104 protein-coding genes, 2 tRNA genes, 3 rRNA genes and 1 pseudogene (1 of these 110 only partly in view) are annotated in these 115,343 nt (G+C 65.3%); 74 read left to right on the top strand and 36 right to left on the bottom strand.

All coding sequences use genetic code 11. The annotated features are described in order from the left end of the window. The first annotated feature begins 77 nt into the window (after nt 1-77). On the top strand, nt 78-461 hold the full coding sequence (locus tag HYG77_RS05680; protein ID WP_208962080.1) for a hypothetical protein: 384 nt from the start codon (nt 78-80) through the stop codon (nt 459-461). Between the two features lie 24 nt (nt 462-485). Here the strand turns inward: HYG77_RS05680 and HYG77_RS05675 are convergent, their stop codons facing one another. Next, nucleotides 486-1,394 carry an NADP-dependent oxidoreductase gene (locus HYG77_RS05675; RefSeq protein ID WP_109328612.1) on the bottom strand — a complete coding sequence of 303 codons (909 nt, stop codon included), beginning with the start codon at nt 1,392-1,394 and terminating at the stop codon, nt 486-488. An 86-nt stretch (nt 1,395-1,480) separates the two neighbouring features. Beyond that, complete coding sequence (locus HYG77_RS40600) at nt 1,481-1,606, bottom strand: hypothetical protein (protein WP_257792475.1); 126 nt, start codon at nt 1,604-1,606, stop codon at nt 1,481-1,483. A 156-nt stretch (nt 1,607-1,762) separates the two neighbouring features. Between HYG77_RS40600 and HYG77_RS05670 the strand changes: the two genes are divergently transcribed. Genes HYG77_RS05670 through HYG77_RS05660 form a run of 3 tightly spaced genes read left to right on the top strand, consistent with a single transcriptional unit; the run spans nt 1,763 to nt 5,857 of the window. Next, nucleotides 1,763-4,597 carry a DEAD/DEAH box helicase gene (locus tag HYG77_RS05670; protein ID WP_208962079.1) on the top strand — a complete coding sequence of 945 codons (2,835 nt, stop codon included), beginning with the start codon at nt 1,763-1,765 and terminating at the stop codon, nt 4,595-4,597. Next, entirely contained in the window at nt 4,594-5,367 is a 774-nt protein-coding gene (locus HYG77_RS05665) for an SWIM zinc finger family protein (RefSeq protein WP_109328615.1), read from the top strand. The genes HYG77_RS05670 and HYG77_RS05665 overlap by 4 nt, the downstream gene beginning before the upstream one ends. A gap of 52 nt (nt 5,368-5,419) precedes the next feature. Further along, on the top strand, nt 5,420-5,857 hold the full coding sequence (locus tag HYG77_RS05660; protein ID WP_230990145.1) for a DUF1232 domain-containing protein: 438 nt from the start codon (nt 5,420-5,422) through the stop codon (nt 5,855-5,857). Between the two features lie 43 nt (nt 5,858-5,900). Here HYG77_RS05660 and HYG77_RS05655 read toward each other — a convergent pair whose 3' ends face one another. Continuing rightward, nucleotides 5,901-6,074: a CsbD family protein gene (locus tag HYG77_RS05655; protein ID WP_109334986.1), complete on the bottom strand. Its 174-nt coding sequence runs from the start codon at nt 6,072-6,074 to the stop codon at nt 5,901-5,903. Nucleotides 6,075-6,269: 195 nt separating this feature from the next. Here HYG77_RS05655 and HYG77_RS05650 point away from each other — a divergent pair, with 195 nt between their 5' ends. Next, nucleotides 6,270-6,773: a DUF1990 domain-containing protein gene (locus tag HYG77_RS05650; protein ID WP_208962078.1), complete on the top strand. Its 504-nt coding sequence runs from the start codon at nt 6,270-6,272 to the stop codon at nt 6,771-6,773. Here the strand turns inward: HYG77_RS05650 and HYG77_RS05645 are convergent. Next, entirely contained in the window at nt 6,759-7,232 is a 474-nt protein-coding gene (locus HYG77_RS05645) for a hypothetical protein (RefSeq protein WP_109334988.1), read from the bottom strand. The genes HYG77_RS05650 and HYG77_RS05645 overlap by 15 nt on opposite strands. Nucleotides 7,233-7,348: 116 nt before the next feature. Then, a complete protein-coding gene (locus tag HYG77_RS05640; protein ID WP_109328617.1) occupies nt 7,349-7,600 on the bottom strand; it encodes a hypothetical protein in 252 nt (83 codons plus the stop codon). A gap of 161 nt (nt 7,601-7,761) precedes the next feature. On the opposite strand from HYG77_RS05640, the gene HYG77_RS05635 reads away from it, so the two are divergent. From HYG77_RS05635 to HYG77_RS05610, 6 genes are all read left to right on the top strand, one after another. Next, nucleotides 7,762-8,205 carry a protein-tyrosine phosphatase family protein gene (locus tag HYG77_RS05635; RefSeq protein WP_109334989.1) on the top strand — a complete coding sequence of 148 codons (444 nt, stop codon included), beginning with the start codon at nt 7,762-7,764 and terminating at the stop codon, nt 8,203-8,205. Between the two features lie 139 nt (nt 8,206-8,344). After that, a complete protein-coding gene (locus tag HYG77_RS05630; protein WP_208962077.1) occupies nt 8,345-9,859 on the top strand; it encodes a CoA-acylating methylmalonate-semialdehyde dehydrogenase in 1,515 nt (504 codons plus the stop codon). Nucleotides 9,860-9,870: 11 nt separating this feature from the next. Further along, complete coding sequence (locus HYG77_RS05625; protein ID WP_208962076.1) at nt 9,871-11,022, top strand: isobutyryl-CoA dehydrogenase; 1,152 nt, start codon at nt 9,871-9,873, stop codon at nt 11,020-11,022. Nucleotides 11,023-11,027: 5 nt separating this feature from the next. Beyond that, nucleotides 11,028-12,086: an enoyl-CoA hydratase/isomerase family protein gene (locus HYG77_RS05620; RefSeq protein ID WP_208963289.1), complete on the top strand. Its 1,059-nt coding sequence runs from the start codon at nt 11,028-11,030 to the stop codon at nt 12,084-12,086. Between the two features lie 34 nt (nt 12,087-12,120). Next, the gene (gene mmsB / locus HYG77_RS05615) at nt 12,121-13,017 is read left to right on the top strand and encodes a 3-hydroxyisobutyrate dehydrogenase (RefSeq protein ID WP_208962075.1); all 897 of its coding nucleotides are present in this window, start codon (nt 12,121-12,123) and stop codon (nt 13,015-13,017) included. Next, entirely contained in the window at nt 13,014-13,790 is a 777-nt protein-coding gene (locus HYG77_RS05610) for an enoyl-CoA hydratase (RefSeq protein ID WP_109325642.1), read from the top strand. The genes mmsB and HYG77_RS05610 overlap by 4 nt, the downstream gene beginning before the upstream one ends. 59 nt (nt 13,791-13,849) lie before the next feature. Here HYG77_RS05610 and HYG77_RS05605 read toward each other — a convergent pair whose 3' ends face one another. Both HYG77_RS05605 and HYG77_RS05600 read right to left on the bottom strand, forming a co-directional pair. Then, nucleotides 13,850-14,383 carry a MarR family transcriptional regulator gene (locus HYG77_RS05605; protein ID WP_005252880.1) on the bottom strand — a complete coding sequence of 178 codons (534 nt, stop codon included), beginning with the start codon at nt 14,381-14,383 and terminating at the stop codon, nt 13,850-13,852. Between the two features lie 54 nt (nt 14,384-14,437). After that, the gene (locus HYG77_RS05600) at nt 14,438-15,697 is read right to left on the bottom strand and encodes a multidrug effflux MFS transporter (protein WP_208962074.1); all 1,260 of its coding nucleotides are present in this window, start codon (nt 15,695-15,697) and stop codon (nt 14,438-14,440) included. Between the two features lie 130 nt (nt 15,698-15,827). On the opposite strand from HYG77_RS05600, the gene HYG77_RS05595 reads away from it, so the two are divergent. Beyond that, nucleotides 15,828-15,899 (top strand) — tRNA-Cys (locus HYG77_RS05595). 72 nt (nt 15,900-15,971) lie between these two features. Here the strand turns inward: HYG77_RS05595 and HYG77_RS05590 are convergent. Then, on the bottom strand, nt 15,972-16,580 hold the full coding sequence (locus tag HYG77_RS05590) for a TetR/AcrR family transcriptional regulator (RefSeq protein WP_109328623.1): 609 nt from the start codon (nt 16,578-16,580) through the stop codon (nt 15,972-15,974). Nucleotides 16,581-16,677: 97 nt separating this feature from the next. On the opposite strand from HYG77_RS05590, the gene HYG77_RS05585 reads away from it, so the two are divergent. The 4 genes from HYG77_RS05585 (at nt 16,678) to HYG77_RS05570 (ending at nt 20,703) form a co-directional block, all read left to right on the top strand. Then, complete coding sequence (locus HYG77_RS05585) at nt 16,678-18,465, top strand: amidohydrolase family protein (protein ID WP_109328625.1); 1,788 nt, start codon at nt 16,678-16,680, stop codon at nt 18,463-18,465. Further along, nucleotides 18,462-19,307, top strand: coding sequence for an alpha/beta fold hydrolase (locus tag HYG77_RS05580; protein WP_208962073.1), 846 nt, complete (start codon nt 18,462-18,464; stop codon nt 19,305-19,307). The genes HYG77_RS05585 and HYG77_RS05580 overlap by 4 nt, the downstream gene beginning before the upstream one ends. A gap of 158 nt (nt 19,308-19,465) precedes the next feature. Further along, entirely contained in the window at nt 19,466-20,182 is a 717-nt protein-coding gene (locus HYG77_RS39450; RefSeq protein WP_244373477.1) for a hypothetical protein, read from the top strand. Nucleotides 20,183-20,370: 188 nt separating this feature from the next. Beyond that, complete coding sequence (locus HYG77_RS05570) at nt 20,371-20,703, top strand: helix-turn-helix transcriptional regulator (RefSeq protein WP_208962072.1); 333 nt, start codon at nt 20,371-20,373, stop codon at nt 20,701-20,703. Here the strand turns inward: HYG77_RS05570 and HYG77_RS05565 are convergent. Together HYG77_RS05565 and HYG77_RS05560 are read right to left on the bottom strand one after the other, a co-directional pair. Then, complete coding sequence (locus tag HYG77_RS05565) at nt 20,700-21,296, bottom strand: ATP-dependent Clp protease proteolytic subunit (protein ID WP_208962071.1); 597 nt, start codon at nt 21,294-21,296, stop codon at nt 20,700-20,702. The genes HYG77_RS05570 and HYG77_RS05565 overlap by 4 nt on opposite strands. 4 nt (nt 21,297-21,300) lie before the next feature. Beyond that, on the bottom strand, nt 21,301-21,909 hold the full coding sequence (locus tag HYG77_RS05560) for an ATP-dependent Clp protease proteolytic subunit (protein WP_109328632.1): 609 nt from the start codon (nt 21,907-21,909) through the stop codon (nt 21,301-21,303). 286 nt (nt 21,910-22,195) lie between these two features. Between HYG77_RS05560 and HYG77_RS05555 the strand changes: the two genes are divergently transcribed. Further along, nucleotides 22,196-22,906 (top strand): low molecular weight phosphatase family protein, encoded by a 711-nt coding sequence (locus HYG77_RS05555; RefSeq protein ID WP_208962070.1) that lies wholly within the window; start codon nt 22,196-22,198, stop codon nt 22,904-22,906. Here HYG77_RS05555 and HYG77_RS05550 read toward each other — a convergent pair. From HYG77_RS05550 to HYG77_RS05540, 3 genes are read right to left on the bottom strand one after another with little or no spacing between them, the layout of a single operon-like run. Further along, nucleotides 22,896-24,053, bottom strand: a complete 1,158-nt coding sequence (locus tag HYG77_RS05550; RefSeq protein ID WP_208962069.1) for a sulfotransferase — start codon at nt 24,051-24,053, stop codon at nt 22,896-22,898. The two genes, HYG77_RS05555 and HYG77_RS05550, sit on opposite strands and share 11 nt — an antisense overlap. Nucleotides 24,054-24,073: 20 nt before the next feature. Further along, the gene (locus HYG77_RS05545) at nt 24,074-24,874 is read right to left on the bottom strand and encodes an SDR family oxidoreductase (RefSeq protein WP_208962068.1); all 801 of its coding nucleotides are present in this window, start codon (nt 24,872-24,874) and stop codon (nt 24,074-24,076) included. Beyond that, entirely contained in the window at nt 24,871-26,043 is a 1,173-nt protein-coding gene (locus HYG77_RS05540) for a DUF1214 domain-containing protein (RefSeq protein ID WP_208962067.1), read from the bottom strand. Before HYG77_RS05540 ends, HYG77_RS05545 begins: the two co-directional genes overlap by 4 nt. A gap of 91 nt (nt 26,044-26,134) precedes the next feature. Between HYG77_RS05540 and HYG77_RS05535 the strand changes: the two genes are divergently transcribed. The 7 genes from HYG77_RS05535 (at nt 26,135) to HYG77_RS05505 (ending at nt 33,362) form a co-directional block, all read left to right on the top strand. Further along, on the top strand, nt 26,135-27,064 hold the full coding sequence (locus HYG77_RS05535) for a helix-turn-helix domain-containing protein (protein ID WP_208962066.1): 930 nt from the start codon (nt 26,135-26,137) through the stop codon (nt 27,062-27,064). Nucleotides 27,065-27,166: 102 nt separating this feature from the next. Then, the gene (gene cysD, locus HYG77_RS05530; protein ID WP_109328644.1) at nt 27,167-28,093 is read left to right on the top strand and encodes a sulfate adenylyltransferase subunit CysD; all 927 of its coding nucleotides are present in this window, start codon (nt 27,167-27,169) and stop codon (nt 28,091-28,093) included. After that, nucleotides 28,093-29,943 (top strand): adenylyl-sulfate kinase, encoded by a 1,851-nt coding sequence (cysC, locus tag HYG77_RS05525; protein ID WP_208962065.1) that lies wholly within the window; start codon nt 28,093-28,095, stop codon nt 29,941-29,943. The genes cysD and cysC overlap by 1 nt, the downstream gene beginning before the upstream one ends. Continuing rightward, nucleotides 29,933-31,072 carry a 3'(2'),5'-bisphosphate nucleotidase CysQ gene (locus HYG77_RS05520; protein WP_208962064.1) on the top strand — a complete coding sequence of 380 codons (1,140 nt, stop codon included), beginning with the start codon at nt 29,933-29,935 and terminating at the stop codon, nt 31,070-31,072. The genes cysC and HYG77_RS05520 overlap by 11 nt, the downstream gene beginning before the upstream one ends. Next, nucleotides 31,059-31,457: a limonene-1,2-epoxide hydrolase family protein gene (locus HYG77_RS05515; protein ID WP_208962063.1), complete on the top strand. Its 399-nt coding sequence runs from the start codon at nt 31,059-31,061 to the stop codon at nt 31,455-31,457. Before HYG77_RS05520 ends, HYG77_RS05515 begins: the two co-directional genes overlap by 14 nt. A 159-nt stretch (nt 31,458-31,616) precedes the next feature. After that, nucleotides 31,617-32,609, top strand: coding sequence for a phosphotriesterase (locus tag HYG77_RS05510; RefSeq protein ID WP_208962062.1), 993 nt, complete (start codon nt 31,617-31,619; stop codon nt 32,607-32,609). A 105-nt stretch (nt 32,610-32,714) separates the two neighbouring features. Beyond that, complete coding sequence (locus HYG77_RS05505) at nt 32,715-33,362, top strand: TetR/AcrR family transcriptional regulator (protein WP_109328654.1); 648 nt, start codon at nt 32,715-32,717, stop codon at nt 33,360-33,362. On the opposite strand, the gene HYG77_RS05500 is transcribed toward HYG77_RS05505, so the two are convergent. Next, nucleotides 33,356-33,985, bottom strand: coding sequence for a TetR/AcrR family transcriptional regulator (locus HYG77_RS05500; protein WP_208962061.1), 630 nt, complete (start codon nt 33,983-33,985; stop codon nt 33,356-33,358). The two genes, HYG77_RS05505 and HYG77_RS05500, sit on opposite strands and share 7 nt — an antisense overlap. A gap of 193 nt (nt 33,986-34,178) precedes the next feature. Between HYG77_RS05500 and HYG77_RS05495 the strand changes: the two genes are divergently transcribed. Further along, complete coding sequence (locus HYG77_RS05495; protein ID WP_208962060.1) at nt 34,179-35,555, top strand: MFS transporter; 1,377 nt, start codon at nt 34,179-34,181, stop codon at nt 35,553-35,555. Nucleotides 35,556-35,625: 70 nt separating this feature from the next. Here the strand turns inward: HYG77_RS05495 and HYG77_RS05490 are convergent, their stop codons facing one another. From HYG77_RS05490 to HYG77_RS05480, 3 genes are all read right to left on the bottom strand, one after another. After that, entirely contained in the window at nt 35,626-36,639 is a 1,014-nt protein-coding gene (locus tag HYG77_RS05490; protein ID WP_208962059.1) for an NADP-dependent oxidoreductase, read from the bottom strand. Next, nucleotides 36,636-38,165, bottom strand: coding sequence for an AMP-binding protein (locus tag HYG77_RS05485; protein ID WP_208962058.1), 1,530 nt, complete (start codon nt 38,163-38,165; stop codon nt 36,636-36,638). The genes HYG77_RS05490 and HYG77_RS05485 overlap by 4 nt, the downstream gene beginning before the upstream one ends. An 88-nt stretch (nt 38,166-38,253) precedes the next feature. Beyond that, nucleotides 38,254-38,733 (bottom strand): MaoC family dehydratase, encoded by a 480-nt coding sequence (locus tag HYG77_RS05480; protein WP_109328664.1) that lies wholly within the window; start codon nt 38,731-38,733, stop codon nt 38,254-38,256. A 249-nt stretch (nt 38,734-38,982) separates the two neighbouring features. On the opposite strand from HYG77_RS05480, the gene HYG77_RS05475 reads away from it, so the two are divergent. From HYG77_RS05475 to HYG77_RS05455, 5 genes are read left to right on the top strand one after another with little or no spacing between them, the layout of a single operon-like run. Continuing rightward, nucleotides 38,983-40,173: an acyl-CoA dehydrogenase family protein gene (locus tag HYG77_RS05475; RefSeq protein WP_208962057.1), complete on the top strand. Its 1,191-nt coding sequence runs from the start codon at nt 38,983-38,985 to the stop codon at nt 40,171-40,173. After that, nucleotides 40,170-41,270: an acyl-CoA dehydrogenase family protein gene (locus HYG77_RS05470; RefSeq protein WP_208962056.1), complete on the top strand. Its 1,101-nt coding sequence runs from the start codon at nt 40,170-40,172 to the stop codon at nt 41,268-41,270. The genes HYG77_RS05475 and HYG77_RS05470 overlap by 4 nt, the downstream gene beginning before the upstream one ends. A 32-nt stretch (nt 41,271-41,302) precedes the next feature. Beyond that, a complete protein-coding gene (locus HYG77_RS05465; protein ID WP_159921180.1) occupies nt 41,303-42,286 on the top strand; it encodes an NADPH:quinone oxidoreductase family protein in 984 nt (327 codons plus the stop codon). A gap of 11 nt (nt 42,287-42,297) precedes the next feature. Beyond that, a complete protein-coding gene (locus HYG77_RS05460; RefSeq protein WP_280123293.1) occupies nt 42,298-43,086 on the top strand; it encodes an SDR family oxidoreductase in 789 nt (262 codons plus the stop codon). A gap of 58 nt (nt 43,087-43,144) precedes the next feature. Then, complete coding sequence (locus tag HYG77_RS05455) at nt 43,145-44,803, top strand: AMP-binding protein (protein WP_208962054.1); 1,659 nt, start codon at nt 43,145-43,147, stop codon at nt 44,801-44,803. 91 nt (nt 44,804-44,894) lie between these two features. On the opposite strand, the gene HYG77_RS05450 is transcribed toward HYG77_RS05455, so the two are convergent. Next, entirely contained in the window at nt 44,895-46,055 is a 1,161-nt protein-coding gene (locus HYG77_RS05450; protein WP_208962053.1) for a N(5)-(carboxyethyl)ornithine synthase, read from the bottom strand. Nucleotides 46,056-46,272: 217 nt separating this feature from the next. Beyond that, a tRNA-Arg gene (locus HYG77_RS05445) sits at nt 46,273-46,348 on the bottom strand. A gap of 160 nt (nt 46,349-46,508) precedes the next feature. Between HYG77_RS05445 and HYG77_RS05440 the strand changes: the two genes are divergently transcribed. Continuing rightward, the gene (locus HYG77_RS05440) at nt 46,509-48,908 is read left to right on the top strand and encodes a phosphoketolase family protein (RefSeq protein WP_208962052.1); all 2,400 of its coding nucleotides are present in this window, start codon (nt 46,509-46,511) and stop codon (nt 48,906-48,908) included. Nucleotides 48,909-48,923: 15 nt separating this feature from the next. Here HYG77_RS05440 and HYG77_RS05435 read toward each other — a convergent pair whose 3' ends face one another. Next, nucleotides 48,924-49,670 carry a DUF305 domain-containing protein gene (locus HYG77_RS05435; protein ID WP_208962051.1) on the bottom strand — a complete coding sequence of 249 codons (747 nt, stop codon included), beginning with the start codon at nt 49,668-49,670 and terminating at the stop codon, nt 48,924-48,926. Continuing rightward, nucleotides 49,663-50,565, bottom strand: coding sequence for a DUF3105 domain-containing protein (locus HYG77_RS05430; protein WP_208962050.1), 903 nt, complete (start codon nt 50,563-50,565; stop codon nt 49,663-49,665). The genes HYG77_RS05435 and HYG77_RS05430 overlap by 8 nt, the downstream gene beginning before the upstream one ends. A gap of 217 nt (nt 50,566-50,782) precedes the next feature. Between HYG77_RS05430 and argS the strand changes: the two genes are divergently transcribed. From argS to HYG77_RS05325, 21 genes are all read left to right on the top strand, one after another. After that, nucleotides 50,783-52,435, top strand: coding sequence for an arginine--tRNA ligase (argS, locus tag HYG77_RS05425; RefSeq protein ID WP_109328679.1), 1,653 nt, complete (start codon nt 50,783-50,785; stop codon nt 52,433-52,435). Further along, nucleotides 52,432-53,853 carry a diaminopimelate decarboxylase gene (gene lysA, locus HYG77_RS05420; protein ID WP_208962049.1) on the top strand — a complete coding sequence of 474 codons (1,422 nt, stop codon included), beginning with the start codon at nt 52,432-52,434 and terminating at the stop codon, nt 53,851-53,853. The genes argS and lysA overlap by 4 nt, the downstream gene beginning before the upstream one ends. 53 nt (nt 53,854-53,906) lie before the next feature. After that, nucleotides 53,907-55,193 carry a homoserine dehydrogenase gene (locus tag HYG77_RS05415; protein ID WP_109334992.1) on the top strand — a complete coding sequence of 429 codons (1,287 nt, stop codon included), beginning with the start codon at nt 53,907-53,909 and terminating at the stop codon, nt 55,191-55,193. After that, nucleotides 55,190-56,272 (top strand): threonine synthase, encoded by a 1,083-nt coding sequence (gene thrC / locus HYG77_RS05410; RefSeq protein ID WP_109328683.1) that lies wholly within the window; start codon nt 55,190-55,192, stop codon nt 56,270-56,272. Before HYG77_RS05415 ends, thrC begins: the two co-directional genes overlap by 4 nt. Before the next feature lie 44 nt (nt 56,273-56,316). Next, a complete protein-coding gene (gene thrB / locus HYG77_RS05405; RefSeq protein ID WP_109334993.1) occupies nt 56,317-57,261 on the top strand; it encodes a homoserine kinase in 945 nt (314 codons plus the stop codon). Nucleotides 57,262-57,582: 321 nt separating this feature from the next. Beyond that, entirely contained in the window at nt 57,583-59,712 is a 2,130-nt protein-coding gene (gene rho, locus HYG77_RS05400) for a transcription termination factor Rho (protein ID WP_109328685.1), read from the top strand. Nucleotides 59,713-59,935: 223 nt separating this feature from the next. Then, nucleotides 59,936-60,178: a 50S ribosomal protein L31 gene (gene rpmE / locus HYG77_RS05395; RefSeq protein WP_109328687.1), complete on the top strand. Its 243-nt coding sequence runs from the start codon at nt 59,936-59,938 to the stop codon at nt 60,176-60,178. 116 nt (nt 60,179-60,294) lie between these two features. Continuing rightward, nucleotides 60,295-61,374, top strand: coding sequence for a peptide chain release factor 1 (prfA, locus tag HYG77_RS05390; protein ID WP_109328689.1), 1,080 nt, complete (start codon nt 60,295-60,297; stop codon nt 61,372-61,374). A 54-nt stretch (nt 61,375-61,428) separates the two neighbouring features. Next, a complete protein-coding gene (gene prmC, locus HYG77_RS05385) occupies nt 61,429-62,358 on the top strand; it encodes a peptide chain release factor N(5)-glutamine methyltransferase (RefSeq protein WP_109328691.1) in 930 nt (309 codons plus the stop codon). Next, complete coding sequence (locus HYG77_RS05380) at nt 62,355-63,023, top strand: L-threonylcarbamoyladenylate synthase (protein WP_109328693.1); 669 nt, start codon at nt 62,355-62,357, stop codon at nt 63,021-63,023. The genes prmC and HYG77_RS05380 overlap by 4 nt, the downstream gene beginning before the upstream one ends. A gap of 34 nt (nt 63,024-63,057) precedes the next feature. After that, the gene (locus HYG77_RS05375) at nt 63,058-64,239 is read left to right on the top strand and encodes an MraY family glycosyltransferase (protein ID WP_208962048.1); all 1,182 of its coding nucleotides are present in this window, start codon (nt 63,058-63,060) and stop codon (nt 64,237-64,239) included. Between the two features lie 38 nt (nt 64,240-64,277). Next, the gene (locus HYG77_RS05370) at nt 64,278-64,751 is read left to right on the top strand and encodes a hypothetical protein (protein WP_208962047.1); all 474 of its coding nucleotides are present in this window, start codon (nt 64,278-64,280) and stop codon (nt 64,749-64,751) included. A 328-nt stretch (nt 64,752-65,079) separates the two neighbouring features. Beyond that, nucleotides 65,080-65,859: a F0F1 ATP synthase subunit A gene (gene atpB, locus HYG77_RS05365; protein WP_109334994.1), complete on the top strand. Its 780-nt coding sequence runs from the start codon at nt 65,080-65,082 to the stop codon at nt 65,857-65,859. Between the two features lie 85 nt (nt 65,860-65,944). Next, nucleotides 65,945-66,190, top strand: a complete 246-nt coding sequence (locus HYG77_RS05360; protein WP_005252955.1) for an ATP synthase F0 subunit C — start codon at nt 65,945-65,947, stop codon at nt 66,188-66,190. Between the two features lie 7 nt (nt 66,191-66,197). Further along, nucleotides 66,198-66,758 (top strand): F0F1 ATP synthase subunit B, encoded by a 561-nt coding sequence (locus tag HYG77_RS05355; RefSeq protein ID WP_109328699.1) that lies wholly within the window; start codon nt 66,198-66,200, stop codon nt 66,756-66,758. Between the two features lie 5 nt (nt 66,759-66,763). Continuing rightward, nucleotides 66,764-67,591: a F0F1 ATP synthase subunit delta gene (locus tag HYG77_RS05350; protein ID WP_204164906.1), complete on the top strand. Its 828-nt coding sequence runs from the start codon at nt 66,764-66,766 to the stop codon at nt 67,589-67,591. 61 nt (nt 67,592-67,652) lie between these two features. After that, nucleotides 67,653-69,296 carry a F0F1 ATP synthase subunit alpha gene (atpA, locus tag HYG77_RS05345; protein WP_109328703.1) on the top strand — a complete coding sequence of 548 codons (1,644 nt, stop codon included), beginning with the start codon at nt 67,653-67,655 and terminating at the stop codon, nt 69,294-69,296. Between the two features lie 72 nt (nt 69,297-69,368). Next, on the top strand, nt 69,369-70,343 hold the full coding sequence (locus tag HYG77_RS05340) for a F0F1 ATP synthase subunit gamma (protein ID WP_208962046.1): 975 nt from the start codon (nt 69,369-69,371) through the stop codon (nt 70,341-70,343). 3 nt (nt 70,344-70,346) lie between these two features. Continuing rightward, nucleotides 70,347-71,798 (top strand): F0F1 ATP synthase subunit beta, encoded by a 1,452-nt coding sequence (atpD, locus tag HYG77_RS05335; RefSeq protein WP_109328707.1) that lies wholly within the window; start codon nt 70,347-70,349, stop codon nt 71,796-71,798. A 6-nt stretch (nt 71,799-71,804) separates the two neighbouring features. Continuing rightward, nucleotides 71,805-72,173: a F0F1 ATP synthase subunit epsilon gene (locus HYG77_RS05330; protein ID WP_109328709.1), complete on the top strand. Its 369-nt coding sequence runs from the start codon at nt 71,805-71,807 to the stop codon at nt 72,171-72,173. Nucleotides 72,174-72,221: 48 nt separating this feature from the next. Continuing rightward, the gene (locus tag HYG77_RS05325; RefSeq protein ID WP_109328711.1) at nt 72,222-72,644 is read left to right on the top strand and encodes a DUF2550 domain-containing protein; all 423 of its coding nucleotides are present in this window, start codon (nt 72,222-72,224) and stop codon (nt 72,642-72,644) included. Here HYG77_RS05325 and HYG77_RS05320 read toward each other — a convergent pair whose 3' ends face one another. Then, nucleotides 72,645-73,220 carry a cob(I)yrinic acid a,c-diamide adenosyltransferase gene (locus tag HYG77_RS05320; RefSeq protein ID WP_208962045.1) on the bottom strand — a complete coding sequence of 192 codons (576 nt, stop codon included), beginning with the start codon at nt 73,218-73,220 and terminating at the stop codon, nt 72,645-72,647. It abuts the gene before it with no gap. Between the two features lie 54 nt (nt 73,221-73,274). Between HYG77_RS05320 and murA the strand changes: the two genes are divergently transcribed. The 4 genes from murA to rrf all read left to right on the top strand — a co-directional run bounded on the left by murA (nt 73,275) and on the right by rrf (nt 80,428). After that, entirely contained in the window at nt 73,275-74,537 is a 1,263-nt protein-coding gene (gene murA, locus HYG77_RS05315; protein WP_208962044.1) for a UDP-N-acetylglucosamine 1-carboxyvinyltransferase, read from the top strand. 629 nt (nt 74,538-75,166) lie between these two features. Then, nucleotides 75,167-76,683 (top strand): 16S ribosomal RNA (locus HYG77_RS05310). A 336-nt stretch (nt 76,684-77,019) separates the two neighbouring features. Then, a 23S ribosomal RNA gene (locus HYG77_RS05305) occupies nt 77,020-80,150 on the top strand. A gap of 161 nt (nt 80,151-80,311) precedes the next feature. After that, nucleotides 80,312-80,428: ribosomal RNA gene (rrf, locus tag HYG77_RS05300) — 5S ribosomal RNA — on the top strand. Together the 16S, 23S and 5S rRNA genes form the textbook arrangement of a ribosomal RNA operon. A gap of 77 nt (nt 80,429-80,505) precedes the next feature. On the opposite strand, the gene HYG77_RS05295 is transcribed toward rrf, so the two are convergent. Further along, nucleotides 80,506-82,122: a helix-turn-helix domain-containing protein gene (locus HYG77_RS05295; RefSeq protein WP_208962043.1), complete on the bottom strand. Its 1,617-nt coding sequence runs from the start codon at nt 82,120-82,122 to the stop codon at nt 80,506-80,508. Nucleotides 82,123-82,247: 125 nt separating this feature from the next. Here HYG77_RS05295 and HYG77_RS05290 point away from each other — a divergent pair, with 125 nt between their 5' ends. Beyond that, entirely contained in the window at nt 82,248-82,637 is a 390-nt protein-coding gene (locus HYG77_RS05290; protein ID WP_317746419.1) for a UBP-type zinc finger domain-containing protein, read from the top strand. On the opposite strand, the gene HYG77_RS05285 is transcribed toward HYG77_RS05290, so the two are convergent. Next, entirely contained in the window at nt 82,603-83,385 is a 783-nt protein-coding gene (locus HYG77_RS05285; RefSeq protein ID WP_244373475.1) for an SWIM zinc finger family protein, read from the bottom strand. The genes HYG77_RS05290 and HYG77_RS05285 overlap by 35 nt on opposite strands. Continuing rightward, the gene (locus HYG77_RS05280) at nt 83,382-86,201 is read right to left on the bottom strand and encodes a DEAD/DEAH box helicase (RefSeq protein WP_208962040.1); all 2,820 of its coding nucleotides are present in this window, start codon (nt 86,199-86,201) and stop codon (nt 83,382-83,384) included. Before HYG77_RS05280 ends, HYG77_RS05285 begins: the two co-directional genes overlap by 4 nt. 125 nt (nt 86,202-86,326) lie before the next feature. On the opposite strand from HYG77_RS05280, the gene HYG77_RS05275 reads away from it, so the two are divergent. Then, nucleotides 86,327-87,115: a TetR/AcrR family transcriptional regulator gene (locus HYG77_RS05275; protein ID WP_208962039.1), complete on the top strand. Its 789-nt coding sequence runs from the start codon at nt 86,327-86,329 to the stop codon at nt 87,113-87,115. Here HYG77_RS05275 and HYG77_RS05270 read toward each other — a convergent pair. Further along, nucleotides 87,062-88,657, bottom strand: a complete 1,596-nt coding sequence (locus HYG77_RS05270; protein ID WP_208963287.1) for an adenylate/guanylate cyclase domain-containing protein — start codon at nt 88,655-88,657, stop codon at nt 87,062-87,064. The genes HYG77_RS05275 and HYG77_RS05270 overlap by 54 nt on opposite strands. A 42-nt stretch (nt 88,658-88,699) precedes the next feature. Between HYG77_RS05270 and nucS the strand changes: the two genes are divergently transcribed. Both nucS and HYG77_RS05260 read left to right on the top strand, forming a co-directional pair. Continuing rightward, nucleotides 88,700-89,374: an endonuclease NucS gene (gene nucS, locus HYG77_RS05265; protein WP_109328727.1), complete on the top strand. Its 675-nt coding sequence runs from the start codon at nt 88,700-88,702 to the stop codon at nt 89,372-89,374. 16 nt (nt 89,375-89,390) lie between these two features. After that, the gene (locus tag HYG77_RS05260; RefSeq protein ID WP_208962038.1) at nt 89,391-89,717 is read left to right on the top strand and encodes an ATP/GTP-binding protein; all 327 of its coding nucleotides are present in this window, start codon (nt 89,391-89,393) and stop codon (nt 89,715-89,717) included. On the opposite strand, the gene HYG77_RS05255 is transcribed toward HYG77_RS05260, so the two are convergent. Both HYG77_RS05255 and mce read right to left on the bottom strand, forming a co-directional pair. Further along, nucleotides 89,714-90,802 (bottom strand): hypothetical protein, encoded by a 1,089-nt coding sequence (locus HYG77_RS05255; protein WP_109328731.1) that lies wholly within the window; start codon nt 90,800-90,802, stop codon nt 89,714-89,716. The two genes, HYG77_RS05260 and HYG77_RS05255, sit on opposite strands and share 4 nt — an antisense overlap. Nucleotides 90,803-90,890: 88 nt before the next feature. Then, nucleotides 90,891-91,364 (bottom strand): methylmalonyl-CoA epimerase, encoded by a 474-nt coding sequence (mce, locus tag HYG77_RS05250; protein ID WP_159921232.1) that lies wholly within the window; start codon nt 91,362-91,364, stop codon nt 90,891-90,893. Between the two features lie 128 nt (nt 91,365-91,492). Here mce and HYG77_RS05245 point away from each other — a divergent pair, with 128 nt between their 5' ends. The 3 genes from HYG77_RS05245 to HYG77_RS05235 all read left to right on the top strand — a co-directional run bounded on the left by HYG77_RS05245 (nt 91,493) and on the right by HYG77_RS05235 (nt 94,160). Next, entirely contained in the window at nt 91,493-92,686 is a 1,194-nt protein-coding gene (locus HYG77_RS05245) for an acetyl-CoA C-acetyltransferase (protein WP_208962037.1), read from the top strand. 64 nt (nt 92,687-92,750) lie between these two features. Next, nucleotides 92,751-93,122 (top strand): DUF3817 domain-containing protein, encoded by a 372-nt coding sequence (locus HYG77_RS05240; protein WP_109328736.1) that lies wholly within the window; start codon nt 92,751-92,753, stop codon nt 93,120-93,122. Nucleotides 93,123-93,254: 132 nt separating this feature from the next. After that, nucleotides 93,255-94,160 carry a tetratricopeptide repeat protein gene (locus tag HYG77_RS05235; protein WP_109334995.1) on the top strand — a complete coding sequence of 302 codons (906 nt, stop codon included), beginning with the start codon at nt 93,255-93,257 and terminating at the stop codon, nt 94,158-94,160. A 17-nt stretch (nt 94,161-94,177) separates the two neighbouring features. Here the strand turns inward: HYG77_RS05235 and HYG77_RS05230 are convergent, their stop codons facing one another. From HYG77_RS05230 to HYG77_RS05220, 3 genes are read right to left on the bottom strand one after another with little or no spacing between them, the layout of a single operon-like run. Continuing rightward, nucleotides 94,178-95,593, bottom strand: coding sequence for a neutral zinc metallopeptidase (locus tag HYG77_RS05230; RefSeq protein WP_208963286.1), 1,416 nt, complete (start codon nt 95,591-95,593; stop codon nt 94,178-94,180). Nucleotides 95,594-95,639: 46 nt separating this feature from the next. Beyond that, nucleotides 95,640-97,838, bottom strand: a complete 2,199-nt coding sequence (glgB, locus tag HYG77_RS05225) for a 1,4-alpha-glucan branching protein GlgB (protein ID WP_208962036.1) — start codon at nt 97,836-97,838, stop codon at nt 95,640-95,642. Next, on the bottom strand, nt 97,838-99,856 hold the full coding sequence (locus HYG77_RS05220) for an alpha-1,4-glucan--maltose-1-phosphate maltosyltransferase (protein WP_109328742.1): 2,019 nt from the start codon (nt 99,854-99,856) through the stop codon (nt 97,838-97,840). Before HYG77_RS05220 ends, glgB begins: the two co-directional genes overlap by 1 nt. 214 nt (nt 99,857-100,070) lie before the next feature. On the opposite strand from HYG77_RS05220, the gene glgP reads away from it, so the two are divergent. Further along, complete coding sequence (gene glgP, locus HYG77_RS05215) at nt 100,071-102,671, top strand: alpha-glucan family phosphorylase (protein ID WP_208962035.1); 2,601 nt, start codon at nt 100,071-100,073, stop codon at nt 102,669-102,671. A 942-nt stretch (nt 102,672-103,613) separates the two neighbouring features. Here the strand turns inward: glgP and HYG77_RS39445 are convergent. The 4 genes and pseudogenes from HYG77_RS39445 to HYG77_RS05195 all read right to left on the bottom strand — a co-directional run. Next, nucleotides 103,614-103,883 (bottom strand): annotated as a pseudogene (locus tag HYG77_RS39445) (ATP-binding cassette domain-containing protein); the annotation flags it as partial. Between the two features lie 54 nt (nt 103,884-103,937). Continuing rightward, nucleotides 103,938-105,986, bottom strand: coding sequence for an ATP-dependent DNA helicase (locus HYG77_RS05205; RefSeq protein ID WP_208962034.1), 2,049 nt, complete (start codon nt 105,984-105,986; stop codon nt 103,938-103,940). A gap of 9 nt (nt 105,987-105,995) precedes the next feature. Continuing rightward, nucleotides 105,996-106,628: a nicotinamidase gene (locus HYG77_RS05200; protein WP_208962033.1), complete on the bottom strand. Its 633-nt coding sequence runs from the start codon at nt 106,626-106,628 to the stop codon at nt 105,996-105,998. Further along, on the bottom strand, nt 106,625-107,959 hold the full coding sequence (locus HYG77_RS05195) for a nicotinate phosphoribosyltransferase (protein ID WP_280123292.1): 1,335 nt from the start codon (nt 107,957-107,959) through the stop codon (nt 106,625-106,627). The genes HYG77_RS05200 and HYG77_RS05195 overlap by 4 nt, the downstream gene beginning before the upstream one ends. Nucleotides 107,960-108,014: 55 nt before the next feature. Here HYG77_RS05195 and clpS point away from each other — a divergent pair, with 55 nt between their 5' ends. The 10 genes from clpS (at nt 108,015) to rdgB (ending at nt 114,964) form a co-directional block, all read left to right on the top strand. Next, a complete protein-coding gene (gene clpS / locus HYG77_RS05190) occupies nt 108,015-108,353 on the top strand; it encodes an ATP-dependent Clp protease adapter ClpS (RefSeq protein ID WP_109328754.1) in 339 nt (112 codons plus the stop codon). A gap of 54 nt (nt 108,354-108,407) precedes the next feature. Beyond that, the gene (locus HYG77_RS05185; RefSeq protein ID WP_109328756.1) at nt 108,408-108,995 is read left to right on the top strand and encodes a DUF2017 domain-containing protein; all 588 of its coding nucleotides are present in this window, start codon (nt 108,408-108,410) and stop codon (nt 108,993-108,995) included. After that, entirely contained in the window at nt 108,992-110,062 is a 1,071-nt protein-coding gene (locus HYG77_RS05180) for a P1 family peptidase (protein WP_208962032.1), read from the top strand. The genes HYG77_RS05185 and HYG77_RS05180 overlap by 4 nt, the downstream gene beginning before the upstream one ends. Before the next feature lie 58 nt (nt 110,063-110,120). Then, the gene (locus tag HYG77_RS05175) at nt 110,121-110,573 is read left to right on the top strand and encodes a M67 family metallopeptidase (protein WP_109334996.1); all 453 of its coding nucleotides are present in this window, start codon (nt 110,121-110,123) and stop codon (nt 110,571-110,573) included. Nucleotides 110,574-110,634: 61 nt separating this feature from the next. Beyond that, nucleotides 110,635-110,907: a MoaD family protein gene (locus HYG77_RS05170; RefSeq protein WP_109328760.1), complete on the top strand. Its 273-nt coding sequence runs from the start codon at nt 110,635-110,637 to the stop codon at nt 110,905-110,907. A 9-nt stretch (nt 110,908-110,916) separates the two neighbouring features. Then, a complete protein-coding gene (locus tag HYG77_RS05165) occupies nt 110,917-111,879 on the top strand; it encodes a cysteine synthase (RefSeq protein ID WP_208962031.1) in 963 nt (320 codons plus the stop codon). 19 nt (nt 111,880-111,898) lie between these two features. Beyond that, entirely contained in the window at nt 111,899-112,531 is a 633-nt protein-coding gene (locus HYG77_RS05160) for a rhomboid family intramembrane serine protease (RefSeq protein WP_109328764.1), read from the top strand. Nucleotides 112,532-112,755: 224 nt separating this feature from the next. Continuing rightward, nucleotides 112,756-113,514, top strand: a complete 759-nt coding sequence (locus tag HYG77_RS05155; protein WP_204164907.1) for a cyclic nucleotide-degrading phosphodiesterase — start codon at nt 112,756-112,758, stop codon at nt 113,512-113,514. 45 nt (nt 113,515-113,559) lie between these two features. After that, nucleotides 113,560-114,345 carry a ribonuclease PH gene (gene rph / locus HYG77_RS05150; RefSeq protein WP_109328768.1) on the top strand — a complete coding sequence of 262 codons (786 nt, stop codon included), beginning with the start codon at nt 113,560-113,562 and terminating at the stop codon, nt 114,343-114,345. A 4-nt stretch (nt 114,346-114,349) separates the two neighbouring features. Next, nucleotides 114,350-114,964 (top strand): RdgB/HAM1 family non-canonical purine NTP pyrophosphatase, encoded by a 615-nt coding sequence (gene rdgB / locus HYG77_RS05145; RefSeq protein WP_208962030.1) that lies wholly within the window; start codon nt 114,350-114,352, stop codon nt 114,962-114,964. Nucleotides 114,965-115,122: 158 nt separating this feature from the next. On the opposite strand, the gene HYG77_RS05140 is transcribed toward rdgB, so the two are convergent. Then, nucleotides 115,123-115,343: the 3' portion of a DUF3817 domain-containing protein gene (locus tag HYG77_RS05140; RefSeq protein WP_109328772.1), read on the bottom strand. 145 nt of this gene lie beyond the right edge of the window; 221 of the gene's 366 nt are visible here — the last part of the coding sequence; its start codon lies off the right edge, out of view; the stop codon is at nt 115,123-115,125.

The following is a 115,343-nucleotide window of genomic DNA, read 5'->3' as shown; positions in this document are numbered from 1 at the left end:
TCGCCGCCGCGACATGAGCGGCGGCAACGATCAGGACAGCGTCGTACGGTTTGGTCTCAGTAGAAAAGGTGGCGAACATGAGTGACTCACCGAAAATCGGGCGTTACCACGATGCTCTCCTCGCTCTCACCCTGGCGACAGATCGACCCGCACGCCTCGTCGAGACGGCGGCAGGTGTAGGTGTGCGCGTCGATCTGACGCTCGGCTGTCACCTCCTGGCGATCGCCACGGCCGACGGCGCCCTGCGGGATGCCGACGCCGATGGTGGCTGGACGGTGCACTTCGTCGGCCGCGGATCGGTCGACGCCGAAGAACCACTCGTCACCGTGCACGGCGACTGGCTCGTCGATGCGGTCGACCAGGTCTTGGCCCGAGTCGGTGCGCTCGACGGCCGGCAGTTGTGCCGCCCGACCCCCAACCGGTCCGCACGCTGGCCCTCCGACGCTCGCGAAGCTGTCTGACGGGACGAGCCGAGCGGCGGGCGACTAACCCACCTCGATCACGACCTTGCCCGCGGCGTGGCCGGACTCGACCAGCGCCAGTGCCTCACCCGCCTGCTCGAGCTGGAAGCGGTGGGTGACCCGCGGGTCCAGGACACCGGAGGCCACCAGGGCAGCCAATTCGGCGAAGACTGCGGTGGTGCGTCTGCGTTCCACGCTCGAACCGCCGAGATCACGGGCAGCGAGCGGGTCGCCGACGCTGACGATCGCGGCCGGATCTAGGACGAGCCGGGCCGCTTCGGCCAGCGCGTCGCCCCCGACCAGGTCGAATACGGCATCGACCGGCTCCGATATCCGTGTCGCCAAACCGGCGCCGGACTCGACCCACTCCGCGCCGAGCGACTCGACCACGTCACGCTTACTCCGGCTCGCGACTGCGAGAACACTGACGCCCCGGGCTGCCGCCAATTGCAGCGCAGCGACCCCGACGCCGCCGCCGGCACCGATCACGAGTAAACGGCTTCCTGCGGGCAGGTTCAGCGTGGACATCGCGTCGTAGGCGGTGCCTGCTGCCACGGGAAGGGTGGCGGCGTCGGCGAAGGAGACGGACCCGGGCTTGTGTGCCGTCGACGACGCATTCAGCATCGTGTGATCGGTGTACCCGCCGTAACCGGTGGCCGTCGCTCCGAACACGGCATCGCCGACCGCGAAGTCGGCGACCCGAGGACCGACCGCGGTGACCACTCCCGCCACCTCGCGGCCCAGCACCGCCGGAAGCGTGACGGGCACGGTGTCCTTGCGGGTACCTGCCCGCACCTTCCAATCGGCGGGATTCACCCCGGCCGCGTGCACAGCCACCTGCAGCTGTCCGGGGCCCGGGAACGGGACGGCAACGTCGAAGAACTGCTGGGTTTCGGGGCCGCCGTACTCGCGGAAGCCGTATGCGGTGCTCACGCCTCAACTCCTATCACGGACGGCGCGTTCGCGGATCGGGCACGACGAAGCCCGCCGGGCATCCCGACGGGCTCATTGTCGACAGGTCAGGAGCTGCCGAACAGGCCGCCCAACGATCCTGTGCCGCCCCCGCCGCCACCCTCGCCGCCCATCAACGGTCCGAGCGCCTCGAGCAGGGCGAGCAAGCCTTCGAGCATCTGTGCAAAGTCCATTTCTTCCTCCGATCACTGCAGTGGTTCCGGCAGCGATCCGTGGTGCGCTTCGGCGCGGACAGCCGCCACCCCGTTCATCGGTCCGGCACCGGCCACGGTTACACCGAAAATGCAGGGACTTCGGATGCTGTCGGCTCCGCCTGATTGGATGGGTCCATGCTGCACGGTCTCTGGACACCCGGTTCGGGACTCATGCTGTGGGTCGAGGACCGGGATCTCGTGGCCGAGGAGTCCGCCGCCGATGCTGTCGGCCGGGTATTGCAGCGCAAGTTCCGGCACCATGTCAAGGTGCCGATGCCGGCGCCCTCGGGTCCGGAGCTGGTCGAGTGGCCGGCGGTGGCTTTGGCCCCGCCCGATGCCGCGGGGTTCCTGCTGGCGGTGTCGCCGTGGGATTCGCGGATCGCCGGCGATTTGCGATACCTCGCCCATACGGTGCGCGGAATCGAGCGATGGGCGCGTGCCGGTCGGGTGGTCCCCGAGACGCATCGTGCGGAGGGCACATGGTGGCCGCGTTGGCGACTGCTCGGCGGTGAACGACAGCGTGCCTGGCTGACCGAACTCACTGTCGCGATGCCGCCGGTGCAGCGCCACGGGAGCGGCGCCCGCTCCGTGCTGGACGACCTCGTCACCGAACTCACCGACCCGATCACCCGTCACGTTCTCGGGAACCGCCCGCTCGACGGTCGGCGCAGCCATCCGCCGCATCCGTTCCTCGCCGCGCTCGTGCACGGCGATTCCTACGAAGAGGGAACGCCGCAACTGTCCGGTTCGCTCGACCGCTGGCGTGACAGTCTCACAGTGGACGAGCCCGAACTGGTGTTGCGCCTGCTCGAACCGGACGACGCCGACGTCGAGGGGGACTGGGATCCGGACACCGCCCTGTGGCGGCTGGAGGTGTGCCTGCGTCCGGAAGGCGAAGCCCCGGTTCCGATTCCCCTGCACCACACGGACGCGAGCCGCCTCCAGATCGGTGTCCGCAAATTGACGGAGGCCGTGTCGGCGTATCCGCGACTGCAGGACGTGCCGAGCGACCCCGACAGCCTCGATCTGTTCCTCCCTACCGCGGTCGTGATCGACCTGGTCGGGCACGGGGCGGTCGCGTTGAAAGAGAAGGGCATCAGCCTGTTGCTGCCGCGGGCCTGGAGTGTGGCGTCGCCGTCCATGCGGTTGCGGGTCAGTTCGCCGGGGACCCCGGCGAGCGCGGAGAACCGGTCGGTCGGCAAGGACCAGTTGGTGCAGTACGACTGGGAGCTGGCGCTCGGGGACACCGTCCTGACGGCCGCCGAAATGACTCGGTTGGTCAATTCCAAGAGCCATCTGGTGCGGCTGCGCGGCGAATGGGTGCGGGCCGATTCCGAAGTGCTCGCCCGCGCGGCACGCTACGTGACGGAACGGCAGGGAAGTGGCGACCGTGCCATCGTCGACTTGATCAAAGACCTCATCGCCGATGATCTCTCGCGCCTTCCGGTGGACGAGGTGACGGCGAGCGGGTGGGCTGCCGCGTTACTCGAAGGCGACGTGCAACCGGAGCAGGTTCCGGTCCCCGACCGGCTGGACGCCATCTTGCGGCCGTATCAGCAGCGGGGGCTCGACTGGCTGGCGTTCATGAGCAGGCTCGGACTGGGGGCCGTGCTCGCCGATGACATGGGCCTGGGTAAGACCCTGCAACTGCTGGCGTTGCTGGCGCACGAGAACGCACCTTCGCCGACACTTCTGGTGTGCCCGATGTCCGTGGTCGGCAACTGGCAACGAGAGGCGGCCCGCTTCGTTCCGACCTTGCGTGTGCATGTCCACCACGGCCCGCAACGGCTGACCGGTGAGGAGCTGACGGCTGTGGTCGGTGCGAGTGACCTGGTAATCACCACGTACGCGTTGCTGGCACGCGACCTCGCGCAGTTGAAGGAACAGCAGTGGCGCCGGGTGGTGCTCGACGAGGCGCAGCACATCAAGAACTCGAAAACGTCCCAGGCCAGGGCTGCCCGTAGTATCCCCGCTGCGCACCGGGTGGCGTTGACCGGCACACCCGTCGAGAACCGGCTCGACGAATTGCGTTCCATTCTCGATTTCGCGAATTCCGGCATCCTCGGCTCCGAGGCGATGTTCCGCAAACGCTTCGTCGTTCCGATCGAGCGGGAGCAGGACGAGACCGCCGTGGCCCGACTGCGGGCCGTCACGTCACCGTTCGTGCTCCGGCGGGTCAAAACCGATCCGGCGGTCATCGCCGACCTCCCTGACAAGTTCGAGATGACGGTGCGCGCCAATCTCACCGCAGAACAGGCGGCGCTGTATCGGGCGGTGGTCGACGACATGATGGCGCAGATCAAGGACAAGAAGGGGATGAAGCGCAAGGGTGCCGTGCTTGCCGCGCTGACCAAACTCAAGCAGGTATGCAACCATCCTGCGCACTTTCTGCGGGACGGGTCCGCGGTGACGCGCCGCGGTCAGCACCGGTCGGGAAAGCTCGGTCTTGTCGAGGACATCCTGGACTCCGTACTGGCCGACGGCGAGAAAGCGTTGCTGTTCACCCAGTTCCGCGAGTTCGGCGATCTCGTGGCACCGTACCTGTCGGAACGTTTCGGTACCGCCGTGCCGTTTCTGCACGGAGGCGTCACCAAACAGAAGCGCGACGACATGGTGGCGGCATTCCAGGGTGACGGCGGACCGCCGATCATGCTGCTCTCACTCAAGGCAGGGGGTACCGGGCTCAACCTCACGGCGGCCAATCACGTCGTGCACCTCGACCGATGGTGGAATCCGGCGGTCGAGAACCAGGCCACCGACCGGGCGTTCCGCATCGGGCAGCGCCGAGACGTCCAGGTGCGGAAACTGGTGTGCGTGGGCACGCTCGAGGAACGGATCGACGCGATGATCGCGACCAAACAGGAGTTGGCTGATCTCGCGGTCGGAACCGGTGAGAATTGGGTGACGGAGATGAGCACCGAACAGCTCGGCGAGCTGCTGCGACTCGGCGACGAGGCGGTCGGCGAATGACGGATCGGCGCCCTGCACCGCATTTCGCTCGGTACGGCTCACGACGACCGGTGCAGGGCGGGCTGGCAGCACGCTCGCGGCGGGGAGCATTCGGCCACACCTGGTGGGGACGGGAACTGGTCGACATCATCGAGTTCGTCGGCGACAAGGGGCGGATGAGCCGTGGCCGCAGCTACGCGCGCAGCGGACAGGTCGTCTCCCTCGAAATCCGCCATGGGATGGTGACCGGCGAAGTCCAGGGCAGTCAGCTCCAGCCGTTCGTCGCGACCGTCTCGATCGACCGGCTCGACGAGGGCGAGATCGCCGAATTGGTCACGCTGGTGCGGAAACAGCCCGGCAGCCTTGCGATGCTCGCGGGTGGGGCAGTGCCGGAAATTCTCGGTCCGCTCCTACTACCGTCCGGCTCTTCGGCGCTCCAGTACGACTGCACCTGTCCGGACGACGGCTGGCCGTGTAAGCACGCCGCTGCGGTCGCATATCTGACCACGGAGCGGATCGACGAGAACCCCTTGGAGATACTGACCCTGCGCGGGGTCGACCTCGACATGCTGATCGAGGGAGTCGGCGGTGGCACCGCCGAGGAAGATGTCGCCGATTGGTTCGGTGACAGCGCCCAACTACCCGCCCTACCCGACACCGACTTCCGGGCGGCGGTCGACGACCTCGACCCACTGCTGCTGCGCAAGGCGATCCGATCCGTGTGTGCCGACGAGCGCGAGGTGGACGCCGCCATCGCGGACCTGAACACGCTATATCAGCATCTCCGTTGATCCTGGCGTTGGGTGATGTGGTGCTCCCCGCCGTGAGCGGGAGAATCGGTAGGTGACCCTGCACGAGCTGTGGGCAGCGGCCTGGCCGATGATCGTCGGTGCGGCTGCCGGCATCGCTGTGTTCTGGCTGCTGCTGGTGGTCGCTCTGATGCGAGCGAATCCCGGGACTATGCCCGTTACCGATGTACTTCGGTTGTTGCCGGACGTCGTGCGTCTCGTGCGTCGACTGGCAGGAGATCCCACGCTTCCCCGGGGCATCCGCATCCGGCTCACGCTTCTACTGATCTACCTCGCCGCACCGATCGACGTCATACCCGACTTCATCCCCGTCATCGGATATGCCGATGACGCACTGGTGGTGGCTCTCGTTCTACGCTCGGTGACCCGTCGAGCGGGCGCACACGCACTTGCCCGGCATTGGCCCGGCACTCCTGAAGGTCTTGCGGCCGTACAACATATCGCGCAACCGCGAGCGCACCGTCGTGCCTGACGGTGCGTTCGGAGGGGAAGCGCTCCGGAAAGCCCGCTCCGGGTCAGTGTTTGAACACGTCCTTGACTCGCTCGGCGGCCTTCTTCACACTGGCCTTCCGTTGATCCGCTTTGCCGATGTTCTTCAGCTCGTTGTCTCCGGTGGCCCGGCCGATCGATTCCCGGGACCTTCCCGCAGCGTGCTGGACGGCGTTCTTGGCCTTGTCGACGATGCTCATGGCGTGCTCCTCCGAGTGGATGACGTCCACTGCAATCCTAATCCGATTGCGGTACAGCCACCTCGACAACTCATCGGATGCACATCCTTTCGACGCACCGCCGGCCGCACCGCGGACTAGGCTGGCGTTCGTGCGGTCGGCATCGGGCCGACCGGTGATCGGGAGGAGCCTGCCGTCAGCCGCAAACGCTGTGACATGCGCGAGTTCACCTATACCGAGGTGGGCGCCAGTCGCGACCTTCCGTTTCCGAGTGGATACCACCATCTCGACGAGCAGAAGGTGATCGGTCGTGGTTCCGCAGTGTTCGACTCCGCCGTCGCACAGCTGTTCACCTGGGGGATGCACCGCGGCGCCGGCGTGAAGGTCGGCCTCGATACTCCTACGGCGACTCCCGACGCCGCCGTCGAGCTTCGGTGGGGGATCGGTCCGGTCGGACTCACCTTCTGTTGCCGGGTGATCTACGTCGTCGACGAGCCCCGTGTCAAGGGTTTCGCCTACGGGTCGCTCGAGGGACACCCGGAAACGGGGGAAGAGCGATTCGTCGTCGAACACCGACCGGACGACACCGTCGTTGCGATCATCTCCGCTTTCTCGCGGCCCGGCCGGTGGTTCACCCGACTCGGCGGCCCCGCGAACCGGGCAGTGCAGAAGGTGATGACGCGGCGCTATCTCGACGCGTTGGTGTCACAGAAGCGATAACTTCGCGTCCTGCTGTCGGAGAACTGCATGCACGGCCGCGCCGTATGCCAGATGCGGGACGATGTCGCTGAGCCAATCCTGGACCGACCAATTCCGCGGATCACTGATGCCGCGGACGGCGATCGGGATGTCCGTGGCAGCCATCGCACCCGCACCGATGGCTACGGCACCTACTGTCGGCGACAAGCGAATTCCGGTGCGGCGGACCAGGCCGGCGCCCACTGCAATGCCCAGGCCCACAGCAATTCCGCCGAGTGCGCCCAGCCCCGTCCGGCGGGACTGCATGGCACTTCCGCGCCCCGGTATTCGAACTCCGAGACTCGCGGCGACCGAATCGATCGTCTCTTCGGGGACCGTACTTGCGGGACGGCCGCGGACCACCATGTCGAGGTACGTCACCGTGTTGAGTGCGGTCACCCCGGCCGCTCCGGCGACGAGCCCGGACGTGACTGTGTTCATGACGACCCTCCCCGAAAATTCGGCCGGATGCAGCGCGGATGCGCTCACAGAGCGAGCATCCCCACTCGATGGAGTCGGCAAACCTCACGGGTAGCAGTCGGCGGCTGCCGCTGCGGTCAAGCCAAGGACAGCCGCTCGACGTGCCGCACAGCGGCCTCGAGGTGCCGGTCCGCGGTGGTCAAATCCAGACGGGCGTCACTGAGATTGTCGATCACCTCGAGCACCACGGATTCGTCGCTGCTGGTGAGCAGGCTCCGGTCGAGCAAGTCGAATGCTTCGGTAAGGTCCTTGATCCGCTGTTCGAACGCGTTCAGATCGGACCGCAGTCGAGCGGTGGACTGGACAAGGTCGTCAACCGTCGCGGTCATGCCGGCACCCCTCGTTCGCACCTCGTCGGGTCGCGTCCGCGGAAAAACCGGGCGGCCAGACTCCACGAAATAGATACCACCGTTCCTTGATCGGTAAACCACGCGCGCCGGATGCTTTCGTCGACGGGTATGCCGGAAACGACGCGGGTTATGGTCGTACGGTGACCGATCCGTGGCAGCCCCGCGCGGCCGGAGTGCTGGAACTTCCGTCGGGTCGACGCGTGCGCGGACGGGGGCTGAGGCGCCCGGTTCCGCCCGCTCCCCATCCCACCTTTGCGCTGTATCTGCTGGGCCGCCGCCCGCCGTCCGTCGAGTGGGAACATCGCTGGCTTCGCTGGCCCGATTTCTGGTTGCCGTCCGATCGCAGCGAGGCGACGGCTGCGCTGCGCGAAGTGTGGGCGCGCGCAGAGTCGGATCGCGTCGAGATCGCCTGTGGGGGAGGCGTCGGGCGCACCGGCACAGCGCTTGCCTGCCTCGCCGTACTCGACGGAGTGCCCAACTCGGCGGCGGTCGACTACGTCCGCCGGCACTATTCTCCCCGCGCCGTGGAGACACCGTGGCAACGCCGGTTCGTTGCTCGCTTCGCGTCTGCCGACGAGCCGTGAGTCGTCGGCATGACCGACGGTTGGCTCACGACGCCCGGCGTCTCGCGATTCGCACCTAGACATGCAAGGACATCCAACTATAGGATGGGCTACATATTCGGAACTCCCTGATTCATCGAGCAAGAAACGGGTTCGCACAATGGTTCAAGAGCTATCCCACTTCGTCGGCGGCAAGCGTGTACCGGGTGCCTCCAACAGGTTTGGCGACGTCTACGATCCCAACACCGGTGCGGTGCAGTCGCGGGTGCCGCTGGCGGACAAGGCCGAGACCGAGGCGATCATCGCCAACGCGGTGGAAGCGCAGCGCGAATGGGCCGCTTTCAATCCGCAGAAGCGCGCACGCATCCTCATGAAGTTCCTGCAGTTGGTGCAGGGCGAGATGGACTCGCTGGCACGCCTGCTCTCGTCCGAGCACGGCAAGACCGTTCCCGACGCGAAGGGCGACATCCAACGAGGACTCGAGGTCATCGAGTTCGCTGTCGGCGCCCCGCATCTGCTCAAGGGTGAGTACACCGAGTCCGCGGGCACCGGCATCGATGTGTACTCCATGCGCCAGCCACTCGGTGTCGTCGCCGGGATCACGCCGTTCAACTTCCCGGCCATGATTCCGCTGTGGAAGGCCGGACCGGCCCTCGCATGCGGTAATGCCTTCATCCTCAAGCCCTCCGAGCGCGACCCCTCGGTGCCGCTGCGCCTCGCCGAACTGTTCCTCGAGGCCGGTCTGCCGGCCGGAGTCTTCAACGTGGTCAACGGTGACAAGGAAGTGGTCGACGTCCTCCTCACCGACGACCGCATCAAGGCAGTCGGTTTCGTCGGGTCCACCCCGATCGCGCAGTACATCTACGAGACCGCTGCTGCCCACGGCAAGCGCGCGCAATGCTTCGGCGGCGCCAAGAACCATGCCATCGTCATGCCCGACGCCGACCTCGACGAGGTGGCCGACGCGCTCATCGGCGCGGGTTATGGTTCGGCCGGCGAGCGCTGCATGGCCATCTCGGTTGCCGTTCCGGTCGGCGAGGAGACGGCCGACGCTCTCGTCGCGAAGCTGAAGGAGCGTGTCGCCGGCCTGAAGATCGGTCGCAGCGACGACGAGAACGCCGACTTCGGGCCTCTGGTCAGCAAGGACGCCCTCGAGCGCGTCGACAGTTACATCCAGATCGGCATCGACGAAGGTGCGGAGCCCGTGGTCGACGGCCGCGGGTTCATTCTCGAGGGCCACGAGAACGGCTTCTTCGCCGGGGCCACCCTGTTCGACAAGGTGACCACGGACATGCGGGTATACAAGGAAGAAATTTTCGGACCCGTCCTGCTGGTGGCCCGTGCCGCCGACTACGAAGAGGCGCTGCGTCTGCCCACCGAGCACGAGTACGGCAACGGCGTCGCGATCTTCACCCGCGACGGCGACACCGCCCGCGACTTCACCAACCGCGTGAACGTCGGCATGGTCGGCGTCAACGTCCCGATCCCCGTGCCGATCGCGTACCACACCTTCGGCGGGTGGAAGCGCTCCGGCTTCGGCGACCTCAACCAGCACGGTCCCGACTCGTTCCGCTTCTACACCAAGACCAAAACCGTGACGCAGCGTTGGCCCTCGGGCAAGAAGGAAGCAGGCTCCGCTCCTGACAACCACTTCGTCATCCCCACCATGAACTGAAACGGAACCCCATGTTTACCTTGACCGATGACGAGCGGGCGATCAGTGAGACGGCCCGTGACTTCGCGGCCGAGCATTTGGCGCCGTTTGCCGTGGAGTGGGATCAGTCCAAGCATTTTCCGGTGGATGTGCTGCGTAAGGCGGCGTCGTTGGGGATGGGCGGGATCTACATCCGGGAGGATGTGGGTGGCTCGGAGTTGACCCGGGTGGACGCGGCCCGGATCTTCGAGCAGCTCGCGAGGGGGTGTCCGTCGATCGCTGCGTATATCTCGATCCACAACATGGTGACGTGGATGATCGACAGGTTCGGCACCGAGGAGCAGCGCCGTGCGTTCGTGCCGGGGTTGTGTGCGATGGATCAGTTGGGTAGTTACTGCCTGACCGAGCCGGGTGCGGGGTCGGATGCGGCGGCGTTGAGCACCCGGGCGGTCCGCGACGGTGACGCTTACGTCCTGAACGGGGTCAAGCAGTTCATTTCCGGGGCGGGGACGTCGGATGTGTATGTGGTGATGGCCCGCACGGGAGACAGCGGGCCGAAGGGGATTTCCGCGTTCATCGTTCCGAAGGAGTCGGCGGGGCTCTCGTTCGGGCCGAACGAGGTGAAGATGGGCTGGAACGCCCAACCGACCCGGCAGGTGATCTTCGAGGATGTGCGGGTGCCGGCGGCGAACCTCCTCGGCAGCGAGGGTGGTGGTTTCCGGATCGCGATGGCCGGTTTGAACGGGGGCCGGCTCAATATCGCGGCGTGCTCGGTTGGTGGTGGGCAGGCGGCGCTGGAGAAGGCGGTCGCGTATCTCGCGGACCGGAAGGCGTTCGGTGCGCCGCTGCTCGACTCGCAGGCGTTGCAGTTCCAGCTCGCCGACATGCGCACCGAACTCGAGGCGGCCCGCACCCTGTTGTGGCGGGCCGCGGCCGCCCTCGACGAGGGGGCTCCGGAGGTGGTGGAGCTGTGTGCGATGGCGAAGCGGTTCGCCACCGACACCGGTTTCGAGGTCGCCAACCGGGCGCTGCAACTGCACGGCGGGTATGGCTATCTGGCCGAGTACGGCATCGAGAAGATCGTCCGGGATCTGCGGGTGCACCAGATCCTCGAGGGCAGCAACGAGATCATGCGGGTCGTCATCGCCCGCAGCATCGTCGGAAATAAAGGAGCGGCAGGGTGAGCGACCTGAATTCGGAATCTGAGGTCATTGTCGACACGCGGGATGGTGTGGGCCGGCTTGTGCTGAATCGGCCCAGGGCGATCAACGCCCTCAACCACGGCATGGTCGGGCAGATCGCGGCGGCGTTGGCCGCATGGTCCGACGATGACGCGGTGGGGGCGGTGCTGCTCACCGGGGCCGGTGAGCGGGGGTTGTGCGCGGGCGGGGACATCGTGTCGATCTACCACGACGCCAAGGAGGGCGGTACCGGGTCGCGGGAGTTCTGGCGCGAGGAGTACATCCTGAACGCGGCCATCGCGAACTACCGGAAGCCGTATGTGGCGATCATGGACGGCATCGTGATGGGCGGCGGCGTCGGGGTCTCCGCGCACGGCAGCGTCCGGATCGTCACCGAGCGGTCGATGATCGGGATGCCCGAGACCGGGATCGGGTTCGTCCCCGACGTCGGCGGCACCTACCTGTTGGCCCGCACCCCCGGGGAGTTGGGCACCCACATCGCGTTGACCACCGCCCGGCTCAGTGCCGGTGATGCGATCGCGTGCGGGTTCGCCGACCACTTCATCCCCTCGGAGAAGATCGACGCGTTCGTTCAGAAGCTGTCCGACACCACGGTGGAGGACGCGCTGGCCGCGTTCACCGAACCCGCCCCGCCCTCGGAGTTGCTGGGCCAGCAGGGGTGGATCGACGCGGCGTACTCCGCGGGCAGTGTTCCCGAGATCGTCGCGCGCCTGCGCGGCAGTGGGGTGCCCGAGGCTCAGAAGGCGGCCGAGCAGATCCTGTCGAAGTCGCCGACCGCGTGCGCGGTCACCCTACGGTCGTTGCGCCGGGCCCGGGCGGCGGGCAGCCTCGAGGAAGTGTTGAACGAGGAGTTCCGGGTGTCCGTCGCCTGCCTGAGCTCCCCTGATCTCGTCGAGGGCATCCGGGCGCAGGTCGTGGACAAGGACCGCAACCCGCAGTGGTCACCCGCCACGATCGACGAGGTGACCGACGAGGACGTCGACGCGTTCTTCGCCCCGCTCGGCGACCTCGAACTCGGCCTGACGGCCCCGCAGCGCCAGCACTGACCACCAGCGACACGCGTCCAGGAGGGACTGCATCATGAGCACGATCGGATTTCTGGGACTCGGCCACATGGGTGGTCCGATGGCGGCCAACCTCGTCAAGGCGGGGCACACGGTGGTCGGTTTCGACCTCGCGCCCGCCGCCCTCGAGCAGGCCACCAAAGACGGTGTCACCGTCGCCGAGTCGGCCGTCGACGCCGTCCGCGAGGCGGAGGTGGTGATCACGATGCTGCCGAACGGCACACTCGTCCTCGGCCTGTACAAGGAGATTTTGCCGGCCGCGAAGCCGGGCACCCTGTTCATCGATTCGTCCACCATCGACGTCGCGGACGCCCGCGCGGCGCACGAGGAGGCCGTCACCGCCGGGCACCGCTCGGTCGACGCACCCGTCTCCGGTGGCGTCGTGGGCGCGGCCGCGGGCACGCTCGCGTTCATGGTCGGCGGCACGGCGGACGACTTCGAGGCCGCGAGGCCGCTGCTCGAGGTGATGGGCAAGAAGGTTGTGCACTGCGGGAACCCCGGGAACGGTCAGGCCGCGAAGATCTGCAACAACATGATTCTGGGGGTGTCGATGATCGCCATCAGCGAGGCATTCGTCCTCGGCGAGAAGCTGGGACTGAGCAACCAGGCCCTGTTCGACGTCGCGTCCAACGCGTCCGGCCAGTGCTGGGCGCTGACCACCAACTGCCCGGTGCCCGGACCGGTACCGACCAGCCCGGCCAACAACGACTACCAGCCCGGCTTCGCGGCCGCGTTGATGGACAAGGATCTCGGTCTCGCCGCGAACGCGCTGAAGACCAACGGCGTCGAGGCGGACCTCGGGCTGCGTGCCGCTGAGCTGTACAGCCGGTTCCACGCCGCCGGTGGTGGTGGTCAGGACTTCTCGGCCATCATCAACGACATCCGCGACCGTTCTACCAAGGGAGACCAGTGACCGACTTCGAGACCATCCTGCTCGACCGTAAGGGCCGGGTCGGGATCATCACCCTGCACCGTCCGAAGGCGCTCAACGCCCTGAACTCACAGCTGATGCGCGAGGTCGTGTCGGCGGTGGAGGAGTTGGAGAAGGATCCGGAGATCGGGGCCATCCTGATCACCGGATCGGATCGGGCCTTCGCCGCGGGTGCGGACATCAAGGAGATGCAACCCAAGTCGTACATGGACGTCTACCTCGACGACTTCTTCTCCGCCTGGGACAAGGTGGCCGCGGCCCGCAAGCCTACGATCGCCGCGGTCGCCGGGTACGCGCTCGGCGGTGGATGCGAGTTGGCGATGCTCTGCGACATCCTGATCGCCGCCGACACCGCGAAGTTCGGGCAACCCGAGATCAAACTCGGGGTCATTCCCGGGATCGGCGGCTCGCAGCGGCTGACCCGGGCGGTCGGCAAGGCCAAGGCCATGGAACTGTGCCTGACCGGCCGGAACATGGACGCCGAGGAAGCCGAACGCGCCGGACTCGTCTCGAGGATCGTGCCCGCCGCGGACCTACTCGACGAGGCCCTGCAGACCGCGACCACCATCGCCGACATGTCCCTACCGGTCGCGATGATGGCGAAAGAAGCAGTCAACCGGTCCTTCGAAACCACCCTCACCGAAGGAATCCGCTTCGAACGACGAGTCTTCCACTCCACCTTCGCCACCGAAGACCAAAAAGAAGGCATGACCGCGTTCGTCGAAAAACGCCCACCGGTATTCAAACACCGCTAGTAGCCGTCACAAGAACTGTTGCCCCGCACCGAAAAACACGGTGCGGGGCAGCAGTCTTCTCACCACTTGGTGGGGGCGTCTCCGGTGTCGAAATCGCCTGCCTCGCGGCGCAGTTCGGCGAGGATCGTGACCAATTGTTCCAGCTTGTCGCCGGACACCCCGGGACTCGAGAACACCTGGGCGTTGAGTCGCTCGGTGGACTCGACGGCCAGTTTCCTTCCCGCGTCGGTGATTTCGATCAGCGTCGCACGGCGATCGCTCGGATGCGGGACACGTCGCACGAGATTCGCCGTTTCGAGCCGGTCGACGGCGTTCGTCACGCTGGTCGGGTGAACCTGAAGGCGCGCGCTGGCCTTCGCCATCGGGAGCGCGCCGGTGCGCGTGAACGTCAGCAGTGTCAACAATTCGTACCGGGCGAACGTGAGCCCCGACGGCTTGAGCACCTCTTCCACCCGGGCCATCATGATCTGCTGTGCCCGCATCACCGAGGTCACCGCAGCCATCCCGTCGGCAACATCACCCCAGCCGTGCTTCGTCCACTGCCGGTGGGCCTCTTCGATGGGATCGAGATGAAGTGGTGACGGTGGTGGCATGCGTCGATCATCCCATGTCGGGTGACGGGCTGCGAAAGCGCGCGGACTGTGTCGTCAGCGCGCGTCCGCCCGCGCGGTGGCAAGCAGTGCCACGAGTCCGAGGGCGACGCACATCGTCATCGTCGCACCGAGGGCGACTCCCGTATTGCCGAGGACTCCGACGAGCGGAGCGATGAGCGCGCCGACGCCGAACTGCAGGGCGCCGAGCATGGCAGCGGCGGTGCCGGCTGCCTCGCCATGCCTGCCGAGTGCCAGTGCCGGGGCGTTGGGCAGGACGAACCCGACACCGGCGAGCAGGAACCACAGTGGAATGACGAAGCCGACCAGACCGCCGAGTTCGAGGTAGGAGGTCACCAGCAAGGCGGCGCCCGCTACGGTCGCGAAGGCCAGTGAGCCGATCGTGATCTGCTGAGGCGACCACCGAGCGAGGGCGCGGACGTTGAGCTGGGAAGCGCCGATCAGAGCGATCGCGCCTGAGCTGAACAGCAGCGCGAACTGCTGCTCGTCGAGGCCGTACTGATTCTGGAACACGAAGGACGCGCCGGAGACGTAGGCGAACAACGAGGCCATCCCGACGCTGGAGACCAATGTGAGCACCATGAACTTGCGGTCACCGAGAAGGCTCTTGTACGTCGACAGCACCGAGGAGAGATTGCTCGTGCGTCGTCGCTCCGGTGGGAGCGTCTCCTTCAGGGCGAGTGCGCCGATCAGTGCCGTGAGCGTTCCGATGAGCGCCAGGACGACGAAAATCCCGCGCCAGTCCAAAGCGATGAGGAGCGCGCCGCCGATGCTGGGGGCGAGCACGGGTGCGACACCCAGGACGAGCATCAACCGTGACATGACGACCGCGACCATGTTTCCGCTGTACAGGTCACGTACCACGGCAACGGCGACGACGGCGGCTGCGGCGGCGCCGATGCCCTGGAACACCCGGAGCGCACCGAGCACGGCGACGGTCGGTGCGAAGACAGCGAGTACTGAGGCGAGGACATGCAAGCCGATTCCGGCGATCAACGGTCGCCGGCGCCCGAGGCTGTCAGCGAGCGGGCCGACGATCAACTGGCCGAGCGCGAGGCCCAGCAGCGTCCCCGTGATGGTCAACTGCACGGCCGACGACGACGCTCCGAGGTCGGTGCCGATGTCGGGGAGGGCGGGCAGGTACATGTCGATGGTGAACGGTCCGAGCGCGATGAGTGCGCCGAGCACCAGCACGATCCGCAGGCTCGGCCGATCGGCTGCGGCGGTGCCGGTGTCGGGGGTTGCCTGTGCCCGAAGTCGGGTAGGTGAGGCGGAGGTCTCATCGATAGCCGTCATAAGGGGGGACAGCAACGAGGACACCTGGTTTGTTCCCGCATCGGCGTGTCGGCCCGGAACCGGGATCAGAATCACAGTGAATCGAAATCTTCCGGCGTCGATGTCCTCCGGGCAGTATCAGCTTTACCCCGCGGGTGTGGCTGAGATGGTGAGGCACCGGCCCGCAAAGCCGTTCACACGGGTTCGAGTCCCGTCACTCGCTCGCGGAAGACCGGCAGGCGCACGATGCGCCTGCCGGTCTCGATACGTAGGCACGGGTAGTACCGCGTGCCGATCACCCGTCTTCGAGGCGAATGCTGTGGTCGACGCCTGCGGCCGGAAGCAGACAGTAGAGGCCGCGTTCGCACAGGTCGATCATTTCCGAGCGCGTCATCGTCGGGTGGTCGACCCAGGACAGGACGATCTCTTCCATGAATGCTTGCCATCCCTGGATCGCCGCCTCGAGTGCCGGGGTCGTCGATACTCCGACTTGTGCGAGCGCACGTCCGATCTCCTGGGTGAACGTGCGCCGCATTCCCCGGTAGATCTTTCGCATGCCATCGTCCCCGCTGCCCGCCATGCGCATGACGGCCAAATATATCGCGGGGTGCGCGATCACCGCCTCGGCGAACGTCTCGACACCCGCGCGCAGTTGCGCCGGAAGGGGGAGCGACGTGTCGGGCGTCATCCTCCGCTGCAACTCGGTGGCCGAGGCTTCGAGCACTGCGTTGCGAAACCCGTGCTTGTTCTTGAAGTAGTGGAACAACAGTGGCGACGAGACGCCTGCCTCGGCCGCCACCTGGTCCATCGACAGCTGCTCGAACGGCACCGAGTCGAGGAGTCGCATGGCGACGTCGAGGATCTGCGCGCGCCGATCTGCGGGGGAGCGGGGGGCGGCGGGCATCTCTGCACTCTAAGGGACGGGACGGCACACCCCATTGACTTTCACTCAACGGTGTACGTAACGTCGTGTAACACCAACTGAGTGTGAGGAGCGCAACATGTCGGACTTCGACGTAGTGGTCGACGGAGGGCTGTGGTTCGACGGAACCGGGTCTGTGCCTCGCCGCCGAAACCTGGGCATTCGCGACGGAGTCGTCGTCAGGGCCTCCGCGGAGCCGCTCCCCGTCGGGCCCGACACCGAGGTGATCGACGCGGCGGGCAAGTGGGTGGTGCCCGGCTTCGTCGACGTGCACACGCACTACGACGCCGAGGTCCTGGTCAGCCCCGGCCTACCCGAATCCGTCCGGCACGGTGTCACCACCGTTGTCCTCGGGAACTGCTCGTTGTCGACGGTGTATTCGACACCCCGTGAATGCGCCGACCTGTTCAGCAGGGTCGAGGCCGTACCTCACGACTCGGTGCTGCGCATCCTCGACGACAACAAGAGTTGGCAAAATCCGGCCGAGTACGTCGACGCGCTCGAATCGCTTCCGCTCGGTCCCAATGTCGCCGGTTTCATCGGGCACTCCGACATTCGCACCCGCGTGCTGGGGCTCGGCCGCGGCACCGACAGGCGGGTGAAGCCCAGTGCCGGCGAACTCGAGCGGATGGGTGCGATGGTCACCGAGGCACTCGACGCGGGTTTCCTCGGTCTGTCGTCGATGACGAATGCGCTCGACAAGATCGATGGCGACGAATATCGTTCGCGATCTTTGCCTTCCACTTATGCACGGTGGCGCGAGTTCCGCTTCCTCAACCGGATCCTGCGCGAGCGCGGCAAGATCCTGCAGAGCGCACCCACGATCAACCTGCATCCCAACATTCTCGGATTCTTCGCGGAGAGTTCGGGTCTCGGCCGCCGCAGGCCCCTCAAGACGTCGCTACTCTCCGCGGCGGATTCCAAGGCGTACCCGTCGATCGTGTACTTCATGCTCGGTGCTGCGCCGCTGCTCAACAGATTCGCCAAGACCGACTTCAAGTGGCAGCACCTGCCCGTGCCGTTCACCGTGTACGCGGACGGCATCGATCTGGTGGTGTTCGAGGAGTTCGGCGCGGGCGCGGCCGCGCTCCACCTCAAAGATCAGGTGGAGCGCAACGCGCTGTTGCAGGACGAGTCGTACCGCCGCCAGTTCCGGAAGGAGTACGACGACAAGTTCAGCCCGCGCATCTGGCACCGCAACTTCTACGACGCCGTCATCGTCGGATGTCCCGACGAGACGTTGATCGGCAGCACCTTCGGCGCGGTCGGTGAGCTGCGCGGTGTCCATCCGGTCGACGCCTACCTCGACCTCGTCGTGAAGTACGGCACGGACCTCCGGTGGCGCACCACCATCGCCAATCACCGGCCGAAGTTCGCGAAGAGGCTGGCCGCCAGTTCCGGTGTGCAGATGGGCTTCGGGGACGCCGGCGCGCACCTGCGCAACATGGCTTTCTACAACTACCCCATCCGGTTGCTGAAGCGTGTCAAGGACGCGCAGACCGACCGCACGCCGTTCCTGACGGTCGAGCGGGCCGTCCACCGCCTCACCGGCGAGCTGGCCGACTGGTACGGCATCGATGCCGGTCACCTGCGGGAGGGCGACCGGGCCGATTTGGTCGTGATCGACCCCGCCGGACTCGACGACACGGTCGACGGACTGTTCGAGGCCGAGGTTCCCGAGTACGGCGGCCTGCGAAGAATGGTCAACCGCAGCGACGGCGCCGCTGTCGCTACCGTGATCAACGGCAAGCTCGTCTACCGGGACGGACAGTTCACCGGTGGCTTCGGCGTGCACAAGACGGGGAAGTTCTTGCGCGCCGGGTTGTCCGGTGCGCACGCCCGTGACCGTGTGGAGAGTGATCGATGACAGGCAACGGACGCGTCACCACGTTCATCAGGAACGGGCTGACGTTCGACGTTCGCGACGCGGGTCCGATCGACGGAGTCCCCGTGGTGCTGCTCCACGGTTTCCCACAGGATTCGAGATCATGGGACAAGGTGGCGCCACTGCTGCACAGGCGCGGTTTCCGCACCCTTGCGCCGGACCAGCGCGGCTATTCGGCCGGGGCCAGGCCTCGCGCCCGTTGGGCGTACCGCACCTCGGAATTGGTAGCGGACGTCGTCGCGCTCATCGACCAGGCAGGCCTCGGCCCGGTGCATGTCGTCGGGCACGACTGGGGCGCTGTGGTGGCGTGGGGTATCGCGGCGGAACGGCCCGACCGGATCCGCACGCTCACGGCGTTGTCGGTGCCGCACCCGGCGGCGTTTTTGCGGGCGATGCTCACCAGTCGTCAGATCCTGCTGTCCTGGTACATGTTCGCGTTCCAGCTGCCGTGGATCCCGGAGCGGATGATCGCCTCGGACGGTTACGGCTACCGTGCCCTGCTCTCCAGCGGGCAGGCCCCGGACCGGGCGAAGCGCGACCTCGAATCGATGCGCGACGGGAGTCGAGCCCGGGGCGCCCTGAACTGGTATCGCGCAATGTTTTTGGCCTCGCCGGGTTCGGTGACCGGCAAGGTCCGCGTACCCACTCTCTTCGTCTGGAGCGACGGCGACACGGCAATCGGCCCGGTAGGACCCGAACTGACTGCGCGATTCGTCGACGGCCCGTTCACGTACGAGGTGCTGCACGGCGTGAGCCACTGGATCCCCGACGAGGCCGCCGAGCGCCTCGACGAACTACTCGGCAACCACTTGCACAATCACTAGCGATCCGTCGCAACACCTGGCACTCGCCGGGAGGCGCTTCGCGTGGTCTGCGTCTGGGACCATCCAAGAGTGGCGTGCGGTCCTCCTCGCCTTCATGATCTAGGTATCGGCCATCGACCCGCTTGGGTTCGGATGGTGCCGGAGATGGAAGGAGCCCTGTGCGCAAACCCCTTGCGTTCGCGGCCGGCGGAGTGGTGGTTGCCGGTGTGGCAGTAGGGGTGCTCACTATCGGTGCAGACTCCCACCTCATTCCTGCCTCCGTTCCCGGCGCACCTGATGGCGGCGCTGAAGATACTGGACCGGTGCCGAGCCGAGGAGTGGTCCGTAGCTGGGATATCGAGGGCATGCAGGGCATTATCGACGGCGACGATATTCCAGGTGGATGCCACATCATGTTCGGTGCGGTCGCGGTAGACGGATTCCCCGCATTGTCCGAAGGACAACAGGTGGAGTTCGAATGGCATCGCGCCGAACAGCCCGAGTCGGGCCTTCTCTACGAATGCAGTCGGGCCTGGCCGGCCGGGGAACAGCCCTATGACGAGCCGAAGGCGTTCAGGTCGCGAGCGTGGACGGTACACGCGGACGGCACCGTCGAAGAGATCACCGAGGCGGAACTCGCGGAGCCGGCGCCAGCTCCGCCCCGGATTACCGGCCAGGCAATAGGCACCGTGCAGATGTGGAATGCCGAAGAGGGGTGGGGAGTAATCGACTCCGCTCAGACACCGGGCGGTTGCTGGGCCTTTTACAGCGAGATCGTCGGAGAAGGGTTCCGAACCTTGGTTGTGGGTGCCACCGTCACGCTCGACTGGGAACAGGTAACCGATCAGGACGGTTATCGGTATCGAGCCACACGCGTGGAGCAACACGGCAGCTAGCAACGGTCCCAGCCAGTTCCTCCTCACCTACACCGTCGAGCTGTCCGCGCCTGCCCACGATTCGGAGTCAAGCTGAGGATCTCGAGCGCCGGCTCCAGATTCCGGCGAGAATTTACGCTACCGACCGGCTGTCCGCTGTCGGTGAACGCCGCCTCGTCCGGGAACGTCGTCTGGAAGACTCCGGAGGTATGGAACCGCAGCGCAGACTCACGCTGGTGACGGGCGCTCCCGAGCAGCCGCGGGAGGAGCCGCTGGTGCGCGAGCTCTACGGTCGGGTGCTTCGGGACGCGCGCCGGGACCAGGACCGGAGTCTCGAGGATGTCGCCGCAGAGGTCGGCATGTCCAAGCAGTACCTCTCCGAAATTGAACGCGGCAAGAAGGAACCATCCTCGGAAATGCTGCGCGCAGTGTGTGGCGCTCTCCGTCTGCCGGTGGAACACCTGCTGTTCCGGTCGGGGCGCCGGATCGGTGCCACGAATAGAAGCGCCGGCCGAGGAACTCCCACGATGCTCGCGGCCTAGTTCTCCTGGCCCGTGGTGATCAGTGTGTCGGCCAACCCGTAGTCGATGGCTTCCCGGGCGCTGAAGATTCGATCCCGGTCGGTGTCCTGACGAAGACGGTCGATGCTCTGCCCGCTGTGCTTGCTGAGAATTTCTTCGGTCTGCGAACGCACCCGCAGTATTTCGGCGGCTTGCAGGGCGAGATCGGAGATCGTGCCACTGCCCTGCGTGGACGGTTGATGCAACAGAACGCGGGAATGTGCGAGAACGTGACGGTGTCCCTTCGTTCCCGCGGCCAGTAACACGGCGGCGGCCGAAGCGGCCTGGCCCATGCAGTACGTCGCGATCGTCGGCCGCAGGAACTGCATCGTGTCGTAGATCGCGAGCATCGCCGTGGTGGACCCGCCGGGTGAGTTGATGTAGAGCCCGATTTCCCGGTCGGCGCTGTCTGCCTGAAGGTGAAGTAGTTGAGCCATCACCACATTGGCGACACCGTCGTCGATCTCCGTGCCGAGAAAGACGATCCGTTCGTTCAACAGTCGGCTGAAGATGTCGAACGACCTCTCACCCGCAGGCGTCCGCTCGATGACATTCGGAATGGTGTACTGGGACATGGCGTCAGAGTCCTATCCTGGGAGCGGTGGTGTGGGGGGCGATTTCGGCGAAGGTCGATACCACCCGGTCGACGATCCCGTACTCACGGGCCTCGTCTGCGGTGAACCAGCGATCGCGGTCGCTGTCTGCTGCGATTTCCTCGACAGGCCTACCGGTCTCGTCGGCGAGAATCTGCTGCGATTGACGTTTCATCCGTTCGAGACTTTCGGCCTGAATGGCGATGTCGACGGCTGTTCCGCCGATGCCTGCCGAGGGCTGGTGCATCATGATCCGGCTGTGCGCGAGAGCGATTCGCTTGCCTCGGGTTCCGGAGCAGAGAAGCACCTGCCCCATGCTGGCCGCAAAACCCATGGCCACCGTGACCACGTCGTTGGGGATCAGTTTCATGGTGTCGTAGATGGCCAGTCCCGCGAAGACGGAACCGCCCGGCGAATTGATGTAGATGACGATGTCGCGCTCGGGGTCGGCGGCCGCGAGCAGAACCAGCTCTGAGCAGGCACGCTCCGCCATTGCGTCGTCCACTTCGCCCGTGAGGCGGATGGTTCGCTGACGGAAAAGCCGGTCTGCCAGTAGATCGCGGTAGTTGAGGTCGGCAAGTGTGGCTGTGGTCATGACCTCAGTACTACCGCCGTATGAGTACTCGATCGGCGATTGTCTGCTGTGGGCAGACACGGCATCTACTGACGTCGGAACATCGGTGGGCACGATGTGACGCAGATCGCGCGCGTCGCTTCGGGCCCCTCGGACCAAGGTCGAGCTGGGCGTTTACCCCGAAAGGTGTCGGGATTGCGACGAGTAGATGAACTACTCACGAGCGGAAGGTGAACGACGTAAACAGACCGCTCGGCCAGTGGACATCGGTCTGTCTCCGAGTGGATTTGGTGGTTAGGGTGCCCTCATGCACGTTCTGTTCGTTTGTAGCGGCAACGTCTGCCGTTCGCCGATCGCAGAGCGGTTGACGCGCGCCTATGCCGTGGACCGCGGTATTTCGCACCTCACTGCGGAAAGCGCCGGCGTGCGGGCGCTGGTCGGATTCCCCATCGAACCGATCGCGGCGAGAGTAGTGGAAGGTCTCGGCGCCAGCGCCGACGGTTTCACCGCACGACGGCTACGCCCCGAGATGATCAAGAGAGCCGACCTCGTGCTCGCCATGACCGAGCAGCTCCGGGATCGCTCGATGGAGCTGGTCCTCGGGACGAGTCACTGCACGTTCACGCTGCGAGAAGCGCACCGGATCGCGAGGGACACCGGTGCCCGCACCGTCGCCGAACTCGCCGTAGCGCGACGGGACTACGGGCCGATCGAAAATCCGAACATCAGCGACCCGGTCGGGCTGAGCGAGGCCGCGTTCACGCAGGTGGGTGATCAGATCGCCGCGTCGTTGATGTCACTGCTCGATGTACTCGACCTCGAGTCGGCCACGAATCCCGAGGTCGACGAGGCCATGTGTCCGGATCCCGCGCCGGAGCCGGAGCCCGAGCCCGTGCCGACGCCGGACCGGGCCCCCGCGCCGACGGCGGCGCCGACGTTCATGCTGCCCTTGTCGCCGCGACCCCTCGTCGCGGCGCGGGCGGCGTCGTCGATCCTCGACTACCCCGTCACCTGGTAGCGCTGAACCGGTAGTCGGCGAACCTCTCATCCACCTGTTCAGCCGAGAGTCCGAAGTCCTCGAGGGTGTACTTGTGGGACGGCCGTCGGTCGCCGGCGCGGCTCTCGGCATGCATGGCCTCCATGGCCGACTGCGCCGACGGGGTCAGCTCGAGGCCGAAATGGGTGTACACGCCCTCTATGGTCGCCAGTGGGTCCGCGACGAAGTCGTGGTAGTCGACGTCGAGGAATTGGGCGCTGTCGTGCCGAGCGCGGACTTCGGTGAACTGCTCGAGCCCGCGCGCCCACAAGTCGAGCTGGCTCTCACCGATCACGTTGCCGCGAAACTTCTCCGACCATCCGTCGGTTGCCTGTTCCGCCAGGCTGCACACCGAGGGGACGATCGTGCGTGGGGGCCGGTGCGTCTGGATTACCACAGCATCCGGATACACCGCGAGTAACTCGTCGAGGGCAAACAAATGGCTGGGATTCTTGAGCACCCAGCGGCGGTCGCGGTCGGGGAGACCGATCAATTGCAGGTTCTTCTTGTGCCGCTGATAGGCGTTGGTCCATGTTTGACCGGCAAGCCACTGCGAGTACGTCGGCAGATACGCGAGGCACTCGTAGGAAATTGATTTGAAGGTCTGCCGGAGTAGCTGCCAGCATTCCTCGACCTCGCTCGCGGACATGTAGTGCACGCCCATGAACTCGGGTCGTTCGATGTGGTGACGGCTGAAGCCCTCCTCGATCTTCTGGAACACCGGATTCGACGCCCACGTCTCCCGCGGCGGCCGTGGTTGCGGCATCTCCGTCAACCACATCTCGAGTCCCTGGTGCGACGGATCGGCAGTCAAGAGCCGGTGCAGAGCTGTGGTCCCGGTTCGTGGAAGCCCGGTGACGAAAATGGGGCGGTCGATCGAAACGTCGGCGTACTCGGGGTGCTGCTTCCACGCTGCCTCGCTGAGCAACCGGGCCACCAGCGCGCCGCGCAGGAAGACCCGCGCGACCTTGCTGCCCAGCGGTGTCAGTTGCTCGTCGGTGGCATAGGAGTCCAGCAGTACGCCGAGTGCTTCGGTGTAGTCGTCGGAGCCGAAGTCGGTCAACCCGGTCATGCGGGTCGCCGACTCATGCAGGTCCTCGACCGTGCCGACGGTGGTGCGCTCACTCATGATGGTCCGATTCTCCCTCGCTAGTGATGGAATTCGCCGCAGTTGACGTCGAGGCACTGACCGGTGACGGCGCGTGCCATCGGCGACGCGAGAAAGATGACGGCGTCGGCCACTTCGTCGGTCTCGGGCAACCTCTTCAGATCGGTGCCCGCGGCGGTGTGCTCGTAGATCTGCTCCCTCGTTGTCCCGTACTTCTCGGCCTGGTGTGCGAAGTACTGCTTCAACGTGGGTCCCCAGATATAGCCCGGTGCAACGGAGTTCACTCGGATGCCCTGCGGACCGAGTTCCGTCGCGAGGGATTGCGACATAGCCAGAAGGGCGGATTTCGCCATCTTGTAACTGCCGTAACGCTCCTGCGAGTGGCGGAGAACCATCGAGTTGATATTCACCACCGCGCCCGAAGATTCGGCCAGAGCAGGGGTGAAGAGTTGAGTCAGGCGTAGCGCGCCGAGAACGGTCAGTTCGAAACTGCTGCGAATCGAATCGAAGTCGGTGCGGGCCAGAGGTTTCATCGACGGGACCGAGAACGCGTTGTTCACGAGTACGTCGACCTTGCCATACGCATCGACTGCCGCGGCGACGAGATTCTCCGCCGAGGCGGGGTCGGTGATGTCCGTCGGAACCGTCACCGCGCGGCGGCCGAGCGTGATGATCTCCTTGGCCACCTCCTCGAGCCGGGAGGCGGTGCGAGCGGCGAGCACCATGTCGGCGCCTGCTTCCGCACACCGCACCGCGAGCGTGCGACCCAAAGCGGGTCCGACACCGGAAATGACGACTACTTTTCCGCGCAGCAGGTTGCTGTCGCTCACGGCGGCGCTCATCCCAGCATCCGATCCGCGACAGCCGCTTGCCGCCCGGCGATCCGCGCGGCATAGCCCTCGCGTGTGATGGTGTTGGACCGGTAATACGGGAGCTTTCCGGGGATCTCCTCGATCCCGACGATCTCGATACGGGGCCCGTCGGCCTCGGTCAGTTCCCGGGACACTCGCTGCCAACGGAATTGGAGGTAGCCGCGAAGATGACCTGTCGTCTCGATCCAGTTGGTGACTCCCGGATCGGCTTCGCTGACGACGAGACGAATCATCCCATCGGGGTCCACCTGCGACTGCGAGACGTTCAGCGACGTTTGGTGGTTGATGTAGTCGAGGGAGATGTACCACAGACTACCGAGCTGAAATCCCTGGTACGGAGCGTCGGACCGCGGAACGGTGATGATGATGGCCTGGTCCTCGGAGATATCGTAGTGACCGACGGAGGAGTACTGGGTGGCCAATCCGCCCGGTGTGAGCCGGGGTTCGGTCATCGTGTTGACCGGAAGGTTGAGATAGAACCACTCGGGGAACTGCAGCCACGTCTTGACCCGTGACACGAGTGCCTTGCCTGCTCGCGCATAGCGCTTCTCCACCGACTCCCGGGTGAGGGGATCCGGCGCGGTACCGCTCGTGTCGGCGCGCGCGATGCGGATCGTTCCACGTCGCTGACTCCAATCGCTGTAGACCTCGCGGACCACCAGTTGGGAGGACCCGGGCGCGAGCGGAAAATAGTTGCGCCGGCTTGCGTCCGGCTCGGCTCCGGGACCGAACCGGACCTCGAAGCTGCCGTCGGCGGCGATATCGATCTCACGATCGTCGAAAGCGGTCACACTGCCGGGCACATCTGCGGAGGTGTAATTTCCGCTGAGAATCTGGAAGCTCAGGTCTGCTGTGGTGCCTCGTGTGCCGGTGACGACGTATTCGACGTCGTCACTGATCCGTGCGCCGAAGTACAGGGTGTCGGGGTTGTCGAGGCCCATCTTCATGTATGGCCCCGTGCCGGAGATGAACGTCGGGTGGGATCGTTCGGTGGCCCAGGCCGCATGGGTTGTCGCGAGGATTCCGCCGGCAAGGTACTGGTAGCCCTCGAGCAGATCCTGCTCGGTCCGGATGTGGGGGGCGGTCTCGATCAGTTTCTCGGCCTCGGCCAGGGCGTCGGCGAATGGGTCGGTCAGCACACCGTGCTCCTCACGATGGGGTGGTACATATATGTACCTGCGTGGTAGAACGTGATGGACCGACAATAGAACGTGTTCTAAGGAGTGGTCAATGGCTGCCATGGACGACGGCGTCGACAGAGCCCAGGGGCGACGGTCCCCGCCGACGGAACGGGTGGTGCAGGTGCTCGACTTCCTGGTGTCCCGCAAGGAGCACCGGTTCGGCCTCTCCGAACTCTCGCGGACGCTCGACATCAGTAAGCCGACGTGTCTGGGCATCCTCACCGAGCTGGTCCGCGGCGGCTATCTGGTCCGCGACCCGGTTGCGAAGTCCTACGGCCTCGGCCCCGCATTGATTGCGGCCGGGCGTGCGGCGCAACAGGGCTTCGCCGCCGGTCCGGTCGCACGCAGGCATCTCGCGGCTCTCAGTGCCGAGTATCAGACGACGTGTACGGCGTCGGCGGTGGTGGGCGACCGGATCGCCGTTCTGGAACTGACGAGTCCTCCCGGCGTGCGAGCGGCTGCCAAGGTGGGGGAGATGTACCCATTCGCACCACCCGTCGGCCTGATGTATGTGCTCTGGGACGGTGAAGACGCACTGCAGTCGTGGCTACGGCGAGAACCGACCCTGCCGGTTCGTCTCGATCGGGAGCGGCTGCGCAAGGTGGTCGAGGAATGCTCACGGACGGGGTATCTCGTCGAAACGCTCACTCCGGTGGGTCAGCGTTTGCACACCTTGATGGCCGGCGTGGCCGCCCACGATCTGCCTGCGGAACTACGCGATGTTCTCGGCGAGATGGTGTCCAGTCTGGGTGAGCGCGTGCACCTCGATGCCGAACATGCCGACGCGATGCATCCGGTCAGCCTGATTGCCGCGCCGACATACGACGCGGAGGGGCATCAAGCCATGGTGCTCACGTTGTATGTGGGCGCGGAGCTCGCATCGGACGACATCGCTCGTCGAGGCAAGGCGCTCGCGGCGGCCGCGGACGCGATCACCCAGGAGGTGGGGGGACGGCGGCCTCGAACAGGTGGGCATTGACCTACTTCTGAAACACGTTCTATTGTCGAGGGGACCTTTTCGACCGGCCCGGTCCAAATATGAACCGTGCTCGGTTCGGCACTCGCGACGAGGAGTCGCCCCATGACCTCATCCATGGCACCGCCCGTTTACGAGCTGTCGCACCTCGGCGCGCTCGAGGCCGAGGCCGTGCACATCTTTCGTGAAGTGGCCGCGACGTTCGAGCGTCCGGTTCTGCTCTTCTCCGGTGGCAAGGACTCCGTGGTGATGCTCCACGTCGCCGCGAAGGCATTCTGGCCCGCACCTGTTCCTTTCGCCGTCATGCACGTGGACACCGGGCACAATTTCGACGAGGTGATCGAGTTCCGTGATCGCACGGTCGAGCGTCTCGGACTGCGGTTGGTGGTCGCACGTGTGCAGGACGACATCGATGCCGGACGTGTCAGCGAAGAGACGGGAGCGCGGGCCAGCCGGAATCGGCTTCAAACTGCGGCGCTGCTGCGCGCGATCACGGACAACGGCTTCGACGCCGTCTTCGGTGGTGCCCGCAGGGACGAGGAAAAGGCGCGCGCGAAGGAGCGGATCTTCAGCTTCCGTGACGAGTTCGGACAGTGGGAGCCTCGGGCGCAGCGCCCGGAACTGTGGAGCCTCTACAACGGGCGGCACCGCAAGGGTGAGCACATCAGGGTCTTCCCGCTGTCCAACTGGACCGAGCTCGACATCTGGCAGTACATCAGCGAGGAAGGCATCGACCTTCCCCCGCTCTACTACGCACACCGCCGCGAGGTGGTGCCCCGCGACGGAATGCTCCTTGCGCGTACTCGTTTCCTCACACTGCTGCCCGGCGACGAACCGTACGAGGCGCTCGTGCGGTTCCGGACCGTCGGCGACGCCACCTGTACGGGGTGCGTCGAATCCTCGGCCACCACCGCCGAGGCCGTCGTGACGGAGGTCGCGGCCAGCCGAGTCACCGAGCGCGGGGCGACCCGGGCGGACGACCGGATCTCCGAGGCAGGCATGGAGGATCGCAAGAAGGAAGGATACTTCTGATGCCGCAGCTACTGCGGGTCGCGACCGCGGGAAGTGTCGACGACGGCAAGTCCACTCTCATCGGCCGTCTGCTCTACGACTCCAAGGCGATTTTCGAGGACCAACTCGAGTCGGTGGAGCGCACCAGCCGCGAACGAGGCGACGAGCACGCCGACCTCGCTCTGCTCACCGACGGCCTCCGCGCGGAACGGGAGCAGGGCATCACCATCGATGTCGCGCACCGCTACTTCGCTACCCCGCATCGTAAATTCATCATCGCGGACACGCCGGGACACGAGCAGTACACCCGGAACATGGTGACCGGTGCCTCGACCGCCGACCTGGCATTGATTCTCGTCGACGCCAGAAAAGGGGTGCTCGAGCAAACCCGTAGGCATGCTTTCATCGCGAGCCTTCTCGGGATCCCACACCTGGTGTTGTGCGTGAACAAGATGGATCTGGTGGGGTGGTCGGAGCAGCGGTTCGAGGAGATCAAGGAGGAGTTCCGTCAGTTCGCGATCAAACTCGAGGTGCACGACCTCACCTTCATCCCCGTCTCCGCGTTGCGTGGCGACAACATCGCGCAGCGGACGGCCAACATGTCCTGGTACGAGGGCGCGTCACTACTGCACCATCTCGAGCAGGTGCACGTCGCCTCCGACCGCAATCTCATCGACGCGCGCTTCCCGGTGCAGTATGTGGTGCGGCCGCAACGGCAGACCGATTCCACCTGGCACGACTTCCGAGGCTACGCTGGCACGATCGCCAGCGGAGTATTCAAGCCGGGGGACGAGGTGGTGGCGCTCCCGTCGGGATTCACCTCGAAGATCAGCGCCATCTGGGGGCCGGGCGGAACCGCCGTCGACGAGGCCTTCGCACCGTCCGCGGTGTGCGTCCAGTTGGTCGATCAGTTGGACGTCAGCCGCGGAGACATGTTGTGCCGCCCCAACAACCGCCCCCTCGTCGGCAGCGAACTCGACGCCATGGTGTGCTGGTTCAGTGACCAGGCTTCCTTGAATCCCGACGCGCGGTACACCCTGCTCCACACCACCCGCGCCGTCAGGGCCACGGTGGCCCGCCTCGACTATCGGCTCGACGTGAACACCCTGCACCGCGACGACACGGCCCGCTCGCTCTCACTCAACGAGATCGGCCGAGTGCAGCTGAAGACCTCCCAACCGCTGATGTTCGACCCGTACCGCCGCAACCACGTGACGGGCAGTTTCGTTCTCGTCGACGAGAGCACGAACAACACCGTCGGTGCCGGAATGATCACCGGGCCGACCCTCTCCCCGGCGAAGGTGGTGTGGCACGCGGCGGCCGTGTCGCGCGAGGAGCGGCCCAACCGTGGTCGCACCGTCTGGCTCACCGGGCTCTCCGCTTCGGGGAAGTCCACCGTTGCGGTCGAACTCGAGCGGCGGCTGGTCGCCTCCGGCGTGCCCGCGTACCGGCTCGACGGCGACAACCTGCGACACGGGCTGAACTCCGATCTGGGGTTCGGTGCCGCGGACCGCTCGGAGAATGTCCGACGGGTAGGTGCGGTGGCGCAGTTGCTCGCCGATGCGGGCGTCGTCGCGATCGCCTGCCTCATCAGCCCCTACCGTGCGGATCGCGAGCGCGTGCGCGAAGAGCACCGGGCCGCCGGGCTCGACTTCGTCGAAGTGTTCGTCGACACCCCGGTCGAACGATGCGAGGCCCGTGATCCCAAGGGCATGTATGCGAAAGCGCGGGCCGGGGAAATCACGGGATTCACCGGAGTCGACGACCCGTACGAGGCACCCGAGCGCGCGGAACTCGTACTCCGGCCGGAGGACGGCACGCCGACCGAACAAGCAGCGAAGATTATGGAATTGTTGAGGCGTGACCTCTGACGCGCGGCTCGCGGCCGATATCGCCTCCGGTGCCGGTGCCCTGTTGCTGGATATCCGTGCTGCCGGGCTCGGATCCGCGGACGGGCGTGAGCTGGGCCGGCGTGGTGACGTCGCCGCCGACGCCTTCATCGCCGGAAAGCTGGCCGCCGAGCGTCCCGGGGATTCCATCCTTTCCGAAGAGTCGGCCGACGACCGGTCTCGCCTCGACAGCGATCGGGTCTGGATCATCGATCCCCTCGACGGCTCGAAGGAATACGGCCTCCCCGGTCACTCCGACTGGGCGGTGCACGTCGCGCTGTGGGAGCGTGGCCGGGGTGTCACCGCCGCCGCGGTCGCACAACCGGCCCTGGGGGCGGTGTACGCGAGTGACGACCCGAGCCGCGCAGTCCATGCCGAGGAATTGCCGGCGCGGCCCCGCATCGTGGTGAGTGCCAGTAGACCGCCGGCCTTCATCGACGCTGTGGCGACACAGGTCGGCGCCGAGGTCCGGGCCATGGGATCGGCTGGGGCCAAGGCGATGGCCGTGCTGCGGGGTGACGTGGACGCGTACGTGCATGCGGGCGGACAGTGGGAATGGGACTCGGCGGCCCCGGTCGGTGTCGCCGCCGCCGCGGGCCTGCATTGCTCACGCATTGACGGGACTCCACTGCAGTACAACCAGTCTCATCCCTATCTCCCCGATCTGGTGATCTGCCGGCCTGAGCTTGCGCAGGTCCTCCTCGCTGCGATCGCGGACCACGCCACCGACTCCGCCGACAGCGGACGCGTCGCGATGGCCCGTGCCTACATCGACGCGCTCGTGAGCCACGACGCGACCAGGGTCCGCCTCTCCGAGACGGCCTGGCGTGTGGAGAATGGTCAGCACACCGGCGACTCGGGGGCGTTCATCCGGGACGAACTCGAGAACGGTCCGCAATACCAGGCCATCCAGGCAGTTCGCGATCTCTCGTTCCACGAGTGGGGGGAGAATGTGGTGGCGCGATTCCTGCTCGACCTCGGCGCCGCGCCGACCGAGGTGACGACGGTCCGCATCACCGAGCATTTCCACATTCCGGCGGGAGCGATCCAGTCGGTCATGGCCATCGTCGAACCGCACGCAACCGAAGGGAATGCCGATGAGCCCCGATGAGCTGGTCACGCAATTCTGCGCCGAATGGTCTGATCCGGACCCCGCGGCGATCGCGGACTACTTCTCGGAAGACGCGGTTTATCACAATATTCCGATGGAGCCGGTCTGCGGGCGTGAGGCGATCCGCGAATTCGTGGCGGGCTTTGTCGCCGCTTTCGGCGGCATCGAGTTCCGGGTGCAGCGCCAGGTCGGCAGTGTCGGCAGCGCTGAGGACGCCGGCGGGAACGGCGTGATCATGAACGAGCGGGTCGACGTGTTCGACATCAACGACACCCGGGTGGAGCTGCCGGTCGTCGGCGTCTTCGAAATCGCCGACGGCAAGATCACCGCGTGGCGGGACTACTTCGACATGGCCCCGATCCAGGCGGCAACGGCCGGAGGTTGACTCCCGCGCAGGCCGCAAGTTGACGTCAGATTCACATGCGCTCTACTGTGACCGGACCGAACTATGACGGCCGTCACATGCGAGCGGTGGGAGGCCGTGCCGGGTGTTGATTCGCCCGGTGATTCAGCCGAACACCGCCCAACCCGGAGGAGAGCGCCGATGACCCAGATCAACACCGTCCGTGGGCCTGTCGACAGCGCGGACCTCGGTCGTACGTACATGCACGAGCACGTGTTCGTGCTGACTGCCGATGTGCAGCAGAACTATCCGGATGAGTGGGGGAGTGAGGACGAGCGCGTTGCGGACGCGGTGGCGAAGCTTCGTGCGCTGACCCAGCAGGGAGTCCGGACCATCGTCGACCCCACTGTCGTCGGCCTCGGTCGGTACATACCGCGCATCCGTCGGGTGGCCGAACAGCTCCCGGACCTGAACATCGTTGCCGCAACCGGGTTGTACACGTACGACGACGTACCGTTCTTCTTCCATTATCGAGGTCCCGCACTCGACGCCATGGTGGGCGCCGAGGTTCCCGATCCGATGGTCGACATGTTCGTCAAGGACATCGAGGTGGGAATCGCCGACACCGGGGTCCGGGCGGGGTTGCTCAAGTGCGCTATCGATGAACCCGGATTGACGCCCGGTGTCGAGCGCGTGATGCGGGCGGTAGCGAAAGCCCACCGGCGTACGGGGGTGCCGATCACCGTACACACCCATCCGGGCAGCGCTGCCGGTGTGCACGTCAAGCGGGTCATGTGCGACGAGGAGGGGGTGCGGCCCGACCGGATCGTCCTCGGGCACAGTGGTGACACAACGGACGTCGAGCATTTGACGAGCCTGGCGGAGCAGGGGTTCATCCTGGGAATGGACCGGTTCGGCATCAATCTGCACACGACTTTCGAGGCGCGTGCGGACACGCTCGTGGAGATGTGCCGCCGTGGGTTCGCCGGACAGATGGTGTTGTCCCAGGACGCATCCTGCTACATCGACTGGATCGATCCGAATCTGATGGCGGCGCTCCCGCAGTGGCACTACCTCCACATCGAGAACGACGTGCTGCCGTACGTCCGCGAGCGTGGTGTCACCGAGAACATGATTTCCGAGATGCTGGTGGAAGTCCCGCGGCGATATTTCGAGAACACATCTGCGTATTGAGCGGATTTACTTGAAACTGAGGCCGGATTCAAGTAATACTCGAGTATGGAGAACTCGGATGGTGGGGGATTGCTTCCCGAACAGGGGGAGGAAGGTCCGCCCTCGATGGCGAACGCCACCCTCCTTCGGGAGCCGCCAGTTACCGCCCGAGGAGTCCGTACTCGGAATCGGCTGATTGCCGCTGCCCGGGTTGTGTTCGAGCGCGAGGGCTATCTCGATGCCCGACTCGTCGACATCACCAAGGAGGCTGGGCTCTCCACGGGCTCCTTCTACACCTATTTCGCCAGCAAGGAGCAGGTTTTTGCCGCCGTCGTCGAGGTGACCCAAAATGACCTGCTCCACCCCGGCATGGGACGAGTGGCCGACGAAGGCGATGTGCATGCGATCGTCGAGGCGAGCATCCGCGCGTATCTGCACGCGTGCCGCAGAAATGCGCGGCTGCTGGCGGTGCTGGAGCAGGTGGCGCACGTCGACCCCGAGTTCCGGGAACTCGAACGCCGTCGCGACGACATCTTCTTCCGACGCAACGCCCGGGCGATCGCGGACCTGCAGGATCGCGGCCTCGCAGATGCGGTACTGGATCCGATGCTCACGTCCAAGGCGCTCTCTGCCATGGTCGGCAGGATGGCGTACAGCTATTTCGTCGGACCGCTGAGCGAACGGAAATCTCTGTCGTTCGATCAGTTGGCGACAGGCCTGGCGCGGATGTGGACGAATGCCCTGCGCGTGCCGGATTCTGTCCGAGGTCAGTAGCCGGGCGCGCGCAGGATTCGCAGGACGAGGTCGGCGTTGATGTCGCCCAGCTCTTCGGGGGCGAATTCGCCGTCGGGGTCATACCACCGACAGATGTCGATGGCGAGCGACATGATGGCGAGCACCGCGACTCGGGGATCCGGGATCAGGAAGACGCCCTCGTCGATTCCCCTGCGCACCTCGCGCATTGCCGCGACACGGATCTGCAGGCGTGTCTGCGCCACGACCTCACGGTGTTCGGCGCTGAGGTGGCGGCTCTCGTACTGCGCGATGCGGGCTTTCCGAAAGTTCGTGGCGTGCAACATGCTGAAGTCCCGTACCAATGCGCGAACCCGGTCGACCGGGTCGGTGAACGGTGCGACCGCGTCGAGCGCCTGAGTCAGTGCCCGCTCATGGGCGCGGGACACGAGCCGGAACAGCAGTTCTTCCTTGGAGGGAAAGTGTACGTACATCGCTGCGGGACTCAGTCCTGCCACTGCGGAGATGTCTCGGGTGGTGGTGGCCTCGAACCCCTTGTCGGAGAACAACATCGTAGCTGCGGCAAGTAAGCGCTCCTCAGAGGACGACAGATCGTGAATGGGTTGACCACCGGGAGCTGGGGTTTCGTTCTGTAGATCTGTCATCCGCAGTCCTCACCGGTGCGGCGGGCCGGGAGCGCCCACCGCACATATATGTCGAAAGCATCGCCTCGAGTGATTGACATCACACGACAAGTGAAACACACTAAGCAAGCGCTCACTGACTTGAAGTTGGCGTCATGTTCTAAAACTTCATTTCTAGCCACACCCCCACAGACCTATCTCGAGGAGTGATTGGATGACTACATCCGCGGTGCAGCCGAGTAAGGACGCAACCGGCGACACGGCCGTCCAGCGGAAGCGGGCACACCGGAAGCTGCTGGCGGCAGGTCTCGTCGGCAGTTCCATCGAGTGGTACGACTTCTTCCTCTACGGAACCGCTGCGGCTCTTGTCTTTCCGCAAGTCTTTTTTCCCGACTCATCGGCGCTGATGGGCACTCTGCTCTCGTTCAGCACGTTCTGGGCGGGATTCGTCGCCCGGCCTCTCGGTGGACTGGTCGCCGGCCACTTCGGCGACAAATACGGGCGCAAACCCGCGGTGGTGACCTGCCTGCTCTTCATGGGCCTCGCCACCTTCCTCATCGGATGCCTCCCGGGTGCGTCGACGATCGGAGTGGCTGCACCGATTCTGCTGGTGGTGCTGCGCTTCATCCAGGGCATCGCGTGCGGCGGTCAGTGGGGTGGGATCGTCCTTCTGCTGACCGAATCGGCGAGTCCCAAACGCAGAGGGTTTTCCGGCACCTTCGGTCAGATGGGTGTCTCGTTCGGTGTGTTGCTCGGCAACCTCGTGTTCCTGGGCGCCACCGCCGCCATCTCGAACGAGGCGTTCCTCAGCTGGGGTTGGCGTATCCCCTTCTTTGCCAGTGCATTGCTGTTCCCCGTCGTGCTCTACATCCAGACGAAGGTCGAGGACACACCGGAGTTCCGCGAGCTGCAGGAAGAGGCACAGAAGGGTAAGGAAACGGTAGTCCGGGCACCGCTCACCCAGGCGATCAAAGACCACTGGCGCAAGATTCTGCTGGGGTGCGGTCTTCTCGCGGCCACCAACTCGTTGTTCTACATCTCGATCGCCGGCGTGCTCAGTTACGGCACTGCCGAACTGGGCATGAAGCGCAACGATCTGCTGGCGATCTCGCTGCTCAGTGCAGGCCTCACCGTCGGTGTGGTGTTGTGGTCGGGGCACGTGTCCGACAAGATCGGTCGTCGGCCGATGATCCTGTTCGGCGCCGGAATGATCGTGCTCTGGGCCTTCCCGTACTTCTGGCTGATCAACACGAAAAACCTGATGTTGTTCTTCATCGCCGTCACCGTCGGAAGTGTGTTCCAGTCCATGACCTACGGTCCGATCGCGGCCTACATGGGCGAGCTGTTCGCACCCAACGTGCGCTATTCGGCAGCCTCCCTGGCCTACCAACTGGCTGCGATCACGGTCAGCGGTGGCACTCCCTTCATCATGACCGCGCTGATTGCCAAAACCGGCACCACCACGCTCGTCGCCGTATTCGTCGCCTTGATGGGGCTGGTCACATTCCTTTGCGCGTGGCGGCTCCACGAGACCAACCCGGCGGAAGTCCGTAACGACCCGAACGCTGTTCCCGGAGCTCAGTTCTACTAGTACGGCATCAAGGCCGAAAAGAATGCCCACCGCCGAACGGCGGTGGGCATTCCTTTCGTGGCAGGGGTGTTCAGTTGTCGCTGATCTTCAGTACCAGCTTGCCCGTGTTTGCGCCGTCGAACAGCATGGTCAGCGTGCGGCCGAAAGCTTCGACACCGCCGGTTTCCACCTGCTCGCGGGTCACGATGTCACCGTTGCGAATCCACTCCGACATCGCCTCCATGCCCTCCTGGAACCGATCGAGATAATCGAAGACGATGAATCCGGTCATCGACGCCCGGTTGACCAGTAGCGACAGGTACCGAGACGGGCCGGGTTGTGGATCGGTGGCGTTGTATCCGGAGATCGCACCGCACAACGCGACCCGCGCATTCTTGCGCAGACGCCCCAGTGCGGCGTCGAGAATGTCACCGCCGACATTGTCGAAGTAGATGTCGATGCCGTCGGGTGCGGCCGCCCGCAGCGCAGGGCCCACCGGCCCCGCCTTGTAGTCGATCGCCGCATCGAAACCGAGCTCATCGGTGAGCCACGCGCACTTCTCGCGGCCACCGGCAATGCCGATCACCGTTGCGCCGTTCAGTTTGGCGATCTGGCCGGCGATGCTTCCTACCGCTCCCGCCGCTCCCGAGATGAGCACGACGTCGCCCTTCTCGAGCTTGCCGACATCGGTGAGGCCGAAATACGCGGTCATCCCGGGGAATCCGAGCGCACCGAGCCACGTGGGCGCGGGTGCGAGTGTCTCGTCCACGACAAGAGCGCCCCGGCCGTCGGACACCGCGAACTCCTGAATTCCGAACTGTCCGGAAACGATTGCCCCTTCCGGGAACGCCGGATTCCTGGATGCCACGACGCGGCCCACGGCATGCGCGCGCATCACCTCACCGATCTGAACGGGCGGCACGTACGACTTCACGTCGTCGAGCCAGCCACGCATGGCGGGATCGAGCGAGGCATAGTCGACCTGCACGGTGAACTCACCGTCCGATGGTGTGGGAATCGGTTCGGAGACGATCTCCCAGGTGGAGTCGTCGGGCCGGCCGATCGGGCGTTTCGCCAGTCGAACCTGTCTGTTGACGGATGTCACGGTGTCACCTTTCGAGGTACCTCAACGGTCAATGGGTCAGTTCTCAGCGCGGCCTTGTCGATCGACCGCTTGAGGATCTTTCCGGTCGAGCCCTTGGGAAGGGCGTCGACGATCGAGATGATGCGGGGAATTTTGTACGCGGACAGCCGCTCCCGAGTCCACCGCGTGAGCTCGGCGCCGTCCAGTTCTGATCCAGGCAGGAGAGCGACTACCGCGGCCACCTCTTCTCCGTAGTGGTCGTCGGGAACGCCCACGACCGCGGCCTCGACGACGTCGGGGTGCGTGTACAGCACCTCCTCGATCTCACTGGGATACACGTTGTAGCCGCCGCGAATGATGAGGTCCTTGACCCGGTCGACGATGCGGAGGTCTCCGTCCGAGTCGACACAGCCGAGATCGCCCGTGCGGAACCAGCCGTCCGGTGACAACACGCCTGCGGTGTCGACGGGCCTGCGCCAGTACCCCTTCATCACCGTGGGACCTTTCACGAAGACTTCACCGACGGTGCCGGGTGTGCACTGGTTCCCGTCGTGGTCCCGGACCTCGACCTCCATACGGGGAACAGCGCGTCCCGTGTAGCCGATCTTGCCACCGCGATCGATGTCGTTGAAGGTGCCGAACGCGGTCGTCTCGGTGAGCCCGTACCCCTCGAGGATGGTGCACCCGAAGCGCGTTTCGAATACGCGGGCCACCTCTCCGGGCAGCGAGGCGCCGCCAGAGATAGCGATCCGAAGCTGAGCGAAATCCTCCGGGTCGGCGTCGCCGGCCGCGTGGAGCATCGCATTCCACATCGTCGGGACACCGGCCATGATGGTCAGGCGGTCGCGGCGCAGCATCGCCAGCATCGCGGACGGGTCGAACCGCGCCAGCAACGACAAGGAGCCGCCACCGGTGAATGTCGCCATCATGACCGAGGCCTGTCCGAAGACGTGGAAGAGCGGGAGCCCCGTCCCTGTGCGGTCCTCGCTCGAGCCGCGACTGCATTCGGCGCCGATCTGCCCGCCCGACAGTAGGTTTCCCGCGGTCAGTTCCGCACCCTTGGGCCGCCCGGTCGTTCCGGACGTATAGAGAATGGCTGCGGTGTCCTCGCCGTCCCGGTCGACGATGGACTTCGGGAGCCCGTCCGAGACAATTATTTCCGGTGACAACGTCCAGACCGGGACGTCGAGCGCTGCTGCCGCCTGGCTCATCGCGGGCCCCAGTTCGTTCCAGAGGATCGCCAGCGACACACCGGCGTCGCTCAGGACGTACTCGGTTTCCGGCCGAGTGGACATCGTGTTCACCGGGACCACCACGGCCCCGGCCGCCTGAATCGCCAGGTATGCCACCACGAACTCGGGCACGGACGGGGCGGCGAGGAGCACGCGATCGCCGGGCGAGATATCCCATTCGCGAAGCGCGCCCGCGTAGGTCGTGCTCGCGATCTGAAGCTGTCGATAGGTCAGGGTGCTGTCTGCACCCCGCAGAGCAATGTTGTCGGGGGTGGTGTCCGCGTGGAAGCACACGGGGTCGATCACGTTTGCCATGTACGTCAGCCTCCGAGTCGAGCTTCGATCAAGGGATCACGCGCGAGTACGTGCCGCCGCAGGGTCGGCGGCACGTACAGACCGAGGCCTAACCGCCTTCGACGACCCGGGCGACCGACTCCGACACGACCACCGGCTTGTCGGAGCCTTCCCGTTCGACCACCTGAGTCATCGTCACCTGGATGCCGCCGCCGACCTGTTCGGCGGCCGTCACGGTCGCCCGCATCCGGATCCGCGAACCGACGGGAACGGGGGCGGGAAACCGGACTTTGTTGTATCCGTAGTTGAGGCTGTGCGCGAAACCGTCGAATCGCAGCAGGGTCGCGGAGAGGGCAGGTCCGAGGGACAGGCTGTAGAGACCGTGCGCGATCGTTCCGCCGAGCGGACTCGATGCGGCGCGTTCGGGGTCGACGTGAATCCATTGATGGTCACCGGTGGCGTCGGCGAACGCGTTGACCCGTTCCTGGGTGACCTCGTGCCACTCGGTGGGGCCCAATTCTCTCCCGATCAGAGCGGTGAGCTCGTCGTAGCTAACCGGGCGGACGGGCAGTTGAGTCGTGTCGGTCATCGGTCTCCCTCGATTGCGGATGGTGGGTGTCGGTCATGTCTGAGGCGAACTGCCTTGCGGTTTCGCTGCACAGCCACTTGAACTTGACGACGGATTCAACTATACAAAAGAGAGACGCGAGTCACAATGTACGGCGAAGGAGAGGAAGCCTCGTGAAGGTTGCACAGAAGGTCGCCATCGTGACCGGCGGTGGAAACGGGATCGGCGGAGCGATCGCCGAACGTCTCGCCACGAACTGAGGCGGAGATCATGACCACTGACGAACAGACGATCGCGCGAGAACTGACCGAACGGGTCACGGCGCTGCTCGAGCAGAACGACACCTCGAATCCGACGCAGTTCCTCGGCGCGCGGTTCGACGCCGGCCTCGCGTGGGTTCACTTCGCGCGCGGACGTGGCGGGCTCGGTCTGCCGCAGAGCTTCCAGGCCCAGGTCGACGCGCAGCTGGAAGCGGCGGGCGCGCCGGCACCGGCGAAGGGCCGCAACGGCATCGGCCTGGGGATGGCCGCGCCCACCATCGCGGCCTTCGGGACCGACGAACAGCAGCGAAAATATCTGCGTCCGATTTTTACCAGCGAGCACATTTGGTGCCAGTTGTTCAGTGAGCCGGGGGCGGGTTCCGACCTCGCTGCGGTGGCGACGCGTGCGGTCCGTGACGGCGACAACTGGATCGTCAACGGCCAGAAGGTGTGGACGTCGGGCGCGCAGAATGCGCAGCGGGCTATCCTCGTGGCCCGCACCGATCCTGCCGTGCCTAAACATGCGGGTCTCACCTACTTTCTCTGTGACATGAGCGATCCCGGCGTCGACGTTCGCCCCCTGCGCCAGATCACCGGCGAGGCCGAGTTCAACGAGGTGTTCCTCACCGACGTGCGAATTCCCGACGCCGATCGGCTCGGGGACGAGGGGCAAGGCTGGCGGGTGGCAACCGCGACCCTCAACAACGAACGCGTTGCGATCGGCGGGTCGGCCGCCGCACGCGAAAGCGGCATGATCGGCCCCGTGGCCGCGGCCTGGCGAGAACGTCCCGAACTGCGGGACCCGGCAATGCACGACGAACTTCTCGGGTTGTGGGTCGAAGCCGAAGTCGCCCGGCTGACCGGTGAACGGCTACGGCAGCAACTCGCGGCCGGGCAACCCGGCCCCGAGGGGTCCGGACTGAAGCTCGCCTTCGCCCAGCTCGCACAGACCATCTCCGGATTCGACATCGAGCTGCACGGCGAGGCGGGTTTGCGCTACGACGACTGGACCATGCGCAGGCCCGACAAGGTGGACTTCACCGGACGTGAACCCGGATACCGCTACCTGCGCGCGAAAGGTAATTCGATCGAGGGCGGCACGTCGGAAATCCTGCGGAACGTCATCGCAGAACGTGTTCTCGGGCTGCCCCCCGAGCATCGCGTCGACAAGGACATCGCCTGGAAGGACCTGCCCCGATGAGCACCGCAGATCTGCTGTACACCGACACCGAAGACGCCCTCCGCGACAGTGTCCGGCGGCTGCTCGCCGACCGTTGCCCGCACGAGCTCGTCATGAGCGCCTACGACTCGTCGCCCGGTGACTTCTCCGCCGTCTGGAAGTCGCTCGCCGTCGAACTCGGACTGTCCGGTCTCCTCGTCCCCGAATCGATCGGCGGGGCAGGGGCGGGCGCAAGGGAAGCCGCCGTGGTCATGGAAGAGATCGGACGTGCCGTGGCGCCCGTCCCGTATCTCTCCAGCGCTGTACTCGCGACGGTCGCGCTGGTGAAGGCGGGAGACACGACCATCGTCCGGGATCTCGCCGAAGGCGCCACCACCGGTGCCCTCACGATCGGCCTGGCCACGCCGCCCGACCGCTTCAGCGCGACCGTCCGACTGGGCGCCGACGGGTTGACCGGCCGCGTCACCAGTGTTGCGGGCGCCGCGGAAGCCGAACTTCTGGTCGTTCCGGTGCAGGGGCCTGACGGGCTCGAGCTTCACACTGTGCGCACGGACAGCGCCGGCGTCACCGTGACCCCGATTCTCGCGCTGGACATGACGCGTCCCCTTGCCGATGTCGACTTCACCGCTGTGTCGTCGACTCGGGTCGACGACGGTGCGGCAGTAGAGGCCATTCGCGGCGCTCTCCTCTGCGGTGCTGCGCTCCTCGCCTCCGAACAACTCGGAGTGGCACAGTGGTGCTTCGACACCACGCTCGCCTACGTCAAGGAGCGCAAGCAGTTCGGGCGTGCCGTCGGCTCGTACCAGGCGCTGAAGCATCGTCTTGCCGACCTGTGGCTGGAGATCACCTCCGCCGCTGCGGCTGCTCGTTACGCGGCTGACACCGCTGCTCGCGGCGACGGGGACGCCGAGATCGCGGCGGCGATCGCGCAGGCGTATTGCAGTGGTGTCGCCGTTCATGCTGCCGAAGAATGCGTCCAACTGCACGGTGGACTCGGCATGACCTGGGAATACCCCGCGCACCTCTATCTGAAGAGGGCGAAAAGCGATCAGCTCGCCTTCGGCACGGCCTACCGTCACCGAGCGCGTCTCGCCGAATTGATCGATCTGCCCGCGTAACCCGGGCACCACCGACAGTCAGGAAGAAAACGATGAAGGCATGGCGTGTCCACGAACTCGGCGAGCCGCGTACCGCGCTGCAACTCGAGGAGGTCCCGGACCCAGTGGCAGGTCCCGGCCAGGTGCTGGTCAGGGTGCTCGCCGCACCGGCGAACTTCCCCGATGTGCTCCTGTGCCGAGGGGAGTACCAGATCACGCCGCCGCTGCCCTTCACCCCGGGGGTCGAACTGTGCGGCGAGGTGGTTGCCGTCGGAGACGGTGTCACGCGGTTCACGCAGGGCGACCGGGTGATCGGTAATCCGAACCTGCCCGGCGGCGGGTTCGCTCAGCTCGCGGTTCTCGACGAGGCGAACACCTTCACCGCACCGGCCGCCCTCGACGACGCCGAAGCGGCGGCGCTGAGTATCGGATACCAGACGAGCTGGTTCGCCCTCCATCGTCGGACGCATCTCGAGGCGGGCGAGACTCTGCTCGTGCACGCCGCGGCCGGCGGAGTAGGCAGTGCCGCAGTGCAATTGGGGAAGGCGGCCGGGGCGAAGGTCATCGGTGTGGTCGGCGGCGCCGACAAGGCGGAGTATTGTCGCCGGCTCGGGGCCGACCTGGTGATCGATCGCCGCACCGAGGATTTCGTCCCACTCGTCAAGGAGTTCACCGGTGGACGCGGAGCCGACGTCGTCTACGACCCGGTCGGTGGAGATGCCTACGCCAAGTCCACCAAGTGCATCGCTTTCGAGGGACGCATCCTGATCATCGGCTTCGCGGGCGGCACCATCCCGACTCCGGGACTCAACCACGCGCTGATCAAGAATTACTCGATCATCGGACTGCACTGGGGCCTGTACAAGCAGTACAACCAGCAGGCCATCGCCGACTGCCACGAGGAGCTGACCCGGCTCGCCGCGTCCGGCGCGATCCGCCCCCTCATCAGTGAGCGGCTCTCGCTCGCCGACGTCGCCGACGGACTCGGTCGGCTCGGTGAGGGCAGCACCGTCGGTCGGCTCGTCTTTCAACCGTGAAAGGAATGCTCGTGGATGCTCATTCGCTATTCGATGTCGCCGGAAAGACTGTAGTCGTCACGGGAGGTTCGCGCGGTATCGGCCGGATGATCGCCGAAGGATTCGTCCGGGCGGGAGCGCGGGTCCTCGTGTCGTCCCGTAAAGCCGACGACTGCGCCGAGACGGCGTCCGAGCTGTCCGCGCTCGGGCCGGGGTCCTGTCAAGCCCATCCCGCCGATCTGTCCACTCCGGACGGCATCGACAGCCTCGCCGCCCACGTCGAGGAGGTAGCCCCGCGACTCGACGTTCTGGTCAACAATGCCGGCGCGACGTGGGGCGCACCGGTCGACGAGTTTCCCGAGGCCGCGTTCGACAAGATCTTCGACATCAACGTCAAGAGTGTGTTCTCGCTGACGCAGAAACTACTGCCCAGACTGCGGGCCGCGGCCACCGGGGATCAACCCGCCCGGATCATCAACATCGGTTCGATCGACGGCCTGGTCGTGTCGAGCAGCGACAACTTTTCGTACGGAGCGAGTAAAGCTGCCGTGCACATGCTCACGCGGAAGCTCGCGGCCACACTGGCCGGCGAGAACATCACCGTCAATGCGATTGCGCCCGGACCATTTCCGACGAAGATGATTGCCCACCTCCTCGGCGATACGGCGCGCCGGGAACTCGTCGAGAGCGCCGTTCCACTCGGCCGGGTCGGCTGTGCCGAGGACATCGCGGGCACCGCGATATTCCTGTCCTCGCGGGCGGGCGCATACCTGACGGGCACCGTCATCCCCGTCGACGGGGGACTGTCGGGCACACGTTGACGCCGGCGGGCATACAGAATTACGAATTCGGACGAGATCGAGAGGCGGTACGGCGGCGATGAGCTGGTACGACGACAGGCCCTGGATGGACCGGTACGAGGAGAGGGTTCGACGCGTGGGAGATATCCCCGCCCGTACCGCGCTCGACATGTTCGAGTCGGCGGTCGTCACCGCCGGAGACGGCCCGGCGGTGCGTTACCTCGGCGGCACGCTCGGCTACCGGGAAGTCGACCAACTCACCGACGGTATCGCCGCGTACCTGCTCGAGAACGGGTTTCAGCGGGGCGACCGGCTCGCGATCTACCTGCAGAACATTCCGCAGTTCGTTCTCGCGTTGATCGGAACGTGGAAGGCCGGCGGTGTCGTCGTTCCTCTCAACCCGATGTACCGGGACGAGCTCGCACCCATCCTCACCGACGCGGGGGTCACCGCGATCGTGTGCAGCGAGAGCGCGTGGGCAGACCGGGTGGGTTCGCGCGCGTCGGAAGCGGGCGTGCGGATCGCGCTCACCTCGAGCGAACTCGACATCCAGACTTCTGACGACGAGCGCTTGTTCCGGACGGTAACCCGTGCCCGCAGTGAGAACGTGCCCGACCTCCTCGAGGTGGCACGGGTGCGGGCCGGAGCGACGGTGCCTGATCCCGGGCTGACACCCGAAGACATTGCCCTGGTGTCCTACACGTCCGGAACCAGCGGCGTACCCAAGGGTGCCACCAACACCCACCGCAACCTGACGGTGAACAGCGCAATTCTGCGACTGTACGAGGACAAACCGGCCGGCGCGCCGATCTTCGCCCTGGCACCGCTCTTCCACATCACGGGAATGGTGTGCCAGCTCCTCACAGCGATCGACCTGGCGTCGCCGCTGATCCTGGTGTACCGCTTCGAACCGGGGGTCGTCCTCGATGCCCTCGAACGTGAGCGGCCGATCTTCATGGTGGGTCCGTCCACCGCGTACATGGCGTTGATGGCGCACCCCGACTTCTCCGGGGAACGCTTCGCCTCCCTCGAGGCCGTCATGTCCGGCGGCGCCCCACTGCCCCCCGCCATCGTCGAGCGCTTCCGCGAGCTCACCGGCAAATACATTCGCAACGGTTACGGGCTCACCGAAACGAGCGCACCCTGCGTCGTCGTCCCGCCCAACCTGGAAGCACCGGTCGATCCGGCATCGGGAACGCTGGCGATCGGCCTTCCCCTGCCCTGCGCAGTGGTCCGGATCATCGGCGAAGACGGAAAAGACCTGGAGCCACTCGAGGTCGGCGAAATTGCCGTCGACGGACCGATGGTGGTACCCGCCTACTGGAACAAGCCGGACGCCACGGCGCAGGCACTGCCGGGTGGCCGTCTCCTCACCGGCGATGTCGGCTTCATGGACGCCGAGGGCTGGGTGTACGTGGTGGACCGCAAGAAGGACATGATCAACGCGTCCGGGTTCAAGGTGTGGCCGCGGGAGGTCGAGGACGTTCTCTACCAGCATCCGGCGGTGCGCGAAGCCGCAGTCGTCGGTGAACCGGACAGCTATCGCGGTGAAACCGTCGCCGCCTTCGTCAGCCTGCGGCCGGGTACGACGGTGGAGACGGCCGACCTCGTCGAGTACTGCCGGGAGCGGCTGGCTACCTACAAGGCCCCGCGGCGGGTGGAAATCGTCGACGAACTGCCGAAGACGGCGAGCGGGAAGATCCTCCGCCGCGAGATGCGTCGCCGCGCGCCTGCCTGACCTGTGGCGATCCGCCCTGCCCTGCACCCTTCCGCGCGAACGGGACGCTCGTTGCGTCAGATCGAACGAGCGTCCCGTTCGTTCGCGGCGCTCAGGTAAGGACCGCGTGCGGGTAGTCGGCCGCACGGTCCTGGAACGACAGGATCTTGGGGTTCTGCACCACTCCGTCGCGGATCTCGATCGCCCGCCGGATCGTCTCGCTGGTGTCCCAGGCCGCGGGTCCACCGAGAACGGTGCGCAGATGGGGGAGCAGCGCCTCGCTGATCTCCCAGGTGGCGGAGTTCCACAAATGTGACGGGCTGTGGTCGACACCGTAGTAGCGGACGTTCTCGCCGATCATGAACGTCGGGTCCGCGAAGGAGGTTGGACGCGCCCAGGCAAAGCCCATCCCTTCGTCGCAGGACACGTCGACGACGAGGCAACCAGGCAGGAGGGTGTCGATGTCCTCGTCGACGAGGAAGGTCAGCGGCGCCTCGGTGTCCTGCAGAACACAGTTGACGATGATGTCGTGACGGGCCAGGAAACCCGCCAGCGGCAGCCGGCCGTCGTCCGTCGTGACGTGGCTTCGACGTGGGTCGGCGTCGTCGTGGTCGAACTGGACGATCTCCGCCGAGTGGATGGGCGAGCTGACGGCGGTCACGCCACGCTGCGTGACGACATGAACGTCATGGATTCCCAGAGCATTCAGCGCGGTGACGGCCCCGCGGGCGGTGGCCCCGAAACCGAGCACGACCGCGCGGAGTCGACGGCCGTAATCACCCGTCGACCCGGCGATCGACAGGGCGTGCAATACGGACGAGTAGCCGGCGAGCTCGTTGTTCTTGTGGAAGACATGCAGCTGAAACGACCCTTCGGCACTCCAGTGATTCATGGCTTCGAAGGCGACGAGGGTGAGGCGACGATCGATGGCCACCTGGGTGAGCTCGGTGTCCTGCACGCAGTGCGGCCACCCCCAGAGGATCTGTCCGTCGCGCAGATCCTCGAGATCCTTCGCGAGAGGCTTCGGGAGCAGTACGACGTCGGATTGCGCGATCAGCTCGCTCCGTGTGCGCATTCCCGCGACCGAGCGGGCCAGTTGCTCGTCGGACACACCGAACGGCTCGCCGTAACCGTGCTCGAGGTGGATACGGCCCAGCAGGTCGGCGTCGATGCGGGCGAAGTGCAGGGGGTGAATCGGAAGTCGGCGTTCGTCGGCCTTGCTCGAGCGCGCGATCACGCCGAGGGTGAGCGGATGTGGGTGGGGCTGGTGCACGGAGTGTCCCTCGGTTGACGCAAATGGAGAAAAGGATGGCGGAAAGGTGAAGCCGCGAAACCCACAGCGAAGGTGCGAGGGAGCTCAGCGTTCGAATCGATGTACGCGGCCGGGGCCGACGCTGCAGCTCTCGCAGAATGCCCGGGGAGATCACCCGGGGGAGGACTGGTAGCACCAGGAAGAAATGTGCACCGCGCGATGCGGCGCAGTGTTCTCGTGGTGCCCCCGGCAGGATTCGAACCTGCGACCTTTCGCTCCGGAGGCGAACGCTCTATCCCCTGAGCTACGGGGGCGCACCGGAAAACCGGTGTGCCGATTGGGCGCGCCAATCGTAGCGCATCGATGGGGGGAAGAACCAAATCGGTCCCCGACTTCGGCCCACAACTCCCGCACGGTCGACCGAATCCGCCTAGTGTCGAAAGGACGCCTGCGCACATCACGGGAGGGTCGAGGATGACCGATCGGCAGCATGTCCATTCGGAAAACTCGAACGCGGAGTATCCGGAGCGCGAACTCGAGTTGGATCTCCGCTGGTGGTCGGCGGCCAACTATCTCACCGTCGCGCAGATCTATTTGCAGGACAATGTGCTTCTGCGTGAGCCGCTGCTTCGGGAGCACATCAAGCCCCGGCTCCTCGGGCACTGGGGGACCAGTCCCGGTTTGTCGATGATCTACGCGCTTCTCAACAGGTTGATCCGGCGTACAGACGCGGACTGCCTGTACGTGACGGGGCCTGGTCACGGCGGGCCCGCCCTCGTCGCTGCCACGTATTTGGAGGGGACGTACTCGGAGGTGTATCCCGCGGTCTCCGGTGATGCTGCCGGACTCCGGCACTTGTGCCGGCAATTCTCGACACCGGGAGGTATCCCGAGTCATGTCAGCGTGCAGACGCCGGGCAGTATCCACGAAGGCGGTGAGCTGGGATATGCACTGGCGCACGCCGCGGGTGCGGCATTCGACCACCCGAACCTGTTGGTGGCGTGTGTGATCGGAGACGGTGAGGCGGAGACGGGGCCGCTGTCCGCTTCGTGGAAGCTCCCCGCCTTCCTCAACCCGGAACGGGACGGTGCCGTGTTACCGATCCTGCACGTCAACGGGGCCAAAATTGCCGGACCCACCGTCTACGGGCGCAGTACCGACACGGACATCGAACGCTTCCTCAGTGGCCAGGGATGGGCGCCGACCGTGGTCGAGGGCGACGACCCGGCCGTGGTTTTCCGCACACTCGACCGGGCGCTGGTCGACGCGCACGACCGGATAACCGAGATCCGCCAGGAGGCGCGGGCGGGTCGCCGGCATCCTGTGAAATGGCCGGCGATCGTGCTCCGCACTCCGAAGGGCTGGACCGGCCCCCACCGCGTCGATGGTGTCCTCGTCGAGGGAACACATCGTTCCCACCAAGTTCCGCTGTCGGGCGTCCGCACCAACGACGAGCATCGGCGTCAGCTCGAGGAATGGATGCGGTCCTACTCCCCGGAGACCCTGTTCGATCCTCAGGGTGCATTGGTGCCCGAACTCGCTCAGCTGGCGCCGCGGGGCGACAAACGAATGGGTTCTTCTCCCTATGCCAACGGCGGGCGTCTACGCGTCGATCTTCCGATACCACCACTGCACAAGTACGCGTTGACCATCGAAAGGCCGGGGGCCACGCTGCACGAGACCACCCGCGTCCTCGGCGAACTGTTACGGGACGTCTACGCGGCGACCACCACACCGGACGGCGGCGGATACTTTCGGCTGTTCTGCCCGGACGAGACGGCCAGCAATCGGTTGGGCGCCGTGTTCGAGAGCACTGATCGATGCTGGCAGCTACCCGTCGCCGACTACGACGACCACCTGTCCGCGGGCGGACGGGTGATGGAGGTGCTCAGCGAGCACCTGTGCGAGGGGTGGCTCGAGGGGTACCTGCTGTCCGGGCGGCACGGGCTCTTTGCCAGCTACGAGGCCTTCGCCATGGTCAGTGTGTCGATGCTCGTTCAGCACGCGAAGTGGCTGCAACACGCGGTGGACCTGCCGTGGCGATCGCCGGTGGCCTCGCTCAACGTGCTGTTGACCAGCACCTGCTGGCGCAACGACCACAACGGTTTCAGCCACCAGGGGCCCGGGATGATCGACGCCGTCATTCCCCTCGCCCCGGATGTCGTTCGGGTGTGGCTTCCCCCCGACTCGAACACGCTGCTCTCGATTGCCGACCACTGTCTCCGCAGCACCGACCACGTCAACGTCATCGTGGTGGACAAGCAACCGCACCTCCAATACTTGACGCTCGAGGAAGCGAACGCGCACTGCGCGGCCGGGGCGTCGGTCTGGGCGTGGGCGGGTACCGAGGCAGCCGCCGATACCGTGGACATCGTGCTTGCCGCGGCGGGTGACGTTCCTACGCAAGAAATTCTCGCGGCAGCCCAGCTGTTGCGTGAGCACACACCCGACCTCGTCACCCGTGTGGTCAACGTGGTCGATCTGATGGCGTTGCTGACGCCCACGGAGCACCCGCACGGTTTCGACGACCGCACATTCACCGACCTCTTCACCGCTGATACCGACGTGGTGTTCGCGTTCCACGGCTATTCACGCGCGGTCCACGAGTTACTGCACGGTCGGCCGCAACCCGAACGCTTTCATGTTCGCGGCTTCAGCGAGCAGGGCACCACGACCACCCCGTTCGACATGGTGGTGCTGAACAGGATGAGCCGCTACCACCTCGCGCTCGAGGCGCTGCGCCGTGTAGAGGCCGAACCCGCCGGGGCCACCGAGCTCGCCGATTTCTGCCTCACCCAGCTCGAGCGGCACGGCGAGTACGTGGTCGAGCACTTCGAGGACCTGCCGGAGGTACGCGACTGGACCTGGTCCTGAGGGGCGGCGAGGCCGTCAGTTCATCGGGAGCGGAGCGGCGCCGCGTTCGGTGAGCATGTCGGTGAGCAACCTCGACTCGCCCTGCTGGGTCTCGACCATGGTCTGTGCGAGCCCGCGGACGGCGGGCTCGGAGGCCCGTTGCGCGGCGTATTCCATCATGGGCAGTCCACCCTGGTGATGTCGCAACATCAACTGGAGGTATTCGACGTCGACCGCGGTCCCCGTGGCCTGTCGCAGCCTGGCCATGTCCTCGGACGACGCCATTCCCGGCATCGTCGGCATCGACCCAGTATGTGCGTTCTCGCCGGAGGAATGATCGTGTCCGCCGTCGTGCTCCGACGCCATCCAGCCCATGTAGCCGCCGGACGGGAGGGACGGCTGATCCCAGATCGAGAGCCATCCTTGCATCTGGCCGAGCTGGTTCTGCTGGGTGGTCAGGATGTCGTAGGCGAGAGTCCGGACGGTGGGATCACTCGTGTTCCGGATGGCGATCGCCGACATCTCCACCGCCTGACTGTGGTGCACGCTCATGTCCTGGGCGAATCCCACATCGACGGATCCCGCCTGGGGAACCGCAGAGTTGTTGTCCTGCAGTGGAAGTCGCGCCAGGAATCCGAGGGCGAAACCGAGTGCGACGGCACCGATCACTCCGATCACCAAGAGCGCGGCGCGCTGACTCGGCCTGGAGTGGGCCGGCTCGGCCCCGGACCCGACTCCGGACCCGACTCCGGATCCGGGTGCGGAGTCGGCCGATTCAGCCATTACCGCCCTCGGCGGGCGCCTGCTGCAGGTCGGAGGGCAGCTGCAAATCGCTCGGCAACTGGGCTCCCGCCCCGCCTGTCTCGGACTGGTCCGGCGCGATGCCGCCACCGTCCATCGGCACTGCGTCGGTGCCGGGTGCGCTCGGATCGAAGGGGGGCGGGTTGTCCGGGTCGAAACCGGAGCCGGGGATGGTCGAGCAGCTGGCACCGACCTCCGGGTAGGTGTTCTTGTTGATACGCAGGGCCGTGATGAACTGATCGATCCGCTCGTCGTCGGCGCTGTCGAGCTTCAGCTGGTGGCCCCACGACTGCAGAGAGATCGGACTGTCGAGCCCCGGGTACGGCGACATCAGGGTGTAGCTCTGGCCGTCCACCTTGTCCTGCAGTGTGTCGACCTGCTCCGCAGACAGCGTGTCGGGGTTGTAGGCGACCCACACGGCGCCGTGCTCGAGAGAGTGCACTGCGTTCTCGGTGCGGATCGCATTGGCGTACACGGTGCCGGTGCACGTCGCCCAGATGGCGTCGTGCGGGCCGCCGAACGGAGGTGACTGGTCGTAGGCGACGCGCTGCGTCGGCTGGATGTGGATGCCGGCCGGGTAGTCGATCTTCAGCACGCCGTCGATGTTGACCGAAGGGTCGGGATTTTCGGCACTGGGTGCGTACCGCTGGGCCTCCTCCTTCGCCTGATACTTGGGCACCAGGTTGACCGCGAGGATCGCGACGAGCGCGAGGACCGCCGCCGACGCACCGATCGTCAGCCACGGAATGTGCCGGGGCGCGGAGACGCCGCCCTTGGCTTTCGCGCCGCCACTCTTGCTCTTGGCGGCCTTGATGGCCTTGGCCGACTTGGCACCGGAGTTCTTACCGGGACCGCGACTATCCGAACCGCTTGGCATCGATTGTGATCTTTCGGTGTGTGGGTTACGGGCGCTCTACCCCGGTTCGCCCGAGGCTGAGACCGGGACTCAGGGCGACCCCACTCTACTTACCCACCCTGAGCGCAAGCTGGGAGAGTGGCATCCGCCACGCCGGTCGGGGCCTATCCGGCCGTCTGTGGGACTCCGGGCCAGGCGGGTCACCGCCCGGGACGTCTTGGCCATAGGATAGATACCTGTGACTCCAGCTGACCTTGCCGAACTGCTCCGCGGAACCGCCGCGAAGGTGCTCGCCGAACGTGGACTCGACGTGTCCGTGCTACCCGAAACTCTCACGGTCGAGCGCCCGCGCAACCCCGAGCACGGTGATTACGCCACCAACGTCGCGATGCAGGTGGCAAAGAAGGTCGGCACCAACCCCCGCGAACTCGCGACCTGGCTCGCCGAGGCGCTGACCGCCGCCGAGGGTATCGACAGTGCCGATATCGCCGGCCCCGGTTTCCTCAACATCCGCCTGGCCGCCGACGCCCAGGGCGCCATCGTCGCCAAGATCCTCGAAGCGGGCACCGCGTACGGATCCGGGCACACCCTCGACGGCAAGAAGATCAACCTGGAGTTCGTGTCCGCAAACCCGACCGGACCCATCCACCTCGGCGGTACGCGCTGGGCTGCTGTCGGTGACGCGCTCGGCCGCATCCTGTCCACCCAGGGTGCCGCCGTCACACGCGAGTACTACTTCAACGACCACGGCGCCCAGATCGACCGCTTCTCCCGGTCGCTCATCGCCGCCGCCAAGGGGGAACCTGCTCCCGACGACGGTTACGCGGGTGCATACATCGCCGACATCGCGGCTCAGGTGCTCGCGCAGCGTCCCGATGCACTGGAACTTCCGGCGGGTGAGCAGCAGGAAGTGTTCCGTTCGCTCGGAGTCGACCTGATGTTCGCGCACATCAAACGCACCCTGCACGAGTTCGGAGTGGACTTCGACGTCTACTTCCACGAAAACTCGCTGTTCGAGTCCGGTGCGGTCGAGAAGGCCGTCGAGACCTTGAAGTCCTCCGGCAGTCTCTTCCAGGAGGACGGTGCCTGGTGGCTCAAGAGCACCGACTTCGGTGACGACAAGGATCGTGTCGTCATCAAGAGTGACGGCAACGCGGCCTACATTGCGGGGGACATCGCCTACTTCCAAAACAAGCGTGCGCGCGGCTTCGATCTGTGTATCTACATGCTCGGCGCGGATCATCACGGCTACATCGGCCGGCTCAAGGCCGCGGCCGCCGCATTCGGCGACGACCCGGACACCGTCGAGGTGTTGATCGGGCAGATGGTCAATCTGGTCCGCGACGGGGTCGCCGTGAAGATGAGCAAGCGGGCCGGGACGGTGATCACGCTCGACGACCTGGTCGAGGCCATCGGTGTCGACGCCTCGCGATACGCGTTGATCCGCTCGTCGGTGGATTCGAGCATCGACATCGACCTCGAGCTGTGGACCAGCACGGGCAACGAGAACCCGGTCTACTACGTGCAGTACGCGCACGCCCGGTTGTCGGCCATTGCGCGCAACGCCGCCGAGCTGGGTGTCACGGTTGCCGATCCGGCCTTCGCGTTGTTGGTCTCCGAGCAGGAGGGTGATCTCATCCGCACGCTCGGCGAGTATCCGCGCGTCGTCACCAGTGCGGCGAATCTCCGTGAGCCGCACCGCATTGCGCGGTACCTCGAAGAGCTGGCCGGCGCTTACCACCGGTTCTACGGCGCGTGCCGGGTTCTGCCTCAGGGCGACGAGGAGGTCGGGCCACTGCATGTCGCGCGGCTCGCTCTGTGCGACGCCTCGCGTCAGGTACTGGCAAACGGTCTCGCGCTCCTCGGCGTGAGCGCCCCGGAGCAGATGTGAACGCGCATCCCGCCGGTCCCAAGCACGCCGAACAGCTACACGCGCCCGGACTGCCCGAACGTCCCACCGACGCAACGGCATTCGCGGCGCTCGCTCCTGAGGTGTGGCCCCGCAACGCGGAACGCGGTCCGGACGGAGTCGTCCGATTGGCCGGGATTCCGGTCACCGAACTCGCGGCGACGTACGGGACGCCACTGTTCGTCGTCGACGAGGACGATTTCCGCTCCCGCTGCCGTGACATGGCGCGCGCATTCGGGCCCTCGGCCAAAGTCCACTACGCGTCCAAGGCGTTTCTCTGCGGCGAGATCGCCCGTTGGGTGGCAGACGAGGGGCTGTCGCTCGACGTCGCCTCGGGCGGTGAACTGGCGATTGCGTTGCATGCAGGGTTCCCGGCGGAGCGAATCGCCATGCACGGCAACAACAAGTCGGTCGCCGAACTTCAGGCGGCAGTGAAGGCCGGAGTGGGCCACATCGTCCTGGACTCGTCCATGGAGATCGACCGCCTCGACGCAGTCGCCGCCGAAGCCGGTGTCGTACAGGATGTCCTGATCCGTGTGACGGTCGGAGTGGAAGCACACACCCACGAGTTCATCTCGACCGCCCACGAGGACCAGAAGTTCGGTTTCTCACTGGCAGGCGGCAAGGCGATCGACGCGGTCCGGCGAGTATTCGCCGCAGACAATCTGCGTCTCGTCGGGCTGCACAGCCATATCGGTTCGCAGATCTTCGACGTGGACGGATTCGAGGTGGCAGCACACCGGGTGATCGGGCTGCTCCGCGACGTCGTCGCCGAGTTCGGTGTGGACAAGACCGCCCAGATCTCGATCATCGACCTCGGTGGCGGTATGGGCATCTCGTACGTGCCCAGCGACGATCCTCCGCCCGTGGACGAGTTGGCGGCCAAACTCGGCGACATCGTGCGCAACGAGTCCGCTCTCGCCGGCCTGCCCGAGCCGACCCTTGCGGTCGAGCCGGGACGAGCGATCGCCGGGCCGGGGACGGTCACGCTCTACGAGGTCGGCACCATCAAAGACGTCACCGTCGGGAGCGCGCTCACTCGCCGCTACGTCAGTGTCGACGGCGGAATGAGCGACAACATCCGCACGGCGCTGTATCAAGCGGAATATGAAGCGAAGCTCGTCTCCCGAGTCAGCGGAGCCGAACCCGTGGTGTCGCGAGTCGTGGGTAAACACTGCGAATCCGGCGACGTCGTCATCCGTGACACCTGGATGCCCGAGGACATCGATGCCGGCGATTTGCTTGCCGTCGCTGCCACCGGTGCATACTGCTACTCGATGTCGAGTAGGTACAACCTGCTCACCCGTCCTGCCGTGGTGGCGGTGCGCGACGGACAGTCGCGCGTGATCCTCCGGAGGGAAACCGTGGAAGACCTGCTCAGCTTGGAGGTACAAGAGTGACCGTCGAATCGGCGCAACGTGCTGTCGGTGTGACCGAATCGGCGCATCGCGCTATCGGAGTGGCCGTCCTCGGCCTCGGCAACGTCGGGAGCGAGGTGGTTCGCATCCTGCAAGAGCACAGCGAAGACCTCGAGGCCCGCGTCGGTGCGCCCCTGGAACTGCGGGGAGTGGCGGTCCGCCGCCCCGGCAAGGACCGGGGCATACCGGAGGAGTTGCAGACCACGGACGCGGACTCGCTCGTGGCGCGCGACGACGTCGACATCGTCGTCGAGGTGATCGGCGGCATGGACCTTCCGCGCAAGCTGATCCTGTCGGCACTCAACTCCGGCAAGTCCGTCGTCACCGCCAACAAGGCCCTCCTCGCCGAGCACACCGGTGAACTCGCCGAGGCGGCAGAGCTGCACCGCGTCGACCTGTACTTCGAGGCGGCCGTCGCCGGTGCGATCCCCGTGATCCGCCCGCTCACCCAGTCCCTTGCCGGTGACCGGGTGAACAAGGTCGCCGGAATCGTGAACGGCACCACCAACTTCATCCTGTCGGCCATGGACGAAACCGGGGCCGACTATGCGGAAACGCTCGCGGAGGCGGGAAGACTCGGCTACGCCGAAGCCGATCCCACCGCCGACGTAGAGGGTTACGACGCCGCGGCGAAGGCCGCTATCCTCGCGTCCATCGCCTTCCATACGCGGGTCACCGCGGGTGATGTGTACCGCGAGGGTATCTCCAACATCACCGCTGCCGACCTGACGTCGGCGAGGGCCCTCGACTGCACTATCAAGCTGCTCTCCATCTGCGAGCGCATCCCCACACCCGACGGCAAGGAGCGCATCTCCGCACGGGTCTACCCGGCGCTGGTGCCGCTGAGTCACCCCCTCGCGTCGGTCAACGGAGCATTCAACGCAGTGGTTGTCGAGGGAGAGAACGCCGGAAGGCTGATGTTCTACGGTCAGGGCGCCGGCGGTGCCCCCACCGCGTCTGCTGTGATGGGTGATCTGGTGATGGCCGCGCGCAACAAGGTGCACGGTGGCCGCGGTCCGCGCGAGTCGAAGTACGCCAAGCTCAAGATCGCGCCCATCGGCGACATCCCGACGCGCTACTACGTCAACATGCAGGTGACGGACAAGGCCGGTGTGCTGTCGGCCGTTGCCGCCGAATTCGCCGAGCACGGCGTGAGCATTTCGACGGTGCGGCAGGAAGGCGCGGGCGACGGTGCCCGGCTGGTGGTCGTTACCCATGTCGCGACGGACTCCGCGTTGTCGGAAACCGTTGAGGCATTGAGCAAACTCGAATTCGTCACCGCTGTGACCAGCGTGCTGCGACTGGAAGGCACCGAACAATGACCGGCACCCGCAACCCCGTGCACACTCCATGGCCGGGGCTGATCGAGGCCTACCGTGACCGCCTCGCGATCGGACCGAACTGGAAGACGGTGACCCTCCGTGAGGGCGGCACGCCGCTGCTTCCCGCCGGGCATCTGTCCGAGATCACGGGCTGCGACGTCTACCTCAAGGTCGAGGGTCTCAACCCCACCGGCTCCTTCAAGGACCGCGGGATGACGATGGCCGTGACCGACGCCCTGGCGCGCGGTCAGCAGGCTGTGCTGTGCGCGTCGACGGGCAATACGTCCGCCTCGGCGGCCGCCTACGCCGCCAAGGCGAAGATGAGCTGCGCGGTGCTGGTACCGCAGGGCAAGATTGCCATGGGCAAGCTGGCGCAAGCGGTCATGCACGGCGCCCGGATCATCCAGGTCGAGGGTAACTTCGACGACTGCCTCGAGCTGGCGCGCAAGACCACGGCGGAGTTCCCGACCATCGGCCTGGTCAACTCGGTGAACCCGGTCCGGATCGAAGGCCAGAAGACCGCGGCTTTCGAAATTTGTGATGCGTTGGGCAAGGCCCCGGACGTCCACGCGCTTCCCGTCGGCAACGCCGGCAACATCACCGCCTACTGGCGGGGTTATTCCGAGTACTACGCCGACGGGCTCACGAGCGTGAAGCCTCGCATGCTGGGCGTTCAGGCGGCAGGTGCCGCCCCGCTCGTCCACGGTGCACCCGTCAAGGACCCGGAGACCATCGCGACGGCCATCCGCATCGGTTCGCCCGCGTCCTGGAACGGTGCGGTCGCCGCGAAGGAGGAGTCGCACGGGGCCTTCCGCGCCGCGACGGACGAGGAAATCCTCGAGGCGTACCGACTGATCGCCTCCACCGAAGGTGTGTTCGTCGAACCCGCGTCGGCGGCGAGTGTCGCAGGACTGCTGGCCGCCCGGAAGGAAGGCTGGCTCGACTCCGGACTCACCGTGGTCTGCACGGTCACCGGCAACGGATTGAAGGACCCGGATACCGCACTCGCCGGTATGCCTGTCGTGCAACCCATTCCGGTCGATCCTGTCGCTGTCGCGTCGGCCCTCGAGCTGGCGTAGTGGTGGCGCCCACGCCCATCACGCCGCAGGATCAGACCGCAGACATGACACAGACCCTGCCCACCGGGCTCACCGTGACTGCCCGTGTGCCGGCGTCGAGCGCCAATCTCGGGCCCGGATTCGACACCCTCGGCATCGCGCTCGGGCTCTACGACGAGATCACGGTCACCACCACGGGTTCGGGTTTGAAGATTCGTGTCGAGGGTGAGGGCGCCGAGGACGTGCCGTGGGGCCCCTCCCATCTGGTGGTACGCGCGATCGAACGTGGTCTGGAGTCGGCCGGCGTGTGGGCGGAGGGCCTCGACGTCGTGTGCCGCAATGCAATACCGCACTCGCGAGGCCTGGGGTCGTCCGCGTCTGCCGTGGTCGGCGGGTTGGCCGCGGCCAACGGTCTCGCGATGAAGCTCGATCCCGCACTCGGCCTCTCGCCCGACCAACTGGTCCAGTTGTCGTCCGAGTTCGAGGGGCACCCCGACAACGCTTCGGCGAGCGTGCTGGGCGGCGCCGTGGTGTCGTGGAGTTGTGAAGATCAGGAATCCGCGGGCGCCTCCACGTCCGGGAATCGCTACTACGCGGTGCCCCTGACGGTGCATCCCGCGATCCGGGTCATCGCCCTGATCCCGGGTGAGCGTTCGTCGACCGCTCACACGCGGGGATTGTTGCCCGAGGTCGTGGCGCACCGTGACGCCGCGTTCAACGTCAGTCGCGGCGCTCTCGCTGTGGTGGCGCTCACGGAACGGCCGGACCTTCTGATGCCGGCCACTGAGGATCGGCTCCACCAGGTTCAGCGGGCTCCCGCCCTTCCGCTGACCACCCGGTGGATCTCCTTGCTGCGGAAAGCCGGCATTGCCGCGGCGGTCTCCGGTGCGGGACCGACAGTCCTCGCGTTGAGTACCGAGCCGCTACCGGACGATCTCCGAGTACAGGCGGAGGCCGAGGGACTGCAAGTCCTCGAACTCGACGTCGCCGAAGGCGTCCGGATCAGCTGACACGCCGGAAACGGGTCTTCTTGCCCCTACGGTCGTTCACAGCTATCCTGGGCAATGTCCGTACATCGTGCGCATCAGACGCCGGTGCTTCACCAGGGCGATTACTCCAGGTCAATCGGGGTTGACGGCTCCTGGCACGATCCTCCGCACTTTCTGTTGTGTAGGGATTGTGAGTGCGCCTGTTCAAGGTGATGTGATGGCGGGCAAGCCGGCAGTTCAGCTAAGCAACGACGTACGGCACATCCGAATTCGGTACTGAACCGGATTACGGGACGAACCCTCGACTCTGCGCAGCGCGAGTGAGGGAAGGAAAGGACCTCCGTGACCGATACGGACCTCATCGCCGCTCCTGCGGACGCCTCCTCGGTGGATACCGTTGGCGCGCAGGCAGGCGACTCTTCACAGGCGTCATCGACCGCACCGGAAAACGGTGCAGTGACGGCCTCCACAAAGCGCGCCGAGGCGCGCCGAGGTGCCGGGCTGTCCGGGATGGTGCTGACCGAGCTCCGTGCCCTTGCGGGCGAGCTCGGTATCAAAGGCATTTCAGGGATGCGTAAGGGCGACCTGATCGCCGCGATCAAGGATCGGCAGGGCGCCTCGTCGGCGCCGGCCGCTGCGACGACCGAGGCCGCGCCCCGCACCCGGACGTCCCGCACCAAGCGTGAGCAGCCCGCGCAGACTGCCCTCGACGTGTCTCCGCAGCAGGAGACCGCCGAGAAGGCGGCCGAAAGCAAGGCGCCGGAACCTGCAGTCGCCGACGGCAGCGCGGCCGACACCGATGTCCCCGAGGGGGGCCGACGCGGGCGTCAGCGCCGTGGCTCCTCCCGCCGGGCAGGTGCCCCTGAGCAGGGCGACCAGGCCGACAGCGGACAGGACGCTCCCTCGCAGAATGCTGCCGTCCAGAATGGCGTCGACACCCAGCAGGCCGAGCGCAAGCAGGTCGACGACCGTCAGGACAGTGCGGAAAAGTCCGGAAGGCAGGACGGCTCCGGTGAGCAGTCCGGCGACCGCACGCGGCGTGAGCGTGGGGACAACCGCGGCAGCGACCGTGGTGACCGGAACGACCGCGGCGACACCCGCGAGCGGGACCGCGGTGACACGCGCGAACGTGACCGCGACCGGGGTGATCGCAACCAGGGCAGCAACAACGGCCCGCGCACGAGCGACAACCGTGACAACCGGGGCGGCGACGACGAAGAAGGCGGCCGCGGACGACGTGGACGGCGCTTCCGCGAGCGTCGTCGTGGGCGCGACCGCGGCGAAGGCGGCGGCGGGGACGTGCGTGAGACGGAGATCCGGGAAGACGATGTCCTGCAGCCGGTAGCCGGCATCCTCGACGTCCTCGACAACTACGCTTTCGTGCGGACGTCCGGGTACCTCGCGGGCCCCAACGACGTCTACGTGTCGATGAACCTCATCCGAAAGAACGGACTTCGCCGCGGCGACGCGATCACCGGTGCCGTCCGGGTTGCACGCGAGGGTGACCAGGGAAATCAGCGCCAGAAGTTCAACCCGTTGGTGCGGATCGACACGGTCAACGGCGGCGACATCGAGGCGGCGAAGAAGCGCCCCGAGTTCGGGAAGCTCACCCCGCTGTACCCGAATCAGCGGTTGCGTCTCGAGACCACGCCGAACATCCTCACCACCCGCGTCATCGATCTCGTGATGCCGATCGGTAAGGGTCAGCGCGCGCTCATCGTGAGCCCGCCGAAGGCCGGTAAGACCAGCGTTCTGCAGGCCATCGCCAACGCGATCGCGACCAACAACCCCGAGTGCTACCTGATGGTCGTGCTGGTCGACGAGCGTCCCGAAGAGGTCACCGACATGCAGCGATCGGTCAAGGGTGAGGTCATTTCCTCGACCTTCGACCGCCCGCCGGGAGACCACACCTCGGTCGCCGAGCTCGCCATCGAGCGTGCGAAGCGTCTGGTGGAGGCCGGTAAGGACGTCGTCGTCCTTCTCGACTCGATCACTCGTCTCGGCCGCGCGTACAACAACTCGTCGCCGGCGTCGGGCCGCATCCTGTCCGGTGGTGTCGACTCGACAGCGCTGTACCCGCCGAAGCGTTTCCTCGGTGCAGCCCGCAACATCGAGAACGGCGGTTCGCTCACGATCATCGCGACGGCCATGGTCGAGACCGGTTCCACCGGCGACACCGTGATCTTCGAGGAGTTCAAGGGCACCGGTAACGCCGAGCTCAAGCTCGACCGCAAGATCGCGGAACGGCGGGTGTTCCCGGCTGTCGACGTCAATCCTTCGGGAACGCGTAAGGACGAGCTGCTGCTCAGTCCGGATGAGGCCGCGGTGCTGCACAAGCTCCGCCGGGTGCTGTCTGGTCTCGATTCGCACCAGGCCATCGATCTGCTGATCGATCGCCTCAAGAAGAGCAAGAGCAATCTCGAGTTCCTCATGCAGGTGTCGAAGACCGCTCCGGGCGCGATCGACGACTGAGTGCTCGACACGGCAAAGCCCGGCGACCTGTCGCCGGGCTTTGCCGTTTCTCCAGTACAGAGCAGGTGGAATTAAATGCGGGGGAGCGGCGTTGATCTCTCCGCAAGCACACATGCCGATTGGGATCGCACTCGCGCGATCTGGCATACTGAACGGCTGAGTCCGGTTCCGGTTCACGTCTTCGAATGGCGAAGGCGACCCGGCGACCATTGAAAGGGACACCATGAAGTCAGGCATTCACCCCAATTACGTGGCCACCACCGTGGTCTGTGGTTGCGGAAACACTTTCGAGACCCGAAGCACCAAGGAGACCGGACGGATCAACGTCGAGGTCTGCTCGCAGTGCCACCCGTTCTACACCGGTAAGCAGAAGATTCTCGACACCGGTGGACGCGTTGCCCGCTTCGAGGCTCGCTACGGCAAGCGCGCCGGCAAGGGCGCAGCAAAGGAATCTGCCGAGTCCTAGCTGGTCCGCCGACGCCCGTCCTGCGATAATTGCAGGCCGGGCGTCGGCTTTTTAGTGCCGTTTCCCTCGGCACCCCGTAGTGCGCAGCGCGCGCTGAGACGAGAGTGGAGCCCATCATGGCAGGGACGACCCAGCCGTCGGCGATCGACGACATCCTGGCCGAACATGCCGGCCTCGAGCAGCAGTTGTCCGACCCAGCGCTGCACAACGACGCCTCCGCGGCCCGCAAAGCCGGGAAGCGTTTCGCCGAGCTTGCGCCCATCATGTCGACGTACAGCAAGCTCAAGGCGGCGCAGGACGATCTCGCAGCCGCGCGTGAGCTCGCCGTCGACGATTCCAGCTTCGCGGCCGAGGTGCCCGCACTCGAGGCCGAAGTGCTCGAGCTCGACAAGGCACTGACGGATCTCCTCGCGCCGCGCGACCCGCACGACGGTGACGACGTGGTACTCGAAGTGAAGTCGGGCGAGGGCGGTGAGGAGTCGGCGTTGTTCGCGTCCGACCTCGCGCGTATGTACGTCCGGTACGCCGAGCGGCACGGGTGGCGCGTCGAGGTTCTCGATGCGACAGTGTCCGACCTCGGTGGATACAAGGACGCGACCCTGTCGATCAAGTCGAAGGGCGAGGTTCGGGACGGGGTGTGGGCCCGTCTGAAGTTCGAGGGCGGCGTCCACCGCGTGCAGCGCGTGCCCGTCACCGAGTCGCAGGGCCGGGTACACACCTCGGCTGCCGGCGTCCTGGTCTATCCGGAACCGGAAGAGGTCGAGGAGGTGCAGATCGACGAAACTGATCTGCGCATCGATGTCTACCGCTCCTCCGGTAAGGGCGGTCAGGGTGTGAACACCACCGACTCGGCGGTGCGGATCACGCATCTGCCCACCGGAATCGTTGTGACGTGCCAGAACGAGCGCTCCCAGCTACAGAACAAGGCGCGGGCCATGCAGGTGCTGGCCGCTCGCCTCCAGGCAGCGGCCGAGGAAGCAGCAGACGCCGAGGCATCGGCCGGGCGGCAGAGCCAGGTGCGCACGGTCGACCGCTCCGAGCGCATCCGCACCTACAACTTCCCGGAGAACCGCATCACCGATCACCGAATCGGCTTCAAGTCGCACAATCTCGATGCCGTCCTGGACGGTGAATTGGACGCTCTCCTCGACGCGTTGGGCAAGGCGGATCGTGAGGCACGGCTCGCCGCGGAGTAACGCGGTACCCAGGACCGGAGTATCACCGTTCCCCGGGCGTGGCAGTCTGTACCCGTGAGCCGACTTCCCCTTCGCCTGGCCCTGATCGATGCAGCTGCGCAACTCGACGAGGCAGGGGTGCACAGCGCCCGCGCGGACGCCGAGATGCTGGCTGCCCATCTGCTGGGGGTGGAGAGGACCAGACTGGGTCTCGTGCCGCTGGTCGACGAGTCGGTGATCGACGCCTACAAGAAGATGGTCGAACAGCGCGCCAAGCGAATCCCGCTGCAGTACATCCTCGGAACCGCCGCCATGGGTGACATCGACATCGAGGTCGGTCCCGGCGTCTTCGTTCCGCGCCCGGAGACCGAACTTCTCCTCGGGTGGGCGCTCGCGTTCCTGGGAAGCTGCGACCAGCACCCACCCGTCGTCATGGATCTGTGTACCGGGTCGGGTGCGCTCGCGCTCGCCATTGCCCACGCCCGCCCCGACGCCGTCGTGCACGCCGTCGAACTCGAACCGCACGCGCTCTCCTGGGCGCGGCGCAATGCCGATGCCCGCGCTGGAGCGGGCGACACCCCGATCAAGCTGTACCAGGGCGACGTCACCGACCGGACGATCCTGACCGGCCTCGAAGGTGCAGTCGACCTCATCGTTGCCAACCCGCCGTACATTCCCGAGGGCGCGGAACTCGAGCCGGAAGTGGCGGATCACGACCCGCACAGCGCACTATTCGCCGGACCGGACGGATTATCTGTGATCAAGCCGATGATCTCGAATGTCGCGCGGTGGTTGAGAATCGGGGGAGCAGTGGGAATCGAGCACGACGACACCAATGGTGCGGACGTTGCGGCGCTGTTCGCGGCGCGTCGGGTGTTCGGTGACGTCGCGGAACACCCCGACCTCGCGGGCAAGCCCCGCTTCGTGGTGGCTCGGCGCATCGCGACCGATGTCGAGGCGCAGCGTGCGGAGGCCGCAGGCGAGGATGAAAGAATGAGCCGGTGAGTACCGTTTACGACTGTGGCCGCCCCGATTCCCGCGCCGCCGGAATGAGTGCGGCCAAGAACGCCCTGAAGGCTGGACGACTCGTCGTCCTGCCCACGGACACCCTCTACGGGATCGGTGCCGACGCATTCGACGGCGATGCGGTCGCCGCGTTGCTGCGGGCGAAGGGCCGTGGCCGCGATATGCCTGTGCCGGTGCTCGTCGGATCGTGGAACACCATCGACGGCCTCGTGTACAGCGTGCGCCCGCACACCCGCGACCTCATTCGGGCCTTCTGGCCGGGTGGCCTGAGTCTTGTTGTGGAGCAGGCTCCTTCGCTGGCGTGGGACCTCGGTGATACGCGCGGGACGGTGATGCTTCGCATGCCCCTGCATCCGGTCGCCCTCGAACTGTTACGTGAAGTCGGACCACTTGCGGTGTCGAGCGCCAACGTCTCGGGACAACCGCCGGCCACCACCGTCCAGGAAGCTCGGGACCAGCTCGGCGGATCGGCCGGCGTGTACCTGGACGGCGGACGCGCCGAACAAGGCCGGGCCTCCACCATCGTCGACCTCACCGGCGCGAGCCCCCGCATTCTCCGGGAAGGTGCCGTACCCACCGGTGACGTCGCCGACGTCCTCGGGGTGTCGGCGGAGAGTCTGCTCGAGGGGACCGCGACGGCATGACCGGGCTGCGCGGGGCAACGGTAGCGTCTGCCCAGTGATTGCTGCCGAATCCGCCGGCGTGGTGCTGGCTCAAGCAGGTGGGGGTGCGGGTGTCCCTCTGCGTGAACTTCTGCTCGTCCTCTTCACTGCCGCGGTGGTCACCTACCTCGCCACCGGCGCAGTCCGGCTGTTCGCCCTGCGGTTCGGGGCGGTGGCGGTGCCTCGGGACCGGGACGTGCACGTCACGCCCACGCCCCGACTCGGGGGCGTCGGAATGTACCTGGGCATGCTGGTCGCTCTGTTGTTCGCCCAGCAACTACCCGCGCTCACCCGCGGATTCGAGTTCACCTCCGACATCCCCGCGGCCCTGGTGTCGGGGTTCGTCATCGTTCTCGTGGGGGTGGTCGACGACCGGTGGGGTCTCGACGCGCTGACCAAGTTCGTGGGCCAGGTGACGGCCGCCGGAATCCTCGTCGTGATGGGCGTCAGCTGGTTCATCATCTACGTTCCGTTCGGCGATGGCACCACGGTGATTCTCGACCAGCTGCAGGCGGGACTGGTTACGGTGGCGGTCGCCGTGGTGATGGTCAATGCCATGAACTTCGTCGATGGCCTCGACGGTCTCGCCGCAGGTCTCGGGCTGATTTCCTCGCTCGCGATCTGCGTGTTCTCGGTCGGATTGCTCCACGATCAGGGCGGTGATGTGAGCGCCTATCCGCCGGCGTTGATCGCCGCAGCACTGGCAGGCGCCTGTCTCGGTTTCCTGCCGCACAACTTCCAGCCTGCGCGCATCTTCATGGGCGATTCCGGGTCGATGCTGATCGGCCTGATGCTCGCGGCGATCTCGACCAGCGCCTCCGGCCGCATTCCGCTGACCGCTTACGGCACCCGCGACCTTCTGGGTCTTCTGTCGCCATTGCTGCTCGTCGGCGCCGTCATGTTCATCCCGATCCTCGACCTACTGCTTGCCGTGGTCCGGCGTACGCGCGCAGGCGTCAGTCCGTTCAGCCCCGACAAGATGCATCTCCACCACCGTCTCCTGCAGATCGGGCATTCGCATCGGCGAGTGGTCCTGCTCATCTACTTGTGGGTCGGCGTGCTGGCGTTCGGTGCGGTCGGATCTGCCTTGTTCGACCGCCGCGTAGTGGTGCTCCTGGTGGCCGGCGGACTCGTCTTCGCGCTGGTGGTCACCGCCGTACCCTCCATCCGGGGGCAACAGCACGACCGCCAGGCGTGAGGTCGCGGTTGCGGTGCGCCGAGGACGATCCACTACCCTTGGCGACCGTGACGTTCATCCCCGCGCCTGCTCCCGATCACACCGCCTCGTTGCGGGCCGCCGTCCGCTACGGCGTCCTCGGCCTGATCGTGCTGGCAGTGGTCGGTTCCATCGTTGCGACTCTGCTCGCAGGTATGCCCGGTCTCTACGGCGCGCTGTTGGGCGCGGCGGTCGGCGGAGGGTTCATCCTCTGCACGGCCCTCGGGGTGTTGTTCACGGCCAAGCTTCCCGCCATGACTGCGGGGGCGGTGCTGCTCGGTACCTGGCTGTTGAAAATGATCCTCGCGATCACGGTCCTGGCGATCCTGAAACCGCTCGACTTCTACGACAAACCGGCGTTGGTATTGGTCATCGTGTTGTCCTTGGTGATCGTGCTCGGTGCGGAAACCTATGGGGTACTTGGCGTGAAGGCCCCGTACGTGGAGCCACGCGCAGCGGGCGATGCCGAACCGGGGGAGAAGGACGCCCAGTAGTACTACGGGATGTAGTAAAATTGAATCGAGCCGGACCCCGTCTACACAACGTCGTAGATGACTTGATAAGGTCTGGGTCAAGCGAGAGCAATGAGACGGCGAGTAAGTTACTGGCTGGTATTGCATGCTTGCAGGCGGTCGCACTTTCAAGGCCGCCGAGTCGACGAGAGTCGCCGACACCGACAGACGCTGGACTCCCTGGAGTCCACAGCAGCTGACGAATACGCGAGTCGAGCTTGTCGACTTGTTTGATCGTCAATGTCCGATCGAACCGCAGTCAACGAAGGCTGCGGACCGACTACGGGAGAGAACGCTGAGCGTCATCAACGTGGCTGCTGGAGAATTCCATCCGCCTTCCCTGAACGACTTCTTCCCGCCCGCGGTCCTGTTCGAAGGGACTCCGTTCGAACTCGACCGCCTGATGCTGGTTCGCATCCTGCTGTCCGCCCTCATGATGATCTTCTTCGTCATTGCGATGCGCAGCCCGAAGATCATTCCCCGCGGTGTCCAGAACATCGGCGAGATCGCTCTCGACTTCGTCCGGATCAACATCGCGGAAGAGATTCTCGGCAAGGAACAGGGCAAGCGCTTCCTGCCCGTCATCACGACGATCTTCTTCCTGGTGCTCGCCAGCAACCTCGGCAGCATCATCCCGTTCATCAACATCTCGCCCAACGCGCGCATCGGCATGCCGTTGGTGCTCGCTGCCCTGGCGTACATCGTCTTCAACTACGTGGGCATCAAGAAGTACGGGTTCTTCAAGTACGTCAAGAGCAGCATCGTGGTTCCCGGCGTCCCGCTTCCCCTGCACTTCCTGCTCGTGCCGATCGAGTTCATCTCCACCTTCGTCCTGCGGCCGTTCACGCTCATGGTGCGTCTCATGGCCAACATGCTGGCCGGCCACATCCTGCTGGTGCTGTTCTTCAGTGCCACCCAGTTCTTCTTCTTCACCTCAGGTGGCTTCCAGGCCGTGTTCGGTGTGGCATCGCTCGCCGCCGGCATTGCATTCACCTTCTTCGAACTGCTGGTGATCTTCCTGCAGGCCTACGTCTTCGCGCTGCTCACGTCGGTGTACATCGACCTGGCTCTGCACGCGGATTCGCACTAGCACCAACATCTCCACGACCAGCTACACCAAGAACTGAGCCTCCCGCCGAATCCGGCGGAGGTCAACAGAAAGGGAACGGAACACCATGAGCCTCGCCTACCTCGCTCAGGAAGCTGTCCAGGAAACCAACTCGACGGGATTCGGAGCCATCGGCTACGGTCTCGCCGCGATCGGCCCCGGCATCGGCGTGGGCATCGTTGTCGGTAAGGCGATCGAGGGCATGGTTCGCCAGCCCGAGATGGCCGGACAGGTTCGTACCACCATGTTCCTCGGTATCGCCTTCACCGAAGCTCTCGCGCTGATCGGCCTCGTCGCCGGTTTCATTTTCTAAGACCGTCATGGCAACCAACATCGCATTGCTCGCGGCAGAGGAAGAGACACACAACCCTCTCCTGCCCGCGACGTATGACATCGTTTGGTCGCTCGTCTGCCTGCTCGTCGTCGGCTTCGTCTTCTGGAAGTACGTCCTTCCGATGTTCCAGAAGGTCCTTGCCGAGCGAACCGAACAGATTGACGGCGGCATCAAGAGGGCCGAAGAAGCCCAGGCCGAGGCGAAGGCGGCGCTCGAGCAGTACCGTGCCCAGCTCGCCGAAGCTCGCACCGAAGCTGCGCAGATCCGTGAGGACGCGCGCACCCAGGGGCAGCAGATCCTCGCCGAGATGAAGGCACAGGCTCAGGAAGAGAGCGACCGCATCGTGGCCTCCGGTCACAGCCAGTTGGTTGCTCAGCGGCAGCAGATCGTCACCGAACTGCGTGGCGAACTCGGACGCACCGCGGTCGACCTCGCTGAGAAGGTCATCGGGGAGTCGCTCTCCGACGACGTCAAGCGGGCCGGCACGGTCGACAGATTCCTGAACGAGCTCGACGCCATCGGCGCAAATTCCGCAGCAGGGAAGTGAGCACCATGTACGCAGCGAGCCGTGAGGCCTTGACGCAGACACGTGCTGCGTTGTCTTCGGCCTTGGGATCCGTCTCTGCCGGAGCAGCCACCGCGGCCGCGGCTCAGACCGGGGCAGAGCTGTTCACGGTCGTCGAGACCCTGGACGTTCAGCGCACTCTTCGCAGTGCGCTGGCGGACAACTCGGCGGCCGGGAGCGCTCGCGAAGGCCTGGCCGAGCAGGTGTTCGGTGGCAAGGTCTCCGCGGAGACCCTCGCCACCGTGAAGGCGGCGGTGGGCCAGAACTGGTCCACCACCTCCGACCTGCTCAACTCGCTGGTGCTTCTCGGTCGGGAGTCGCTGCTGAAGGCAGCGGCCGACCAGGGACAGCTCGACGGGGTCGAGGACGAATTGTTCCGTCTCGGTCGAATCGTCGCAGGTGACCCGACACTCGAACAGGCGCTTTCCGATCGATCCGTCTCGGCGAAAGCTAAGCGTGACCTGCTCTCCAAGCTGCTGTACGGCAAGGTGACTGCTGTCACGGAGGCGCTGGCCGTTCAGGCAGTGGGCAGGTTGAAGTCGACCGCCCCCGCGGATGCGTTCGACGCATTGGCGAATCTGGCGGCAGCTCGGCGAGAAGCCGTCGTCGCGAAGGTTCGGAGCGCTTCTACACTGAGCAGTGAGCAAACCGATCGGCTGGCCGCCGCCCTCACCCGTACCTACGGGAAGCCGGTGACGGTTCACGTGGAGGTCGATCCCGAGCTCCTCAGCGGCTTGGTCGTCCGGGTGGGCGACGAGGTTATCGACGGCAGCGCAGCGGGGCGTCTCGCAGCGTTGCGGAAGTCCCTCAAGTAGTCCGCTTCCGAATCAATACCCAGATACTTCCGAAAACCAGACACCGAGAGCAGGAACAATCATGGCGGAGCTGACGATCTCCTCCGACGAGATCCGTAGCGCGATCGAGAACTACACCGCGAGCTACTCCCCGGAGGCCTCCCGCGAGGAGGTCGGCGTTGTGACCGACACCAGCGACGGCATCGCGCACGTCAGTGGCCTGCCTTCGGCGATGGCCAACGAACTGCTGGAGTTTCCCGGCGGAATCCTGGGCGTTGCCCTCAACCTCGACGCCACCGAAATCGGTGCCGTCATCCTGGGTGACTACGCGGACCTCCAGGAGGGCCAGGAAGTCAAGCGGACCGGCGACGTTCTGTCGGTTCCCGTCGGCGACGGCTTCCTCGGACGCGTCGTGGACCCCCTCGGCCAGCCGATCGACGGCCTGGGCGATATCGAGAGCAACGAGACCCGCGCCCTCGAACTGCAGGCAGCATCCGTGCTCGAGCGCCAGCCCGTCGAGGAGCCGCTGCAGACCGGCATCAAGGCCATCGACGCCATGACGCCGATCGGCCGCGGACAGCGTCAGCTCATCATCGGCGACCGCAAGACGGGCAAGACTGCCGTCTGCATCGACGCGATCCTGAACCAGAAGGCCAACTGGGAGTCCGGCGACGAGAAGCAGCAGGTTCGCTGCATCTACGTCGCGATCGGCCAGAAGGGCTCGACCATCGCAGGCGTCAAGGCTGCCCTCGAGGAGCAGGGCGCGATGGAGTACACCACCATCGTCGCCGCCCCCGCATCCGATTCCGCCGGCTTCAAGTGGCTCGCTCCGTACACCGGTTCCGCCATCGGCCAGCACTGGATGTACCAGGGCAAGCACGTTCTGGTCGTATTCGACGACCTGACCAAGCAGGCCGAGGCTTACCGCGCCATCTCGCTGCTGTTGCGTCGCCCGCCGGGACGTGAGGCTTACCCCGGTGACGTCTTCTACCTCCACTCCCGTCTACTGGAGCGTTCGGCGAAGCTGTCCGACGCGCTCGGCGGCGGATCGCTGACGGCGCTGCCGATCATCGAAACCAAGGCGAACGACGTCTCGGCGTACATCCCGACCAACGTCATCTCCATCACCGACGGTCAGGTGTTCCTCGAGTCGGACCTCTTCAACAAGGGTGTTCGTCCCGCCATCAACGTCGGTATCTCGGTGTCCCGTGTCGGTGGTGCCGCGCAGACCAAGGGCATGAAGAAGGTGTCCGGCTCGCTTCGCCTGGAGCTGGCACAGTTCCGTGAGCTCGAAGCATTCTCCGCCTTCGCGTCGGACCTCGATGCCGCGTCGAAGGCGCAGCTCGAGCGTGGTGCTCGCCTGGTCGAGCTGCTCAAGCAGGATCAGTACAGCCCCATTCCCGTCGAGGACCAGATCGTCTCGATCTACCTCGCCGGTGAAGGCGTCTTCGACAGCGTTCCCGTCGGTGACGTGCGCCGGTTCGAGACCGAGCTGCTGGAAGACCTGCACCGCAGTGCCTCCGACGTGTACTCGAGCATCAAGGGTGGCAAGGCGCTCGACGCCGACAACGCCGCCGCGCTGATCAAGGCCACCGACAAGTTCAAGGAAGGCTTCCTCGCATCCGACGGAAGCCGGGTCGTGAACGAGGCCGAGGCCGAGGCGCTCGACGCCAACGAGGTCGGGCACGAGCAGATCAACGTCAAGCGCACCACCGTCAGCAAGTGAGCGCCCAGTCCATGACACTGCGTCGCACCACCACGGGGACGCCGCGAAACATGAAGGGAGAGTGATCGATCGATGGCAAGCATTCTCGAACTGCGGTCTCGTATCAAGTCGGTCAACTCGACCAAGAAGATCACCAAGGCCCAGGAGCTGATCGCGACCTCGCGCATCACCAAGGCTCAGGCCCGGGTCGCTGCGTCGAAGCCGTATGCCGAGGAGATCACCAAGGTCCTGACGGAGCTGGCAAGTGCGTCGGCGTCGTTGGATCACCCGTTGCTCAACGAGCGCGCCAACGCCAAGCGTGCTGCCGTCCTGGTTGTCACCAGCGACCGCGGCATGTGCGGTGGGTACAACTCCAACGTCCTCAAAGAGGCCGAGGAACTGTTCCAATTGCTGCGCAGCGAGGGCAAGGACCCGGTCATCTTCGTGCTCGGTGCCAAGGGCCTCGGCTACTACACGTTCCGTGGTCGCGACCTGGGGGCTGCGTGGACCGGGTTCTCTCAGGACCCCGGTTACTCCGATGCTGCCAAGGCGAGCCGCCACCTGGTGGAGCTCTTCATGGCCGGATCCGGCTCCGAGATTGCCGCCTACAACGGCGAGGGAACCATCGAAGGTGTCGACGAACTGCACATCGTCTACACCCGCTTCGTGTCGATGCTCACTCAGTCTCCCGAGGTGCGGCGGATGGCTCCGCTGGACGTCACGGTCTCCGAGGAGAACATCGAACTCGGTGAAGACATGCTGTCGAACGGTCACCGGAACGACGAACCGGTCGCCGGATACAACTTCGAGCCGGAACCCGACAGGTTGCTCGGTGCCCTGCTGCCGAAGTACATCAGCACCCGCATCTACTCCTCGCTGCTGGATGCTGCGGCGTCGGAGTCGGCTGCCCGTCGTACCGCCATGAAGGCGGCGACGGACAACGCAAACGAACTGGTGAACACTCTCAGCCGTCAGGCCAACCAGGCTCGCCAGGCCCAGATCACCCAGGAAATCAGCGAGATCGTCGGCGGCGCGAATGCGCTCGCCTCGAGCGCAGGAAGTGACTAAGCAATGACCGCAGCAGTAACCGAAACAAACGGGGCAGGTTCGGATTCGTCCGTGGCCGGCCGCGTCGTGCGGGTCATCGGTCCCGTCGTGGACGTTGAATTCCCGCGTGGCTCCATTCCTGAACTGTTCAACGCCTTGCATGCCGAGATCACGCTTCCCTCGGTCGCCAAGACGCTGACCCTCGAGGTCGCGCAGCACCTCGGTGACAACCTGGTGCGCACCGTCTCGATGCAGCCGACCGACGGCCTCGTCCGCGGCACCTCGGTGGCCGACACGGGCAAGCCGATCTCGGTTCCCGTCGGCGACGTCGTCAAGGGCCACGTGTTCAACGCACTGGGCGACTGCCTCGACGCTCCCGGCACGGGACGCGACGGCGAGCAGTGGGGCATCCACCGCAAGCCGCCAGCCTTCGACCAGCTCGAGGGCAAGACGGAGATCCTCGAGACCGGTATCAAGGTCATCGACCTCCTCACCCCGTACGTCAAGGGTGGAAAGATCGGTCTGTTCGGTGGTGCCGGTGTCGGCAAGACCGTTCTGATCCAGGAAATGATCACCCGTATCGCCCGCGAGTTCTCCGGAACCTCGGTGTTCGCAGGCGTCGGTGAGCGCACCCGTGAGGGCACCGACCTTCACCTCGAGATGGAAGAGATGGGCGTCCTTCAGGACACCGCCCTCGTCTTCGGCCAGATGGACGAACCGCCGGGAACGCGTATGCGCGTCGCCCTGTCCGCACTGACCATGGCGGAGTACTTCCGCGATGTCCAGGGCCAGGACGTTCTGCTGTTCATCGACAACATCTTCCGTTTCACCCAGGCCGGTTCCGAGGTGTCGACCCTGCTCGGTCGTATGCCTTCGGCCGTGGGTTACCAGCCGACCCTGGCTGACGAGATGGGTGAGCTGCAGGAACGAATCACCTCGACGCGTGGTCGCTCGATCACCTCGCTTCAGGCGATCTACGTGCCCGCCGACGACTACACCGACCCGGCGCCGGCCACGACGTTCGCGCACCTCGATGCGACCACCGAGCTGTCGCGACCGATCTCGCAGATGGGTATCTACCCCGCTGTGGACCCGCTGAGCTCCACCTCCCGGATCCTCGAGCCCGGCATTGTCGGTGCCGAGCACTTCCGGGTGGCCAACGAGGTCAAGCGAATCCTGCAGAAGTACAAGGAACTGCAGGACATCATCGCCATCCTCGGTATGGACGAACTGCAGGAAGAGGACAAGGTCCTCGTCGGACGTGCCCGCCGTCTGCAGAAGTTCCTCGGCCAGAACTTCATCGTCGCCGAGAAGTTCACCGGTGAGCCCGGCTCCGTGGTCCCGCTCCGCGACACCATCGAGGCGTTCGACCGCGTCTGCAAGGGCGAGTTCGATCACCTGCCTGAGCAGGCGTTCAACAGCTGCGGTGGACTCGACGACGTCGAGGCTGCAGCCAAGAAGATCGCCGGGAAGTAGTCGACGATGGCTGAGATGACCGTGGAACTCGTTGCTGTCGAGCGACGGTTGTGGTCTGGTTCGGCGACTCTCGTCAGTGCACAGACGACCGAGGGTGAGATCGGTGTCATGCCTGGTCACGAGCCTGTCCTCGGACAGCTCGTGGAGGGTGGCGTCGTCGCGATCACGACAGCCGACGGCGAGCGAATCGTCGCAGCTGTGCACGGCGGCTTCCTTTCCGTGACGGCGAAATCCGTCACGATCCTCGCCGAGTCCGCCGAACTTGCGGAGGACATCGACGTGGAGGCCGCCCGGGCGGTGCTCCAGGAGAGCGGAGACGATCTCGAGGCGATTGCTGTTGCCAAGGGTCGAGTTCGCGCCGTAGAGCGCGCATAGGTTACACGAGACAGACCGCGACGGAGCCGACGAACAGTGACAATCGGAATGACTGTGTTGATCATTCTGGTTGTGCTGCTCGCCGCCTTCGTCGCGGTCTTTCTCTATCGTCTGGCTGTTCTTCGTCGCGGTGGAACCGCGGCTATTCTCCGCGTGGCGCCTTCCGCGGGGGACACCGGATGGCGTCACGGCGTCATTCGTTACGGCGAGGGCTCCCTCGTCTTCTTCAAGTTGTCGAGTTTGCGTCCCGGCCCTGATTCGCGCATCGAGCGGCAGGGGATCGAAGTCGAAGGCCGTCGTAAACCCGAGGGCTCCGAGTTCGACATCATGTCCGACGAAATCGTCATTCTGTCCGTGAAGGACCGAGGCGCCGCGTACGAGATCGCCTTGGACGGTGGAGCTTTGACCGCGTTCCTGTCGTGGGTCGAATCTCGTCCGTCGGGCCGATCGGTACGCGGACGCCGATTCTGATCAGGCTTTCCCCGCTCCCGGTTTCCAGAGCACGTCTCCCTCGGGATTCGCGATCCGTCCCACGATGAAGAGCAGATCCGAGAGCCGGTTGAGATACTTCGCCGACAGCGCGTGAGTGTTCTCGGGATGTGCGTCGACAGCGGCCCACGCCGATCGCTCCGCTCGCCGTGTCACGGTTCGCGCAACGTGGAGCAGGGCTCCCAATGGGGTTCCGCCGGGCAGTATGAAGGAATTCAGGGGTTCGAGGCGCTCGTTCAGCTCGTCACACCAGCGTTCGAGCCGGTCGATGTAGTCGGCGGTGATACGCAGCGGTGGATACTTGGGTTCCTCGACCACCGGGGTGGACAGATCGGCACCGGCATCGAACAGGTCATTCTGTACCTGCCGGAGAATCGACAGGATCTCCTCGGGGGGATTCCCCAGCGCCACCGCGACGCCGATTGCGGCGTTCGCTTCATCACAGTCCGCATACGCGACGAGGCGGGGATCGTTTTTCGGTACGCGGGAGAAATCGCTGAGTCCGGTGGTCCCGTCGTCGCCGGTCCGGGTGTAGATCTTGGTGAGGTGTACGGCCATAGCGTTACGGTACCGGCCTCCGAGGTCGGTGCAGCTGGCTCTAGGCTGTGCTTCGTGAGCGAACGCTTCCTTGTTACCGGCGGTAACCGTCTCGTAGGTGAAGTGTCTGTCGGGGGCGCCAAGAACAGTGTTCTGAAGCTGATGGCGGCGGCGCTGTTGGCTGAGGGCACCACCGTCGTGACCAATTGCCCCGACATCCTGGACGTTCCTCTGATGGCCGATGTCCTGCGCGGCCTCGGGTGCGAGGTGGTTCTCGAAGATTCGTTGGTTCGGATCACCACGCCGGCGGAGCCGAAATATCACGCGGACTTTGCCGCAGTTCGCCAGTTCCGAGCATCGGTGTGTGTGCTGGGCCCCTTGGTGGCGAGGTGCAAACGTGCGGTGGTCGCTCTGCCCGGCGGCGACGCCATCGGATCCAGGCCACTCGATATGCATCAATCCGGACTTCGGTTGCTGGGCGCGCAGAGCACGATCGAACACGGATGTGTCGTTGCCCAGGCGGACGATCTGCACGGAGCCAACATTCGGCTTGCGTTCCCGTCGGTGGGGGCGACGGAGAACATCCTCATGGCCGCTGTTCTCGCCAAAGGCGAGACGGTGATCGACAATGCCGCGCGTGAGCCGGAGATTGTCGACTTGTGCAACATGCTGATCCGCATGGGTGCCAAGATCCTGGGAGCGGGCACGTCGACGCTCACCATTCAGGGCGTCAACCAGCTCGAACCGACCACACACCGCGTCATCGGTGACCGCATCGTGGCCGCGACGTGGGGGATCGCCGCGTCGATGACGAGGGGGGACGTCTGGGTCCGTGGCGTCAACCCGAAACATCTCGGCTTGGTTCTGGACAAGTTGCGGGTCGCGGGGGCAGAGGTCACCACGGAGGCCGACGGATTTCGGGTGGAGCAGAAAGCTCGTCCCACCGCTGTCAACTTCGCGACGCTCCCGTATCCGGGCTTCCCCACGGACCTGCAGCCCATGGCGATCGGTCTTGCAGCGGTGGCTGAAGGGACCTCGATGATCACGGAGAACGTGTTCGAGGCCAGGTTCCGCTTCGTCGAGGAAATGATCCGGCTGGGAGCAGACGCGCGGACGGACGGACACCATGCGGTGATCCGCGGGATACCGCTGCTGTCGAGCGCTCCCGTGTGGTCGTCCGACATCAGGGCCGGCGCCGGATTGGTGCTTGCCGGTCTTGTGGCAGACGGCGTGACAGAGGTGCACGACGTGTTCCACATCGACCGCGGCTACCCATATTTCGTCGAGAACCTGCAAGGCCTCGGAGGCCAGATCGAGCGTGTCGACGCCGGATCCTGACGGGCTCGCAGCCGATACACCCCAGTGGTCGCAGGTGAGTCGGGCGTCACAGTCGTCGAGGCGGCGACCGAAGGGCCGAAGTTGCCGGAAGACAACCGATTGACCAGTGCAAACGGGGCCGAGCGCCTCGGCGACCTGGGGATTTGGCAAGCTGTTTCCTGTCGCGTAACTTATTCGAAGTCAGAGCGACACGGACACCGACTCCGGCCGGAAGGCGGGGGACACGAGGTTGGACGAAGGCGCCTGATCTTCCCGAAGACGCTGATCGTGATTGGTGTGTTCGAGATGTCCTGGAGGTTCCCGTTTGCATCGGGAGGTGGCAGGAGTTAGGCTGGAGCGGTTGCCCCGGAGCGGCTAGCGAGTGTGCTGGTGGTGATGGTGTGTGCGTGTTCTTTGAGAACTCAACAGTGTGTCGATGAATGTCAGTGCCAAATTGTTTTGGTACTCCGCATCACGGATGATCGGCTGGGCTTTTTGGTTTGGTTGTGAGTGGTGTGGGTATTTGCTGGCTCTTCTCCTTCTTCCGTCGGAGGGGGGTCAGTGTTTGATTGAGCTAGTTTGAGTTTTTGATCGCTAGTGATTTGACTCGATGTCTATGACTGATTGGGGTTCGCCTCTTTCTAGAGTCTTCAACGGAGAGTTTGATCCTGGCTCAGGACGAACGCTGGCGGCGTGCTTAACACATGCAAGTCGAGCGGTAAGGCCCTTCGGGGTACACGAGCGGCGAACGGGTGAGTAACACGTGGGTGATCTGCCCTGCACTTCGGGATAAGCCCGGGAAACTGGGTCTAATACCGGATACGACCTTCGGCTGCATGGCTGGGGGTGGAAAGGTTTACTGGTGCAGGATGGGCCCGCGGCCTATCAGCTTGTTGGTGGGGTAATGGCCTACCAAGGCGACGACGGGTAGCCGACCTGAGAGGGTGACCGGCCACACTGGGACTGAGACACGGCCCAGACTCCTACGGGAGGCAGCAGTGGGGAATATTGCACAATGGGCGAAAGCCTGATGCAGCGACGCCGCGTGAGGGATGAAGGCCTTCGGGTTGTAAACCTCTTTCAGCAGGGACGAAGCGGAAGTGACGGTACCTGCAGAAGAAGCACCGGCTAACTACGTGCCAGCAGCCGCGGTAATACGTAGGGTGCAAGCGTTGTCCGGAATTACTGGGCGTAAAGAGTTCGTAGGCGGTTTGTCGCGTCGTTTGTGAAAACTCACAGCTCAACTGTGAGCTTGCAGGCGATACGGGCAGACTTGAGTACTGCAGGGAGACTGGAATTCCTGGTGTAGCGGTGAAATGCGTAGATATCAGGAGGAACACCGGTGGCGAAGGCGGGTCTCTGGGCCGTAACTGACGCTGAGGAACGAAAGCGTGGGTAGCGAACAGGATTAGATACCCTGGTAGTCCACGCCGTAAACGGTGGGCGCTAGGTGTGGGTTCCTTCCACGGAATCTGTGCCGTAGCTAACGCATTAAGCGCCCCGCCTGGGGAGTACGGCCGCAAGGCTAAAACTCAAAGGAATTGACGGGGGCCCGCACAAGCGGCGGAGCATGTGGATTAATTCGATGCAACGCGAAGAACCTTACCTGGGTTTGACATATACCGGAAAGCCGTAGAGATACGGCCCCCCTTGTGGTCGGTATACAGGTGGTGCATGGCTGTCGTCAGCTCGTGTCGTGAGATGTTGGGTTAAGTCCCGCAACGAGCGCAACCCTTGTCTTATGTTGCCAGCACGTAATGGTGGGGACTCGTAAGAGACTGCCGGGGTCAACTCGGAGGAAGGTGGGGACGACGTCAAGTCATCATGCCCCTTATGTCCAGGGCTTCACACATGCTACAATGGCCAGTACAGAGGGCTGCGAGACCGTGAGGTGGAGCGAATCCCTTAAAGCTGGTCTCAGTTCGGATCGGGGTCTGCAACTCGACCCCGTGAAGTCGGAGTCGCTAGTAATCGCAGATCAGCAACGCTGCGGTGAATACGTTCCCGGGCCTTGTACACACCGCCCGTCACGTCATGAAAGTCGGTAACACCCGAAGCCGGTGGCCTAACCCCTTGTGGGAGGGAGCCGTCGAAGGTGGGATCGGCGATTGGGACGAAGTCGTAACAAGGTAGCCGTACCGGAAGGTGCGGCTGGATCACCTCCTTTCTAAGGAGCATCTCCAGTCATGTACCGCTGAACAGTCAGTGGATGATGATCTGGCAGAGGCCATTTCGGATGCGTATGTTATCCGGTGGTTGCTCATGGGTGGATCGCTGACAAGTATTGGTTCTCAACTGCCGGCCTGTGTGCTGGTGGGAGGGCGAATTATATCGACATACTGTTGGGTCCTGAGGGAACACGTGAGTGTTTTTCTTTCAGGAAAGTGACGATCCGGTTCGGATGTCAGGCAGACCGCATCACCTTGGTGGTGGGCATGGTGCTGGCGGGAGTTCGAGGCGGGTGTGTTGTTTGAGAACTGCACAGTGGACGCGAGCATCTTTGTTGTAAGTAATGAAGAGCGTACGGTGGATGCCTTGGCACCAGGAGCCGATGAAGGACGTAGGAGGCTGCGATAAGCCTCGGGGAGCTGTCAACCGAGCTGAGATCCGAGGATGTCCGAATGGGGAAACCCAGCACGAGTGATGTCGTGTTACCCGCATCTGAATATATAGGGTGTGTGGAGGGAACGTGGGGAAGTGAAACATCTCAGTACCCACAGGAAGAGAAAACAATAGTGATTCCGTGAGTAGTGGCGAGCGAAAGCGGAAGAGGCTAAACCATGGATGTGTGATAGCCGGCAGGCGTTGCATTCGTGGGGTTGTGGGGTTCATCTTGTCAATGCTGCCGTGTTGGCCGACAGTAAGAAATCATGGTGTTAGTGGAAGTGGTCTGGAACGGCCTGTCGTAGAGGGTGAGAATCCCGTACACGAAAACATTGTGACTGTCGTGATGGAAACCCAAGTAGCACCGGGCCCGTGAAATCTGGTGTGAATCTGTCGGGACCACCCGATAAGCCTGAATACTCCCTGGTGACCGATAGCGGACTAGTACCGTGAGGGAAAGGTGAAAAGTACCCCGGGAGGGGAGTGAAATAGTACCTGAAACCGTGCGCTTACAATCCGTCAAAGCCTTCGAGTGACTTGTCGCTGGGGGTGATGGCGTGCCTTTTGAAGAATGAGCCTGCGAGTTAGTGGCATGTCGCGAGGTTAACCCGTGTGGGGTAGCCGTAGCGAAAGCGAGTCCGAATAGGGCGTTTATAGTGGCATGTTCTAGACCCGAAGCGGAGTGATCTACCCATGGCCAGGTTGAAGCGACGGTAAGACGTCGTGGAGGACCGAACCCACTTAGGTTGAAAACTGAGGGGATGAGTTGTGGGTAGGGGTGAAAGGCCAATCAAACTCCGTGATAGCTGGTTCTCCCCGAAATGCATTTAGGTGCAGCGTCGCGTGTTTCTCATCGGAGGTAGAGCTACTGGATGGTCTAGGGGGCCCACAAGCTTACCGAAATCAGCCAAACTCCGAATGCCGGTGAGTGAGAGCGCGGCAGTGAGACTGCGGGCGATAAGGTTCGTAGTCGAGAGGGAAACAGCCCAGATCGCCAGCTAAGGTCCCTAAGCGTGTACTAAGTGGAAAAGGATGTGGGGTCGCGAAGACAACCAGGAGGTTGGCTTAGAAGCAGCCACCCTTGAAAGAGTGCGTAATAGCTCACTGGTCAAGTGATCCTGCGCCGACAATGTAGCGGGGCTCAAGTACACCACCGAAGCTGCGGCATTCACACAATGCACCCCCATTTTCCTGCGGGAGGGTGGGCAGTGGTGTGGATGGGTAGGGAGCGTCGTGTGGCCATGGAAGCGGCGGGGTGACCCAGCCGTGGAGGCCACACGAGTGAGAATGCAGGCATGAGTAGCGAAAGACGAGTGAGAAACTCGTCCGCCGAATGACCAAGGGTTCCTGGGCCAGGTTAATCCGCCCAGGGTGAGTCGGGACCTAAGACGAGGCCGACAGGCGTAGCCGATGGACAACGGGTTGATATTCCCGTACCCGTGTGAACGCGCCCCTGGTGAATCAGTGATACTAACCACCCTGAAACCGCGTGTGAACCTTCGGGTTCGTAGGTGGCGGATGCGTGGGACCTGATCTGGTAGTAGCCAAGCGATGGGGTGACGCAGGAAGGTAGCTGAGCCAGTCAGTGGTAATACTGGTGTAAGCCTGTAGGGAGTGACCTAGGCAAATCCGGGTCACACATATCCTGAGAGGTGACGCATAGCCGAATGAGGCGAATTCAGTGATCCTATGCTGCCGAGAAAAGCCTCTAGCGAGCTTTCACACGGCCCGTACCCCAAACCGACACAGGTGGTCAGGTAGAGAATACTAAGGCGATCGAGATAACTATGGTTAAGGAACTCGGCAAAATGCCCCCGTAACTTCGGGAGAAGGGGGGCCTCGTCTGGTGATCACTCTTGCAGTGTGAGCTGGGTGGGGCCGCAGAGACCAGTGAGAAGCGACTGTTTACTAAAAACACAGGTCCGTGCGAAGTCGTAAGACGATGTATACGGACTGACGCCTGCCCGGTGCTGGAAGGTTAAGAGGACCGGTTAGCCATTTCGGTGGCGAAGCTGAGAATTTAAGCCCCAGTAAACGGCGGTGGTAACTATAACCATCCTAAGGTAGCGAAATTCCTTGTCGGGTAAGTTCCGACCTGCACGAATGGCGTAACGACTTCTCAGCTGTCTCAACCATAGACTCGGCGAAATTGCATTACGAGTAAAGATGCTCGTTACGCGCGGCAGGACGAAAAGACCCCGGGACCTTCACTACAGCTTGGTATTGGTGTTCGGTTCGGTTTGTGTAGGATAGGTGGGAGACTGTGAAGCGCTCACGCCAGTGAGTGTGGAGTCGTTGTTGAAATACCACTCTGATCGTATTGGACCTCTAACCTCGGACCATGATCTGGTTCAGGGACAGTGCCTGGTGGGTAGTTTAACTGGGGCGGTTGCCTCCCAAAATGTAACGGAGGCGCCCAAAGGTTCCCTCAGCCTGGTTGGCAATCAGGTGTCGAGTGCAAGTGCACAAGGGAGCTTGACTGTGAGACTGACAAGTCGAGCAGGGACGAAAGTCGGGACTAGTGATCCGGCACCGGCAAGTGGAAGCGGTGTCGCTCAACGGATAAAAGGTACCCCGGGGATAACAGGCTGATCTTCCCCAAGAGTCCATATCGACGGGATGGTTTGGCACCTCGATGTCGGCTCGTCGCATCCTGGGGCTGGAGTAGGTCCCAAGGGTTGGGCTGTTCGCCCATTAAAGCGGCACGCGAGCTGGGTTTAGAACGTCGTGAGACAGTTCGGTCTCTATCCGCCGCGCGCGTTAGAAACTTGAGGAAGGCTGTCCCTAGTACGAGAGGACCGGGACGGACGAACCTCTGGTGTGCCAGTTGTTCCACCAGGAGCACCGCTGGTTAGCTACGTTCGGAAGGGATAACCGCTGAAAGCATCTAAGCGGGAAGCCTGTTCCAAGATGAGGTTTCTCACCCCTCGAGGGGTAAGGCCCCGGCAGACCACCGGGTTGATAGGCCAGAACTGGAAGCCCAGTAATGGGTGTAGGTGACTGGTACTAATAGGCCGAGGACTTACCACAAAGAAGCTACGCGTCCACTGTGCAGTATCTGAAACAACACACAGATACCCCCCTTTTTTCCTTTCACGGAACCCCCTGGACAGTTCCGCACCCCACCCGGTGCGTGGCCACGGCGGGGAACCGGAAAAAGGGAAGATGGGTGTGTGACAGTTTCATAGAGTTACGGCGGCCATAGCGGAGGGGAAACGCCCGGCCCCATTCCGAACCCGGAAGCTAAGCCCTCCAGCGCCGATGGTACTGCACTCGACAGGGTGTGGGAGAGTAGGACACCGCCGAACATCCGTTACCGGAAGCCCCCCAACACCTGTTGGGGGGCTTCCGGCATTCCACAACAAAAATGATGGTCCCGGGACCCTCATGGTCGGGTATCGCCGGCGAGTACCTGCAACGCCCGGGTGGCGAGATGAAGGTTCAACCGGGTATCGACGCTCCGGAGATCACGATCGGTGAGTTCGTGTATACGGGACATGCGGTATCTCAAGGTACTGCGGTGAATTCGGAGAGCGCGAGCGGTTTCGTCGTACTTGCCACCGCAGTCCAGATACTGGGCCAAGGTGGCTGTCATGGTGCTGTGGTGGTTCCGGTCGTAGTCGAGGAGCGGCCCGAGCCATTCCTGAACGAAATTTTCGACGTCGCGTGTCGTGGCGTGCGCGTCGAGGATGCGGTACACGCCCAATTCGTCGAAATGTGCCACGCCCCAGGGTGACAGTGATTGCTTTCGAATTTCCAGAGCTCGTACCGCGTTGCTGTACGACTGGGGTATCTCACTGGGTGACGAACATTCTGATCCGACACCCATCACTCCGCTCGCCGGCCCGAAGGTCTTCTCCACAGTCCGGAACGCCTCAACCGCATCGGTTTTCGACTGTGTAATCGCGGCGACGACCCCCGAACCGTGGTCGCTGCGGTGCATGAGAAGGGCCGCGGAATCGGTCGAGGCGAAGTATCGGTGTAGGGCGTCGGACACGGTATCGGCATTCGTCTCCGAATCCCACTCGACCACCAGAACTCGCTGCGGTTCGTGAAGGTCATAGCCAAGTGCTTCGGCCCGCGAGTACGCACTGTCGTCGTCGGTTCCAGAGAGAAGATCGTCCCCGAGGTCGCGGCTCAACCGTGCCTCGGTCTCCGCCAACGACCGTTCGTGCGCCATCTCGATGGCGAGGACCGTCGCGGCGTGTTCCAGCGCGAACGAGTCCAAGTCCGTCGCCTCGTGTTCCGGGTCGCAGAGGTACACGATCCCCAGCAAAGCTTGACGGGGCCGAACGATCTGCAGGATCCGGTTGTCATCCCGCAGCGGTTTGCCCTCCATAGTGGCGCGGCGGACGACGTCGACTCGATTCCGGCCCCCTATTCGACGATATCGCGGCATCTTTCCGGGACCGGCCCAGACTCGGAGGTTGCCGAATTGGTCCTCGACCCCCACGGGTAGTCCGGTCAGCTGATGGAGGGTATCCGCGATGACCGCTTCGGACGCGCCCGCGAGAGAAAGCCGATCGAGCGTTTCACGGATCCTCGCTTCGGACTGGAGTCGCTCGAGCTGCTCCGACACTGCGGCCAGCTGCTCCGTCACTGTGGCCACTTCGTCGGAAGCTTCTCGCACACTGCGTGCCTGCGCTTCTGCGCGCAAGGTGCGGGAGGCGGAACGCAGGGCAGACATGGTGTGCTGAATCAGCAGTTCGAGAAGAGTGACTTGCCTCTGGGTTGGTGGACGAGCGGCCCTGATCATCAGCGCGATGGTGTCGATCGTAGGGTCGTCGAACAGAATGCGCTGACGCCAGAATCCGTCGGCATCTCCTGCCACCGGTTCCACTGTGAACGGTCCCAAGTGACCAAGGGCCTCCCGCATCACGCCGAGGATGGTGTCCCGATCACCGGAGTCATGCATGTCCGCTGTGAGTGCCAGAACGGTACAGAGGTCGGATGCCCGAGGAGTGTCGACCACCCTGGGGTCTGGGGATGCTTCCAGATCCATGCCTTGATCTACCCCGGATATCCAGGGTCGAAACCCCCAAGGGTGTGCATCCGTGCCGATTCCCGTCAGACTCTTTCGTTCCGCTGTGACCATGTGGTGCGCGCCCGCAGGCGTCAATCTTGGGGATGAGGGGTGGCGACATGATCCAATCCGATACCTGGCACGATCCCGATCTGAACATGATTCGCGACGTCGTCGCGCATACGTCGGACGGGTGCGAGGGCTGTCTCGCACTCGGTACCCGGTGGGCACACCTGATGCTGTGCCTTACGTGTGGGTACGTCGGCTGTAGTGACTCGTCACCAATGCGTCATGCCAGACACCACGCACAGACCAGCGGGCATCCGATCGCACAGTCTCTGCATCCCGGGGACAACTGGCGCTGGTGCTTCGTGCATGACGTCAAGATCTGTACGCCATACCCGGCGACCGGGGCGAGGGTCGTCGGCCCGAGCGTCGTGCCGGGACTGACGAACGGCGTCAGACAGGATCTCCGTATCGCGAAATCGCAGTGAGAATCGCCGACCAGATGGCGTCTGCGGGAACTTCGGGCGGCGCATCGTCCAGCCAGCCGGGGCGCAGTGGGGCGGCCCCCTCGGTAGTGGGCATCGTCGGCAAGTGGCCGGGGACGTCGGCGTAGGCGTCGGCGGCCGGCATAGGCCTCGACGTGGAGGCGAACGATGACTCCGAGAGGTCCTCGTGGTGAGAATCGTGCCGTAATTCGAGCAGTTGCCGGCCCTCGCGACCGCGGAGCAGAAACACCAGCAGCGGGTCGTCGTCGAGTATCCACGCGGCCTGGTACAGGACCGCCGCGGCATGTCGGCAAGGCGCGTCCCACTCCTCACACGTGCATGTCGCGTCCGCATCGAACATCGAAGGCAGGAGCGAGATGCCGATTGCCGCGAGATCTTCGTGCAGTTCGCGCGGAAGCGTTCCGCTGGACAACTGGGCGACGTGGCCACTCCTCGATCCGAGCGCGGCAGATACCCGCTCCCACTCTGCATCGTCAAGCACATCGACACGAATGCGCACGTGTAGGAGCTCGTCGCTGGAATGCACGTCGGCGGAAAGAAGTCCGGCCGCGAAGGTCAGCGGGCCGACCATTCCGCCGCGGGCATGGGCGCGTCCCTGCTTCAGCGTGTGAGAGTCGAGTGCACACTGCTCGAGATCGTCCACCCACTGCTGGGCCCACCAGGTCCTACCGCAAGTACGTTTGCCCTTCTGGACCCCGAAGGGGGGAAGTGTCAAAGCGGTCGTCGTCACAGAATGCATCCGAGTTGATAGTCGGGGCTCAACGCCACGAGTTCGGTAAGTTCTCCGTCTGTCAGTTCGGTGAAGGCGTCGGCACCACGAAGTAGGACCGAGTCCGCGAGCGCTCGTTTGCTGTCGAGCATGCCGGCAATGCGTTCCTCGATGGTGCCCGCGGTGACGAAGCGATGGACTACCACCGGCCGGTGCTGGCCGATCCGGTAGGCACGATCGGTTGCTTGGTCTTCGACGGCCGGATTCCACCAGCGATCGAAGTGGACGACGTGATCCGCTCGCGTCAGATTGAGTCCGGTCCCCGCGGCTTTGAGGGACAGAATCAAGACCGGAACGTCGCCACTCTGAAACCGTTCCACCAGTTCCTCCCTCGCAGCGACCGAGGTGCCGCCATGGAGGAATTCGCACTCGATACCGCGGGAGCTCAGGTGCTGCCGCAAAAGTCGCCCCATCGCGGTGAAATGGGTGAAGACCAGCGATCGGCCGTCCTCCGACAGAGTGGTGTCGACCAGGTCGTCGAGGAGGTCGATCTTCTGGGAGCGGCCCCCCAGGGACGTGGGCTGTTGCCCGAGGTACTGCGCTGGGTGGTTGCAGATCTGTTTGAGGCCGGTCAGCAGGGACACGATACCGCCGCGACGCTGCATGCCGTCGCTGTTGCGAATCTGTTCGAGAGCCTCCCGGACGAGCGCTTCGTACAGCGCAGCCTGCTCTGGAGTGAGCCCGACATCCACGTCGATTTCGGTTTTCGGTGGAAGCTCCGGGGCTATCCCGGGATCCGACTTCTTTCGGCGTAGGACGAACGGTGCGATGAGGCCGGCCAACTCGTTGGCACGATCCACGCCGTCGCCGCCGCTCGGGTTGTCGTAGCGCCGCCGAAATTGTGCGTACGTGCCGAGGAGACCGGGTGTGACACCGTCGAGTATCGACCACAGATCGCTGAGTCTGTTCTCCACCGGCGTTCCGGTGAGGGCGACGCGAGCCTGTCCCGGGACAGTGCGCAGAGCTCTCGTGACCGAGGCATTGCGATTCTTCAGGTGCTGGGCCTCGTCCGCGACGACGAGTCCCCACCCGGTCGCGGCGAGGGCGCCGGCGTCGAGCCGCATCGTCGCATACGTGGTCAGCACGATCGCGTCGGCGCTGTCCGTGAGGTACTCACTCGGCGCTGATCGTCTCGGGCCGTGATGGACGAAAACTCTCGTATCTGGGGCGAAGCGTTCGATCTCGCGGCGCCAGTTCCCCAACAAGGATGCGGGGCAGACGACGAGGGAGGGTCCCGAGGTCTCGAATTCCTGCTGACGGTGGACGTGAAGTGCTATGAGGGTCAACGTCTTACCGAGTCCCATGTCGTCGGCCAGGCAAGCCCCCAGCCCGCGGGAGGTGAGCGCGGCAAGCCATCGGAAGCCGGCAAGTTGGTAGTCCCGCAGTTGTGCGCGCAGCGCGGCCGGCACGGGCACGTCGAGGGTGATCTTGTCGGTGATTTCTCGGGCCGTGCGGGCGAGTGCTCCGTAGGTATCGACACGACACTCTCCCTCGCCGCGGCCGGTTCGGCCTGTCAACGAGGCGCGTAGTGCCTCGACCATCGGCATCGTGCCGGTTCGCCGCTGCAGGGTCTTCCGCACGAGCGCCGAGTCGGCGACGACGTAGCGATTACGCAGTCGCACCACGGCGCGTTCGGAAGCCACCAGCTTCTCCATGTCCTCCTTGGTGAGCACCTCGTCGCCGATCGCCACCCGCCAGTCGAACCGGAAGGCGTGGTCACCACCGAACGCGGTGGGCCCCTCACTCGCCGCAGAATCGCCCAGAACCATGCGGGTCGATGTCTGCGTCATCAGCTCCCGCGGCCAGTGGATCTCGATGCCGTCATCGCGCAGACGAGCGCCGGCGTCACCGGCAAGTGCTGCTACGTCGTCGTCGTCGAGCCTGATTCGATCCGGTGCCTCGGAGCGCAGGAGATCCTCGAGCGGTGCCCACCGAAGCACGGCACGACGGAGAGCTTCGAGCACAGCAATCCGCGGGTCGACCATGAATGCGGACTCCGCCATGCTCGGATGGCGCCAGAGATCCACGGCGTCGCAGACGATCCCGGGCCTGTCCACCCCGTGCACCTGGAGGGTGGCGTCGAAATCGCTGTCCACCAGATCGACGGTTCCCATGGTCGGAACCGGATCGATGCGCAGGGACAGAGCCACGGTCGTGGGCGCGTGGGAGGCGGTCCAGGCCCCGAGTCCGGGAACACCGACGGTGTCCCATCCCAGATACGGTAAGGCGTCGGACTCTGCGGGGGCGCACAACCTCGGAAGCGCATCGAGGACGGACGTCACAAAGCCGCGCACGACCTCCGACGCAGCCGGAAGCAGGACCGCCCTTGCGTCCTCCGACAGTTCACCCGAGGGGATCGCGCGGGCCTCGGGTGGAAGGGCAGCGGCAAGGCTGCTGAGGTGGCGTTGCTCGTCCGTGTCGAGGACGCCGAGTCGCCACACGTCCTGTCCGCTCGCGGTCACAGACGGAAGAATCGAACCCTTCGCGAGATACCCGACGGCGGTCCGACCGCAGGCGGCAAAGAAGGCGACCGAGCGGTGGACCTCGGCCTCGGCCGGCAGGGCCAAGAGTATGGGGAGCGCGTCGCGCAGGGATACTCGCCGCGTCGGAAGGCTGGCTACCGCATGCTCGCCGACGGCGAGGCGCGTGTACGAGTCCGAGTTCGGGGGTGGGGCACCCTGTGGTTCGTCGTTCCAGAAGACAAGGTGTGCGTTCCGCGGAACTTCGGCGGGTACGAACGTGGCCGCGAAGCTCGTGAGAGCCGGCTCTACTGTCACAACTTCACCCTTCCCAGGGGCGTGCAGGCGACATCGCCCCACATGCCAGCGCCTCATACGGTACGTCGTACGTCAACGACGCGGTGATCCCTCGAGTTCCCGAGACGTCATGGGAAGATTCCGGCATGGCTGGAATCGCGACACCACAGGGCGGCGACCCGGCTCGGACCATGGAGTTGCTGTGGGGCGGTGGCAGTGCGCCCGTGTCGCGGCCCCGTCGGGGAAAGGCGGGGCTGAACCTCGACCGCATCGTCGACGTCGCGATCGGCCTCGCCGACGCGGAGGGACTCGATGCTGTCTCGATGCGCCGCGTCGCAGCTGAGCTCGGAGCCGGGGCGATGTCGCTGTACACGCACGTTCCCGGCAAGGTGGAACTTGTCGATGTGATGACCGACCGGGTGCTGTCCACTCTCCACGCCGCCCCCGACGACCCGGTCGCAGGGTGGCGGGATCGGCTCGCCGCGGCAGCACGCGGCTATTTCGAGCTTCTCCGCGCCCATCCGTGGATGCTGAACGTCGTCACACTCAGCCGGCCGGTGCTGGGACCCGGGGCTATGGCGAAGTACGAGCGCGAGCTGGCTGCGGTCGAAGGGCTCGGACTGTCAGACCTCGAGATGGACTCCGTGGTGACCCTGCTCGACAGTTTCGCGGTAGGCGCCGCGCGGGCCGCCGCCGAAGCGGCAGCACTGGCTGCGCGGGGAGACGCCGACAGCGAATGGTGGCGCAGCATTGCGCCGCATTTCGAGAAGGTGTTCGACCCCGACCGCTTTCCGCTTGCCGCCCGAGTCGGCGCCTCGGCCGGCGAACACCACAACGCCGCCTTCGCCCCCGACCATGCCTTCGAATTCGGTCTCGCCCGCCTACTCGACGGAATCGGCGCCCTGATCCGAAACGGTGGACGCTCCCTCGAATAGCGCCGTGGGAACAGCCAGCCGGGTGGGTTCCACGCGACCACGGAGAGTCACGCTGTCGGTGAGGGTCCACTGCCGCCGTTCGTCCTCGCCCGCTGCGTCGGTGGCACGCTGGGACGCCACAAGCCGTCCGGGGACGTTCTTGGCCAACTCGGACAGACGTGCTGCTTCGTTGACGGGATCGCCGATCACCGTGTACTCGAATCGTTCGTGTGCTCCGATGTTGCCCGCGACCGCGCGCCCGGTCGCAACTCCGATACCCGCCTCGCATTCGCGGACCTCGGCTGCGAGCCGTTCGCGCAGAGCCCGAGCGGCGGACAGTGCTGCACCCGCATGATCGTCGAGCGCGACCGGTGCACCGAAGATGGCCAGCGCGGCATCACCTTCGAATTTGTTGACGAACCCGCATCGGCGATCCACCTCGTCGACCACGACATTGAAGAATCGGTTGAGTAAGTCGACAACCTCCGCGGGGGAGCGGGTGGCGGTCAAGGTGGTCGATCCGATGATGTCGACGAAGAGCACGGATACATCCCGCTCTTCACCGCCCAGCTCCGGCCGGTGGCGAAGCGCATTGCTCGCAACCTCCTGCCCGACGTGTCGCCCGAAGAGATCGCGGATCTTCTCGCGCTCGCGCAGGCCCTCGGCCATGCGGTTGAAGCCGGTCTGCAGCTCGCCCAGTTCGGTGCCGTCGTACACGATCACCTCGGCGTCCAGCTTCCCGTCGGCGACCTCGGCCATCCCCAACTGCACCGAACGGATCGGAGCCTCGGTTGCCCGCACACTGATCACGACGAGCAGCAGTCCGAAACAGAGGATTACACCACCGAGCGCCAGAATCGACACCGCAAGGCTGGTGGGACTGGCGTAGCGAATGAAACTGAACACAGCGATGAGCATCAGTCCGAGCAGTGGCACCCCGGTTCCGAGGACCCAGGCGAGCACGGTTCGACCGGTGATACCCAGGGTCCGGCGGGTCCGCGGTTCCCCTGAACTCAGCGCCCGGGCCGCGACGGGGCGCAGGGCGAATTCGGTGAGTAGATAGCAGAACGCGCAGATGGTTATTCCGGCAAAGGCAACAGTGAATGCCACTTTGGGAATTGTTTGCGGGTCGATGATGCCGTACAGCGCGGTGAAGAACACCCATCCCAGACCCCACAGGGCCGCCTGGACTCGCGTCAGCCGCCACGGCGCCCGGAACGCAGCTGCACGGTCGCTCTCGGTGGGGTCGCGGTCGACTGTGGACCATCGAAGGTCGGAGACGATCCGCCTAGTGCCCCAGGTCACCCCGATCAACACTGCTGTCAGCACGAATACAGGCACCGCGACGAAATTGGCGAGCATGAATTCACCGGACCACACGCTCGGCCCGGGGACGACCACGCTGATGAGCAGACACGCGATCAGTGCCCCGATGAGGTTGGTGACCACCAACGGAGCGGTGAGCAGTAATTGGACGCGGACGCGGCGGCGGCGCGGGCTTTCATCCGGCGATCCGAGCAACCACGACCCCAGCGGGGCGACAGATCTGCGAGGGCGGCGCATAGTCATTCGAGACTAGTCGGCGCGATCCCTTAGGGTGATCGAGTGCGCCTAGTGATTGCCAGATGCCGAGTCGACTACGTAGGCCGCTTGACGGCACATCTTCCCACTGCGCGTCGTCTGTTGCTGATCAAAGCCGACGGATCGGTGAGCATTCACGCCGACGACCGCGCCTACAAGCCGCTCAACTGGATGAGCCCACCGTGCTGGCTCGTCGAAGGAGCCGCGGACGACGGCGGAGCACTGTGGGTTGTCACCAACAAGGCCGGTGAGGAACTACGCATCACGATCGAGGACATCGAGCACGACTCCAGCCACGAGCTCGGGGTCGATCCCGGACTCGTCAAGGACGGCGTCGAAGCGCACCTGCAGGAATTGCTTGCCGAACACGTCGAGACGCTGGGCACCGGATACACCCTCGTGCGTCGCGAATACATGACGGCCATCGGCCCAGTCGACCTCCTGTGCCGGAACGCCGATGGCGCGTCCGTCGCCGTCGAGATCAAGCGCAGAGGTGACATCGACGGAGTCGAACAATTGACGCGGTACCTCGAACTTCTCAACCGGGACCCCTTGCTCGCGCCCGTAAGCGGAGTCTTCGCCGCCCAACAGATCAAGCCTCAAGCGAAAACTCTTGCCACGGACCGCGGGATCCGATGCTTGGTGCTCGACTACGAAGCGCTCCGGGGCACCGAGAGCACCGAGTTCCGGCTTTTCTGAGGCCTAGGCTGGTTCCGTGCCCCGTCGCAAACCTCAACCCCGGAACACGCGCCGAGGTGCGTCCAATGCGAACCGCGACGAAGCAGGGTTCGGCGATGCACTGACACGCCGGGAATCGGGCCCGAGCGGGTACAGCGACGAGGACTACGTCGTGCGCACCATCCCGGGGTCACGCGCCACCAAGACCTACCGGTGCCCCGGCTGCGATCACGACATCCGGCCGGGGATACCCCATCTCGTGACGTGGCCCGCGGAATACGGCGGGGCCGATGACCGGCGGCACTGGCACACCGGGTGCTGGTCGGGACGCAGCACCCGGGGCCTGACGCGCCGGTGGTCCTAGCTGCCCGTCTTGACCGTCCGCTGATCCGCCGAGTCGGCGTTCGATTCCTCGTCGACCGCCGACAGGACTGCAGTGTCGGCGTCGGCATCCGAGTGATCGTCTGCCTTGTCGTCGGACTCGACCCGAGCTGAGGTGGACTCGTTTCGCGCGGGAGCGTTCTTCTGCGCAGACCGGGAGTCGTTGCTCTCGTTGGAGCGTGCGTTCGACTGCGGGGCGGTCTCGGGGTGGGCGTCCAGTAGTTCGCTCTCCCGGTTGACGGACGCCAGCATGGCCGGAACCGAATCGAGCTGACCGCGAATGCCCAGCAGCTGAGCGAGGATTCGGCCGCGGAGTACGCGAAGCTCCTCGGCAAGTTCCTTGGCGTGGGCGATCTTGCGCTCCGACTGGTCGGTGGCCGCCTGCAGCCTGCGCTCCGCCTCGTGCGTGGCGTCGGCGAGCCGCCGCTGAGCTTCGGCCTTGCTGGTCGCCTCGAGTTCGTTGACCGCGGCAATCGTCTTCTGCCTGCGCTCGGATATGGAGAGATCGAAATCTTCCTGCACCTGCGCCCGGCGCAGCTCGGCCTCGGCCGCGAGGCGGTCACGCTCGGCCTGCGCCGCCTCGACGATGCGCGCCGCCTCGGTGCGGGCTTTGGCCATGGTTTGCGTGTGCTCGGTCTCGAGGGCGCTACGACGGTCCTCGAGTTCGGCGACCAGCGATTCGTACTGGCCACGAAGCTGAGCGGCCTCCTGCTCGGCGATCGAGATCATCTCCGCAGCATCGGCCTCGGCCTTGGCGCGCACCTCCGAGGCTTCGTCGGACGCAAGGCGGAGCATCCGCGAGATGCGGTCGCTCATCCCCTCGGCGGTAGTGGGGGGAACGGACAGGCGATCGACGTCTTTGCGGAGTTCGTCGATCTCGTCCCGCGCATCGTCGAGCTGCTTCGCGAGATCGCGTGCCTGCGCCGCCGCCGCGTCCCGGTCGGCCGCCGTCACGCGCAACTCCGCATCGAAACGCTCGAAGTAGTTGCGCACCTCGTCCCGGTCGAAGCCCTTACGTGCCACGGAGAACGGAAGGGGGATCGAACCGCGGTCCTGCTCGTTTACCATGGCCGCCAATCTACCTGGGCAAAGCCGTGCTTGTCTTTCGGCCTACCTGGTCTTCACCGCTCCCGCGCAGGCCACGGGGCCAACAGCCTCAGTGGCCTGCCGAAGGCTCCACGAGCTCGATGAGGACTCCGCCGGCATCCTTGGGATGGACGAAGTTGATCCGCGAGTCCGCGGTACCGCGGCGGGGAGCGTCGTAGAGGAGGCGTACGCCGCGATCGCGGAGCTGCGCGGAGAGGGCGTCGATGTCGGTGACCCGGTACGCCAGCTGCTGGAGACCGGGACCGCTCCGGTCGATGAACTTGGCGATGGTCGAGCTCTCGTTCAGCGGGGCGAGCAGCTGCAGCGCGGTGCTGCCCTCGGGCGCCCCGACGACGCTGAGCATCGCCTCGCGCACGCCCTGCTCCTCGTTCACTTCCTCATGGGTCGACACCATGCCGAGATGCTCCGCGTACCACGCGATGGCCGAATCGAGGTCGGGAACGGCGATGCCGACGTGGTCGATGGCGGTCACCAGGTCCGAAGACAGCGGCGACGGAGGCTGAGAGGGGGAGGTCTGTGTCATGCCCTCGACGTTAGCGCTACCGTTTCTGTAGTTCTCGTCGGGATGTGACTTCCGTCGTGCTGTGCACGCAGACGTGTTCGCCCGGACGTGATCGGCCGACAGAAATCGAAGGATCCGCGGAGGAAATCGTGACCAGTTCTGTGATTGTTGCCGGGGCCCGTACGCCGATGGGTCGGTTGATGGGTTCGTTGAAGGATCTCTCGGGTTCGGATCTGGGTGGGATCGCGATCAAGGGTGCGCTGGAGAAGGCGGGGGTGGCGCCGGATCAGGTGGAGTACGTGATCATGGGTCAGGTCCTGACGGCGGGGGCGGGGCAGATGCCGGCGCGGCAGGCGGCGGTCGCGGCGGGGATTCCGATGGATGTGCCGGCGTTGACGGTGAACAAGGTGTGTTTGTCGGGGATCGATGCGATTGCGTTGGCGGATCAGTTGATCCGGGCGGGGGAGTTCGAGGTGGTCGTTGCCGGTGGGCAGGAGTCGATGTCGCGGGCGCCGCATCTGCTGGAGAAGTCGCGGGAGGGGTTCAAGTACGGCGATGTGACGATGCGTGATCACATGGCGTTCGACGGGTTGCACGACATTTTCACCGATCAGGCCATGGGAAATCTGACGGAGGCACGGAACAAGTCCGACAGTGTCCCGGTCAGCCGCGAGGATCAGGATGCGTTCGCGGCGGCGTCGCACCAGAACGCGGCCCGGGCGTGGAAGGACGGGTTGTTCGCCGACGAGGTGGTGCCGGTGTCCATTCCTCAGCGTAGGGGTGAACCGATCGTGTTCGGCCAGGACGAGGGTGTGCGTGCCGATACGACGGTGGAGACGCTGGGACGGTTGCGTCCGGCCTTCGCGAAGGACGGGACGGTCACGGCCGGGTCCGCGTCGCAGATTTCCGACGGTGCGGCGGCCGTGGTCGTGATGAGCAAGGCCAAGGCCGAGGAGCTCGGTCTCGAGTGGCTGGCCGAGATCGGGTCACACGGGGTGGTCGCCGGACCCGACTCGACGTTGCAGTCGCAGCCGGCGCGGGCGATCGCGAAGGCGTGTGCGAAGGAGGGCATCGATCCGAAGGATCTCGATCTCGTCGAGATCAACGAGGCCTTCGCGGCTGTCGGGATCGTCTCGACCCGTGAGCTGGGGCTGGATCCGGCGAAGGTCAACGTCAATGGCGGGGCGATCGCGGTGGGGCATCCGCTGGGCATGTCCGGGGCGCGGATCACTTTGCATCTGGCCCTCGAGTTGCAGCGCCGCGGCGGCGGTGTTGGTGTGGCCGCGCTGTGCGGCGGTGGTGGTCAGGGTGACGCCCTGATCGTCCGCGTCCCCAAGAAGTAGATGGGCGACGAGCCGTGGTGGTGTATCTCACACCACTACGGACCGTCGTAGATAGTCGGGCACAATGGTCGCCATGGCGAACGTCTTCGATCTCAGCACCACGGCCAAGCGCTTCCGATTTGTCGCAATTTTGGAAGCAATCACCTGGCTCGGCCTCCTCATCGGTATGGCTTTCAAGTATGTGCCCGCCGACGGCAACGAGATCGGTGTGAAGATCTTCGGCCCCCTCCACGGGGGTGTATTCGTCCTGTACGTCTTGATCGCGCTGTGGACGGCTCGCAAGCTGAGCTGGTCTCTGCTCACCACGTTCTGGGCGCTCGTTGCCAGCATTCCCCCCTTCGGCACGGTCGTGTTCGAGGTCTGGGCCGTCCGCGCCGGTCGCATGGCTGAACTGTCCGACGAGAGCGCAGCGAAGAACACGCCTTCGCTCGTCTGAGGCCGTAGGAGGTCGCGCCTCCCTCGGGGTCGTGTGCCCGCTTTCCGGTACGCCCACGAATCGTGACAAACTGGGTGCGTGACTCGACCAGGTTCTCGTCCTCCCGCGCGTTCCTCTGCAGTGGCCGCCGCCATGACCGGCGCAGTCGATCTGTCAGCACTCAAGGAGCGCGCCACCACCCCGCCCCCTGCACCCTCCGGAAACGGAGCCGCGCCCTCGGCCGCCGGTTCCGGGCTCGCCCCGGTCGTCGAGGTCACCGAGGCCAACTTCGAAGCCGAGGTGCTCGTCCGGTCCCAGCAGGTCCCGGTCGTCGTCGATCTCTGGGCCACCTGGTGTGAGCCGTGCAAGCAACTCTCGCCGCTGCTCGAGAAGTTGGCTCACGAGGCGGGTGGCACCTGGGTGCTTGCCAAGGTCGACGTCGACGCCAACCCGCGCATCGCCCAGGCATTCGGGGTCCAGTCTGTCCCGACGGTCGTTGCCATCGCGGCCGGGCAGCCCCTGGCGGACTTCCAGGGTGTGCAGCCCGAACCACAACTGCGTCAGTGGCTGGCCGCCATCGCGCAGGCTGTCGCCGGAAAGCTCAGCGGCCCTCCGTCGGATGGCGCAGACGCCGACCAGCCGGAACCGGAGGACCCCCGCTTCGTTGCTGCCGAGGCAGCCCTCGACGAAGGCGATCTGGCGGGCGCAGAAGCCGCATTCCAGCGCATCCTCGACGAGGAACCCGCCAACGCCGAAGCGCAGGGTGCGCTTCGGCAGGTTCGTTTCCTCGCCCGCGTGCAATCGGTGGATCCCTCTGCCGTCGCGGCGGCGGATGCGGCGCCCGACGATATCGATGCTCAGCTGCAGGCCGCCGACGTGGAGCTCTACTCGCAGGCCCCGGAGGCGGCTTTCGCCCGGTTGATCGGCGTGATTGCCCGGAGCGCCGGCGACGACAGGACGAGGGTCCGTACCCGCTTGGTCGAGCTGTTCGAGTTGTTCGACCCTGCCGAACCGGTGGTCATGGCGGCACGCAGGAAACTCGCGGCCGCGCTGTACTGACCGGTGCCCGGGGCGGGTCAGCGGTAGCGTCCCTCGCAAGCCTGCTCGCCGCCCAGCACCCCGGTGCGGAAGGCGTCGACCCGGGAGAACCCACTCGGAACGGTCTCGCCGTTGACATCGCTGGCGGCGAGCCCGTCGGTGAGCAGCCCCGACACGGCCTCGTCGAGGTCGCCGGGGGAAAGCCACACACTGCCTTCTTCCAGGGTGGCCGGATTTTCCGGGCTCAGTGCCGTGGTGATGACGCCGGACAAGCAGGCGGCGCGCAGAGCTGTCTGCGGTGAATGAAGGTCGTCTCCGCGATCCTTCTGCAGGGCCAGGGTGTACCGCGACGCCAGCAGAACGTATGCGTTGTAGTCGCCGGTCAGATCGGTCTGGAACAGCTCACGCCGGCCCAGCCGACCCGGTGTGCCACGCTCGGCAAGGGCATCGACACTGACGCCGATGGTGTTGCTCGCCGGACAGAACGACACCGGCTCGGTGACCTCGGCGTCTCTGCAACCGAGGTCCGCGCCGTCGAAGTTCAGCTCCGGGGGATCGCTGAGGTCGAAGATCTGCTGGAACGACGTGAAGAACGCCTCCAGCGACTCCTCGGTGACAGGTAGTTCACCGTCGTCGGATTCATCGGCGAAGAACTGAGGGAGGTCGGCACGGCGGGAATCGATCTCCTTCTCGTCGATGCGCGTACAGGGTGCGGGGCCGTCGGTGAATCCGATCTGCGTGGCGGTGACCCGCTCGAACGCCGAACCGTGAACATTGCCGGGGTCGCTGGGATCGGTATCGCCGATCGCGACCGCCGACGCCAGCACCTTGTTCAACCCGTCGGAGGTGTTCAACGTGAAGTGGGGTGACTTGTCTTCCGCGATGTGCCGCATGAATGCCCCGCCGAAGCAGTCGGCCTGCTGCTCGCGAACGATGCCCCCGCCCACCTCGACCTCGGCGATTCCCGCCTTGGTCTGAACGGCATGTCCGTACTCGTGGGCGAGGACGAAAACCGCGGCCACCACACCGAACTTCTCCACGACCTCGGGTAGGAGGAGCGCGCGGTCCCAGCCGATGGTGTGGTCGGTGCTGCAATACCCGGCATTGAGCAATTCTTCGGTGCTGTCCCCGCAGAACCGCGGACCGTCCGAATCCCGGGGGTCCCACGAAATCAGTTCTTCGACCGGTTCGAAGTCGCGATGGAACAGAGCGGGGAACTGGGTGCGCCAGTAGGATTCGATGTCGCTGACAGCATTGGCGACCATCGTGTCGATCTCGCCGCCGTCGGTACCGGTGACGGGAAGGTCGGCGCCCGGCACCCCCTTCCGGGCCCCACTCGGCCCGGACGTGGCGTCCAGGCCGGCCACCTTGAAGGGATCGTCGTAGATGGAGGCGGCGTCGCCGTCGATCGATCGGGCGCAGCCGCACAGTACGACCAGGGCGAGCACACCCATACCCACGACCCACTGCCGACGTCTGGTCAACAACGCCGTGCTCTCATCAACGCTCCAGACTCATCCAGATCGCGCCGTTGGCCGGCAATGCCACCTCGGCAGAGGCGGGCCGCCCGTGCCATGGCTGCGAAGTTGCCGTCACTGCCCCGAGATTTCCCCAACCCGACCCCCCATAGATTTCGGCGTCGGTATTGAGGATCTCACGCCATGTGCCCAATTCGGGCAAGCCCACTCTATAACTGCCGTGTGGCGTACCCGAGAAATTGAACAGACACGCCATGATCGAACCGTCGGTGCCGTAGCGGAGGAAGCTGAGAACGTTGTTCGCGGTGTCATTGGCATCAATCCACGAGTAGCCGCCCGGGGACGTATCGAGCGTCCACAGCGCGGGATGCGCCCTGTAGGTGGCATTGAGATCGCTGATCAGTTTCAGGAGACCGCCGTGCAGGCGTCCGGTGTGGGGATCGTCGATTTCGTACCAGTCGAGGCTGCGCTCTTCCGACCACTCCCGCGTCTGGCCGAACTCCTGCCCCATGAACAGCAGTTGCTTGCCGGGGTGCGCCCACATGTACGCCAGCAGAGACCGGACACCCGCAGCTTTCGCATAGTCGTCCCCTGGCATCCGAGTCCACAACGTGCCCTTGCCGTGCACCACCTCGTCGTGGCTGATGGGCAGCAGATAATTCTCACTCCACGCATAGACGAGCGAGAAGGTGATCTCGTGGTGGTGATAGCTCCGATGGACGGGATCGTGACCGAGATACCCGAGGGTGTCGTGCATCCAGCCCATGTTCCATTTCATGCTGAATCCGAGACCGCCGATGTTCGTCGGGCGGGTGACACCGGGCCACGCCGTCGACTCCTCGGCAATCGTGACGACCCCAGAATGGTGCTTGTGGACTGTCGCGTTCATTTCCTGAAGGAAGTCGACTGCTTCGAGATTCTCCCGGCCACCGTGGATGTTGGGCGTCCAGCCGCCTTCCGGTCGCGAGTAGTCGAGGTAGAGCATCGACGCCACCGCATCGACGCGGAGCCCGTCCACATGGAACTCGTCGAGCCAGAACAGGGCATTGGCAACGAGGAAATTACGAACCTCGCGTCTGCCGAAGTCGAAGACGTAGGTTCCCCAGTCGAGCTGCTCACCGCGCCGGGGATCGCCGTGCTCGTACAGCGGGGTGCCGTCGAAACGGGCGAGCGCCCACTCGTCCTTCGGGAAATGGGCAGGTACCCAGTCGACGATCACGCCGATCCCCGACTTGTGGAGGCGGTCGACGAACCACCGGAAATCGTCGGGGGAGCCGAAGCGCGACGTGGGCGCATAGTACGACGTCACCTGGTAACCCCAGGATCCACCGAACGGGTGCTCGGCGACCGGCAGCAACTCCACGTGGGTGAAACCGCACTCGGTGACATAGGTGGCCAATTCCTCGGCCATGTCGCGGTAGCTCAACCCGGGACGCCACGAGGCGAGATGCACTTCGTACACACTCATCGGCGATTGTGTCGGGTCGGTGCTCGCCCGCTGCGCGAGCCACTCGGCGTCATCCCATTCGTGCGTACTGATCGCCACGCGGGACGCTGTCGCCGGCGGCACCTCCGTGGCGAACGCCATGGGGTCCGCTTTGTCCCGCACGCTTCCGTCGCGGCCGTGGACGCGGAACTTGTACAGCTCGCCGACCTCGATACCGGGAATGAACAGCTCCCACACACCGGTGGAGCCGAGCACCCGCATGGGAAACGTCTCGCCGCCCCAGCCGTCGAAGCTGCCGATCACGCTGACCCCACGGGCAGCCGGTGCCCAGACGGCAAACGACGTGCCGGTCACCGTTCCGTCCGGGGTGTCGTACGAGCGTCGGTGCGCCCCCAGAATTTCCCACAGGCGCTCGTGCCTGCCCTCCCCGAAGAGGTGCAGATCGAGCTCACCGAGGGTCGGCAGGAAGCGGTAGCCATCCGCCGCGAGGTCGGTGTGGCCGCCGGGCCACGTCGTCGACACCCGGTAATCGATCAGGTCACGGTAGGGAACCAGCGCTCCCCACATACCGTGCGCGATGTGCTCGAGTGGGAAGTTCTTTCCGCCGATCACCGCTTCGACGGACTCGGCCCGCGGGCGCAGAACTCGGATGACCGTGCCGTCGGGGTGGGGGTGTGCCCCGAGGACGGAATGCGGGTTGTGGTGAATGCACCGCGCCAGCAGATCCAAATCGGCGTCGTCGGGTGCGATTGCAGTGGGCGGTTGGACGGCCACTATGTACCTCCGCGGTATGCCAGCTTCGTCCTGGCCGGATAGGGGATGGACGGCAGAGCCAGAATATGGGCCACCGAACGCCAGGGCTCGAGACGTACGAAGTTCGCCTGCCCCCAGTGGTATTGCTCCCCGGTGACCTCGTCGAGCACGGGTAGGTGGTCGTGCCAGTCACGTCCGAGTGCCGGCATGTCGAGCCACACCGTTCCCTGCTCGGCGCCGAACGGATTGAGGTTGATCACCGTCAGCACGGCGTCACCCGTGGTCGCATCGAACTTCGAGTATGCGATGAGTGCGTCGTTGTCGACGTGATGGAAGTGCAGGTTTCGCAGCTGCTGCAACGCCGGGTGCTGACGGCGGATGCGGTTGAGCGCGGTGAGCCATGGTTCGAGGGACTCACCGCGGGCGGCGGCACCTTCGAAATCCCGGGGGCGCAGCTGGTACTTCTCCGAGTCGAGATACTCCTCACTCCCCGGACGCACCGGAAGGTGCTCGTACAGCTCGTAACCCGAGTAGACGCCCCACGTCGGTGACAGAGTCGCGGCCAGTGCGGCGCGCAACGCGAACATGCCGGGACCGCCGGTTTGCAGGCTCTCGTGCAGGATGTCCGGGGTGTTGACGAAGAGGTTGGGCCGCGCCTCGTCGGCCTTCGCTGCGATCTCGTTGCCGAATTCGGTCAACTCCCATTTGGCCGTTCGCCACGTGAAATAGGTGTACGACTGAGTGAACCCGCGCCGGGCCAGTCCGTACAGTCGCGCCGGCCGGGTGAATGCCTCGGACAGGAACAACACGTCCGGGTCGGTCTTCTTGACCTCCGCGATCAGCCACTCCCAGAAGTCCGGTGGCTTGGTGTGCGGGTTGTCGACCCGGAAGATTTTCACCCCCGCGGCGATCCAGTGCCGCACCACGCGCAGCACCTCCGCGTAGATGCCGTCCTTGTCGTTGTCGAAGTTGACCGGATAGATGTCCTGGTACTTCTTCGGCGGGTTCTCCGCGTAGGCGATGGTCCCGTCCGGAAGGACCGTGAACCATTCCGGATGGTCCCGCGCCCACGGATGGTCGGGCGCGCACTGCAGCGCGAGGTCGATGGCGACTTCGAGGTCGAGTGCGCGCGCCGCAGCGACGAACGCCTCGAAATCCTGCATCGTTCCGAGCTCCGGATGTATCGCGTCGTGACCGCCTTCGGCCGATCCGATCGCCCACGGCGAGCCCACGTCGTCCGGCCCGGGAGTCAGCGTGTTGTTGGGTCCCTTGCGGTTGATCACGCCGATCGGGTGGATGGGCGGCAGGTACACGACGTCGAAGCCCATGGCCGCGATCCGGGGGAGGGCGGCGGCGGAGGTGGCGAAGGTGCCGTGCCGGGGCTTCCCGTTCTCGTCCCAGCCTCCCGTCGACCGGGGGAAGAATTCGTACCACGACCCGAAGAGCGCCCGTGTGCGGTCGACGAGGACACTGTGCGCTTCACTTCTGGTGACCAGATCACGTAAGGGATGCGCCCGCAGAAGTTCGGCGACGTCCGAACCGAATGCCGGGGCCACCCGCTCGCCGAGCGGATGCTCGGACCGCAACGATGCGGCGACACCGATCAGCCGCGAACGGTCGTTCCGCGGGACACCCTTGGCGGCACGCTCGAACAGCCGGGCGCCGTTCTCCAGATCGTTGGCCAGCTCGGACGGCCCCTGCCCGACCGAGAGCTTGGCCTCCACTGCATGCTTCCAGGTGGTGATCGGGTCGCTCCACGCCTCGATCCGGAAGGTCCACATTCCTTCACTGGTGGGCGTGAAGGAACCGTCGACGGTGTCAGGCGCAGGTCCAGGGTTCATGGGAATGCGAAAGGTCGCCGATCCGCCGGAGGATGCAGTACGGGGTCCTCGCACCGCGAGAGTGGCGGCCACGGCATCGTGCCCCTCCCGCCATACCTTCGCCCGCACGGGAAATACCTCCCCGACAACAGCCTTGGCAGGGTAACGCCCGCCCGAGATGTCGGGCATCACGTCGTCGATGCCGAGTCGACCTGTCACACTGGGCTCCGTTCCATAGTCGGAAGTTGCCGACGACGCTTCGTTCCGCCGCCGGTTTCAACCGTAATGGAGCAGACCGGTCCCTGTCCCAGTTGGCGACAGCGCCCCGCGGGAGGGGCTTGGAGACTGGGCCGCCGACGTGGCAGGTCGGCCGAACTCGCTCGCATCCCGCGACACGACACCACCCGGCCGGAAGTGCATTATTGTTCGCGAAGTGAAAGCCTTGCGTCGGTTCACTGTCCGAGCCCACCTTCCCGAGCGTCTCGCCGCGCTCGGCCCGCTGTCGACGAATCTCCGCTGGTCGTGGCATACGGCCACGCAGGAGCTCTTTTCGTTGCTGGACGAGGACCTGTGGCGGCGCGTGCAGTACGACCCCATCCGGATGCTCGGTGAAGTCGAGCCGGCTCGCTTGGACGAGCTGGCCGAGGACGTTTCCTTCCTAGCCCGCCTCGACGCCGCCGCCGCCGATCTCGACCAGTACCTGTCCCGGCCGCGCTGGTACCAGAATCAGCAGGCGAAAGGTGTTTCGCTCGGTGGTGGGATCGCCTACTTCTCAATGGAGTTCGGTGTCAGCGAAGTGCTGCCCAATTACTCCGGCGGGCTGGGCATTCTTGCCGGTGATCACCTGAAGGCGGCATCGGATCTGGGTCTTCCGCTGATCGGTGTGGGCCTGCTGTACCGATCGGGGTACTTCCGGCAGTCCCTGACCGCGGACGGCTGGCAGTCCGAGCACTACCCGGCCTACGACCCGCAGGGATTGCCGCTGCGTTTGCTGACCGAGTCGGGTCCGGACGCCGGAACTGCCTCTCCCATCCTCGTTCACGTCGCGGTGCCCGGTGGCCGGGTGTTGCGCGCCCGGGTATGGATCGCTCAGGTGGGCCGGATACCGCTGCTATTGCTCGACTCCGACATCGCCGAGAACGACGCCGAGATGCGTGGGGTCACGGACAGGCTGTACGGCGGCGACCAGGATCACCGGATCAAGCAGGAAATCCTGGCCGGTATCGGAGGGGTCCGCGCGGTGCGGGCATACACTCAGGCGCACGGTCTGCCCGATCCCGTGGTCTTCCACATGAACGAAGGACACGCCGGGTTCCTCGGACTCGAGCGAATCCGCGAGTTGGTGACCGGTGCGGGACTTGCTTTCGACGAAGCACTGGCCACCGTGCGCGCGGGCACCGTCTTCACGACGCATACGCCTGTTCCGGCCGGAATCGACAGATTCCCCGCGGACCTGGTCCGGCACTACTTCGGCGGGGACAACGCCGAGAACGAATCTGCGCTGCTCCCCGGGCTGACAATGGATCGCATCATCGGCCTCGGCAGCGAACCGGATCCGTCGGTATTCAACATGGCGCACATGGGTCTGCGCCTCGGCCAGCGCGCCAACGGAGTGTCGAAACTGCACGGAATCGTCAGTCGCGCCATGTTCCGGCCACTGTGGCCGAACTTCGACGCCGACGAGGTCCCGATCGGTTCGGTGACCAACGGTGTCCACGCCCCCACCTGGGCGGCACCGGAATGGGTCGACCTCGCCACCCGCATCCTCGGACCCGAGCTGGTGGAGGAGGCCAAGGGCTGGGAGCGATTGCAAGAACTGTCCGCCGACGAGCTGTGGTCCACGCGCAACAGCCTCCGCACCAAACTGGTCGAGGAGGTACGACGACGCGTGCGGGCGTCCTGGATCGAGCGCGGCGCCACCTCCGCAGAATTGGGATGGACCGACGAAGTTTTCGATCCGGGTGTTCTCACCGTCGGCTTCGCCCGCCGGGTCCCCACGTACAAGCGGCTCACCCTGATGCTGCGCGATCCCGACCGGCTGCGCGCACTGCTCCTCGACGAGAAGCGGCCGGTCCAGCTGGTGGTCGCGGGGAAGAGTCACCCGGCTGACGACGGGGGCAAGGCTCTCATCCAGCAGATCGTGCGGTTTGCCGACGCAGCGGACGTTCGGCATCGGATCGTGTTCCTGCCCGACTACGACATGTCGATGGCCCGGTATCTGTATTGGGGTTGCGATGTGTGGCTCAACAATCCGCTGCGCCCACTGGAGGCCTGCGGGACGTCGGGGATGAAATCTGCGTTGAACGGTGGACTGAACCTGTCGATCCGGGACGGGTGGTGGGACGAGATGTTCGACGGCGAGAACGGCTGGGCCATCCCGACCGCGGACGGGGTCGTCGACGAGACGCGCCGGGACGACCTGGAAGCCAGCGCACTGTACGAACTGCTCGAGCGGGCAGTGTTGCCGAGGTTCTACGACCGCGGTCCGGACGGTTTGCCCGTGCACTGGGTAGAGATGGTCCGGCACACCCTGCAGAACCTGGGCCCCAAGGTGCTGGCCTCGCGAATGGTGCGTGACTACGCAGTCCAGTACTACGCGCCCGCTGCGGATTCGGCGCGTACGGTGGCGGCCGACGGTTACGCGGGCGCCCGCGAGCTGGCCGAGTTCCGGCATCGCGTCGAGGCCGCCTGGCCGTCGGTTGCGGTGTTGCAGGTGGACGGCGAGGGACTTCCCGACACCCCGGAGATCGGCGCCAACCTGGTGCTGCGCGCCCATATCCGACTCGGTGCGTTGTCCGTCGAGGACGTCACCGTGCAGGCTGTCATCGGAAAGACGGATCTGGACGAGGAGCTCAGCGACATCGTCACCGTTCCGATGACGCACGACGGGTCCGACGGTGCTACGGAATTGTTCGTCGCAGACACCGCCCTTCCGCTGTCGGGGTCCGTCGGTTACACAGTGCGAGTGCTCCCGAAGCACCGGCTGCTCGTCGACCCCTCCGAGCTAGGCCTGGTGGCGGTACCGAGTATGTAGCTGGCGGCGGCCGACGTCCCGGTGGCGGAAACCGGCGGCACCGGCGAGAACCAGGACAGTCGCGGACACGAGAAGCACGAACGGCGGGAGGAGGGACGCGGCCGGCAGGTTCGGGGTGTGGTGGAACGGTGACAGCACCCCGAACGTCTCCGGAAGCACGTGGGTGAACAATGCGGCGACCAGAACGTAACCGAGGTACAACCACAACAGGGGCAACGCCCGCGGGACGAGCCCGTACACCGCTGCACCCAGGCCGACCATCAGGAACAGTGCGGGCAAGACATTCAGAGCAGCCCCGACTGGAGCGGCCGAGGTAAGGCTCGAGCCGATGCGCGCGGCCACAGTGATCGTGGCGGCCGCAGCGGCGATGATCAGCACTTGGCTCGCGAACCACCCCATGCGCGACCCCGCTGCGGCCACGGCCTCGTCGGTCCTGCCGGATAACTCCTGCGCGGATACCGATGTGAACGCAGCCACGGCGTACGCCGCGGCCAGTCCCGCCAGAATTACCAGGTGATGAGCCGATACCTCGTCGACGGTCGTGCGTGCGGGCAGCACCTTCCCGTGCTGACCGAGGATTCCGAGGGGGAGCGACAGCGCGAATACTCCCAGACCCCACACGAGGGCCTGAGCTTGCAGACCTCGTGCTGCCAAAGCCGTAATTGCCGAGCGGGACTGGGCTGCTCGAGCGTGACCGCGTGGGGGTGGGAACAGTCCGGAACCGACGTCACGCCGGTCGACGGCGGCGTACGCGCACGCCGTGAAGATCACGGAGGCGGCGAGACCGATCAGCAGTGGCCACCATCGTTCGTCGACGTGGGCGCGGGTTGCGTGTGACCATCCTAGCGGCGACACCCAGGTGAGAAGGTTGCCACTGTGCTCGTGCCGGACATCGCCCACGGCGTGGAGCGCAACGGCGACGCCGATCGCGGCGATAAGGCCGGGCCAGAGCGCCACCTCGCCAGGCACGTACGCGACGCGCCTGTGTAAGGAGACCGAGTTCCGCCACGGATCCTGACCGAGCACCGTGGCCGTGCCACCGCCGGGGCGGAGCAATCCGAGCAGTATCCGGATCGTGGTGGTCTTGCCGGAATCGCCGGGTCCCAGCAGACCGTGCACCTCGCCGGACTGCACCTCCAGATCGAGGCCGTCGAGGGCAAGGACATCACCGAATTCTTTGTTCAGTGCTCGGACGGAGATCGCTGAGGCGATCGGACGAGCATAGGTGTGGACGGTCCCGGCGTCCGCGCAAGTCCGGTCTGCCGATCAACTACGCGAGTCACGAATTCTGCCCAGCGCCTTGCGCACGACCTCGGGGTCGGACGTCTCCCAGAACGGCGGCAGCGACGCGCGGAGATATCCGGAGTATCGGGCGGTCGCCAGACGTGGATCCAGCACGGCGACAACACCTTTGTCGTCGACGCTGCGCAGCAACCGGCCCACTCCCTGGGCGAGGAGCAGTGCGGCGTGATTGGCCGCCACCGAGAGAAATCCGTTTCCTCCGCGAGACTCCACGGCCTTCTGCCGAGCCACCAGTAGGGGGTCGTCGGGGCGCGGGAAGGGTATGCGGTCGAGGATGACGAGACTGAGGGACGGGCCCGGCACGTCGACGCCCTGCCACAGTGACAGCGTGCCGAACAGGGATGTCGGTTCGTCGCCGGCGAAGGCCCGGACCAGGGCGCCGGTGGAGTCGTCACCTTGGCAGAGGACGGGAGTGTCGAGACGCTCACGCATGGCCTCGGCGGCCGCCTTGGCCGCGCGCATCGAGGAGAACAGGCCGAGTGTGCGTCCGCCGGCGGCGGCAACCAGTTCGGCGATCTCGTCGAGGTAGGAAGGAACCAGACCGTCGCGACCCGGCGGCGGAAGGTGCTTGGCGATGTAGAGGATTCCGGCGCGTGCGTGATCGAACGGCGAGCCGACGTCCAGCGCATTCCATTTCAGAGTGTTCGCGTCCGACGGTGCCTCGGTGCCGGTGGCCAATGCCGGATCGATGACGACGGACGATTCGGCCGGAAGTCCCCAGTTGACCGCCAGACCGTCGAAGGAGCCGCCGACCGTGAGCGTGGCGGACGTGAGGACCACCGTCGACTCGGCGAACAGCCGCGACCGTAGGAGGCCGCCCACAGACAACGGAGCCATCCGCACGACCCGCCGGACCGAACCGCGATTGTCGTCTGCGGCCAGCCAGACGACATCCCGTCGCTGGGCGGGATCCGGCTCGTCGAACGCGCTGAGCACCCGGACGGCGCTGTCGTGCACTTCCTCCACCGCTGCCAGGGCGGTGTTACGTGCGGCGGCGGCCTCGGGATCGCTCAGCGCCATGCCCGGACGTGACGGACCGATGGCTGTGCACAGTGACCAGGCGGCGTCACGGACAGCAGCGAGCGCAGGTGCCGCACCCGGTGGCAGCGCCTCCCACCGCTCCGGTCGTAGTTCCTCGAGAAGCGCCGCCCATCCTTCGCCTGCTGCTTCGAGGCGATCCGCGTCCTGCTCCTCGACCAGCTTGGTGCACCGGCGGGCTGCGGCGCTGATCGTCGATGCGGCGAGTTCGGCGGTGGCGACATTCGTGACGCGATCCACCAACTCGTGGGCCTCGTCGATGACCACGACGTCGTGCTCGGGGAGGATCGCGATTCCCGTGATGGCGTCGATGGCCAGCAGCGCGTGATTGGTGACGACGACGTCTACCTGGGACGCCTCCGAGCGGGCACGCTCGGCGAAGCAGTCCTCACCGACCGGGCACCGGGACTTGCCGAGGCATTCGCGCGCGGTGACGCTGACCTGCCGCCACGCTTTGTCGCTGACGCCGGGGGCCAGATCGTCGCGGTCACCGGTGTCGGTTTCCGAGGACCACTCGGTGAGCCGCTGCACCTCCCGGCCGAGGCGTGAGACCGCGAAGGGGTCGAACAGCTCGTCCGTCGGCGGTTCGTCGGCAGCTCCCGTGTGGATCTTGTTCATGCACAGATAGTTGTTGCGCCCCTTGAGGATCGCGAAGTGTGGCCGCCTGCCGAGAGAGTCCTCGAGGGCGTCGGCGAGACGCGGCATGTCGCGATCGATCAGCTGGCGTTGCAGTGCGATGGTGGCCGTCGAGACAACCACCGTCTTCCCACTCTGCACCGCATGCCGCACGCTCGGCACCAGGTAGGCCAGCGACTTGCCGGTGCCGGTTCCGGCTTGCACGGCCAGATGCTCCCCGGTGTCGATCGAATGCGCAACGGCCGACGCCATCGTGAGCTGGTTCGATCGTTCCGCACCACCCAGCGACCGCACCGCCGTGCGCAACAGCTCGGGGACGTTGGGAAGGTTTTCGGGCACCCGAGCAGGTTACTCGGGACCTACGTCAGAAATCGCTCCGCCATCGCAAGAGGCGTCTCGGTCACGGCCCTGCAGGTGAACGCCTGCGGCGCGCATCTCGGTCAGCGCCGACTCGACGGTGGTCGGAGAGACACCCGCAGTGAGGGGCAGCAGTACCCGGGTGGTGAACCCGGCCTTCGCTGCGTCCAGTGCCGTGGCTCGCACGCAGTGATCGGTGGCGATACCGACGATGTGGACGTCGGTGATCCCGGCGTCGTGCAACCACTTCTCGAGTCCCCAGCCCTCGGGATTGCTGCCCTCGAAGCCGGAATAGGCCGCGGAGAACTCTCCCTTGGAGAAAACCGTTGCGATACGGCTCGTGTCCAGGTCGGGATGAAATTCCACTCCCGGCGTACCCACTTTGCAGTGCACGGGCCAGGTATCCACGAAGTCCGGTTCGTCGGCGAAGTGGTGACCCGGATCGACGTGGTGATCGATGGTCGCGGCGACAGCGTCGTAGTCGGCAGTGTCGAGGAAGCGGCTGATCGCGGCTGCGACCGCGGAACCGCCCTGGACGGCAAGGGCCCCGCCCTCGCAGAAGTCGTTCTGCACATCGACGACGAGCAGCGCACGGCGCGCTCGGATGCTCTCGGTGTCGCTCACAACGTCCTTCCCTGGATGGCACGGCTGTCGGCGTCGGCGAACCGGGTGGGAACAGCCGGATCGCCGTGGGACAACTTCAACCCCTCCCACGGCAGACTTACCAAACCTGCCGCAAGAAGCGATCGACTCTCTTCCAGGGTATCGGCGTCCGCGACGGCCTCGCCACCGCGCACCAGCGGAACGAGCAGGTCGCGGGCCTCGAGCCCGTTCTGTTCGGGTCGGGGCGCGCGCGCCGGATAGATCACTTCCTCCACGACGGTCCCGGTATCGCGGGAGAAGCGGACCGCCCGCTTCGCGCCACCCCGGGACGCCTTCAGACTGCTCCGCTTCTCGACGGGAATGCCGTTCACCTCGACGAGCTTGTAGACCATTCCGGCGGTGGGGGCACCAGAGCCGACGACGACGGCGGTGCCCACCCCGTACACGTCGACCGGCTCGGCGCGCAACGCCGCGATGGCGTACTCGTCGAGGTCTCCGGAAACGACGATCTTGGTCTTCGTGGCGCCGAGGTCGTCGAGTTGTCTGCGAACTTGACGGGCCAGGACACCGAGGTCGCCGGAGTCGATCCGGACGCCGCCCAATTCGGTTCCCGCGACCTCGACGGCGGTCTTCACGCCACTCGTGATGTCGTAGGTGTCGACGAGCAGGGTGGTCCCCACACCCAGCGCCGCCACCTGACCGCGGAAGGCGGCGGCCTCGTCGGGTCCGTCCGCGGTGGTGTGCAGCAGGGTGAACGCGTGTGCGCTGGTACCCGCGCCGGGTACACCGTGCCTGCGTACAGCCTCCAGATTGGACGTGGCGGTGAAGCCCGCGAGGTACGCGGCGCGTGCCGCCGCGACGGCAGACTCCTCGTGTGTGCGCCGCGAGCCCATCTCGATCATGGGGCGACCGTCCGCAGCGCTGACCATCCGCGCGGCAGCCGAAGCTATCGCGCTGTCGTGGTTGAGGATCGATAGGATCAGCGTTTCGAGCACCACGCACTCGGCGAACGTTCCGCTCACCGAGAGGATCGGCGAGCCGGGGAAATAGAGCTCACCCTCGCGGTAGCCGTCGATGTCCCCGGTGAAGCGGTACGTGCGCAGCCACGCCACGGTCGCGTCGTCGAGGAAACGTGAGACCACATCGATCTCGGCGTCCCCGAAACGAAAGGTCGCCAAGGCGGAGAGCAGTCGAGAGGTACCGGCGACCACCCCGTACCGACGACCGTCGGGCAGGCGCCGGGCGAAGACCTCGAAACTGCACCGGCGATGCGCAGAACCATCGGCGAGGGCCGCCGACAGCATCGTCAACTCGTACTGATCGGTGAACAATGCGCTGCTGTCTCGGGACACCCGGCCACTTTAAGCCGCGGTGTCGCGGGATGTGAGCTCGTCGTACCCTGGTGTCATGGCTTCTCGCTCGACGACAGCACCATTCGTGGATGCCGTGCCGGCATCGCCGCAGGTCACTCCTGCAGAATCGGAAGTCGTCGAGGTCGAGGACGTCAGCGATCGCCCCTGGGTGACCGTGGTGTGGGACGACCCCGTGAATCTCATGCACTACGTCACCTACATATTCCAGAAGCTGTTCGGATACAGCAAGGCCAAGGCGACGGAACTGATGATGCAGGTGCACTCCGAAGGCAAGGCCGTCGTGTCGAGCGGTTCCCGGGACAAGGTCGAGAACGACGTACGCAAGCTGCATGCGGCTGGCCTCTGGGCCACCATGCAGCGGGACAGCAGCTAAGTATCCAGTCGACAGTCGACTATTCGTTCGACAGTGAGGAAATCGGTACCCGACGTGCGGATGTGGACCAGGAAGAACTCGCTCGGCGGCGTGAAGTTGCGGTCTGAGATGGATGCCCACGAGGCGACGGTGTTGCGGTCGCTGGTCGCCTCCGTCCTCGGGCTCCTCGACGAACGCGCCCGTTCTGCTCCCGAGGACGAACTCGCCGCCCTCACCGGGATGCGCACCGGCCACACGACACCGCCCGACGAGGAGGTGCTCGCGCGGCTGTTGCCGGACTTCCATCGGCCCGGTGCCGACGCGCCGGACGACGCGGATGGGCGGGCGGAGGCGAAGGCGGACATCAACGGAGCGCTACGTGGACTCCACGAGCCGGAGATCATCGACGCGAAGATGGCCGCCGGCTCCGTCATTCTCCACACCGTTCCGGAGAACGGCGGCAAGGTGCTGCTGACGCCGGAACAGGCCGACGCCTGGTTGAGCGGGCTCAACGACGTCCGGCTGGCACTGGGAACCAACCTCGGCATCGACGCGGACACGCCCGACGAACTGGATCCCGACGATCCGCGGGCGCCCCATCTGGACATCTATCACTGGCTGACCTGGATGCAGGATTCGCTGGTTCAGGTACTCGCCCCTTGACTTCGACGACGCCGGGACGGACCGACTCGCTCATCGACGTCGCCGGACTGCGCGTGGGCCACCACCACGAAGTGGACCCCGACGCCACGCTCGGTAGCGGTGCGGCGACGGGATGCACGGTGGTGCTGGCACCGCACGGCGTCACCGCGGCCGTCGACGTCCGCGGCGGAGGGCCGGGCACCCGGGAAACGGACCTCCTCGATCCCAGTCACAGCGTGCAGAAGATTCACGCGATCCTTCTGACCGGCGGCAGCGCCTTCGGTCTCGCCGCTGCGGACGGCGTCATGCGCTGGCTCGAGGAACACGGCCACGGAATCGCCATGGGTCAGCCGGGTCAGGTGGTTCCGATAGTGCCGGGTGCGGTCATCTTCGACCTCCCGGTGGGAGACTGGACTCGACGTCCCACCGCCGAATTCGGTTACCTCGCATCGGACTCCGCTTCGTCGTCGGTGCTCTGCGGATCCGTGGGCGCCGGGGTGGGAGCGCGGGCGGGGGCTGTGAAAGGTGGGGTCGGCACGGCCGGGGTGGTCATCACCGACGGCCCGGCCCAGGGCGTCGCGGTGTCGGCCTTGATCGTCGCGAACCCCGTCGGATCCGTTTTCGACCCCAGGACCGGACTTCCGTGGGGAGTCGCCACCGCCGGCGCCGCCGCCTTCGGGCTGCGCGTACCGGCCACCGCCGAACTGTCTGCGGCCAACGATCTCGTGGCCAAGGGGACGGTCCTCAACACCACCATCGGCGTCGTCGCCACCGACGCAGCCCTCGGTAAGGCTGCATGTCGTCGCATCGCCGTCGCGGGCCACGACGGGCTCGCCCGCGCGATTCGTCCCGCGCATTCCCCCCTCGACGGAGACACGATTTTCGCCGTGTCCACGGGATACCACCGGACCGGACCCCTCGCGGACGTGCCGGACGCCTTCCCGCCGGACCTGCCCATTCTCGATGCTGTGTGTTCGGCCGCCGCAGACGTGGTGGAGCGAGCCGTCGTCGATGCCGTTCTCAGTGCCACCGCGGTCGCGGGAATTCCCACCTACCGCGAACTGTTTCCCTCAGCACTGCGTTCTTGAGGGCCGGTGGCCGACCGGCCCGTCCGCACTTAGGATGGCGCTCACGGAGGTGGCTGACGTGTTGGTGATTCGAGCGGATCTCGTCGACGCAATGGTGGCGCATGCCCGGGCGGATCATCCGGACGAGGCGTGCGGTGTCATCGCGGGGCCCGAGGGCTCCGATCGCCCCGAACGGCACATTCCGATGATCAATGCGGAGCGGTCTCCGACGTTCTACCGCTTCGATTCGGGGGAGCAACTTCGGGTGTGGCGGGCGATGGAGGAGGCCGACGAGGTTCCCGTGGTGATCTACCACTCGCATACCGCCACCGAGGCGTATCCGAGTAGAACCGATATCTCCTTCGCGTCCGAACCGGATGCGCACTATGTGCTGATCTCCACGCGGAACCCTGACAGCCACGACCTCCGCAGTTACCGCATCCTCGACGGCGAGGTCACCGAGGAACCCGTCGATGTGGTGCAAAGTTACAAGTTCGCCCACACGTCCGTGGCAGACGTTCCCGACAAGTGACCCCGCCGTCCTCTGCGGACGGGTCCGTGCCGGAAAAATCCCACACCTCGAGGAGCCGACCATGGCTGTCACCGTTTCGATCCCTACCATCCTCCGCGCGCACACCGGCGGTGAAAAGCGAGTAGAGGCAACAGGTCCCACTCTCTCTGCCGTCATCGACGATCTCGACGTCAACTACGGCGGCATCAAGGAGCGCCTGATCAACGACGGACGTCTGCACCGATTCGTGAACGTGTACGTCAACGACGAGGACGTCCGGTTCTCGGGCGGACTCGAGACTGAGGTGGCCGACGGAGACTCGGTCACCATCCTCCCTGCCGTCGCGGGAGGGTGATCGCAGCCGATGGCCCGGTTCGAGTCGCTGATCGAGACGCTCGGGAACACACCCCTCGTCGGACTGCCCCGGTTGTCGCCGCGCTGGACGGGGGATGCCCCGGTCCGGTTGTGGGCGAAACTCGAGGACCGTAACCCGACGGGCTCGGTGAAAGACCGGCCTGCTCTGCGCATGATCGAAGAGGCCGAACGGGACGGGGTGCTGGCGCCGGGCGCCACCATCCTCGAACCCACCAGCGGCAACACCGGAATCTCCCTCGCAATGGCTGCGAAATTGAAGGGGTACCGACTGATCTGCGTGATGCCCGAGAACACGTCCGTGGAGCGCCGTCAGCTTCTGACCATGTTCGGGGCACAGATCATCGACTCACCCGCGCGCGGCGGCTCCAACCAGGCCGTCGCGGTGGCCAAAGAACTGGCCGTCGAGCATCCCGAGTGGGTGATGCTCTACCAATACGGCAACCCCGCCAATGCACAGGCGCATTACGACACCACCGGGCCCGAGGTTCTGCGCGACCTGCCCGAGATCACTCACTTCGTGGCCGGGCTCGGCACGACGGGAACGCTCATGGGTACCGGGCGCTTCCTACGCGAACACGTCGACGGCATCGAAATCGTCGCGGCGGAACCGCGGTACGGAGAACTGGTGTACGGCCTCCGCAACATCGACGAGGGTTTCGTTCCCGAACTCTACGACGAGGCTGTGCTCACGTCGCGATTCTCGGTGGGCCCCGCCGACGCGGTACGCCGGACCCGTGAGCTGATCGAGATGGAGGGGATTTTCGCCGGCATCTCGACCGGGGCCATCCTGCACGCAGCACTCGGAGTCGCGCGTAAGGCCGTGAAGGCCGAACGAGCCGCGGACATCGCCTTCATCGTGGCCGACGGCGGCTGGAAATATCTGTCCACCGGCGCGTACGGCGGTACGGTCGAAGAAGCCGAGGAAGCACTGGAAGGGCAGCTGTGGGCGTGATGAGAACGGTGCGTGGAGCATGACTTCGTCGATCGATCCGGTGCAGCCGCAGCAGAAGCGGCCGCTGTGGCTGCAGTCGGCCGTCGTGATCGGCGTCTTCACCGTCCTGCTGTATGCGATCGAGGTCGTCGATGTGGTCTCGGGCGAGGTCCTCGAAAGGAACGGGGTACTGCCGCGATCGGTGGACGGTCTGTGGGGCATTCTCTTCGCGCCCGTTCTGCACGACGACTGGAATCATCTGATCGGCAACACCATTCCCCTCATCGTGCTCGGTTTCCTCGTGCTGCTGTCCGGGGTGGCCAGAGGACTCGCGGCGACCGGGATCATCTGGGTGATCGGGGGTCTCGGCACCTGGCTGACAGGTGGCGCATCCGACAACCACATCGGATCCTCCATTCTGATCTTCGGATGGTTGGCGTATCTCCTGGTGCGCGGGCTGTTCACCCGGCACTTCGGCCAGATTCTGCTCGGTGTCGTGGTGTTCGTCTTCTACGGCGGCATGTTGTGGGGCGTACTGCCCAGCCAGCCGCACGTCTCCTGGCAAGGTCACCTCTTCGGCGCGATCGGGGGAGTGCTCGCCGCCTGGGCTCTCTCGGCGGACGCCCGCAGGGAGCGCGCCCAGAAGTCGGTCGGGCCGCGTTCCCTCACCTGACTGTTGCCCGCCGGGATCACCACGCCCCGGCAGCGGGCGGTTGCCCACGGCGGGCCCGGCGGTAGTCGAGAGTCGGTCGGAGGAGGATACCGAGGGCGGCTTGCCTGGGCGAACATAGCCCGAATCTCGCGGCTAGGTCACAGTCGGTCATCAGTTGTGAAGTCGACGCGCCAATTCCGCCGGAAGCTTTTTCGGCGACGGGTCGCCATGGCAGCATGGCGGGTATGCGCATTACCGTCCTGGGGTGTTCAGGCAGCGTCTCCGGACCAGACTCACCCGCATCGGGCTATTTGTTGACGGCGCCGGACACTCCGCCGCTGGTAATGGACTTCGGGCCCGGTGTCCTCGGTGCTCTCCAGAAATTCGCCGATCCCGGTGAGGTGTCCGTGTTCCTCACCCACCTGCATGCCGATCACTGCCTGGACCTTCCCGGGCTGCTCGTCTGGCGCCGCTACCATCCGCACCCGCCGGAAGGTCGGGCCCTCGTCTACGGACCGTCCGACACCGCTCGCCGGATCGGCGTGGCGTCAGCGGAATGCGGTGGCGACATCGACGACATTTCCGACACCATCGAACTGCGCCACTGGGCGGACGGCGTTCCCGTCACCTTCGGTGACCTCACCATTACCGCCCGCCGCGTGAACCATCCGCCGGAGGCGTACGGACTCCGCGTGACCGACGGCACCGGCCGCACTCTCGTGTACAGCGGTGACACCGGCATGTGCGAAGAAGTGGTCGAACTGGCGCGCGGAGCCGACGTCCTGCTCGCCGAGGCATCGTGGACGCACAGCCCGGATCGGCCGAAGGGGGTGCATCTCTCCGGCACCGAAGCCGGCCAGGTCGCCCGCCGCGCCGAGGTCGGCGAACTTCTTCTCACCCACATCCCACCCTGGACCTCGCGGGAAGATGTCATCGCCGAGGCCAAGGCCGAGTTCTCCGGACCCGTTCACGCGGTGACCGCGAGCGGCGTCTACGACGTCTGAAGCCGTGTGCCCGGGCTCTCGGACCGGACGACTAGGCTCTCGGCTGTGACAACACGAGATGACGGTAGGGCGGACGACGAACTCCGCGAGGTCAAGATCACCCGCGGCTTCACCACACACCCCGCAGGATCGGTGTTGGTCGAATTCGGCAACACCAGGGTGATGTGCACGGCAAGCGTCGAGGACGGCGTGCCCCGATGGCGTCAGGGCTCCGGGCTGGGCTGGCTGACCGCTGAATACGCGATGCTGCCCGCTGCCACCCACACCCGCAGCGGACGTGAGTCCGTGAAGGGCAAGGTGGGTGGCCGGACTCAGGAGATCAGCCGATTGATCGGCCGTTCCCTCCGCGCGTGCATCGACCTTGCCGCCATCGGCGAGAACACCATCGCGCTCGACTGCGATGTCCTGCAAGCGGACGGGGGAACCCGCACCGCCGCCGTCACCGGAGCCTATGTCGCGCTGGTCGACGCAGTCACGTATCTGCGGGCGGCAGGCCGGCTCACAGATCCGCAACCGATTTCCTGCGGAATCGCCGCGGTGAGTGTCGGCGTGGTCGATGGTCGTGTTCGACTCGATCTGCCCTACGAGGAGGATTCCAGGGCAGAGGTCGACATGAACGTGGTGGCCACCGACACGGGCACACTCGTCGAGATCCAGGGCACCGGCGAAGGAGCCACCTTCCCGCGCAGCACCCTCGACAAACTTCTCGATTCGGCGCTGGCGGGTTGCGAGCAATTGTTCGAAATCCAGAAGACCGCACTGGAACTGCCGTATCCCGGCGTCCTGCCCGAACCCAAGGTCGTGGTGCCGAAGAAGAAGTTCGGGAGCTAGTCCGGTGCCGGGAACACGGGTGCTCGTGGCCAGCCGCAACGCGAAGAAACTCCGGGAGCTCCATCGAGTACTCGACGCCGCGGGGGTAAAGGGCGTCGAATTGGTCGGTCTCGATGACGTACTTCCTTATCCCGAAGCTCCCGAGACAGGAGCGACGTTCGAGGAGAACGCGTTGGCGAAGGCGCGCGACGGGGCTCGGGCCACGGGGTTGACTTGCGTGGCAGATGATTCGGGCTTGGAAGTGGATGCCCTGAACGGCATGCCCGGCGTGTTGTCGGCGCGGTGGTCCGGCACGCACGGCCGTGACGAGGCCAACACGGCGCTGGTCCTCGCGCAGCTCGGTGACGTTCCCGACGACCGTAGGGGAGCGGCGTTCGTCTCCGCGTGCGCGCTGGTTGTGCCCGGTGGGGAGGAGACGGTGGTCCGCGGTGAGTGGCGGGGGACTATTGCCCGCGAGCCGGTCGGTGACGGAGGATTCGGTTACGACCCGGTGTTCGTGCCGGAAGGAAGCAGCCGCTCGGCAGCACAGTTGTCGCCGGAGGAAAAGGACGCGGCCTCACATCGGGGTCGCGCACTGACCCAGCTCATTCCCGCGCTGGCCAAGCTCGCCGAGAGCTGACGCCCGTCGGGTACGACAAATGTGGACGGGAGGGTTTCATGTCTCCGATGATGGTGCCGCAAACACCGCTCGGATGGTTGGTCTACGTGATCGCTCTGATTACAGGTCAGCCGGTCATCATGTGACCGGCTGATCAACGCCGACTATTCGAACACTGATCAGATCCCGAAGTCGGAACGGACCTGCTTGGTGCGCTGATGCTCTACGTAGAAGGACAGGAACGGAATGGTCCCGGCGAGCAGAGTTCCGACGGTACGACCCGCGGGCCAGCGCACCTTCACTGCCAGATCCAGCGTGACCAGCAGGTAGACGAAGTACACCCAACCGTGCACCACGGCAATCCACGTGGGCAGATTCTCGACCTGGAAGATGTACTTGG

The organism is Rhodococcus sp. ZPP, assembly GCF_017656075.1.
In the GTDB taxonomy this organism is placed as follows: Bacteria; Actinomycetota; Actinomycetes; order Mycobacteriales; family Mycobacteriaceae; genus Rhodococcus_F; species Rhodococcus_F oxybenzonivorans.
Note: the sequence above shows the minus strand (reverse complement) of the source record. Positions and strands in the feature narration are given on the sequence as shown.

Bases quoted from the DNA above. Each gene is read 5' to 3' on its own strand.
- HYG77_RS05680 (WP_208962080.1), top strand. From the start codon at position 78: ATGAGTGACTCACCGAAAATCGGGCGTTACCACGATGCTCTCCTCGCT.
- HYG77_RS40600 (WP_257792475.1), bottom strand. From the start codon at position 1,606: ATGGACTTTGCACAGATGCTCGAAGGCTTGCTCGCCCTGCTCGAGGCG.
- HYG77_RS05670 (WP_208962079.1), top strand. From the start codon at position 1,763: ATGCTGCACGGTCTCTGGACACCCGGTTCGGGACTCATGCTGTGGGTC.
- HYG77_RS05665 (WP_109328615.1), top strand. From the start codon at position 4,594: ATGACGGATCGGCGCCCTGCACCGCATTTCGCTCGGTACGGCTCACGA.
- HYG77_RS05655 (WP_109334986.1), bottom strand. From the start codon at position 6,074: ATGAGCATCGTCGACAAGGCCAAGAACGCCGTCCAGCACGCTGCGGGA.
- HYG77_RS05650 (WP_208962078.1), top strand. From the start codon at position 6,270: ATGCGCGAGTTCACCTATACCGAGGTGGGCGCCAGTCGCGACCTTCCG.
- HYG77_RS05645 (WP_109334988.1), bottom strand. From the start codon at position 7,232: ATGAACACAGTCACGTCCGGGCTCGTCGCCGGAGCGGCCGGGGTGACC.
- HYG77_RS05640 (WP_109328617.1), bottom strand. From the start codon at position 7,600: ATGACCGCGACGGTTGACGACCTTGTCCAGTCCACCGCTCGACTGCGG.
- HYG77_RS05630 (WP_208962077.1), top strand. From the start codon at position 8,345: ATGGTTCAAGAGCTATCCCACTTCGTCGGCGGCAAGCGTGTACCGGGT.
- HYG77_RS05625 (WP_208962076.1), top strand. From the start codon at position 9,871: ATGTTTACCTTGACCGATGACGAGCGGGCGATCAGTGAGACGGCCCGT.
- mmsB (WP_208962075.1), top strand. From the start codon at position 12,121: ATGAGCACGATCGGATTTCTGGGACTCGGCCACATGGGTGGTCCGATG.
- HYG77_RS05605 (WP_005252880.1), bottom strand. From the start codon at position 14,383: ATGCCACCACCGTCACCACTTCATCTCGATCCCATCGAAGAGGCCCAC.
- HYG77_RS05600 (WP_208962074.1), bottom strand. From the start codon at position 15,697: ATGACGGCTATCGATGAGACCTCCGCCTCACCTACCCGACTTCGGGCA.
- HYG77_RS05590 (WP_109328623.1), bottom strand. From the start codon at position 16,580: ATGCCCGCCGCCCCCCGCTCCCCCGCAGATCGGCGCGCGCAGATCCTC.
- HYG77_RS05585 (WP_109328625.1), top strand. From the start codon at position 16,678: ATGTCGGACTTCGACGTAGTGGTCGACGGAGGGCTGTGGTTCGACGGA.
- HYG77_RS05580 (WP_208962073.1), top strand. From the start codon at position 18,462: ATGACAGGCAACGGACGCGTCACCACGTTCATCAGGAACGGGCTGACG.
- HYG77_RS05570 (WP_208962072.1), top strand. From the start codon at position 20,371: ATGGAACCGCAGCGCAGACTCACGCTGGTGACGGGCGCTCCCGAGCAG.
- HYG77_RS05565 (WP_208962071.1), bottom strand. From the start codon at position 21,296: ATGTCCCAGTACACCATTCCGAATGTCATCGAGCGGACGCCTGCGGGT.
- HYG77_RS05560 (WP_109328632.1), bottom strand. From the start codon at position 21,909: ATGACCACAGCCACACTTGCCGACCTCAACTACCGCGATCTACTGGCA.
- HYG77_RS05555 (WP_208962070.1), top strand. From the start codon at position 22,196: ATGCACGTTCTGTTCGTTTGTAGCGGCAACGTCTGCCGTTCGCCGATC.
- HYG77_RS05550 (WP_208962069.1), bottom strand. From the start codon at position 24,053: ATGAGTGAGCGCACCACCGTCGGCACGGTCGAGGACCTGCATGAGTCG.
- HYG77_RS05545 (WP_208962068.1), bottom strand. From the start codon at position 24,874: ATGAGCGCCGCCGTGAGCGACAGCAACCTGCTGCGCGGAAAAGTAGTC.
- HYG77_RS05535 (WP_208962066.1), top strand. From the start codon at position 26,135: ATGGCTGCCATGGACGACGGCGTCGACAGAGCCCAGGGGCGACGGTCC.
- cysD (WP_109328644.1), top strand. From the start codon at position 27,167: ATGACCTCATCCATGGCACCGCCCGTTTACGAGCTGTCGCACCTCGGC.
- cysC (WP_208962065.1), top strand. From the start codon at position 28,093: ATGCCGCAGCTACTGCGGGTCGCGACCGCGGGAAGTGTCGACGACGGC.
- HYG77_RS05515 (WP_208962063.1), top strand. From the start codon at position 31,059: ATGAGCCCCGATGAGCTGGTCACGCAATTCTGCGCCGAATGGTCTGAT.
- HYG77_RS05510 (WP_208962062.1), top strand. From the start codon at position 31,617: ATGACCCAGATCAACACCGTCCGTGGGCCTGTCGACAGCGCGGACCTC.
- HYG77_RS05505 (WP_109328654.1), top strand. From the start codon at position 32,715: ATGGCGAACGCCACCCTCCTTCGGGAGCCGCCAGTTACCGCCCGAGGA.
- HYG77_RS05500 (WP_208962061.1), bottom strand. From the start codon at position 33,985: ATGACAGATCTACAGAACGAAACCCCAGCTCCCGGTGGTCAACCCATT.
- HYG77_RS05495 (WP_208962060.1), top strand. From the start codon at position 34,179: ATGACTACATCCGCGGTGCAGCCGAGTAAGGACGCAACCGGCGACACG.
- HYG77_RS05485 (WP_208962058.1), bottom strand. From the start codon at position 38,165: ATGGCAAACGTGATCGACCCCGTGTGCTTCCACGCGGACACCACCCCC.
- HYG77_RS05480 (WP_109328664.1), bottom strand. From the start codon at position 38,733: ATGACCGACACGACTCAACTGCCCGTCCGCCCGGTTAGCTACGACGAG.
- HYG77_RS05475 (WP_208962057.1), top strand. From the start codon at position 38,983: ATGACCACTGACGAACAGACGATCGCGCGAGAACTGACCGAACGGGTC.
- HYG77_RS05470 (WP_208962056.1), top strand. From the start codon at position 40,170: ATGAGCACCGCAGATCTGCTGTACACCGACACCGAAGACGCCCTCCGC.
- HYG77_RS05465 (WP_159921180.1), top strand. From the start codon at position 41,303: ATGAAGGCATGGCGTGTCCACGAACTCGGCGAGCCGCGTACCGCGCTG.
- HYG77_RS05455 (WP_208962054.1), top strand. From the start codon at position 43,145: ATGAGCTGGTACGACGACAGGCCCTGGATGGACCGGTACGAGGAGAGG.
- HYG77_RS05440 (WP_208962052.1), top strand. From the start codon at position 46,509: ATGACCGATCGGCAGCATGTCCATTCGGAAAACTCGAACGCGGAGTAT.
- HYG77_RS05435 (WP_208962051.1), bottom strand. From the start codon at position 49,670: ATGGCTGAATCGGCCGACTCCGCACCCGGATCCGGAGTCGGGTCCGGA.
- HYG77_RS05430 (WP_208962050.1), bottom strand. From the start codon at position 50,565: ATGCCAAGCGGTTCGGATAGTCGCGGTCCCGGTAAGAACTCCGGTGCC.
- thrC (WP_109328683.1), top strand. From the start codon at position 55,190: ATGACCGGCACCCGCAACCCCGTGCACACTCCATGGCCGGGGCTGATC.
- thrB (WP_109334993.1), top strand. From the start codon at position 56,317: ATGACACAGACCCTGCCCACCGGGCTCACCGTGACTGCCCGTGTGCCG.
- rpmE (WP_109328687.1), top strand. From the start codon at position 59,936: ATGAAGTCAGGCATTCACCCCAATTACGTGGCCACCACCGTGGTCTGT.
- prfA (WP_109328689.1), top strand. From the start codon at position 60,295: ATGGCAGGGACGACCCAGCCGTCGGCGATCGACGACATCCTGGCCGAA.
- HYG77_RS05360 (WP_005252955.1), top strand. From the start codon at position 65,945: ATGAGCCTCGCCTACCTCGCTCAGGAAGCTGTCCAGGAAACCAACTCG.
- HYG77_RS05355 (WP_109328699.1), top strand. From the start codon at position 66,198: ATGGCAACCAACATCGCATTGCTCGCGGCAGAGGAAGAGACACACAAC.
- HYG77_RS05350 (WP_204164906.1), top strand. From the start codon at position 66,764: ATGTACGCAGCGAGCCGTGAGGCCTTGACGCAGACACGTGCTGCGTTG.
- atpA (WP_109328703.1), top strand. From the start codon at position 67,653: ATGGCGGAGCTGACGATCTCCTCCGACGAGATCCGTAGCGCGATCGAG.
- HYG77_RS05340 (WP_208962046.1), top strand. From the start codon at position 69,369: ATGGCAAGCATTCTCGAACTGCGGTCTCGTATCAAGTCGGTCAACTCG.
- atpD (WP_109328707.1), top strand. From the start codon at position 70,347: ATGACCGCAGCAGTAACCGAAACAAACGGGGCAGGTTCGGATTCGTCC.
- HYG77_RS05330 (WP_109328709.1), top strand. From the start codon at position 71,805: ATGGCTGAGATGACCGTGGAACTCGTTGCTGTCGAGCGACGGTTGTGG.
- HYG77_RS05325 (WP_109328711.1), top strand. From the start codon at position 72,222: ATGACTGTGTTGATCATTCTGGTTGTGCTGCTCGCCGCCTTCGTCGCG.
- HYG77_RS05320 (WP_208962045.1), bottom strand. From the start codon at position 73,220: ATGGCCGTACACCTCACCAAGATCTACACCCGGACCGGCGACGACGGG.
- HYG77_RS05295 (WP_208962043.1), bottom strand. From the start codon at position 82,122: ATGGATCTGGAAGCATCCCCAGACCCCAGGGTGGTCGACACTCCTCGG.
- HYG77_RS05290 (WP_317746419.1), top strand. From the start codon at position 82,248: ATGAGGGGTGGCGACATGATCCAATCCGATACCTGGCACGATCCCGAT.
- HYG77_RS05275 (WP_208962039.1), top strand. From the start codon at position 86,327: ATGGCTGGAATCGCGACACCACAGGGCGGCGACCCGGCTCGGACCATG.
- HYG77_RS05270 (WP_208963287.1), bottom strand. From the start codon at position 88,657: ATGCGCCGCCCTCGCAGATCTGTCGCCCCGCTGGGGTCGTGGTTGCTC.
- HYG77_RS05255 (WP_109328731.1), bottom strand. From the start codon at position 90,802: ATGGTAAACGAGCAGGACCGCGGTTCGATCCCCCTTCCGTTCTCCGTG.
- mce (WP_159921232.1), bottom strand. From the start codon at position 91,364: ATGACACAGACCTCCCCCTCTCAGCCTCCGTCGCCGCTGTCTTCGGAC.
- HYG77_RS05240 (WP_109328736.1), top strand. From the start codon at position 92,751: ATGGTCGCCATGGCGAACGTCTTCGATCTCAGCACCACGGCCAAGCGC.
- HYG77_RS05235 (WP_109334995.1), top strand. From the start codon at position 93,255: ATGACCGGCGCAGTCGATCTGTCAGCACTCAAGGAGCGCGCCACCACC.
- HYG77_RS05230 (WP_208963286.1), bottom strand. From the start codon at position 95,593: ATGGGTGTGCTCGCCCTGGTCGTACTGTGCGGCTGCGCCCGATCGATC.
- clpS (WP_109328754.1), top strand. From the start codon at position 108,015: ATGGCTTCTCGCTCGACGACAGCACCATTCGTGGATGCCGTGCCGGCA.
- HYG77_RS05170 (WP_109328760.1), top strand. From the start codon at position 110,635: ATGGCTGTCACCGTTTCGATCCCTACCATCCTCCGCGCGCACACCGGC.
- HYG77_RS05165 (WP_208962031.1), top strand. From the start codon at position 110,917: ATGGCCCGGTTCGAGTCGCTGATCGAGACGCTCGGGAACACACCCCTC.
- HYG77_RS05160 (WP_109328764.1), top strand. From the start codon at position 111,899: ATGACTTCGTCGATCGATCCGGTGCAGCCGCAGCAGAAGCGGCCGCTG.
- HYG77_RS05155 (WP_204164907.1), top strand. From the start codon at position 112,756: ATGCGCATTACCGTCCTGGGGTGTTCAGGCAGCGTCTCCGGACCAGAC.